The sequence below is a fragment of the Paralimibaculum aggregatum genome, from assembly GCF_030270585.1.
In the GTDB taxonomy this organism is placed as follows: Bacteria; Pseudomonadota; Alphaproteobacteria; order Rhodobacterales; family Rhodobacteraceae; genus Thermohalobaculum; species Thermohalobaculum aggregatum.
This window is the reverse complement of record NZ_BSYI01000005.1, coordinates 55,639-170,981: the sequence shown is the minus strand read 5'-3', so window position 1 is coordinate 170,981 and position 115,343 is coordinate 55,639. Positions and strand designations below refer to the sequence as shown.

The window sequence follows — 115,343 nt, the reverse complement described above, 5'->3', positions numbered from 1 at the left end:
GGTTGAGGCGGTCGATCAGCCGCAGCAGGTCGTCCGGCTCGAGCGAGGGGCCGCATTTCAGCCCGACCGGGTTCTGCACGCCGCGGCAGAACTCGACATGCGCGCCGTCGAGCTGGCGGGTGCGGTCGCCGATCCAGATCATGTGGCCCGAGCAGGCCACCGGCTTGCCGGTGGTCGAGTCGGTGCGGGTCAGCGCCTCCTCGTATTCGAGCAGCAGCGCCTCGTGCGAGGTCCAGAACTCCACCGTCGAGAGCGTGTCGTGGCTCTCGGGGGTGACGCCGCAGGCGGTCATGAAGTCCACCGCGCCGGAGATCCGGTCGGCCAGCGCCTTGTAGCGATCGGCCTCGGGCGTGCCGTTGGCGAAGTCGAGGTTCCAGGCATGCACCCGGTGCAGGTCGGCATAGCCGCCGGTGGCGAAGGCGCGCAGCAGGTTCAGCGTGGCGGCCGACTGCATGTAGGCCCGCTCCATCCGCGCCGGGTCCGGGATGCGCGAGGCCTCGTTGAAGTCGAGGTCGTTGATGATGTCGCCGCGGTAGGAGGGCAGCTCCAGATCGCCCTTCTTCTCGGTGGCCGAGGAGCGCGGCTTGGCAAACTGCCCGGCCATGCGGCCGACCTTCACCACCGGCACGCGCGCGGCGAAGGTGAGCACCACCGCCATCTGCAGCATCACGCGGAAGGTATCGCGGATGAAATCGCCGTTGAACTGGCCGAAGCTCTCGGCGCAGTCGCCGCCCTGCAGCAGGAAGGCCTTGCGGTTGGCGACATCGGCGAGCCGCGAGCGCAGCGTCCGGGCCTCGCCGGCAAAGACCAGCGGCGGATAGGTGCTGAGCCGCCCCGTGACCTCCGCGAGCTTCGCGGCATCGGTATAGTCGGGCATCTGAAGACCGGTACGGTTGCGCCAGCTATCCTTGCTCCAGGGCGTGTTCATGGGGCTCTCCTCTGTCTGGATGGCGCTTCTTATCGCAGCGTCGCGGCAGGGGCCAGACCCCTCCTGCCACCGATCTTCCGCCCGGCGGCGGGCGGCTTCGGAAATTCCGCCCAGCCCGCGCTTGACGCGGCTCGGGCTGAGACGTCAACTCAGGGGGCTGCCCCCGCGAGGCGCGCAGCGGGCAGCGCCCAGCGAGGGCACCGGCAGGCAGATGCGCCGAAACGGCGCCAGGCGAGGAGCGAGCGGAACACGACATGGCCCTTGCGGGACAGATCATGGGCGGGGAAGAGCGGCCGCGGGAGTTCGTCTTCCTGCTGTGCCCGGAATTTTCCCTGATCGCCTTTGCCGCGGCGATCGAGCCGCTGCGGCTGGCCAACCGGGTTGCCCGCCGGCCGCTCTATCGCTGGACCATCGCCTCGGAGGACGGCAAGCCGGTGGCCTGCTCCAACGGCTCGGTGGTGCAGCCCGACGCGCCGCTCGGCGATCTGCGCCGCGGCACCATGGTGATCGTCTGCACCGGGCTCAGCGTCGCCAAGGCCTGCACCCGGCCGGTGCTCACCTGGCTGCGCCGGCAGGCCCGGCTCGGCGTGCGGCTCGGCGGGGTCTGCACCGGCGCGCATGTGCTGGCCCGCGCCGGGCTGCTCGACGAGAAGCGCGCCACGATCCACTGGGAGAACCAGTCGGCCTTTGCCGAGGAGTTTCCCGAGGTGCAGCTCTCCAACCTGCTCTACTGCGTCGAGGACAATGTCGTGACCTGCGCCGGGGGCACCGCGGCCTCCGACATGATGCTCTACCTGATCGGCCAGCATCAGGGGCCGGACCTCGCCTCGCTGGTCGCCGACCGGCTGATCCACACCCCGGTGCGCTCCGCCACCGACGAGCAGCGGCTCAGCGTGCCGGCCCGCATCGGCGTGCGCCATCCCAAGCTCGTGCAGGTGATCCAGACCATGGAGCGCGCCACCGAGGACCCGATCTCCCCGGCCGACCTGGCCAAGGGCGTCAACATGTCGACCCGCCAGCTCGAGCGGCTGTTCCGGCGCTATCTCAACCGCTCGCCCAAGCGCTACTACATGGAGCTGCGGCTGGAGAAGGCGCGCAACCTGCTGCTGCAGACCGACATGAGCGTGATCAACGTGGCGCTCGCCTGCGGCTTCACCTCGCCCTCGCATTTCTCGAAATGCTACCGCGCGCATTTCAACCGCACGCCCTATCGCGAGCGCGGCAGCCCGGCGAGCCGGGCCAGCGAGGGCGGGCCGGCGCCGGTCACCGCCCAGGGCGAGGGCGATTTCTCGGGCCCCGGCCTATGAGCCCGGCAGAGGGCGGGCCGGCCGCGCGGCGCCAGGCGCCGGGGCGGGCGGCCTTCGCGCTGTTCCGCCCGATCGGGCTGCGCTGGCACGACAACGACGTCTACGGCCATGTCAACAACGTGGTCTATTACGGGCTCTTCGACACGCTGGTGAACGCCTGGCTCTGCGAGCGCGGGCTGCTCGAGGTGCAGCGCTCGCCGGTGATCGGGCTGGTGGTCTCCTCGTCCTGCGACTATTTCGCCTCGGTGGCGTTTCCCCAGCGCCTCGAGGGCGGGCTGCGGGCGGAGCGGATCGGCACGAGCTCGATCACCTACGGCATCGGCATCTTCGCCGAGGGCGCTGCGACCGCCGCCGCCGCCGGGCGCTTCACCCATGTGATGGTGGACGCCGCGACCCACCGCCCGGTGCCGATCCCCGAGGCGCATCGCGCGGCGCTGCAGGAGCTGACGCCGGAGGGCTGAGCCCCGCCCGGCGGGCAACGCGCCCTGCACGGCGCGCGCCAGCGGCGCCCCGAAACGCGCCCGGCTCAGCGCTCCGGCCCGAGCAGATAGCCGGCGAGGATCGCCGCCTGGCTGAGCGCCACCAGCATCGCCCGCGTGAGCGGCCGGGGCGCGCCATCGGCGAGCGGATGCGCCAGCAGCCGCAGATAGCGCCCCGCCGCCGCCAGCCGCGGGCCGCCGCCCGGCGCTCCGCCTCCGTGATACTGCCGCGCGCCCCGGCCATAGCGCAGCTGCTGGCGCCAGAAGCCGGCAAGCGTCAGCGGGTGGTGGTGATGCACCACCGCGCGCGGGGCATGGACCAGGCGCCCCCCCGCGGCACGCCAGCGGCGGCAGAAGTCCCGGTCCTCGCTGGCGAAGCGATAGCGCGGGTCGAAGCCGCCGAGCGCCTCGAACCGGGCCCGCGAGAGCCCGAGATTGTTCGTCGAGAGATAGGGCGGCGCGCCATCCCGCGCGATCCCCTCGGCATGGAGGTGGCTGGCGATCGACTGGCTGGCCGCCGCATAGGGGTTGTCGGTGAGCGCGTTGACGATGGGCCCGCCCACCAGCCGCGCCGGGTCGCCGGCCTCGGCCGCGCGCAGCGCCGCCAGCCAGCCCGGCACCGGGCGGCAGTCGTCGTCGGTGAAGGCGAGGAACGGCGCCGTCACCGCGGCGACGCCGGTGTTGCGCGCCGCGCCCGGCCCGGCATTCGCCTGGCGGATGCAGCGCACCCGCTCGCCGAAGCCGGCGCAGACCGGCGTGAGCGGCGCCGGCGAGCCGTCGTCCACCACCACGATCTCCGGCGCCCCGTCGAGCGCCATCAGGCTCTCGAGGCAGCCGCGCAGCGCCTCCGGCCGGCCGTGGCTCGGCACCACCACCGCGGCGCGCCCGCATCCCGGCGGCGGGGCGGCACTGGCGGGCGAGCGGCACGGATCGGGCATCGGCGGGCCTCCGGGAAACAGCCCGGTTCTGCCCCGCCGCCCGGGCCGGCGCAAGCGCCGCGGATCCGGGCTCGCATGGGCCCGGCCGCTTTGCTAGGATCGCCCGGCGTTCATCGCCGTTTCCGAGGGATCCACCCATTGCCAGACACCCTGCCGCCGCCGCGTTTCGTCTTCATGGAGGTGAACAAGCGCTGCAACCTGCGCTGCACCCATTGCGACTACTGGCAGCGCGACGACGATGACCGCGCGCGCTATCTCGGCCTCGACGCCAAGCGGGCGATCCTCGACGATTTCGCCGCGATGAACCCGGACGGCGCGCTGGTGATCTGCGGCGGCGAGCCGATGCTCGATCTCGAGGAGTATTTCGGCCTCTGCGCCGCGGCGCGCGCGCGCGGGCTGCACATCCTCTCGGTGGTCAACGGCACCCGCATCCGCCGCGCCGAGATGGCCGAGCGGGTGCTGAGGGAAGGCCCGCACGAGGTCTCGATCTCGCTCAACAGCCACGACCCGGCGCTGCACGACGAGACCCGCGGCGTGCCCGGCGCCTTCGAGCGGGCAGTGGCGGCGCTGCGCCTGCTGGTGGCGGCGAAACGCCGGCTCGGCATGACGGACAGCCGGATCTACGTCATGGGGCTGATCTTCGCGCGGAACTACGAGCATATCGAGGAGTTCTACGACCTCGTGCTCAACGATATCGGCGCCGACCAGCTCAAGCTCAATTTCCTGCAGCCCTCGTTCGGCGGCGGCGGCGGCGCGCCGGATCCGTTCTTCGCCGCCGAGAGCGGAGTGGATGCCGAGAGGCTCACCGCGATCCTCAGCCGCGCGGATGCGCGCTTCGGCCTCGGGCTCAACCCGGCCTGGATCGACGCGGTGGGGATGTATTTCCGCTCGATCGCCGCGGCGCAGGATCTCGAGCGCGGCTGGGCCTCGCGCTCCGCCACCGAGGACCACATCTGCAACACCTACGAGCGCAATGTGATGATCGACCATTACGGCGTGGCGCGGCTCTGCTTCTCCACCCAGTTCCCCGGCAAGGCGCTGCGCGCGCCCGGCGATCTGCGCCGCTTCTGGGAGCGGGCGGGCACCACCCGCGCGCGGATGCGCCAGTGCAACCAGTGGTGCGGCATCAGCCACAGCGTGCGCCGCGAGAGCTCGACGCTGAAGGGCCGGGCCAAGATGGAGGCGCATCTCGCGCGCCACGGGCCGATGCCGGCGCCGGACTGGGCGAGCCGCGCCGCCGCCGGGCTGCACGCGCTGGTGCGGTGAGGCCCGCGTGAGCGGGACGGCAGTGCCCGCGCCGGCCCTCAGCGTGGTGATGCCGGCCTGGAATGCCGCTGCCCATGTCGGCGAGGCGCTGGAGAGCCTGATCGCGCAGGGCCGGCAGGATCTCGAGGCGCTGGTGATCGACGACGGCTCCACCGACGCCACCGCCGAGATCGTCGCGGCAGAGATCCCGCGGGCGGCGGCGGCCGGGCTCGCGCTGCGGCTCCTGCGCCAGGCCAATGCCGGCCCCTCGGCCGCGCGCAACCGGGGCATCGCCGAGGCGCGCGGGCCGCTCGTCGGTTTTCTCGACGCCGACGACCGCTGGCATCCGGCCAAGGCGGCCCGGCACATCGCGCTGATGCGCGCGCGGCCGGAGATCGACCTCTCCTATTCCGGGTTTCGCGATATCGACGCGGCGGGCCGCGACCTCCTGCAGGGCTACCTGCCGCGGCGCGAGATCCTGGAGCATGGCGCGCTGCTCGAGGGCAACGTGATGCACACCTCCACCATCGTCGCCCGCACGGAGGTGCTACGCCGGCTCGGCGGCTTCGACACCGGGCTCCGCACCTACGAGGATTTCGACCTCTGGCTGCGCATCGCGGCGCTGCGCCCCGGCAACATCGCGGCGGTGCGCGAGCGGCTGGTGGATTATCGCCGCCATCCCGCGCAGACCACGCGGAGCTGGGAGCGGATGCACGAGGGCTGGCGCATGGTGGTGGCGCGCGAGGCCCGCACGCATCCGGAGGCCTGGGCGCGGGTGCGCCGGCTGGCCTGGGGCAACCAGCTCGAATACTGCGCCTCGATGGCCTACAACGCCGGCGACATGGCGGCGATGCGGCGGCTGATCCGGCGTGCCTGGGCCGAGGGCGGGCCGCGGCTCGCCACCCGCAAATATCCCCTGCTGATGACCGCGGTGGCGCTGGCCTCGCACCTGCCGCGGCCGGTGCAACGCGCGCTCAGCCGGGCGCATCGGGCCCTCCGCGGCTGGGCACAGCGGCGCGAGGCGCGGCAGATCGGCGCCGAGCCCCCCCCGATGGCGGAGCGTGCCGCCCGCCGGCTCGCCGACCTCCTGCACGGCGCAGGCACCGCGCTCGCCCGCCGGCCGAACCCCGCGCATCCGTTTCGCAGCCTGCCCCCGGCGCCCGGCGCGGCGAAGCTGGAGGCGATGGCGGCGCGCTGCGAGCGCATCCTCGAGGACAGCATCGCCGGCTTCTTCCTGCAGAACGCCGACACCGCGCATGGCGGCTATCTCGAGGATGCCGGCCCCGCAGGCTTCTTCGACCGGGGCGACAAGGTGCTGCTGATGCAGGCGCGCTGCCTCTGGTTCTTCTCCGAGCTCGCCGGGGCAGGGCTGCGGGCGGCGGAGGCGCAGGCCGCGGCGGCGCAGGGCTTGCGCCACCTGATGGCGCGCTTTCACGACCCCGCCACCGGCGGCTTCCATGACCGGGTCGCCGCGGACGGCCGGGTGCTCGACCCGCTGCGGCTGCTGCGCCACCAGAGCTGCGCGATCTTCGCCCTGGCGCGGCATGCCCGGCTCACCGGCTCGGAGACCGCCGCCGGCGCCGCGCGGGGCGCCCTCGGCGCGCTGGCCCGCGATCCCGCCGGCCGCTGGCTCGACTGCGCGGCGCCGGGGGGCGAGCCGGCCGGGGCCGAGGACTGCGCGCGGCACCTGACCCAGCCCGGCGCCCGCTCCTTCGACAGCGAGATCCACCTGCTCGAGGCGCTGATCGAGCTCTGCCGCCTCGACCCCGACCCGGCGCACCGCCGGCAGCTCGAGGCGGCGCTGCTGCGCTGCCTCACCGGCTTCCGGCTGCCGGGCCGGCCGGCATCGCTGACCGGCTGGGACAATGCCTCCGACCGCCCGCTGCCGGGCCGGCTCAACGCCCAGCTCGCACCGGGCCACGATCTCGAGCTCGTCTGGTTCGCCTTCGAGGCGCTGCGCGTGCTCGGCCAGCCGCCGGAGACGCTCCTGCCCTGGGCGCGGCAGGTCTGCGACGCGGCGCTTACCCACGGCTTCGACGCCGCCCGCGGCGGGTTCTACAACCGCGCCGGCCAGCGCGGGCCGCAGTTCCTGGTGCCGGAGCGCGCCAAGCTCTGGTGGGTGCAGGCCGAGGCCATGGTCGCCATGCTGGAGATGCACGCGCTGACTGGCGAGACCCGCTGGTTCGAGGCGCTGCGCCGGACCCTCGGCTTCGTCGAGGCGCACATGCTGGCGCCCGGCGGCGGCTGGTGGCGCGCCGTCGACAGCCGCGGCCGGCTCCGCGACGCGCGCCGCGCCGCCGCCGACCAGGGCCCCTATCACAACGGCCGGGCGATGCTGCGCCTCGCCGCCGGGCTGCGCCGGCTGGCCGCCGGGGAGGGCGCGCGATGACCGGCCCGCAGATGCCCTGGATCTGCCTCGTCTCGGTGCCGCGCTCCGGCACCAATCACATCTGCCGGCTGCTGGAGCGGCTCGGCTGGCTGCGCGTCTATCTCGAGATCTTCGATCCCGGCGGCCCGTCCTGGCTCGACGCCGAGGCGCTCGCGGCGCTGGCCCGCGCCACCGGGCTCGACCTCGCCCGCGCCAAGGACCCGCGCCTCGGCGCCTGGGTCCATGCCCGCCCGGCCGAAACCCTCGCGGCGCTCGAGCACGCCGCCGCGCCGGGCCAGCGCGCCTGCCTCGTCAAGCTGTTCCACGACCATCTCGCGCCCGAGCGGGTCGCCGAGACCTTCCTGCGCCGGGCCGAGACGCGGTTCCTCTTCGTGCGCCGCCGGCCGATCGACAGCTACATCTCCCTCGTCAAGGCGCGCCATGTCGGGCGCTGGCTCGGCGTGCCCACCACCGATCTGCGCCTGCCGATCGAGGCGGATGCGTTCTGCCGCTGGCACGACAGCGCCTCGCGCTGGTTCGCCCGGATGGAGGCACTCGCCGCCGCGGCCGGCCGGCCGGCCTCCACGGTGATCTACGAGCGCGACATCCACCCCTCCGACCTCACCACCCTGCGCGGGCTGGCGAACCGTCTCGGCCAGCTCGGCCTGCCCGGGCACCTGCCCGCCAGGCTCATCGCCGAGCACGGCGCCAAGCGGCTGATCGCCGCCGGGGCCGGGCTTGTGGGCCGCGAGAGCCCCTGGCCGCCGGCGCTCGGCATCGACCGGCAGGACACCGCCGCCTCATGCGCCGAGAAGGTGAGCAACTGGGCCCGGTTCGAGGCCGATCTGGCGCGCCTGCCGGGAGGGCTCGACCGGCTCGAGCGCTATTGCGCCGACGGCTGATCGCCCCCTGCCGCGCCCGGCCAGAGCCGGCGGAACTCCGCCGCCAGCGGATGGCCGAGGCCGAAGATCGCCGCCGCCCAGGCACCCGCCGCCAGCGGCGCGGAAAGCCCGATCACCGCGAGATCGCGCCAGAGCCCGCCCTCCAGCGCCGCCGAGAGTGCCGCAGAGAGCGCCGCCACCGGCAGCACGGTGGCCAGCGCCAGCGGCAGGTTGCGCGCCAGCGCCGCCGCGATCTCGCCCGCGCCGAGCCCGAGCCGCCGGGCGACCATCCGCACCCGCCAGAGCGCGTGCAGCGCCGCCGCACCGACCAGCGCCCAGCAGGCGGCGGCCAGCCCGCTCCCGGCGAGGGCCGCGACCAGCGCCAGCGTCAGCAGCGTCGCGCCCAGCTGCACCGCCAGCATCTGCCGCTCCCGCCCGAGCGCGATCAGGTAGATCTGCGATACCGCCAGCACCGGAAACAGCGCCAGCAGCGCCGACAGGATCGCCAGCACCTCCGGCACCGCCGCCCATTGCGGGCCGAGCAGCACCGCAACCAGGCGCTGCGCCAGCACCGCCAGCAGCCCTGCCGCCGGCCAGCTCACCGCGGTGAGGTTGCCCAGCGCCGCCAGGTAGCGCGGCCGCAGCGCCGCCCGTTCCCGCGCCGCGGCAAAGACATAGGGCACCAGCACCGGCATCACCGTCTCCTGCACCACCCGGCGCGACTGGCGCACCAGGTCGTCGGCGCGGGCGAACTGGCCGAGCGCCGCGAAGCCGGCGATCCGCCCGATCAGCAGCGGCGTCAGCGACTCGCTGGCCTGCTGCGCGGCATTGGCGGCAAACACCGTGCCGGCGAGCCGCGCCGTCCGCCCCATGCCGCGGAACCCCGGCCGCACCAGGAAACCGCCGCCGGTGGCGAGCAGGCAGAGCGCGCAGTGCACGAGGCTCGCCGCCGCCAGCCCGGCAAGCAGCGCCGCCGGCCCCTGTCCCGCCGCCGCCAGCGGCACCGCGCAGGCCGGATAGGCCGCCGAGCCGGCCAGCCGCACGAAGAAGATGCACCGGAACCGCCGCGCCCGCAGCAGCTCGGCATGGGCCAGGATCGCCACCGCGTTGACCAGCACCAGCGGCAGCATCGCCGCCAGCAGCGCATCCGGCACCCGGCCGATCAGCGCGCCGGACGGCAGCGCCAGCAGCAGCGCCAGAACCGCCGTCACGGCGCCGGAGGCGGTGAGCGCGATCGCCAGCGCATTGGCCCGGAAACCGGCATCCAGCGCCTCCGCCCGCTGCACCGCGACGAAGAGGCCGAAGCCGCCGACGAACTGCGCCAGCAGCAGCACCGCCAGCGCCGCGGCGAACCAGCCGGTCTCCTGCGGCGTCAGCAGCCGCGCCAGCACCGCAAGCCCGGCAAGCTCGATCGCGAGCACCAGCGCGAACTGCGCCACCGTCCAGACCAGCGAGCGATGGAAGCTCATCCGTCCTCCCGTGCCGGCGAGCCCCCGGCGCCCGCCGGGTTCCGGCTATTGCAGGCGGCCGGCGGCGCGTCCAGCGCTATCGGGGGCGGCGCGCGGCGAACAGCGCCACCGCCCCCTGGCGCCAGAGCCGCAGCTCGGCGAAGCGGGCGTCCAGCGCCGCCTCGAGATCCTCGTGCCGGTCCCGCGCATTCGAGAAGATGCCCCTGGCGTTGTAGAGATCCATCAGCGCCTGCGCGGCGCGCGAGCGCGGGGCATCGCCCTGCAGGATCGTCGCGCCGAAGACGCAGCCCCCCGGCGCCAGCACCGCCGCGGCATGGTCGAGCACCCGCGCCTTCTCCGGGATCGCCCCCGGCAGGCAGTGCAGCAGGTAGCAGAGGCCGACGCTGTCGAACCCCGGCGGCACCGGCACCGGCAGCGGCTCCAGGCAGTCGGCCCGCACCGCCTCCGGGCGATGCCGCGCGATCCGCCGCCCCGCCGCCGCGAGGCTGTGCGGATTGAGATCGAGCAGCGTGATCCGCGGCGCCGGCACCGGCCAGTCCGCGGTGTCGAGGAAATACCCCGTGCCGACGCCGATATCGAGATGCCGCGCGCCGAGATTGCCGGCATAGAGTGCGCGCAGATGCCGGGTCGGGCAGCGCCAGAGCAGCCGGTTCGAGAGCCCGAGCACCAGCCGGTCGTAGAGCGCCAGCGTCAGCGGCGTGTAGACCGCCTGTCCGGCCTCGACCTCCGCCGCGGCCGGCCCTCCGGCCATCGTTCAGCCCGCCACGCCGGTCGGCGCGCTGCGGCCCTCGCCCATGTAGAGCCGCTGCAGGTCGACGAAGGGCCCGGCGGTGAGGTCGCGCCGCATCTCGCCCCAGCTCTCGGCATCGCCGGCGATGTCGTCAAAGATCTCCCGCGGCACGCCGAACACCTCGAGCACCTCGCCGGAGCCGGCGCGCTGGCGGCCCACCTCGATCTCGCCCGCATCCGCCCCGAGCACCCGCAGATCGACGCCGTATTCGAGCTGCAGCCCTTCGAGCCCGCGCATCAGCGCCAGCTTCATCAGCTCCGCCGTCACGTCGTCGAGGCCGAGATCGGCGAGCAGGATCTTCTCCCGCATCGCCGGCCAGCCGAACACCACCCGGGTCTGCAGCGTGTCGCCGACCTCCTGCGCCGCCGTGCCGGCCCGCACGCCATAGGAGATCGCGAAGGCATTCATCGCGTCGTCCTCGCCCTCCACCCAGTCGGGCAGCCGCGCGGAGGCGAAGGCCGAGATCCACTGCCCGCGGCCGACATCGAGATAGTTGAGATCGGGCTCGAGCCGGAACGGCTCGCCGCAGTCGGGGCAGGTCACCCGCTGGAAGCTCGCATCGAGGATCGCCTCGCGCAGATCCGGGCGCCGGTCGGCGTTGACGCTCTCGGCCGCCTCCATCTCGGACTGGGCGCCGCAGGCGGGGCAGGTCACGGAAATCGTCGAGAACAGCGACATGGATCATGCTCCGGCATCAATGCTTGGTCGGGGTTTCGTCACTTCTTCGGCTCGCCGAACTTCTTCAGGATGTCGATGGCCGGGTGCGAGTTCGGCAGCCGGCCGGTGTGATAGGCGGCGTAGACCTCCGAGAACCACTCTCCCGGCGCCCGGAACTGATAGCCTGTCACACCCTTCGAGCGGGCGGAATAGAGATAGCTCGTCCAGTCGTTTGGATAGGATTCCTGATAGACCCGCCCGCCGATCTGGCGCTTCGCGCATTCGGCATCGTTGTACCAGATGTTGTTCGACTTGCGGATCGCGTCGCACCACACCACCGCCTCGACGCGGTTGCGCTCCCACTGGTCCGCGTCGATCCCGCGCTGCGGCTTCGGGACGGGGTAGCTGTCGGACCCGGCGCCCGCACGAAGATAGGCTTCTATGTAGTTGGCATCATAGTCGAATTCCGTCGCCGCCGCCTGCGCGATATCGGACAGGTTGGAGCCGTGCTCCTTCCAGCCGCCATGATCGACCGCGGCGCCGTTGCCGGACATGTAGCTGGTCCGGTCGTCGATCGAATGGGCGATCTCGTGCAGCGTCGTCCAGTTGAACTTCGGCGCCGCCTCGCCCACCGGGCGCAGCGCCGGCTCGATGTTCGGCAGCTCGATCGGATCGGCCAGCGCCTTCTCGTTCTTGTCCTCGGCGCGGCCGATCATCAGCTTGAGCGCCTTGTCGCTCGGGTTGTAGCTCGAGGTATCGACCGTATCCCCCTGGCGTTTCACGATCTTCATGCTCGGGTTGTCGCGGGTGTACTTGTCCGGCACCGCGGCGAAGATCTCGAACAGCTTGCGGATGTTGGGCGCCTTCTCGTTCGGCAGATTCTCCGCCGCGCCCGCCGTGGTGAGCATCTGCAGATCGACATCGAAGCGCAGCTTGAACGCCTTGTGCACCACCTTGCGGGTGGTCACCGGGTCGAGGCCCTGCACGATGGCGTCGAGCGCCTGCGGCCCGTCGGGGCGCTCGAGCAGCTTCTTGAGCGCGGCCTCGTCCGGCTCGGCATTGGTCGCCATCGCCGCCTTGAGCTCCGCCACCTGGAGGAGATCTGCCAGCGTCTTCAGCAGCTTGCCCGCCGCGGCATGATCCAGCGCGGTGGCCTTGGCATTGGCCTCGCCGAGCAGCCCGCGGGCCTCCTTGAGCTGCGCATCCACGGCGTATTTGTGGGCATGGCCGGCGAGGGTGTCGATCCGGTCGGAGAGCGGCTTGCGCGCGGCGAGGAAATCGACATGGGCATAGCAGCTCGCCAGCGCCGTCACGCAGGTCTCGCTGGCCGCCTGCGCCGCCGGGATGGCGGACTGGAAGAGCTCCTGCTTGCCGTTCTCCTCGGCGAGGCCGAGCTCGAAATCCAGCGTCTTGAGCCCGGCCTCGACCACCGCCGCCTGCGGGTGCTTGCGCACCTCGGCGAGCGCCGTCCGCGCCTCCTCCAGCAGGCCCTTGAAGTGCAGGTGCTGGTCGGCGACGGTATGGGCATAGCCGAGGCGGAAGAAGACGTCCTTCAGCCCCTCCCGCGCCTCGCCCAGCTTCTCCTCGCCCACCGCGGTCTCGGCCGTGCCGATCGCGGTCTCGATGGCGTCGAGCCGGTCCTTCAGCAGCGCCGCGGAGGCATGCGAGCGCAGCTTGCCGAGCAGCGTCCTCGCCGCCTGCACCTCCTCGCCGAGCCCGGTCTTGTCGGCGGTGTCGAGCGCCTTGGCATGTTCGCCGCCCATCGCGGTGGCAAACTCGCCATGCGCCTCGGCATGGTCCTTCGCCGCCTTGCAGGCGTCCGGCAGCGGTTCGAGGATGCGCAGCGCGGCGAGATAGTCCTTGCCGCCGGCGAGCCCGGTCGCGGTGCGGTATTCCGTCTCCGCCGCGGCGATCCGGCCGGCCACGGTCTCGGCATGGGCATGGCCCTTCACCTCGCCGATCGCGGTCTCCGCCGCGGCGCGCGCGGTCTCGTAGCGGTCATAGGCATCCGCGACCTTGAGGGCCTCGGCGATGCGGCCGGGCAGGGGTTCGACCAGCTTCTTCGCCTCGTCGAGCGCCATCATCTTGCTCATCAGGAGCTTCTTGGCATCCGGCCCGGCGCAGGTGGCGACGATCTCCTTGGCCCTGCGCACCGCCTCCACGCAGGCGGCAAGCTCCTCGGTCACCGCCGCGTTCTTCGCGGTGTCGAGCTTCAGCACCTCGGGCTCGGCCTTGCCGAGCGCATCCGTATAGGCCTTGTGCGCGTCGAGCACCGCCTTGGTCGGGTCCTTCATCAGCATGACCTTGACGGCCAGCTCCTTCACCGAGGCATAGAGCCGGGCGGTGAACTTCTCGTCGACGGCGGTGACCAGCGCCTCCATCTCGGCAAGCTCCGTGGCGACGATCGGCTTGCCGCGGAACTCGTCGAGATTGGACGGCCGCGCCCACCAGCTGCGGTAGTTCTTGGCGTCGCCATAGTCGCCCATGATCGCCTTCAGCGGCGGCACCCGCTTCTGCACGTCCTTGAGCCCGTCGAGCGCCTCCTGGTAGCGGCGGTTGTCGGGGATCTTGGCGTGCTCCTTGGCAGTGGTGAAATCGGTCTTGAGCGCCGGCACCAGGGTCGGCAGCGCGGCGCGGCCATCGGTGGTGTCGACCTCCGTGACCAGGGTGTTCACCGTCGGCAGCAGGGCCTTGTACTTGTTGTAGATCTCGAGCAGGCGCTTGGCCTTCTTCAGGGCCGCCAGCGCGGTGCTGAACTGGGGGCCGGCGGTGCCCCAGTCCTGCGAGCCGATGGCGGAGTTGCCCGCCTGGATCGCGGTCTGGGCCTCCTGCCGCTCGACCTTCACCGCGTTGTCCGGATCGGCGATGGCGCCGAGCTCGGCCAGCAGCTCGGTCCGGGTCTCCAGGAATTTCAGCGCGCGGTCGAGGTTGCGCTGCGCCTCCAGCGCCTTGTCGATGCCGGCATTCAGCTTGGTGACGGCGGTGGCGAAGCCCTCGTTGGTGTTGAGATCGCGCGCCGTGACGGCCTCGCCGCGCAGCGTGCCGGCCTCGCCGAGCACGGGCCCGGCATAGGTCTTCTTCCCGTGGCCGTTCACCGGGTTGTAGATGCCGTCGAAGATGCCGAGCCGCGGGCCGACCTTGCTCTGGTCGGTCGCGGTCGGGTCCTCCGGCGGCCGGCCCACGCCATCCACCGCATGGGCCCTGAGCGCGGCATAGCGCGCCTCCGGCAGCAGCGGGCGGAGCGCCAGCAGCGCCTCGCTGGCCTCCGCCGCCTTGCCGCCCTTGGCGGTGGTCTTGGCGCTGGCCAGCCCGTCGCGGATCGGGTCGAGCTCGGCGCCCGCGCCGGGCGCGCCGGGCAGCGCGGCGATGATCTGGTACTCGCCGTCGATCTTGTCGTGCAGGTCCTGGAACTTCTTGTAGGCCGCGGCCTTCTCGCGGATCGCCGGCCAGAGCGCCTTGGCGGCGTCGATCAGCTTGGTGGCGCCGACAAACTCGCCCTTGGGGATCTTGTCCTTGGCATAGTCGTGCTCGGCCTGCTGCTTGGCGATGTCCTCGACGATCCCGTCGGCCCCGTCGAGCGCCTTGAGCAGCGGGATCTCGTCGGCCAGCTCCTTGAGCTTGGCGCGGACGTTCTTCACCGCCTCCACCGCCTTCTCGATCTCGCCCTTCAGATAGTAGGTGGTGTCGAGGCGGCGCAGCGAATCGACATAGTCCCCGGTCGTGGCATAGCTCGCCTGGTTGTAGATCTCGCGAAACCGCGTGAGCATCGGGCGGACCTCGGGGTAGTCCGGCTCCACCAGGGTCGTCAGCTCGGTGAGGTGATTGCCGCGGGCGGCGTATTTCCAGCCATAGTCCTTGGCCTTCTCGGCGGTCCAGTTGAGGTCGATGCAGCGCTTGGGCAGGGTGTCGAGGATCGCCGTGGCCTTGGCGTATTCCTTCCCGGTGCCGTGGGTCTCCGCCTTCTGCAGATCCTGGCGGATCTTCGTCAGCTCGGTATCGACCGGCACCTCCGTGGAGTTCGCCGGCAGCGCGTTGACCCGGCCCTGCCGGTCCGCCAGCACGATGTCGTACTTGGCCTTGGCATCGGCATCCTTCTCGATCTGCTCCAGCGCCCGGATCGCGGTGTTGAGCGCGGTCACCGCATCGGCATAGCGGTGCGCGCCGGCGGTCTCGTCGCGGGCCTTGCGCACCGCCTCCTTCTGCACGTCGATCTCGGTGGCGAAGGCATCCTTGCAGGCATGCACCGCGAGCCCGGCAAGCAGCTGCTCGGCGAGGTCGAGCCGCGGCTTGTAGGCGGCGCGCTCCTGCGTCAGCTTCTCGACCCGGGTCTCGATCTCGCCGAGCGGGTCGTCGGTGTCCTCGATCGCCTTGTCGATCTCCTCCGGCTCGGTGCTGCTGTCGGCGGTCGCCAGGGTCTGCGCCACGCTCTCGAACAGCCGCGCGACATCCGCGGGCAGGGTGCCGAGCGCCTGGGTCGCCTCGTTCTTCATCCGCTCGACGCTGCCGCGGCGGGTGGCGAGCCAGGTCTTCGAGGCCTTGAGCGCGGTCTCCTTCTCCTGCCGGCGCTTCTCCTCCTCCTCGCGCAGCCGGGCCTCCTCGGCCAGCCGCTTCGCCTTCTCCTGCGCGGCGGTGAGGATCTCCATCACCCGCGCCTCGGCCTTGCGCGCGAGGTTGAGGATGCCCTCGGCATTGTCGCTCTTCGCGACCTCGGCCAGCGAGCCGGCGATGGTCCGCAGCTCGGCGGTCTCGGCATCGCCGTTCGCGCCGAGCAGCTTCGCCGCCGCCACCGCCGCCTGCTCCGCGCGGGCCTTCGCCTTGGCAGCCGCCTGCCGCGCCGCCTCCAGCGCCTTGGCCGAGACCGGCTCCGCGGTTGCGCTCTCCGGAGTGCCGCCGAGCACCACGAGCACCAGCTGCGCCCATTTGATCTGCTCCGGGGTCAGCTCCACCTGGCTGCCGGACTGCGGCGTGTCGGGGGTGTCGGTCATCTGCGGGACTCCCTGAACTGCAGGCACCGTGCTGGGAGGATGCGAGTGCGCCCGCACGACCGGTGCATTTGCCTCAGCGTAAGGCCGAAAGGCCGGCGGCACCAAGCCGATTCTCGCTGCCGCTTGACGCCGCCCGCGCGCCGGCCGACTGTCTCGGCCCCGAGGAGGTGCCTGACCATGACCCCACCCGACGACCGCACGCATCCGCAATATTTCGCGACCCACTGGGGCACCTGGGAGGCGGTGACCGAGAACGGCCGACTCACCGGCGTGCGCCCCTGGGCGGGCGATCCGCATCCGGCGATGATCGGCCCCGGCATCGTCGAGGCGGTGCACCACCCGAGCCGCATCCGCCGGCCCGCGGTGCGCCGGAGCTTCCTCGAGAAGGGCGCCGCCGCCGAGCGCGGCAGCCGCGGCGCCGAGCCCTTCGTCGAGCTGCCCTGGGACGAGGCGCTCGACCTCGCCGCGGCGGAGATCGACCGGGTGCGCCGGAGCCATGGCAACGAAGCGATCTTCGGCGGCTCCTATGGCTGGGCCTCGGCCGGGCGCTTCCACCACGCGCAGAGCCAGGTGCACCGCTTCCTCAACTGCGCCGGCGGCTACACCGCCTCGATCGACACCTACAGCTATGCCGCGGTCAGCGCGCTCACGCCGCACATCATCGGCCATTTCCGCAAGCTGATGCTCGACCAGGCGACCTCCTGGGACAGCATCGCGGCGGAGACCGAGCTCTTCGTGATGTTCGGCGGGCTGCCGCTGAAGAACGCGCAGGTCAACTCCGGCGGCGTCGGCCGGCACACCGCGCGCGCGGCGCTCCGGGCCGCCCATGCCCGCGGCTGCCGATTCGTCTCCATCGGCCCGATCCGCGCCGACACCATGCCGGAGATCGGGGCCGACTGGATCGCGCTGCGCCCCGGCACCGACACCGCGCTGATGCTGGCGCTGGCGCATGTGCTGGTGCGCGAGGACCTGCACGACCGCGGCTTCCTCGCGCGCTGCACCACCGGCTTCGAGCGCTTCCTGCCCTATCTCATGGGCGAGACCGACGGCCAGCCCAAGACGCCCGCCTGGGCCGCCGCGATCACCGGCATCCCGGCCGAGGCGATCGCGGCGCTCGCCCGGCGCATGGCGGCGCAGCGCACGATGATCGGCCTCGCCTGGTCGGTGCAGCGGGCCGATCACGGCGAGCAGCCGGCCTGGATGGCGATCGTGCTCGCCGCCATGCTCGGCCAGATCGGCCTGCCGGGGGGCGGCGTCGGCATCGGCTACGGCTCGGAGAACGGCATCGGCAACCCGGTGCGGCCGTTCCGCTTTCCGGCCCTGCCGCAGGGGCAGAACCCGGTGGAGGCGGCGATCCCGGTGGCGCGCATCGCCGATGCGCTGCTCGACCCCGGCGGCACCTACGACTTCAACGGCGCGCAGCGGCGCTATCCCGACCTGCGGCTGCTCTACTGGGCCGGCGGCAACCCGTTCCACCACCACCAGGACATCAACCGCCTGGTGCGCGCGCTGCAGCGGCCCGAGACCATCATCGTCAACGAGATCTGGTGGACCCCGATGGCGCGCCATGCCGACATCGTGTTTCCCACCACCTCGCCGGTCGAGCGCGAGGACATCGCGATGACCCACTGGGAGCCGCTGATCGTCGCCATGCGCCAGGCGATCCCGCCGGAGGGCGAGGCGCGGGACGACTACGCGGTCTTCGCCGGCCTCGCCGGGCGGCTCGGGCTGGAAGCGGCCTTCACCGAGGGGCGCAGCGCCGAGGACTGGCTGCGCCATCTCTGGGACCAGGCGCGCCAGCGCGCGGCCGAGGCGGGCTTCGCGCTGCCCGGGCTCGCCGAGCTGCGCGCCGGGGGCCCGGTCAGCCTGCCGGGCCCCGAGCGCCCCGCGGTGCTGCTGGAGGCGTTCCGCGCCGACCCGGAGGCGCATCCGCTCGAGACCCCCTCGGGCCGGATCGAGATCTTCTCCGAGCGCATCGCCGGCTTCGGCTATGACGACTGCCCGGGGCACCCGGTCTGGCTGGAGCCCTGCGAGTGGCTCGGCGGGGCGGAGGCGGCGCGCTTCCCGCTGCATCTGGTCTCCAACCAGCCGGCGACGCGGCTGCACGGCCAGCTCGACCCGGGCAGCGTCAGCCGCGCCTCGAAGATCGCCGGGCGCGAGCCGATCACCATGCATCCCGCCGATGCCGCCGCGCGCGGCCTCGCCGCGGGGGATGTGGTCAGGGTCTGGAACGCGCGCGGCGCCTGCCTCGCGGGGCTGCGGATCTCCGACGAGGTGATGCCCGGCGTCGTGCAGCTCGCCACCGGCGCCTGGCACGACCCGGAGCGCCGCGGCGAGCCCGGCGCGCTCTGCAAGCACGGCAACCCCAACGTGCTGACGCGGGACAAGGGCAGCTCGCGGCTCGGGCAGGGGCCCTCGGCGCATACCGCGCTGGTCGAGGTGGCGCGGCTCGACGGCCCGCCGCCCCCGGTCACCGCCTTCGACCCGCCGGAGCTGCTGCCGCGGCGCTGAGCGCCCGCGCCCCGCTGCACCGGTCGGCGCCGTTCCTGGCCAGCGGCAGCGCAGCGGCTGCCGCTCCTCCCGAAGCCCGCCGCGAGGCCGGAAGGCGGCTGCGCGGCCGCCAGCCCACCCGCTCCGGCCGCGTCACCGCCGTGCAGCTGCAACCGCCCGCTCAGCCTTCCCCGGCCGGAGTACCGGCATGCAGCTGCAACCGCCAGCCCGGCCTCCCCGGCCGCGCCACCCCCGCCCCGGGTTCCGCAGGAAGCCGCACCGCACCGCCCGCGGCGCAGCGGCGCGAAACCGCACCCCGCCCGGCAGCCACCACCGGCACCCGGCGGAACGCGCAATCGCCCTACGCCGCACACCGGCGCAAGACACCGCCCCGCACGGCCACCGCCGCCGATAGACGGCGCCGCCACCCGAAGTGGCGCAGTATGGGACCACCCGCAGCACACTGGCGCGAGTAAGCGCCGCCCAAGGCAGCCGTCGCAGGTGGCCGTACCCGCGGGGCACCCGATCGGAATACCCGCGACGCACTGGCCCAAGCCGGCCACCCGCTCCGCGTTCATCATGTGTGGGTTGGGCCAGTCCCCGGTTGGCTGCACCACGCCCGGCGTCCCGCGCCGATGGCGAGGAGCGGTCCAGGAGCGCGGCAAAAGCAGCGGCGGCGGCTCCGCCGAAAATTGGCTGCTGGAACGGAATGCGGCTGCGGCCGCCGGCTCGGCCTCTCCACGCGCGACACCGGACGCTCCACGTTTCGCAGCGATACCCCGCCGGAACGCCCACGACGCACCGGCGCGAGAACTCGGCGTCGCAACCGCCATGGCGGGGAGCGGTCCGGAAGAGCGGCAAAGCCAGCGGCGACGGCTCACCCGGAAGCCGGCCGCCGGAACCGGCAACGGCCGCGACCGCCAGTTCGCCCGATCTTGCCGCGACACCGGGCGCCCCAGGTTCCGCAGCGGTGCCGCACCGGACCGCCCGCGGCGCACCCGCGCAAATGAGCGCCGCACCCGGCAGCCGTCGCCGCTGGGTGGTACTTGCGCCCAAAGGCGCGCACAGCGCACAGCATCGTCGCGGCGAAGGCGGGGTGAGGTCGGGAATGCGGCAAAGGGAGCGGCGGCTCCCCCGGAAGCTGACCGCCGAGACAGCGGGCGGCTGCGGCCGCCAGTTCCCCCGATCCGGCCACGGCACCAGGTGCTCCAAGTTTCGCATCTAAGCCGCACCGGAACGCCCGCAGCGCACCGATGCCAAAGGGTACAGCGCTCGGCCGCCATCGCCGCTAGACGGCGCCGGGCCCGTTTTCGCCGCGGCGATGGCGGGGATAGGTCTGGGAGTGCGGCAATGGCAGCGGCGGCGACTCCTCCGGTAGCCGGTCGCCGGGGACCGACGACGCCTGCGGCCGCCAGTTCGCCCGATCCGGCCGAGGCACCGGGCGTTCCATGTTTCGCAGCAATGCCCTGCCGGAACGCTCGTGGCGTACTGGCGCGAGAGGGCCATTCGCTCGGCGATCGTCGCGGGTGAGTGGTGCCGGCGCCTGATGGAGTGCAGCACCGGAACACCCGCGGTGCATCGGCGAAAATGGGCTCGGCGTTCGGTGGCCGTCGTTGGCGGTCAGCATGGCACTCAGCGGGTCGCGCTATCGGAAGATCCGCGGCGCACGGACGCGAATGGCTGACTCGCTCGGCGACCGTCGCCGGTGGACGGTGCTGGCGCCCGGCGGGGCGCATCATCGGAACACGCACGGCAAACTTGCGCGAGAGGGCACCGCAATCGGCGATCATCGCGGGTGAGGTGATGCCCTCGCCCGGCTGGATGCAGCGCCGAAGGATCTGAAGGCACATCGGCGCGAAGGGGTTGCACGTCCGGTGACCGTCGTTGGCGGTCATCCATGGCGCATCGGCGGGAGAGGGCGCCGCGATCAGCAACCATCGACGGTAGGAGCTGCCGGTTCCTGGCTAGGTGCGCCATCGGGAAATTCGCGGCGCGCTGGCGCGAGAGGCGCCCATCTCGGCGGCCGTTGCGGGTGGGCGGTGCCGGCGCTCCGGCAGGCTGCGCCATCGGCACGGCTGCGGCGCGCTGGCGCGAGAGGGCGCCCATCTCGGCGGCCGTCGTGGGTGGGCGGTGCCGGCGCTCCGGAAGGCTGCGCCATCGGGACATTCACGGCGCGCTGGTGCGGGAGGGCGCCCATCTCGGCGGCCGTCGTGGGTGGGCGGTGCCGGCGCTCCGGCAGGCTGCGCCATCGGAACGGCCGCGGCGCGCTGGTGCGGGAGGGCGCCGCATTCTGCGATCATCGCGGGTGGGCGGTGCCGGCGCGCGGCGGGGTGCAGCACCTCGGAGCCGGCGGCGCACTGGCGCGAGAGGGCTTTGGCTCGGCGATTGTTGCCGATAGGCGGTGCCGGCGCCGGGCGGGCGGCAGTGTTGGAGCATACGCGGCGCATCGGCGCGTGGGGGCGCTGCGCTCGGCGGCTGTCGCGGGTGGGCTTGCTGAGGGCTGATGGGGCACTGCGCTCGGCATCGTCCTGCGAGGGCTGGGCGCGGTTCGGGGCGCGGCGACGGTTGGGGCTGTCGCGGCCCCGGGGGATGAGCCGCCCCGGGGGCGGGGCGCCGCCCGGGGCGACGTGCGCCCGGGGCGGCGGGAGCGAGGGCGGGGGCGGGAGCGCTCAGGCCACCGCGGCGGCGGGGACCGGGGCGGCGCAGAGGCGGTCGGCCAGCGTCGCGGCGCTGCCGCCCTGGCCGAGGCCCTCGACGGCGGCGGCCAGGGCCTCGGCGGCGGGGCGGCCGATCACCGGGTCGGCGAGGCCGTGGAACTTCGCGACGATCGCGGCCTGGGGCAGCGGCGCCTCCGGGTCGCCCAGCGCCTCGGTGCGCTCCGAGGCGAGCCGCCGGCCGTCCTTCAGGACCAGCGTGACATGGGCGAAGCGGCGCGCCGGGAAGGCGGCGTTGTATGCCTCCTCCTCGGCAAACACCATGCCGTCGGCGAGGCGCAGGATCTCCGGATCGGTGAAGGCGCCCTCGGCCACCTCCTCGGCGCCGACGCGGCCGCGCACCATCGCCGCGGCGGTGGGGAAGGCGGTGGAGTACTGCGCCTCCTCGGTGGTCTTCGGCCGGCGCGTCGCCAGCCGCACCGACTGGTGGAAGGTCGCGACCTCGATCCGCTCGACCTGCTCGGAGGAGAGCCCGTGCGCCGCGCGCAGGCCCAGCACCGCCTGCAGCGGCGGCTGCGCCCAGCGGCACACCGGATAGGGCTTGCAATACTGCTCGAAGATCCGCCAGCGGCTGCCGAGATCGCCCCAGATATCGGCGACGTCGTCGCCCTCGACGGTGATCGCGGGGGCGCCGGTGAAGCCGTCCGCCGCCAGGCAGGCCGCCGAGACGCCGGCCATCGCGCCCCAGCCGGAGCCGTCCTTGACCATGGTCGGGTGGTCGATGCAGCGCATCATCTGGCTGCGCGGGCCGTGATACTCGGCGATGCCGATGGCCTCGCGGGTGGCGGCGCCGCCCAGCCCCATCAGCCGCGATGCCACCGCCGCGACGGTGGGCGCGATCCAGGCGCCGGAGGTGTGATAGTCCGGCGCCGTGCGGTGCAGCGCGATGCCGGCGCGGCTGCCGATCTCGTAGCCGATGACGATGGCGGCGAGGAACTCGGCGCCGTCGGTCCGGCCCTCGGCCTCGGCGACGGCGAGCGCCGCCGGGAACAGCCCGCAGCCGACATGGCCCTTGGTGAGCTTGTGCCCGTCATGGCCGTCGAGCGCGTCGATGGTCATGCCGCCGGCGAGCGCCGCGCCGGCCGCGCTCACGGCGCGCCCGTCCATCAGCATGCGCGCGCTGCCGGTGCCGGCACCGGCGCCGAACTGCGCCGCCGCATGGCCGCGGATGATGCGCGAGAGCGCGGTCTGCGCGCCGCCGGCGGCGACGCCGCAGAGATCGAGGATCCAGCGCCGGGCCTCGGCGCGCACGGTGTCGGGCAGGTCGTCGTGCCGGAGATCATGGACGAAATCGAGGAAGGGGGTGGTCATGCTGCGAAGCTCCTGATGGCTTGCGAGGGCGCGAGGCGGGTCAGCCGGGCGCGGATCTCGGGGGGGAAGGGCAGGGCGCGGTCGCCGCCCCGCTCGGTGTGGCGGAGCAGGATCTCGGCCTCGGCGGCGAGGCGCCCGCCGGCCGACACCATGCGGTGGCTGAGCGCGAGGCGCCGGGCATCGGCGCCGTCGAGCCAGGCGAGCACCCGGTAGGCATCGCCGCGCGCCAGCGCCGCGCGATAGCGGTAGCGCGCCTCCGCCGGCTCGGCGAGGCAGCCGGTCGCGGCGCGGTAGGCGACGCCGAGGCCGAGCCGCTCGAGCGCCAGCTCGCTCGCCTCGGCGAAGGCGAGGCAGGCGGCGGCGGCGCGCATCCGGCCGCCGGCATCCGCCCAGTCCGGCGGCACGGCACCCTCGAGGACGACCAGCGGCACCGGCTCAGCCCCCGGTGAAGACCGCCCCGCGCTTCTCGAGCAGCGCGTCGACGGCCTCGTCGTGATCGGCGGTCTGGTGGCAGGCGCCCTGATAGGCGGCGGCAAGCTCGAGCACGCTGTCGAGCCGGGTGTTGAGCCCCTCGCGCAGCAGCCGTTTCGCCATGCGCAGCTGGCGCGGCGGGTTGCGGGCGATGCGGGCGGCCAGCGCCCGGGCCGCCGGCAGCAGCTCCTCCGGCGCCACCACGCGCGAGACCAGCCCCCAGGCCAGCGCGGTCTCGGCATCCACCGGATCGGCGGTGAAGCTCATCTCGGCGGCGCGCGAGAGCCCGACCTGGCGCGGCAGCAGCCAGGCCCCGCCATCGCCCGAGATCAGCCCGACATTGACGAAGTTCTCGGCGAAGGTGGCGGCGCTGGAGGCGATGCGGATGTCGCAGAGGCAGGTGGTGTCGCAGCCGGCGCCATAGGCCGGGCCGTTGACCGCGGCGATCAGCGGCACCTCGCATTCCCACATCGCCCGGGCGACGCGCTGGATGCCCTTGCGGTAGCCGTCCTTCACCGCCACCGCGTCGCCGGCGAAGGTGCCCTGCTTCTCCTTCATGTGCTTGAGGTTGCCGCCCGAGGAGAAGGCCTTGCCGGCGCCGGTGACGATCGCCACCCGCACCGACTGGTCGTGGTTGATCCGGCCCATGGCGGCGACGATGGCGTCGCAGAGGTCGTGATCGGTCAGCGCGTTGCGCGTCTCGGGCATGTTGAAGGTGAGCGTGACGACGGCGCCGTCCTGCTCGTAGAGAAGCTTCTCGGTCATCCGGGGGTCCTTTCCTCAGGCTGCGGCGGCAGGGCTGTAGGCGGCGAGCAGCTCGCGCTTCAGCACCTTGCCGGAGGGGTTGGTGGGCAGCGTCTCGACGAACTCGTAGCGCTTCGGCCGCTTGTAGGGGGCGATCTCCTCGCTGGCCCTGAAGAAGGCGTCCAGCGCCGCGGCGTCGATCGCGGGGTCGCTGCGCACCACGAAGGCGGCGACGATCTGGCCCCATTTCTCGTCCGGCAGGCCGAGCACCGCGGCCTCCTGCACGCCGGGCACCTTGTAGAGGATCTCCTCGACCTCCCGCGGATAGATGTTCTCGCCGCCCGAGACGATCATGTCGTCGGCCCGGCCGTGGAAATAGTAGAACCCGTCGGCATCCTTGGAGAACAGGTCGCCGGTATAGATCCAGCCCGCCTTCAGCTTCTTGGCGGTCTCGAAGGGCTTGTTCCAGTAGCCCTCCATCGCCTGCGGCCCGCGCACGATGAGCTGGCCGATCTCGCCGGCCGGCACGGTCTCGGAGGGCGCGACCTCGCGGGCCGGGTCGTTGACCAGCACGCGGGCCTCGGTGATCAGCGTCGGCTTGCCGCAGGAGCCGAGCCGGTCCAGCGCGTCCTCCGGGTGCAGGATCAGCGTCAGCGAGGCCTCGGTCATGCCGTAGCCGTTGTAGATGTTGGGGCAGAACTCGGTGATCACCCGCTCCATCGTGGTCGCCGAGATCGCCGCGCCGCCGGTGGTCATCAGCCTGAGCGAGGAAACGTCGTAGTCCCTGAACCGCGGGTGGAACAGCATCTCCTGGATCTGCGTCGGCACCGCGAAGAGCGTGGTGATGCGCTCGGTCTGGATGATCTCCAGCGTCTTCTCCGCCTCGTAGCGGCCGAGCACGATGTTGGTGCCGCCGACCATCATGTGCGGGATGAAATAGGCCTGCATCCCGCCGACGTGATAGAGCGGCGCGATGTGCAGCGCGTTGTCGTTGTGGCTGAGGCCGTATTCCATCACGCAGTTCATCGCGATGGCCATGTCGTTGGCATGGGTGTGCATCACGCCCTTGGGCCGGCCGGTGGTGCCGGAGGTGTAGACCAGCGCCGAGAGCGCATCGGCGCGCGGCGCCGGCCGCGGCTCGTTGCGGTCCTCGGTCTGCTCGGCCAGCGTGTCGAAATGGTGGTGGCCCTCGGGCACGTTGGCCCGATCATAGGCGCAGCCGATGAAGTCGTGCACCGAGCGGACCTGGGCGGCGATCTTCAGCGCGTTCTCGGTGAGGTGGCGGCCATAGACCAGCACCCGGGCGCCGCTGTCCTGGATGATGTAGGCCGCCTCGCCCGGCGAGAGCCGGAAGTTGAGCGGCACCGCCACCGCGCCGAGCACCTGGCAGGCGAAATAGGTCGTCACCGAGTTCTCGGAGGTGGAGACGTAGAACGCCACCCGGTCGCCCGGGCGCACCCCGAGATCGGCCAGCGCCTGGGCGAAGCGGCGGACCCGGCCGAGCCATTCGACATAGGTCCAGCGCCGGTCCTCGAAGACCAGCGCGGTGTGGTTGGGATAGCGTTCGGCCGAAGCCTCGAGGATGCGGGCGATGTTCATCGCTGTCTCGTCCTGCTGTGTGTGAGGGTCAGAGATCGGGCTTGATCGAGGGCATCTCGCGCGCCGCGATCAGGTATTTGCACATCTCGGAGGTGCCGCCGACGATCGGCAGCGCGCGGGCGTCGCGATAGATCTGCTCGGCCCGCCCATACTGGCGCGTGACGCCGTCGCCGCCGAGGATCTGCACCGCGCGGTCGGCGCAGAACACCGCCGTCTCGGTGGCCACGAGCTTGGCCTGGCTGGCCTCGCGCATCAGTTCCTTGCCGTCGATGCCGGCGTCGTACATCTTCGCCGCGCGGTGGGTCAGCAGCTCCGACGCGTCGATCCGCCAGGACATCTGCGCGATCATGTCCCAGATCAGCTGCTTGCTGCCGAGCTTCCGGCCGAAGGCGCTGCGGCTCTCGGCATGGGCCTTGGCGATCTCGAAGGCCGAGCGCGCGACGCCGAGCCCCGAGCCGCCGAGGATCACCCGCTCGAAGTTGAAGGCGCCGAGCATGATGCGGAAGCCGCCGCCGACCGCGCCGAGCAGGTTGGCCTCCGGCACCCGCACGCCGTCGAGCGTCACCTCGCCGACCACGCAGCCGCGCCGGCCCATGAAGTCGTAGGTGCGCGGGAAGCCGAGCCCGGGCGTGCCGGCCGGCACCGCGATGGCGCTCATGCCCTTCTGCGGCGCCACGTCCGGGTCGGTGATGCCCCAGACGATGTAGACATCCGCCTTCGAGGCATTGGAGATGTAGCGCTTGAAGCCGTCGATCACCCATTCGCGGGTGCTCTCGTCGAAGCGGATGCGGGTCTCCATGCCGGCGCTGTCGGAGCCGACATTGGGCTCGGTCATGCAGATCGAGCCGACCGCGCGGCCCTCGAGGATCTCCAGCAGGAAGCGCTCGCGGATCTCCGCCGTGGCATGGGCGTGCAGCGGATAGGCGCAGGAGAGCGCGGTGGCGATGGTGGTCTCGAAGGCATAGTTGAGCCGCGCCGCCTCCTCCGAGACGATCACCGCATGGGTCAGCCCCGGCGCCGAGAGGCTGCCGGCATAGAGATCGCGGAACATCACCTTGAGATAGCCCGCCTCGCCGAGCGCGCGGCAGATCTCGAGCTGGGCGTCCCAGTCCTCGGCGCCTTCGATCCGGTCGAGCCGGGGGGCGAGCTCGCGCTCCATGAAGCCCCGGATCTCGGCCCGGAAGGCCCGGTCCTCGTCGGTCAGGAAGAAATCGCGCATCGGTCGGGCTCCTTGGGGGCCGGTTTCGGGGTCAGTTGTCGTCGCGGACGAAATCGGGCACGCCGAGCCGCTCGACGAGGCGGCCGGTCTCGCGCAGCACGAGGCTCATGTTGCTGTCGCGCACGGTGGGCAGCAGGTGCCGGGCCTTGCGCACCACGGCATAGTCGAGCTCGGCCGAGATCATCTCCTCGCCCTCGCCGGCCACCGCGATCTCGCGGCCGAAGGGATCGACGATCCGCGAGCCGCCCCAGAAGGTCAGCCCCTTCTCGCGGCCGGTGCGGTTCACCATCACCACCGGCGCGCCGTACATCATGGCGTAGAAGCGCACCGTCAGCGCCCAGCCGGCCGGGTTGTCGAAATCGGCGCCGACCGCCTCGACCCCGGAGCTCACCGGCACCGTCAGCAGCGTCGCGCCGTGCAGAAAGGCGAGATGCGTCAGCGCCGGGTTCCAGGCATCGGCGCAGATCAGCAGCCCGCCGCGCCAGTCGCCGTCGATCTCCCAGGTGTCGACGAAGCGGCCCTGGGCATAGTGCTTGCCCTCCTCGAGGAGGCCGTAGGTCGGCAGGTTGACCTTGCGGTGCAGGTGCACCATCCGGCCGCCCTGCAGCACCGCGGCGGCGTTGTAGAACTGCGCGCCGGGGCCCTCCTCGATGAAGCCGACCACCGTGGCCATCGGCCCGGCCGCCGCGGCGAGGCGCGTCAGGCGCGGGTCGGTCCGCTTCATCGCGCAGTCGAGCAGGTGCTCGGCGCCGTGATGGCCGGTCAGCGAGACCTCCGGCAGCACCAGCATGTCGAGCCCGGCGGCGCGGCCCTCGGCGATCCAGTGCAGGTGCCGGTCGATATTGGCATCGACATCGCCGATCTCGCTGGCGAACTGCGCGGCGCCGATCTTGAGGGGGTCTCGGGACATTGCTCTGGACCTCGGTCTCTGCCCGGTTGCGGGCCGTCTGGTTTCGGTCGCGGCTCGGTGCGGTTCCGGCGGGGCGCAGGATACGCCATCCGGCCGATCCGGCTCGCCTGGGCAGGTCTCCCTCGGGGCGCGGAGGTTCGGGCGGAACATCCGCAGGGAGGTCTGGCCGGGAGGTCCGGTGCGAAGGTTCGGGCTGAAAATCCGGCGCGAATGTTCAGCCCGAAGTCCGGTGCGAAGGTCCGGTGCGAAGCTCCCGCCGGCAGGTCTCGCCGGTAGGTCCGGCCGGCAGGTCCGGGCCGGGGTTCCGGCCGGGCGGGGTTCGCGCGGAACCTCCCCCCGGCCGGCGCCCCGGGGTGCCTCAGATGAGACCCTGCGCCTTCAGGAACTCCGCCGCGACGTTCTCCACCGAGACCTTCTCGACATCGACGCGGGCGTTCAGCGCGGCCATCGTCGCGTCGTCGAGCTTGGCGGCCATCGCGTTCAGCAGCTCGGCGAGCTTGGGGTTGGCCTCGAGCACCTCGGCCCGCACCACCGGCGCCAGCGAATAGGCCGGGAAATAGCCCTTGTCGTCGGCCAGCACCACGAAGTCGAAGGCCGGGATGCGCCCGTCGGTGGCGAACACCAGGCCGACATCGACCTGCGCATCCTTCAGCGCCTGGTAGACGAGGCCGCTGTCCATCCGCTTGACGTTGGAGCGGCCGAACTCGAAGCCATAGGCCTCCTGCAGCGGCTTCAGGCCGTCGGGGCGGGCATAGAACTCGGCGTTGGAGGCGAACACGAGGTCGCCCTCGCCGTTGACCCGGGCCGAGAGGTCGGAGAGCGTCGCGATGCCCTTCGCCGCGGCGTCGTCCTTGCGCATCGCCAGCGCATAGGTGTTGTTGGCCGCCGAGGGGTTGAGCCAGACGATGCCGACCTTGGCGTCGAGCTCCTTGACCTTGGCATAGGTCTCGTCGGCGGTGAACCGGCCCTCGACCTTGTTGTAGGTGATCAGCGAGGTGCCGGTATACTCCCAGTAGACGTCGATCTGGCCGTTCTCCATGGCCTGGCGCACGGCGGCGGAGCCCATGCCGGCGACGTTGTCGACCTCGAAGCCGTGGCCGGCGAGAAGCTGCTCGGTGATCGCCGAGAGCAGCTGCTGCTCGGTGAAGTTCTTGCCGCCGACCACGATCTCGTCGGCAGCGGCGCCGAACCCGAGGCCCGCGAGGGCAAGGCCGGCGAAGGCGGATTTCAGGTAGGTCATCATCGGGGCGTCTCCTTTGGTTGGCCCGTCATTTGCGTTGGTAGGCCCGTTGTCTCGGTGGTGTCTCGGTGGTTTTCCGTCAGGTTCCGTCCGCCCGGGTCTCAGACCCGGAGCGGGTTCACACCCCTGGGGATGAGGCGCAGCTGGCCCTGTCCCGTCAGGAAGTCGACCAGCACCGCGAGCATCGCGGTGGGGATGGCGCCGGCGAGCAGCATGGAGGTGTCCATGAGGTCGATGCCGGTGAAGATCAGCTCGCCGAGCCCGCCGCCGCCGATCAGGAAGGCCAGCGGCGTGGTCCCGACATTGATCGCGAGCGCGGTGCGCACGCCGGAGAACATCACGTAGAGCGCGTTCGGCAGCTCGACCCGCCAGAGGATCTGGCCGCGGGTCATGCCCATGCCGAGGGCGGCTTCCTTGAGATGCGCCGGCACCGCCAGCAGCCCGGCATAGGTGTTGCGCACGATCGGCAGCAGCGAGGCCACGAAGAGCCCGAAGAAGGCCGGCGCGAAGCCGATGCCGAGGATCGTCATCGACAGCGCGATCACCGCCAGCGTCGGGATCGTGGTGCCGATGTTGAAGACCTGCATCACGGTCTCGGCATGGCGCTCCATCGAGGGCCGCGAGAGCCAGATGCCGACCGGGATGCCGACGAGGATCGCCGCGCCGCCGGAGGCCCCGACCAGCACCATGTGCTGCTGGGTGAGGTAGACGATGTCCTCCCAGTAGGTGCCGATCTGGCCGATCAGCCCGGAGGTGCCGGCCCAGGCCCCGAGGGCGAAGAGGCCGAGGGGCAGGACCGCCCCCATGAGGTTGAAGCTCTTGCGCATCTCTCCGGTTCCCCCTCAGGCCGCGTTCGCACGGGCATAGGTCTCGCCGAGGCAGCGCGTCACGGCGGGCTGGGTGACCACGCCGGCAAAGCGCCCGCCATCGTCCACCAGCGTCAGCCAGAGCGTGTCATGGGCGAACATCTCGGAGACCACGGCGCGCAGGTCGGCGCGCACCGGCACGGTCGCCGGCAGCGGATGCGCCAGATCGCCGACGAGGCCCGAGCTGCCCTCCGCCTCCTCGGCGGTGACATAGCCCACCGGGCGATGGTCGGCATCGATCACCACCAGGAAGCGGTGGTCGGAATTGCGCAGCATCGCCGCCGCATCCGCCGCCCGGCCGTGCCGCGCGATCACCGGGGCGTCCGGGTCGGCGACCTCCTCGGCGGTGATCAGGCGCAGCCGCTTCAGCGTGCGGTCGGCGCCGACGAAATCCGCCACGAAGGCGTTCACGGGATGCGCGAGGATGCGGTCCGGCGCGTCGTACTGCTCGATCTTGCCGGCGCGGAAGATCGCGATCTTGTCGCCCATCTTCACCGCCTCGTCGATGTCGTGGCTGACGAACATGATCGTCTTCTTCAGCGTCGCCTGCATCTTCAGGAACTCGTCCTGGATGATCTCGCGGTTGATCGGGTCGATCGCGCCGAAGGGCTCGTCCATCAGCATCACCGGCGGATCGGCGGCCAGCGCCCGGATCACGCCGACGCGCTGCTGCTGCCCGCCCGAGAGCTCCTTGGGATAGCGCTTGAGGAACAGCCGCGGCTCGAGGCCGACCAGGGCGAGCAGCTCGGCGGCGCGGGCGCGGGCGCGCTTCAGGTCCCAGCCCAGCAGCCGCGGCACGACGCAGATGTTCTCCTCGATCGTCATGTTCGGGAACAGGCCGATCTGCTGGATCACGTAGCCGATCTTGCGGCGCAGCTCGATGTCGTTGAGGCCGCTGGTGTCCTCGCCGTTGATGAAGATCTTGCCCGAGCTCGGCGGGATCAGCCGGTTGATCATCTTCAGCGCGGTGGTCTTGCCGCAGCCCGAGGGGCCGAGCAGGATGCAGATCTCGCCCGACGGCACCTCCATGTTCACCTTGTCGGCGGCGACCACGGTGCCATTGGGGGTGTCGAAGGTCTTGGTGAGGTTCTCGAGGCGGATCATCGGGGCGTTTCCTGGGCTCTATGTGTTGTCATGGCTGGGCCGGGCGCCGGCCGGGGCGCCGGGCAGGGCGCGCATCCGGGCTCGGGGCAGGGCGCGGATCTGGGGGGCTCAGCGGGTGAGCCCGGCCGGGGTCAGGCGCTTCTGGACCTGCAGCAGCGCCCAGTCGGCCAGGATCGCCAGCAGCGAGACCGCGATGGCCCCGGCGATCAGCTGGCGGCTGTCGGTCTGGGTGATGCCGCGGGAGATCAGCACGCCGAGCCCGCCGGCGCCGATATAGGCGGCGATGGCGGCGACGCCGATGTTCATCACCACCGCGGTGCGCACGCCCGCCATGATGACCGGCACCGCGATCGGGATCTCGACCCGCCAGAGCCGCTGCGCCGCGGTCATGCCCATGCCGCGGGCCGCCTCGCGCAGCGCCGGATCGACATTGGTGATGGCGGTGTAGGTGTTGCGCACGATCGGCAGCTGCGAATAGAGCAGGATCGCGATCACCGCCGGCAACCAGCCGATGCCCTGTCCGATCAGCGACAGCACCGGGATCATCAGGCCGAACAGCGCGATGGAGGGGATCGTCACGATGATCGAGGCGACGTAGAGCACGGTGTCGGCCACCTGCCGGTTCTGGGTGATGGCGATCCCGAGCGGCACGCCGGTGAGGATCGCGAGGCCGACCGCGACGGCGACGATCGAGATGTGCTCGACCGCCATCTCGCCGATGGTGCCAAGATTGTTCGCGACGAACTGGATCGTCTCCATGCGCTGTCCCCCGGATGGTTTTCTGATGGCCGACGGCGCCGCGCCCTCGGTGCGCTGCGGTATAGCCTCAGCAGGGTCCGGTGGGGTTACGCGCGCACGTCAACTTCTTGCATGTTGCCGTCATTCTTGCCCCGATGCCGCTTTCGCAGGACCGAGGGCGAGAGGCCCGACCATGCCTTGAAGCTCCGGCTGAAATGCGCGAGGCTGGAAAATCCCGAGATCTCCGAAATTCTTTCGAGGCTTTCGGTGCTGTTCAGCAACCAGCGCTGTGCCGTCTTGAGCCGGATATCCATATAGAAATCCGACGGCGATTTTCCGAATTCCGACACGAACAGGCGTTCGAGCTGCCGCTCCGAGATCCCCGCGGTGTCGGCGATGCGGCAGATGCGCATCGGGTCGGACTGGTGCTCCTCCATGATCCGGATCACCGTCACCAGCCGCCGGTCGGTCACCTGGTAGCGCCAGCGCACGTCCTGGCGCTGCATCTCGGTGGAGGGCCGCACCGGCCCGTGCAGGAACTGGTCGGAGACCTCGGCGGCGGCGCTGTGGCCGTCGCGCTCGGCGATCAGCGCGAGGAACATGTCGAGCGCCGCGGTGCCGCCGGCGGCGCTCAGCACGCCGCGGTCCCAGCAGTAGAGGTCGGGGCGGACCTCGAGCTCGGGGAAGGCCTCGGCGAGGCGGCGCTGCATCTCCCAGTGGATCGTCACCCGCCGGTCGCCCAGCACGCCGGCCTGCGCCAGGATCAGGGTGCCGTTGCTCACCGCGCCGAGCAGCCGCCGCTCGGCCCGGATCCGCCGCAGCCGCTCGAACACCGCGCCCGGATCGGCGAGCTCGGTGCTGAGGCTGGCCACCACCACCCAGAGATCGCAGGGCGGGGCCTCGCGCACGCCGCAGGTGGCGCCGATCTCGATGCCGTTGCCGGCCGCCACCGGGCCGGCGCGCTCGCCCACCACGGTCCAGACATAGCGCTCCTCGCCGGTCAGCCGGTTGAGCGCGCGCAGCGGCTCCACCGCCGAGCTGAGCGCGAGCATCGAGAAGCCCTCGAGCACGAGGAAGCTCACGCTGAAGGGCGCCGGGCTCGCTCCGTCGGTCGCGCAGGGATCGCGCTGTGCCTTCTCCTCCAAGCGCCCGGCTCCTTCGGCTGGGTCTCGTTGTCGGCGACGCTGCGGCCGCACCGCGCCGATTACAGTCCAGATTCGCGCGCAACGGAAGGGCCGCGGCCCGCCGCGTGCGCGAATCGCACCGAATCGGACGGGCCCGGAGATTCTCTTGTGCGCTGCGCAACAACTGTAAAAATTAAAGCATGCGTGCTGTCACAATCTGGCCGTGCATCTGTAACACCAACCGGGGCCGGAATTTTTCTCTAGCGTTTTCAACGTGTTGCAAGGTCACGAAAGCGTCGCGCATCTGTAATCCGCCTGTCGCCGAGCGGCCTTAGGCAGTCCCCTGCGAAACGCGAAGTTGTCGACTCGGGAGAAACGGACACCGCAATCGGCGCGACCGCGTCCCCGATCGATTTCGGCACTTGTGCAAATCCTACCCACTGGAGGGATCGAATGAAGAAGCTTAGCCTCGCTGTGGCTGCTGCGGCCATCGCCGTCGCCGGCACCGCCGCCGCCCGCGACCAGATCAAGATCGTCGGCTCGTCGACCGTTTTCCCGTTCTCGACCGCGGTCGCGGAAGCGTTCGGCAAGGCCACTTCCTTCCCAACCCCGGTCGTCGAGTCGACCGGTTCGGGCGGCGGCCTGAAGCTGTTCTGCGCCGGCGTCGGCACCGAGCACCCGGACGTCACCAACGCCTCGCGCCGCATCAAGGCCTCGGAGTTCGAGCTCTGCCAGGAGAACGGCGTCGCCGAGATCATCGAGTCGACCGTCGGCTATGACGGCATCGCCGTTGCCAACGCCAAGGGCTCTGCCGAGTTCTCGCTGACCCGCGAGCAGCTCTTCAAGGCGCTGGTGAAGGGCCAGGGCGAGCCGGAGATGTGGAACGAGATCGATCCCTCGCTGCCGGCGATGAAGATCGAGGTTCTCGGCCCGCCGCCGAGCTCGGGCACCCGCGACTCCTGGGAGGAGCTGGCCCTGCAGAAAGGCTGCCTCGACGCCGGCAACGACAAGGCGTTCTGCAAGGAGATCGAGATCCGTGACGACGGCGCCTGGGTCGATGCCGGCGAGAACGACAACCTGATCGTTCAGAAGCTGGTTGCCAACCCGAACGCCGTGGGCGTGTTCGGCTTCTCGTTCCTCGAGGAGAACGCCGACAAGGTGCAGGGCTCGTCGATCAACGGCGTCGAGCCGACCTTCGACAACATCCTGTCCGGCGACTACCCGATCGCCCGCACCATGTACTTCTACATCAAGAAGGCCCATGTCGGCGTCGTCCCCGGCATCATGGAGTACGCGGCCGAGTTCGTCTCCGAGGACGCCTCGGGCGAGTACGGCTACCTGGCCGAGAAGGGCCTGATCCCGCTGGCGGCCGACGCGCATGCGGCCAATGCCGAGCAGGTCATGAGCCAGGCCACCCTGACCGGCGAAGGCCTCTGAGCCCGAGCCGATCTGCGGGAGCGGCCGCGCGCCGCTCCCGCGTCCTTCTACATCGTTAATTGGCGTGGCCGGCGAGGCGCCCTCACCGGGCGCGCGGGCGCTCGCCAGAGCGGGGGGCGTTCGACGTGGACCGAAATACGACAATCGCCATAATCGTGGCGATCATCGCGACAGCCGTGTTCGGCGGCAGCGACATCGTCGCGCTGATACGGAACCCGGACGGCTATGACGGGCCGGCGATGGTTCCGGCCACGCTGCTGCTGATCTTCCTTCTCGCGTTGGCGGCCTTCACGGTCGGCCGCGCGAAATCGGTCTCGGCCGCCGGGGGGCATCTCGAGAACCTGCATTCGCGGCCGGCCTATCACGGCCTCTACGCGATGCTCTGGGTCGCCATCGCCGGCTTCGGCACCTTCGTCGTGATGGACGCGCTGGGGCTGAGCTACGTCACCAGCCTGATGGGCGAGGAGCTCGCCGCGCAGCTCAAGGCCGGGGGCCGCGAGATGCTGCAGATCGAGCAGAACCTGGTGCTGCAGGATGCGCGCAGGATCGCCGAGGGCCGCGTCGCCTCCGCCGTCGACCCGCTGCGCGAATACCTCGCCGCGACCTTCGCCGAGATCGACGGCACCCGCGTCGTCGCGGTCTGCGCCGCGAGCCTCGGCATGGCGGTGCTCGCCTTCTTCATGACCTTCGCCAAGATCGGCGTCGCCTTCCGCGCCCGCAACTCCTCGGAGCGGATCCTGCGCACCATCCTGCTGATGGCTGCCGGCATCGCGATCCTGACCACCGTGGGCATCCTGCTCTCGCTGATCGGCGAGACGCTCAACTTCACCATCGGCGTGCTCGACTGGCGGATCGACAAGTTCCTCTTCGGCACCACCTGGTCGCCGCTCTCGGGCGTGCATTCCGGCGATATGGACCCGGACAAGGTCGGCGCCGTGCCGCTCTTCGTCGGCACCTTCATGATCACCATCATCGCGATGCTGGTGGCGGTGCCGGTGGGCCTCTTCGCCGCGATCTACCTCTCGGATTTCGCCTCCAAGTCGGTGCGCGCCTGGGCCAAGCCGATGCTGGAGATCCTCGCCGGCATCCCGACCGTGGTCTACGGCTTCTTCGCGGCGATCACGGTGGCCCCGGCGATCCGCGATGCCGGCGCCTGGATGGGCGTCGACGTCGCCGCGCAGTCGGCGCTGGCCGCCGGCGTGGTGATGGGGGTGATGATCATCCCCTTCATCTCCTCGCTGTCGGACGACGTGATCAACGCGGTGCCGCAGAGCCTGCGCGACGGCTCCTACGGCCTCGGCGCCACCAAGGCCGAGACGATCCGCCAGGTGGTGCTGCCGGCGGCGCTGCCGGGCATCGTCTCGGCGGTGCTGCTCGGCATCTCGCGCGCGGTCGGCGAGACCATGATCGTGGTGATGGCGGCCGGGCAGGGCGCCAACCTCACCATCAACCCGCTCGAGGAGGTGACCACCGTGACGGTGCAGATCGTCATGCTGATCCTCGGCGACACCGATGCGGCGACCGCGGCGGGCCCGGCCTACACGCTCGGCTTCACGCTGTTCGTCATCACGCTGGCGCTCAACCTCGTGGCGCTGCGCATCGTCCGCAAATACCGCGAAGCCTACGATTGAGGGGGCCGGGGCAATGACCGCGACCATAGACATGACGGCGATCTCGGCCCGCCACACCTCGGCCGAGTCCGCACGCCGCACCAGCCGGCGGCACTGGGCGCAGTTCCGGCTCAAGGCCTATGGCGTGATCGCGATCGCGATCGCCGCCGCGGCGCTGGTGGTGCTGGTCAGCACCATCGTGACCAAGACCATGACCGTGCTCACCGAGAGCTATGTCGAGATCGACGTGGCGATCGAGCCCTCCGCCCGCGACCTGGCCAAGCTGCAGGATCCGGACCCGCGGGTCCGCGCCGCGCTCAACGGCGCCTGGCGCGACGGCCTCACCGCCATGGTGCCGGGCGGCGAGGCGCTCAGCCGCAAGGAGAAGGGCGAGCTGTTCGGCCTGGTCTCGCGCGATGCCGGGCTCGAGCTCGGCGACGTGGTCAAGGCCGACCCGATGCTGATCGGCGAGGAGTACCAGTTCGAGGCGCTGCTCGACGACCAGGTGCAGATGTACCGGCAGGGCGAGTTCGGCAAGGTCGGCGATGCCGGCACCGAGGGCGAGCTGCGGTTCGAGCCGGTCGAGGGCGAGCCGGGCAGCGTGGCGCTGGGCTTCGCGCCGCAGGCGATGTCGGAGGCCCGGCTGGCGCTGCGCCAGGCCCGCGCCGAGCAGGCCGCCCGCGCCCGCGCCGAGGCGAGCCGCCAGCAGGCGGCGATCGCCAGCGTCAGCGCCCGGCTCGACGGCGCCGCCGGCGACGAGCGGGCGCAGCTCGAGGCGGCGCTCGAGGGCTACCGCGCGGCGGCGGCGGCGGCGACCCGCCTGGCCGACGGCTTCCTGAGCCAGGTCGATGTCGGGGCGGAATACACGCTGACGGAGGAGGACCCCTCGGTGCTGGTGCGCGCCAATGGCGGCTGGATCAAGCTGGTCACGCTGACCCGCGAGCACGCCACCGGCATCCTGCTCGAGCCGCTCGACACGCTGGCGCCGGCGGCCGAGGGCGGCTGGCGCGCCGATCTGGTCGAGCGCCCCGAGAACGCCCGCAACATCTCCGACCGGCAGATCGTCTGGCTCAGCAATTTCGAGCAGCAGGGCAAGATCGTCGAGCGGCCGAACTGGCGCCTGCTGACCAGCTCGGACAGCTCCAACGCCGAGCTCGCCGGCATCTGGGGCGCGCTGGTCGGCTCGTTCTGGACGATGATCGTGACCTTCCTGCTGGCCTTCCCGATCGGCGTGATGGCCTCGATCTATCTCGAGGAGTTCGCGCCGAAGAACTGGCTGACCGACCTGATCGAGATCAACATCAACAACCTCGCCGCGGTGCCCTCGATCGTGTTCGGCCTGCTCGGCATCACGGTGCTGATCTCGGGCGTGAAGCTGTTCGGCGTGGAGCTGTTCGACGGGCTGCTGAAATCGGTCACCGAGGACCCGCGCTCGACGCCGCTGGCCGGCGGCGTGGTGCTGGCGCTGATGAGCCTGCCGACGATCATCATCGCCGCCCGGGCCTCGATCAAGGCGGTGCCGCCCTCGATCCGCGACGCCGCCCTCGGCATCGGCGCCTCGAAGCTGCAGACCGCGACGCATCACGTGCTGCCGCTGGCGATGCCCGGCATCCTCACCGGCTCGATCATCGCCATGGCCCAGGCCCTCGGCGAGACCGCGCCGCTGATCATCATCGGCATGAACAGCTTCATCCAGGAAGCCCCGCTCTCGCCGACCGACAAGGGCAACGTGCTGCCCTCGCTGATCTATCTCTGGAACAACAACTCCGAGCGGCTGTTCGACGGCAAGACCGCCGCGGCGATCTCGGTGCTGCTGATCTTCCTCATCGCGATGAACGCGCTCGCGGTGCTCCTCCGCAAGCAGTTCGAACGGCGCTGGTAAGCGCGAGAGAAGGGACCCGACCCATGGACCAGACCACCGATATCAAGATCGTCTCGCGCGACGTGCATGTCTACTACGGCGAGAACGAGGCCATCAAAGGCGTCTCGCTGGAGATCGAGGACAACACCGTGACCGCCTTCATCGGCCCCTCGGGCTGCGGCAAGTCCACCTTCCTGCGCTGCCTCAACCGGATGAACGACACCATCGACGTCTGCCGGGTGACCGGCGACATCGAGCTCGACGGGCACGACATCTATGCCCGCGAGATCGACCCGGTGCAGCTGCGCGCCCGCGTCGGCATGGTGTTCCAGAAGCCGAACCCGTTCCCGAAGTCGATCTACGACAACGTCGCCTACGGGCCGCGCATCCACGGGCTCGCCGACAGCAAGGCCGATCTCGACGCCATCGTCGAGCACAGCCTGCGCCGCGCGGCGATCTGGGACGAGGTCAAGGACCGGCTCGACGCGCCGGGCACCGGCCTCTCCGGCGGCCAGCAGCAGCGCCTCTGCATCGCCCGCGCCATCGCCACCGCGCCCGAGGTGCTGCTGATGGACGAGCCCTGCTCGGCGCTCGACCCGATCGCCACCGCCCAGGTCGAGGAGCTGATCCACGAGCTGCGCGAGAACTACGCGGTGGTGATCGTGACCCACTCGATGCAGCAGGCCGCCCGGGTCAGCCAGAAGACTGCGTTCTTCCATCTGGGGCTGGTGCTGGAGTACGACGAGACGGGGAAGATCTTCACCAACCCCGACCACGAGAAGACGCAGCAGTACATCACCGGCCGGTTCGGCTGACACATGAGCTCGGGGGCGCCCCGGGCGCCCCTGAAGAGGAACCGCGGACGTGAGCAAGCACATCGTGACCGCCTTCGATGCGGAGCTCCAGTCGATCTCGACGCGCATCTCGGAGATGGGAGGGCTCGCCGAGGAGCAGCTCTCCCAGGCGCTCGAGGCGATTCGCGAGCGCGACAGCGAGCTCGCCGCCGAGGTGATCGCCGCGGATGTGCGGCTCGACAAGCTCGAGGTGGATTTCGAGGAGTTCGCGATCCAGATGCTGGCGCTGCGCCAGCCGATGGCGAACGACCTGCGCGAGGTGGTGGCGGCGCTGAAGATCGCCTCCACCCTCGAGCGCATCGGCGACCTGGCCAAGAACATCTCGCGGCGCGCGACCTATCTGAACGAGAACCAGCCGATCAAGGTCTCCTCCTCCATCGTGCGCATGGGCAACCAGACCCGCCTCCTGGTGTCGGAGGTGCTCGACGCCTATGCCGCGCGCGACACCGCGCTGGCGGTCTCGGTCTGGACCCGGGATGTCGAGATCGACGAGATGTACAACTCGATCTTCCGCGAGCTGATCACCTACATGATGGAGGATCAGCACCTGATCGGCCTCTGCTCGCAGCTCCTGTTCGTTGCCAAGAACCTGGAGCGCATCGGGGACCACGCGACCTTCATCTCGGAGATGATCTACTACGTCGTCGAGGGACGGCCGCTTGGCGACAGCCGGCCCAAGGGGGAGCCGCTGGGGGAGTTGCCGCTGCCGCGTCCGTTTCACGGATGACCGCCGGCGCGGCACACTGAAGGAGGACGATGACGATGCCAGCCCGTGTTCTGGTGGTTGAGGACGAGGACGCGCTCTCGGCGCTGCTGGAGTACAATCTCCAGAAGGAAGGCTTCGAGGTCCGCCTCTCCGGCGATGGCGAGGACGCGCTTCTGGTCATCGAGGAGGACAAGCCCGACCTGGTGATCCTCGACTGGATGCTGCCGGGCCTCTCGGGGATCGAGATCTGCCGGCAGATCCGCTCGCGCGCCGACACGCGCGACGTGCCGGTGATCATGCTGACCGCGCGCGCCGAGGAGGACGACCGCATCCGCGGGCTCGACACCGGCGCCGACGACTATCTGACCAAGCCGTTCTCGGTGCCGGAGCTCACCGCCCGGGTGCGCGCCCTGCTGCGCCGCTCGCGGCCGACGCTCTCGGCCGGGGTCGCGACCTTCGGCGACCTGATGCTCGACCGCGAGACCCGCCGCGTGCGCCGGGCCGAGCGCGAGGTGCATCTCGGCCCCACCGAGTTCCGCCTGCTCGACTGCCTGATGCAGCGCCCGGGCCGGGTGTTCTCGCGCGAGCAGCTGCTCGATCTGGTCTGGGGCCGCGACGTCTATGTCGAGGCGCGCACGGTGGATGTCCATGTCGGGCGGCTGCGCAAGGCGCTCAACCGGCGCGGCGAGCGCGACCCGATCCGCACGGTGCGCGCCGCCGGCTACGCCCTCGACGAGACCTACCAGACCCCGGCGCGCTGAGCGCCGGGGTCTGGTCTGCCGTTGCCGCGGGCGCGGCGCGTCAGAGGCCGAGCGCCGAGATCGGCTTGACCGGCACGCCGGCGCCTGCCGCCGAATCGGCGAGCGACTGGCCATGATGGCCGCTGCCGGTGCCGGTCGGGCCGGTCGCCTGGGTCGGGCCGGAGGGCCCGCCGATCGCATCCACGAGCCCGTCGCCATCGGTGTCGAAGACGCAGTTGCCGTTGCTCTGACAGGCAAAGGACGGCTCGAACGGCGTGTCGGGCAGCGGCGGGCCCTCGTCATTCGACTGGCCCTCTTCTTCCTCCTCGCCGCCGCTCTCGCCGTCCCCGCCGCCGAAGGCGTCGAGATCGGTGTCGAGCGACGAGAGATCGAGTGCCGCCAGCTCGGTGTTGACGTCGTCGACGACGCCGACCACGCCGCTCTCGAAGATCGCGTAGACCACGGCCACCCCGAGCAGCAGGATGCCTGCGGAAAGCGCCACCCAGTCGATGGTCACGGCGCCGCTGTCTTCCCGAAGGAAGGATTTCAGTTCCCTCACGTTACAAACTCCACTTGTCCCACCAGACCGGACACGGAATCACGCAAAAAACCGGATCGCGTCCGGAACTGAACGATACGCTTTGAATTGAGACCGTTTTGCGGCCGCACCATGGTGGTTTCGCGCAGCCCAAGGCAACGGCGCCACCGCACCGGGCGGGGCGCCGTCAACCCGGCAGCGGGGAACGGGAGCCGGAACGGGGGCGGCGGCGCGCGCCGCCGGGCCGGCTCAGCGCCCGGCGCGGGAGCGGTCGCGCCGGGTCGACATCGGCTGGAAGGCGACCGCGACATGGTGCTTGCAACAGGGCTTGCCGGCCACCGCGGGCAGGCCGCAGAAATGGAAGCCGTCCTCGGCCGGGTCGCCGATCGGCCATTTGCAGGTGCGCTCGGTCAGCTCCAGCAGGTCGAGCTTGCGGGCCATCTTCTCGATCTCCACGAGGGTGACGCGCGCCGCCTCCTCCTCCGGGGTCGGCAGGCCGGGGCTGCGCGGCTGCGTCGGGTCGCGCGGCACCGGCACGGCGCGCACCGGCTCGGCCGGCTCCGGCGCCGCGGCACCGCTTTTCCGCCCGTGCCTCCATATGGCAAGCGCCGGGTCAGGGGGCGCCGGGGCAGGGGGAACCGGGACAGGGGGAATCGGGGCAGGGGGAACCGGGCGGCGGCCGGGGCGGGTCAGAGGTCGCGCGCCGAGATCGGCCTGACCGGCATGCCGGCCCCGGCCGCGGCGGCGGCGAGCGGCTGGCCGTGCACGCTGCTGCCGATCCCGCCCGGGCCGGTCGCCTGGACCGGGCCGTCCGGGCCGCCGATCGCGTCCACCAGCCCGTCGCCATCGGTGTCGTAGATGCAGGCGCCGCCGCCGTCGCAGGCATAGGACGGCACCAGCACGGTCTCGGCCGTGCCCGCGCCCTCCGGCTGGCCCGCCGGCGCGGCGGCGCCGCGGCTGCCATAGGCGTCGAGGCCGGCATCGGGCTGGTCGAGGTCGAAGGCCGAGAGCTCGGTGTTCATGTCGTCGACCACGCCGACGACGCCGCGGTCGTAGATCCCGTAGATGACGATCATGCCGAGAAGCAGGATGCCGGCCGCCAGCGCCACCCAGTCGCTCGTCGCGCTGCCGCTGTCGTCGCGGACGAAGGCCTCCAGTTCCCACATGCTACTCACTCCACCTGTCTTGCCTGACCGAACGGACCGTCACACCTTACCGGAACCTGTCCGGATATCTGCAATTTGCATCAGTTTACGATGAGACCTTGGCAACAAGATGGTAATTTGGAGCAGACATGCGGGAAATTGGTCGCACCGGCAGCCACGGGCTGCGCGGATGGCAGCGGATGGCACCGGCCGGGTGCAGGCTGCTGGCGGATCGTCAGCGGCGCGCGGCCGCTTGGGCCATGACCGCCCGGGTCCTGCCCGCGGGCTGGCGCTGCCCGGGAGGGGTCGCGGGCCCGGTCAGGCCGCGCGCCCGGCCGCGCACACCCGCGCAAACCCTCGCTTCCGCCGAACGCCGCACGCCGCGTCCGCGCGGCCCGGCCTGGCGCGCCGGGTCAGCGCCCGGCGCGGGAGCGGTCGCGCCGCGTCGACATCGGCTGGAAGGCGACCGCGACATGGTGCTTGCAATAGGGCTTGCCGGCCACCGCGGGCAGGCCGCAGAAATGGAAGCCGTCCTCGGCCGGGTCGCCGATCGGCCATTTGCAGGTGCGCTCGGTCAGCTCCAGCAGGTCGAGCTTGCGGGCCATCTTCTCGATCTCCACGAGGGTGACGCGCGCCGCCTCCTCCTCCGGGGTCGGCAGGCCCGGGCTGCGCGGCTGCGTCGGGTCGCGCGGCACCGGCACGGCGCGCACCGGCTCGGCCGGCTCCGGCGCCGCGGGCTCGGCGGCCGCCTCGGGGGCAGGCTGGGCCGCCGGCGCCTCGGCCGCGGGCGCCTCAACGGCGGCGGCCTCGGGCTCGGCCGCCGCGGCCGGCTCCTCCGCCGTGCGCGCGCCATCGTTGCTGCCCCGGTGGGAGAGGCCGAGCCTGTGCACCTTGCCGATCACCGCATTGCGCGTCACGCCGCCGAGCTGCTTGGCAATCTGGCTCGCGCTCATGCCTTCGGCCCAGAATTCCTTCAGTTTCTCCACGCGCTCGTCCGTCCAGCTCATACAGGCCTCCCCTCACCCGCGGGCGGCGGCACCGCTTTTCCGCCCGTGCCTCTATATGGTAAGCGCCGGGTCAGGGCAAACAAGAGCGGCAGGCATGCCGGGGAGGCAGGTGCATGGCGGATTTGCGCGGAATGGGGGTCCGGCGCTTCGGGCGGGTCAACTGGCTCGGGCTGCAGACGCTTGCGACGCGCGAGATCCGGCGCTTCCTCGCGGTCTATACCCAGACCATCATGGCCCCGGTGGCGACCTCGGTGCTGTTCATGGTGGTGTTCACCCTGGCCTTCGGGAAGGGGCGCGAGGGCATCTCCGGCATGCCCTTCGAGCAGTTCCTGGCGCCGGGGGTGCTGATGATGGCGGTGATCCAGAACGCCTTCGCCAACACCTCCTCCTCGCTGATGATCGCCAAGGTGCAGGGCAACATCGTCGACACGCTGATGCCGCCGCTCAGCCCCGGCGAGGTGCTGGCCGGCTATGCCCTCGGCGGGCTGGCGCGCGGGCTGGCCTGCGCGCTGGCGGTCGGGCTGCTGGTGTTCCCGGTGGTGGGGATCGGCGTCGCGCATCCGCTCTGGGCGCTGGCCTTCGTGGTGCTCGGCAGCCTGATGCTGTCGCTTCTCGGGCTGCTGGCGGCGATCTATGCCGAGAAGTTCGACCAGATGGCGGCGATCACCAATTTCGTCGTGACGCCGCTCTCCTTCCTCTCCGGCACCTTCTACTCGATCGAGCGGCTGCCCGAGACCTTCCAGGCCCTGAGCCATGCCAACCCGATCTTCTACCTGATCGACGGTTTCCGTTTCGGCGTGCTCGGGGTCTCCGACAGCAGCCCCTGGGTCGGGCTGGTGCTGGCGCTGGCGGTGGTGCTGCTGCTCGGCGCCATCGCGCTCAGCTGGCTCGCCCGCGGCTATCGGCTCAAGAGCTGACGCCGAAGCGCGGCGGGCAGGGCGCTCAGAGCACCCCGAGCCCGCGCATCAGGAAGTTTGCGCCGAGACAGGACAGCCCGATCAGCACCGCGGTGCGGAAGCCCTCGGGCGGCAGCCGCCGGGCCAGGCGGTTGCCGATCGCCATGCCGAGGAAGGTCGGCACCATGCAGAGCAGCGCCAGCCCGGCGCGCGACCAGTCGAGAAAGCCGACGCTCCAGAACCCGCCGACGATCATCGCCCCCGAGACGATGAAGAGAAAGCCGATGGCGGCGCGGAACTCCCGGCGGTCGACCCCGAGGCCGAGCAGATAGATCACCAGGATCGGCCCGCTGGCGGTGGTCAGCGCGCCGATCGCCCCGGCCAGCAGCCCGACCGCCAGCCCCGCCGGCCGCTCGCGCCGGGGCGGGATCGGCAGCGACACGCCCCGCAGCGAGATCAGGCAGAAGGCGGTGACGAAGACGCCGAGCAGCAGGGTCAGGCTCTCCGGGTCGAGCCCGGTCACGAAGGCGGTGCCGATCGCCACGCCGACCGCCATCGTCAGGCAGACCGGGGCGAAGCGGCGCATCGTGGCGGCCGGGTTCTCGGCGGCGATCAGCTGGCCGAGATTGGTCGCCGGCTGCACGATCACGTTGATCGCCAGCGCCATGTCCACCGGGATCACCAGCGGCAGCATCGACATCGTGGCGAGCGGCAGGCCGAAGCCGAGCCCGCCCTTCACGATGCCGCCGCCGAAGAAGATCGCCAGCACCGTCGCCAGCGCCGCGGGATCGACCCCGTCGGGCAGGTTCATGCCGGCTTGCGCCTCAGCCCCGTGAGCAGGAACACCAGGCTGAGAACGGTCAGCCCCCAGAACACCCAGGTGATCGGGCTGCGGAAGAAGATCTCCGGCGAGGAGCCCGACATCAGCATGGCCTGGCGGAAGCTGTCCTCGAGCAGCGGCCCGAGGATGAAGGCGATCAGGAACGGCGCCGCCGGCACCCCGAGCAGCATCATGCCGTAGCCGACGCCGCCCATCAGGAACATCACGCCGAGATCGAAGGTGGTGTTGTTGACCGCGTAGACGCCGAAGATCGACAGCACCAGCACCGCCGGCATCACGATGGATTTCGGCAGGTCGGCGATGTGGCGGAAGGCGCGCGTGGCGAACCAGCCGATGCAGAGCAGCAGCCCCGAGGAGAGCACGAGCCCCATGAAGATCGCATAGACCAGCGAGCCGTTGGTGGCGAAGAGCAGCGGCCCCGGCTGCAGCCCGTGCACCATGAAGGCGCCGATGATGATCGCGGTGATCACGTCGCCCGGCACGCCGAGCGCCAAGAGCGGGATCAGCGTGGCGCCGGCGACGCCGTTGTTGCCGCTCTCCGAGGCGGCGACGCCCTCGATCTCGCCCTTGCCGAAATTCGCCTTGTTCTTCGAGGTCCGCCGCGCCTCGGAATAGCTCAGGAAGGCCGAGGGCGCGGCGCCGATGCCGGGGATCGAGCCCATCACCACGCCGATCAGCGAGCCGCGCAGGATCGTCGGCAGGCAGCGGATCACGTCGGCCCGCGAGGCGGCGGTGCCGGTGACCGAGCGCACCCGGCCGTGGATCTCCCGCGGCGCGTAGACATAGGCGAAGACCTCGGGCAGCGCGAACAGACCGACCAGCACGGCGATGAAGTTGAGCCCGCCCATCAGGTTCGGCTCGCCGAAGGTGAAGCGGTCGGTGCCATAGACCAGATCGAGCCCGACGGTGGCCAGCAGCAGCCCCAGCACCGCCGAGGCCAGCCCCTTCAGCAGGCTGTCGCCGGAGACCCCGGCGATGATCGTCAGCGAGAACAGGATCAGCGTGAAGAACTCCGGCGGGCCGAAGGAGAGCGCGAAGGAGGCGAGCCAGCCGGCGGCCAGGATCAGCGCCAGGTTCGACAGCAGATCGGCGATGCAGGACGCGTAGAGCGCCATGGTCAGCGCGCGGCCGGCCTCGCCCTTCTCGGCCATCGGGTAGCCGTCGAGCGTGGTCGCCGAGGAGGCCGGGGTGCCCGGCGTCTTGATCAGGATCGCCGGGATCGAGCCGCCGAAGATGCCGCCCTTGTAGACCCCGAGCAGCAGCAGGATGCCGGTGATCGGCTGCAGCGCGAAGGTGAAGGGCAGGGTGATCGCCACCGCCATGGTGGCCGACATGCCCGGTATCGCGCCGCCGATCACCCCGGCGACGAGCCCGACGGCGAGCGCCGCGAGGCTCTCCCAGGTGGCGACGAGATCGAAGGCTTGGGACAGGGTATAGGCGTTCACGGCAATCTCACATAAACGCCCTGCGGGATCGGCACGCCCGCGAACTTGGCGAAGAAGGCATAGAGCAGGAGCGGCAGCACGACCCCGACGACGAGGCCGAGCCAGGGCCGTTCGGCGCGGACCATCGCGACCAGCGCCCAGAAGCCGATCACCGACGCCCATACGAGGCCGAAGCGCTCGGCCAGGAAGGCGATGCCGATCAGCAGGACGAGCAGGCCGGCGAGCCGCCAGAGCCCGCCGCGCGCCGCCGCGGCCAACTCGGCATCGGCGGGATCGGCCGGATCGGCCGCGGCGGCCGCCGGGTCGGGCGCGGCGCGCGAGGCGACGGCGCCCTGCAGCGCCACCGCGAGCCCCGCTCCGAGCAGCAGCCAGCCGAGGATGGTCGGCCAGAAATCCGGTCGCAGCACCAGCGAGCCGCCCTCCGGGCTCACCACATAGCCCGGCACCGCCCAGAAGATCAGCGCCGCCGAGAAGCCGGCGATGCCGAGCCCGAGCGCGCGGTCATGCGTGGGGCGCATCATCGCGGCGCCCCCGGTGCTGCGGCCGCGGCGCTCACTCGATCCGCATCCCGAGATCGTCGACGAGCTTGCGGAACACCTCGTACTGGCCGCGGATGAAGGCGTTGGATTCCGCCGGGTCCATCAGCCGGATCACCGAGCCGCGGGCCTCCATGGCGTTGACGAAGGCCTCGTCGGCCACCACCTCGGCGAGCCAGCCGCGCCAGGCCTCGGCGACCTCCTCGGGGATGCCGGCGGGGCCCGCGATCCCGGTCCAGCCGACCAGCTGCTCGAGCTCGGGATGCCCGAGCGAGGCCGCCGAGGGCGCGTCGAACCCCTCGACCGGCTCGGCCGTGGTCACCATCAGCGGCTTGAGCTGCTGGTTCGAGACGAAGCTCGCCAGCGCCGAGGAGTTGGTGCAGATGAAGCTCGCGGTGCCGCTCAGAACCGCCGTCGCCGCCGCGCCGCCGCCCTTCATCGGGATGTGCACCGCCTGCTCGAGCGGCTTCTCCACGCCGAAGCTCTTCAGCACCATGGCGCCCGCCAGATGCAGCAGCGAGCCGACGCCGGAGGAGGAATAGGAGATCCGGCCTGGCTCCGCCTTCACCTTGGCGACGAGATCCTCCATCGAGGCGATGTCGCTGTCGGTGCGCACCGCGCAGGCCACCGGGTTGATCTCGTAGACCCCGACGAAGTCGAAATCGTCGAGCGTGTAGGGCAGCGTCGCCTTCATCGCCGGGTTCACGGTATGCGAGCCGACGCGGGCGAACAGCATGGTGTAGCCGTCCGGATCGGCGTTCTTGACCGAGACCGAGCCGGTGGCGCCGCCGGCGCCGGTGCGGTTGATCATCACCACCGGCTCCGGCACCAGGCTGCCGATCGGCTCGGCCATGGTGCGCGCCGAGATGTCGGTGGCGCCGCCCGCGCCATAGGGGATCACCATGGTGATCGAGCGCTCGGGATACTCGGCGAGCGCGGCCGTGGCGGTGGCCGCTGCAAGGGTCATGGCCGCGAGGCCGGCAAGACGTGCCTTCATTCGGATATTCCTCCCTGGGATCGGGGCGCTCGCCGGGGATCGGCGGCACCCTCATTCTGCTTCCGTTGCGATCCTGCCCGAAAAACCGCATGGCGCAACCCTTTCCGGGCGCGCAGGGGGCATCGCGGCGCCGGCTTCGGGGGCGATGCGGGCACCGTCAGCCGCGGATCGGGGGCAGGGCGTCGCGGATCAGCTTGAGCAACCGGCCCGCATGCGGGCTGTCGAACAGCTCCGCTGCGGCATAGTCGCCGGTGAACACGGTGAGCTGCGTGGTGTCCGGCGCCATGGTGTGCTGGCGCACCGCATGTTCCGTGGCCTCGTCCTCGTCGGCCACCACGAAGATCACCCGCCCGGAGATGCAGCCGATCGGGCCCGAGAGCTTTGGCGGCGCGAGCAGGATCAGCGTCTCGACATTGCCGATCAGGCCGGCCAGCACCGCCTCCGCCGCCGCCGCCGCGCCGGCGCCGACCCCGAGGATCGAGACCGCCTTCGCGCCATCGGTGCGCAGATAGGCCACGCCGCCGGCGATGATCCGGGCGAGGCGCTCCAGCGCCTCCTCGGGCGCCTTGGCCGGCAGCGCCGAGAGGCTCGGCTCGAGCACGGTGAGCCCGCCGGCCACCAGCTCGCCGATCTGCGCCGCCCAGGGGCTGGACCCCTCGCCCACCAGCAGCAGCGCATGATCGCCGCCGCGCCAGTAGTCTCCGGCGACGAGGCCGCGTCCCTCGGTGGGAAAGCAGACGAGGGAGGTCGGCGGGAGGGCTGACATCTGATCGGCCTCCTTTCACGGAAATGGCCTCCTCACTCTGTGCCCGGGCCGCCCGGCTGGCAAGCCCGCGCAGACCCGACCCGCCGCGGCGGCGCTCAATTCACCCCGCGGGCGCGGAACTGCCGGGTCAGCGCCGCGCCCTTGTTGGCGAGGTGGCGGCGCAGCACCGCGGCGAGCCGCGCGCCGTCGCGGGCGGCCAGCGCATCGAGGATCAGCGCGTGCTCCTCCACCGCCTCGGCCCAGCGCTCGGGCGAGAGGTTGGCGAGGCAGCGGGCGCGGCGCAGCTTGGCATCGAGATGCGCGATCGAGGCGGACAGCGTGGCATTGCCGGCGGCCTCGCGGATCGCGGCGTGGATCTCGGCATTGGTGCGCAGATAGCCCGGCAGGTCGCCGGCGCGGTGCTGCGCGACCAGCTCGGCCTGCAGCATCCGCAGGCGCGCGATGCCGGCATCGGTGATGTTGCGCGCGGCGAGCTCGCCGGCCAGCCCCTCCAGCACGCCGATCACCGGGAACAGCTCGTCGAGCTCGGCCAGCGTCAGCGGCGCCACCGCCGCGCCGCGCCCCGGGCGCATCACCACCAGCCCCTCGGCGGCGAGGCTGCGCAGCGCCTCGCGCAGCGGCGTGCGCGAGACGGCGAAGCGCGCGCAGAGCGCCTGCTCGCTGAGCTTGGCCTCCGGCGGCAGCGTGCCCTCGATGATCAGCACGCGCAGGCGGTCGGTGAGCTCGGCGGCAAGCGGCCGGCGGTCGATGGCGGCGATCGGCGTGGCGGTATCGGTCATGCGGACTCCATGGCGGCGGCGAGCAGGGTGGCGACATGGGCGGCGGGCCGCCCCGCGCCGTCGGCGATCTGATGGCGGCAGGAGGTGCCGTCGGCCAGGATCACGGTCTCGGGATCGGCGCCGCGCACCCGCGGCAGCAGGCTGAGCTCGGCCATCGCGCGGGATGTCTCCGCGGTCTCGGCCTGATACTGGAACGCCCCCGCCCCGCCGCAGCAGGAGGAGGGCACCAGCTCGGTGGTCAGCCCCGGAATGCGGGCCAGCAGCCGCTGCACCGGCGCCATCTGGCCGAACGCCTTCTGGTGGCAGTGCCCGTGCAGCAGCGCGCGCCGGGCGCGGACCGGGCCGAGCGGCAGCGCATCGCCGGCATCGAGCCGTTCGGCGAGGTATTCCTCGAACAGCATCACCCGCGCGCCGAGCGCCTCCGGCCAGTCGTCGAGCAGCGCCGGCGCCTCGTCGCGGAAGGTGAGCAGGCAGGACGGCTCGAGCCCGACCACCGCGGCGCCGCGCTCCAGCGCCGGGCGCAGCGCCGCGGCGGTGCGGGCCATCTCGGCGCGGGCCTCGTCGACCATGCCGGCGGCGAGATAGGTCCGCCCGCAGCAGAGCGGCCGGCCGCGCGCCGGGCCGGCCGGGGCGAAGGGGCGCCCGGCACCGGCCAGCACGCGCTCGGCGGCGCGCAGGTTCTCCGGCTCGAAATAGCGGTTGAAGGTGTCGGCGAAGAGCAGCACCTCGGGCGCCTCGGCGGCGCCCGCGGCGGGGTGGTAGCTGTCGAACGGCCAGCGCGGCAGCGGCCGGCTGGCGGCGAGGCCGAGCAGCCGCTCCCCGGCCCAGGCAGCCCCCGGCAGCCAGCGCTGCGCGTTCATCGCCCAGGGCAGATAGCGCGCCCAGGGGGCATAGCGCGGCAGATGCGCCACCAGCCGCTCGCGCAGGCCGACGCCGCGCGCCGCGGCCCGCGCCGCCTGCACCTCGATCTTCATCCTGGCCATGTCGACGCCGGTCGGGCATTCGCGCCGGCAGGCCTTGCAGGAGACGCAGAGCTTCATCGTCTCGGCCATCTCGTCCGAGGTCAGCGCCCCCGGCCCGAGCTGGCCCGACATCGCGAGGCGCAGGGTGTTGGCGCGGCCGCGGGTGAGATCGCGCTCGGCCCGGGTCACGCGGTAGGAGGGGCACATCACGCCCTCGCCGAGCTTGCGGCAGGCGCCGTTGTTGTTGCACATCTCCACCGCGCCCTGCAGGCCCCGCCCGGCGCCGCCATGGGCGGGCCAGCGGAACACGCTCTCGCGCTCGGGCCAGCCATAGCCGGGGCGGTAGCGGAACAGGCTGCGGTCGTCCATCCGCGGCGGGTCGACGATGCGGCCGGGGTTGAAGATGCCGTCCGGGTCGAAGCGGCGCTTGACCTCGCCGAAGGCGGCCACCATGCGCCCGCCGAGCATGCTCTCGTGGAACTCCGAGCGGATGATGCCGTCGCCATGCTCGCCGGAATGCGCGCCGCGGTAATGGCGCACCACCTCGAAGGTCTCCTCGGCGATGGCGCGCAGCGTCGAGACGCCGGCCTGCTCCTTGAGGTTCAGCACCGGGCGGACATGCAGCGTGCCCACCGAGGCATGGGCGTAGAAGGTGCCGGAGACGCCGTGGCGGGCGAAGATCTCCTGCAGCCGGTCGGTATAGTCGGCGAGGTCGGGCAGGTCGACGCAGCAATCCTCGATGAAGCTGACCGGCTTGGCCTCGGTGGTCATCGACATCATGATGTTGAGGCCCTGCTTGCGAACCTCGGTGATCTCGCGCTGCAGCGCCGGCTCGGGCGCCTCGACGACGCCGCCCTCGGCCTTGCCCGGCACGCCCCAGCCGAAGCCGAGCTCCGACATCAGCGCGCCGAGCCCCGCGAGCCGGCGCAGGTTCTCGGCCTGGTCGGTCTCGGCGAACTCCACCATCAGCAGCGCCTCCGGCTCGCCGCGGACGAACTTCGCCAGCGACGGCCGGAACATCGGGATGCGCCGGGCGAGCTCGAGGATGGTCCGGTCGAAGAGCTCGACCGCGGTGGGGCCGAGCGCCACGATGTGCTGCACCGCCTCCATCGCCGCGCGGAAGCTGGGGAAATGGCAGACCCCCATCACCTTCTCGCCGGGCAGCGGCGAGAGCTTCAGCGTGATCCGCTCGGAGAACGCCAGCGTGCCCTCGGAGCCGACGAGGATCTCCGCCATGTTGGGACGCCCGCCGCGGGCCGAGGGCAGCAGCGCATCGAGATTGTAGCCGCCGACATGGCGCGCGACCTTCGGCGTGCGCGCCTCGATCTCCGCCGCCTCGCGGGCACCGAGCGCCAGCAGGTCGCGGAACAGCGCATCCGCCGGGGTGTTGCCGAGGGCCTCGGGATCGACCGCGCCGAAGCGCGCGCGGGAGCCGTCGGCCAGCAGCGCGTCGATCGCCAGCACGTTGTCGCGGCTCATGCCGTAGCGGATCGAGCGCGCGCCGCAGGAGTTGTTCGCCGTCATCCCGCCGATGGTGGCGCGCGAGGCGGTCGAGACGTCGACCGGATACCAGAGCCCGTGCGGCTTCAGCGCGGCGTTGAGATGGTCGAGCACGACGCCGGGCTCCACCGTGGCGGTGCGCGCCTCGGGGTCGATCTCGAGGATGCGGTTGATGTTGCGCGAGAGGTCGAGCACCACGGCATCGTTCACCGTCTGGCCGCACTGGCTGGTGCCGCCGCCGCGGGGCAGCAGCGGCACGCCCTCGCTCCGCGCCACGTCGAGCGCGACCTCGACATCGGCGAGGCTCTCCGGAACCACCACCGCCTGCGGCGTCACCTGGTAGATCGAGGCATCGGTGGCATAGCGCCCGCGGTCGAAGGCGCCGGACAGCACCCTCGGCCCAAGCGCCTCCGCGAGCCGGCCTGCGACCGGGGGCATCCGGCTGTCGGTCATGTTTCCCGCCCTTGTCTGCATCGCCCGGTTGACACCGGTGCGTATCCTGTATTTTGTATACAGTTAGAACATGACCCGCAGGAGCGGGCAAGCCCGCAGGTGACGCGGCCGCAGCGCCGGCACCACGGCGAGAGGGAGGCGAGACATGGATCAACCGCGGCGCAGGGCCGGGCGGCACATGCTGCAGATCCCGGGGCCCAGCAATACGCCGGACCGCATCCTGCGCGCCATGGACGGCGCGGTGATGGACCATCGCGGGCCGGATTTCGCCGGGCTCGGGCGGCGCGCGCTCGAGGGCATGCAGTCGATCTTCCGCACCGAGCATCCGGTGGTGATCTATCCGGCCTCCGGCACCGGGGCCTGGGAGGCGGCGCTGGTCAACACGCTCTCGCCCGGCGACCGGGTGCTGATGTACGAGACCGGGCATTTCGCCTCGCTCTGGGCCAAGCTGGCCCGGCGCATCGGGCTGGAGCCCGAGGTGATCGAGGGCGACTGGCGCTCCGGCGCCGATCCGGAGGCGATCGCGAGGCGCCTCGGCGTGGACCGCGAGCACGAGATCCGCGCCGTCTGCGTGGTGCACAACGAGACCTCGACGGGCTCGGTCTCGCCGATCTCCGAGATCCGCCGCGCGATCGACGAGACCGGCCATCCGGCGCTGCTGATGGTCGACACGATCTCCGGGCTCGCCTCGATCCCCTACGAGCATGACGGCTGGGGCGTGGATGTCACCGTCACCGGCAGCCAGAAGGGGCTGATGCTGCCGCCCGGGCTCTCCTTCAACGCGCTCTCGCCGAAGGCGCTGGCGGCCTCGGAGGCCTCGCGGATGCCGCGGTCCTACTGGTCGTGGGACGAGATGCTGGGGCCGAACGGCAAGGGCTATTTCCCCTACACGCCGGCGACCAACATGCTCTACGGCCTCGTCGAGGCGATCGACATGCTGCACGAGGAGGGGCTGGAGAACGTCTTCGCCCGCCATGCCCGCCACGGTGCGGCGACCCGTGCGGCGGTGCGCGCCTGGGGGCTCGAGGTGCTCTGCAACAAGCAGGGCCACGAATCGGGCGTGCTGACCGCGGTGCTGATGCCCGAGGGGCACTCGGCCGACGCCTTCCGCGCCACCGTGCTCGAGGCCTTCGACATGTCGCTCGGCAACGGGCTCTCGAAGATCGCCGACAAGGTGTTCCGCATCGGCCATCTCGGCGATTTCAACGACCTGATGCTGATGGCGACGCTGTCGGGCATCGAGATGGGGCTCGCCCGCGCCGGCGTGCCGCACCGGCCGGGCGGCGCCCGCGCCGCGATGAACCACCTGACCGAGACGGAGGCGCCGCGCGCCGCGTGACGGCACCGGGGGACAGACAGAGGGACACGAAGAGAGTACGACAGACGCCAAGACCCCCGGAAAAGGGGGCGACCGCGCCGATCCACTGGCCCAGAGAGGCCGCAACGATACCAGGGAGGATCACAACCATGCTGACCAGGACCACCACGGCGCTCGTCGCTGCCGCAGCCGCGACGCTTCTCGCCGGCTCCGCCACCGCCGCGGGCGTGACGCTCAAGTTCGGCCATGTCGGCAAGCCGGGCTCGCTGTTCGAGGCCTCGGTGGAGGCCTTCGCCGCCTGCGCCAACGAGCGCCTCGGCGATGCCGGAGAGGTTCAGACCTTCGGCTCGAGCCAGCTCGGCAAGGACAAGGAGCTGCTGCAGAAGCTGAAGCTCGGGCAGGTCGATTTCGCGCTGCCGTCCTCGGTGATGAGCTCGGTGGCCGACACCTTCGGCATCTTCGAGATGCCCTACATCATCCAGGACCGCGAGCACATGAAGCGGGTCCAGGCCGAGCTCGGCGGCACCTTCCAGCAGGCCGCCGAGGCCAAGGGCTACCGCATCCTCGCCTACTGGGAGAACGGCTTCCGGCACATCACCAACAACACCCGGCCGATCTCGATGCCGGAGGACCTTGCCGGCATCAAGCTGCGCACGCCGAAGGGCGCCTGGCGCGTCAAGATGTTCCAGCTCTACGGCGCCAACCCGACGCCGATGGCCTTCTCCGAGGTGTTCACCGCGCTCAAGACCGGGGTGATCGACGGGCAGGAGAACCCCTATGCCCAGATCGCCAGCGCCAAGTTCCAGGAGGTGCAGAAGTACCTCTCGATCACCGGCCACGTCTACACGCCGGCCTATGTGCTGACCTCGGCCAAGCATTTCGCCAAGCTGCCGGCGGATGTGCAGGAAACCGTGCAGGCCTGCGCCAGCGAGACCCAGACCTTCGTCTATGACCATGCCGCCCAGCTCGAGATCGAGCTGCTCGACGTGATCAAGGCGGCGGGCGTCGAGGTCAACGAGGCCAACAAGGAAGCCTTCATCGCCGCCTCGGCCCCGATCTACGAGGAGTTCGCGGCATCGGTCGAGGGCGGCCAGGCGCTGATCGACACCGTGCAGTCGCTCGCCGGCGGCTCCTGACCCCGGCCGGTAGCGGTTCGCGGCGCGGTCCCGGCGGGGCCGCGCCTCTCTCCACAACCCCCTCCGGAAGACCCACCCCATGCTGAGAACGACGGCCCGCGGCCTCGAGATCCTGCTCGAATGGGCAGTGATCCTTCTCATGGTGATCCTGACCGTCGTGGTGATGGTCGCCGTGATGTTCCGGATCTCCGGCAACAGCCTCTCCTGGTATGACGAGGTGGCGGCGATCCTGCTGTCCTGGATCACCTATTACGGCGCCGCGCTGGCCGCGCTGAAGCGCCGCCATATCGGCTTCGACACGGTGCTGCTGGCGATCCCGATGCCGTGGCGCATGGTTGCGCTGGCGCTCGCCGAGATCGTGGTGCTCGGCTTCTTCTACCTGCTCGCCACCACCGGGCTCGAGGTGCTCGAGGTGCTGGAGGGCGAGCGGCTGGTCTCGCTGACCTGGGTGCCAATCCAGTTCACCCAGTCGGTGATCCCGGTCGGCGCGGCGCTGTTCATCGTCTGCGAGCTGCTGAGCCTGCCGGAATACTGGACCAAGACCGCGCGCGGCGTCTCGCTCGAGCATGCCGAGATCGAGGAGGAGGTCGAGACCGAGATGCAGAAGGCGGCGGTGCTCGCTGCCGAGAAGGGCAGGACGAACTGATGCGGGTTGTTCTCCTCATCCTCGGCGCCTCGGCGCTGGCCACGCTGGGCTATCTCGGCGCGGTCTGGGCCGATCCGGCGCTCTATTCCGAGGCGGCGCTGATCCCGGTGATCTTCGCCACGCTGGTGGTGCTGATCTGCCTCAACGTGCCGATCGCGGTCGGCCTCGCGGTGGCCGGCATCCTCGGGCTGCTGCTGACCGAGGGCGTCGACAGCCTGGTGACCGTCGCGCTCGACATGTATGACGGCTCGACCAAGTTCTCGCTGATCGCGATCCCGATGTTCGTGCTGGCCGGGGCGATCATGAATGCCGGCGGCGTCACCGACCGGCTGATCAACTTCGTCTCGGCGCTGATCGGCTTCGTGCGCGGCGGGCTGGCGATGGTGAACATCGGCGTCTCGCTGTTCTTCGCCGAGATCTCGGGCTCGGCGGTGGCGGATGTCGCGGCGATGGGCTCGATCCTGATCCCGCAGATGAAGAAGCGCGGCTATTCCGGGCCGTTCTCGGCGGCGGTGACCTCGTCCTCGGCGAGCCTCGCGATCATCATCCCGCCCTCGATCCCGATGATCCTCTATGCCACCTCGGCCGAGGGCACCTCGGTGGAGCAGCTCTTCGTCGCCGGCGTGGTGCCGGGGCTGATGGGCGCGGCGGGGCTGATGGCGGTGGCCTACATGCTGGCGCGGCGCTACGACCTGCCGACCGAGGAGGCCTTCAACATCGCCCGCCTGCGCGCGACCTTCCTCGACGCGCTGCCGGCCTTCTCGCTGCCGATCATCATCCTCGGCGGCATCTTCGGCGGCTATGTCACCGCGACCGAGGCCGCCGGGCTGGCGGTGCTGGCGGCGATCGGCGTCGGCATCTGGTACCGCGAGATGGATTTCCGGCATCTGCGCCGCGCCATGCTCGACGGCGGCATGCAGACCGCGGTGGTGATGCTGCTGGTGGCCGCCTCGGTGCTGATGGGGGGCTTCCTGACCCGGGCGCAGGTGCCGCAGGACCTCGCCGCCTGGCTGCTCGGCATCACCTCGAACAAATGGGTGATCCTGGCGATCCTCAACGTGTTCTTCCTGGTGATCGGCTTCTTCCTGCACTCGGCGGCGGCGATCATCCTCGTGGTGCCGATCGTCATGCCGCTGATCGCCGCGGCGGGGATCGACCCGGTGCATTTCGGCCTCGTGGTCACGCTCAACCTCGCGATCGGCCAGCAGACGCCGCCGGTGGCCTCGGTGCTGATCACCGCCTGCGCGGTGGCACGGGCCAACATCTGGGAGGTGAGCAAGGTCAACATCTACTTCGTCGGCGTGCTCTTCGCGGTGCTGATGATGTGCACCTACATCCCGCAGATCCCGCTCTTCCTGGTGGACTATTTCTACCGGTGAGGCGGGTTCTGCAGGAGAGGCTGGGCCGATGCTGAGCGGGAAGGCGGCCGCGCGGAAGCGGCGCAGGCGCGAGCGGAGCCTGAAGCGCTCGCCTCGCGTGCCGCCCGGGCGCTTCGTCCGGCATCCGCGCTATGGCGACCGGCCGATCCTCTCGGCCGAGCGCTGGACCGAGGCGCAGATCCTGCGCGCCTATCCGGGCTATCGCGGCGCCAGCATCTTCCCGGAGACCGCGATCGCCGCCGACCTGACCCGGCAGCGCTACGCCTTCGCGCCGCGGCGGGTCTATGTCGACATGGCGATGCGCTGCCGCAGCTGCGCGCGCTGGTTCCTGTGGTTCGCGCTGGAGCAGAAGCACTGGATCGAGGAGCTCGGCTTCTACTGCGACGTGCAGTGCCACCATTGCCAGGACTGCCGCCACACTGCACATCTCCTGCGGGACCGGCGGAAGGCCTATGACTCGCTCGTCGCCCAAGAGGACAAGACCCGCGCCGACTGGGAACGGCTCGAGCGTCTCGGCACCGCCCTCTGGGAGGCGGGCGAGATCTCGAGGCCCGAGACCCTTCTGAAGTCCCGCATGCCGAAACGCCTGAGGAGATGCCTGTGAGCGAGGATCTGATCTACAGCGAGGACGGCGCCATCGCCCGCGTCGTCTTCAACCGCCCCGAGAGCCGCAACGCGCTGACGCTGGCGATGTATGACGGGCTGGCGCGGATCTGCCGCGAGATCCCGGCGGACGGCCCGGTCAAGGCGCTGATCGTCGGCGGCGCCGGCGGGCGCGCCTTCGCCGCCGGCACCGACATGACCGAGTTCCGCGCCTTCGAGGGCGAGGCCGACGCGCTCGGCTACGAGCGGCGCATGGATGCCGTGCTCGGCGACATCGAGCGCTGCGCGGTGCCGACCATCGCGGCGATCACCGGGGCCTGCACCGGCGGCGGCGCGGCGATCTCGGCGGCCTGCGACATCCGCATCACCGATGCCCGGCTGAAATGGGGCTTTCCGATCGCGCGCACGCTGGGCAACTGCCTCTCGATCGCCAATCTCGGGCGGCTGGCCGATCTCGTCGGCCCCGGGCGGCTGCGCGAGATCCTGTTCACCGCGCGGCTGATCGGCGCCGAGGAGGCGGAGCGGATCGGCCTCGTCTCCGAGGTGCTGGCGGACCCGGAGGCGGTGGCGGCGCGGGCCACGGCGCTGGCCGGGCAGCTCGCGAGCCATGCCCCGCTGACCCTGCGCGCCACCAAGGAGGGGCTGCGGCGGCTGCGCACCGACGGCCCGCGCGCCGAGGGCGACGACCTGATCCTCTTGACCTATCTCTCGGCCGATTTCCGCGAGGGCATGGAGGCCTTCCTCGGCAAGCGCCAGCCGGAATGGCAGGGCAAATGAGCGGGCCGCTCCGGGGCATCCGCGTCGTCGAGCTGGCGCATATCATGGCCGGGCCGGTCTGCGGGCTGATGCTCGCCGACATGGGCGCCGATGTGGTCAAGGTCGAGAAGCCGGCGGGCGACGACACCCGGCGCATGGTGCCGCCGAAGGTCGGCGACGAGAGCGCGGCCTATCTGATGATGAACCGCGGCAAGCGCGGCATCGCGCTCGATCTCAAGCAGGCGCCGGCGCTGGAGGCGCTCGGCCGGCTGCTCGACGGCGCCGACATCGTCATCGAGAACTACCGCATGGGCACGATGGAGCGCCTCGGGCTCGGCTACGAGGCCCTGGCGGCGCGCAATCCGGGGCTGATCCTCGTCGAGATCTCCGGCTTCGGGCGCACCGGGCCCTATGCCGCGCGCGGCGGCTTCGACCTGATCGCGCAGGGCATGGGCGGGCTGATGGCGATCACCGGCGAGGGGCCGGGCCGGCCGCCGGTGAAGGTCGGCGCCCCGGTCTCCGACATCACCGCGGGCATCCTCGGCGCCATGGGGGCCTGCGCGGCGCTCGAGAGCCGGCGCCGGACCGGGCGCGGCCAGCGCGTCGACACCTCGCTCTTCGAGGCGGCGATCACCCATACCTACTGGCAGTCCGCCATCGCCTTCGCCACCGGCGAGAGCCCCGGGCCGATGGGCTCGGCGCATCCGCTGAACGCGCCCTACCAGGCCTTCGAGACCGCGGATGGCTGGATCTGCGTCGGCGCCGCCAACCAGGCCAACTGGGAGCGGATGATCGGCCTGATCGGCGCCGAGGCGCTGGGCGCCGATCCGCGCTTCGCCAGCAATGCCGACCGGATGGCCAACCGCGCGGCGCTGGAGGCCGCGCTCAACGCGATCTTCCGCACCCGCGGCACCGCCGACTGGCTCGCGACGCTCGAGGCCGGGGGGATGCCGGCCGGCCCGGTCAACTCGATCGCCGAGATGCATGCCGACCCGCAGACCCTCGCGCGCGAGATGGTGGTGGAGACCGAGCACCCGACCGCCGGGCGGGTGCCGACGCTGGGCCTGCCGGTGAAGTTCTCCGAGACCCCGGGCGGCGTGCAGGGGCCGGCGCCGCGCCTCGGCGAGCACACCGCCGAGGTGCTGGCCGAGGCGGGATACGACGCGGCGGAGATCGCCGCGCTGCTCGCCTCCGGGGCGGCGATCGCCGCCTAGGGCGCCCCCGGGCCGGCGCGCGCCGGCCTTTGTGCCGCCGCGGCGACCCTAGCCGCCCGGTGCGCCTCCGGGCCGGCGAGCGCCGGCCTTTGCGCCCCCGTGGCGACCCTTGCCACCCAGGGTGCCTCCGGGGCGGCCCAGGGGGCGGCCCTTGCCGCCCCGCAGGCCGGCCGGCGGGCGCTCAGTACTCCTCGTAGTACTCGTCGTCGTCATAGGGCCGGCCGCCGAACAGCCGGTCGAGCGAGACCGCGCCGGGGCCGCGCAGGATCAGGTAGACGAGCACGAAGATCCACATCGCGCGCTGGTCCACCGCGGCGCCGCCGAGATCGAGGAAGAACAGCGTCTGCGCCTGCTCGAGCATCGGCGCGGGCGCCGGCTCGGCCGCCGGCGGCTCCACCGGCTCGACCGGCGGCTGCACCTCCGCGACGCCCTCGCCGATCAGCGTCTCGGCCGTCACCGGCTGGCTGCGCACCACCTTGTCGGCGATCATCTCCGCCGGCACCAGCTCGCCGGTGAGGTTCACCCAGCTCATCGCGCAGACGAAGATCAGCATGCCGAGCGCCGAGATTCGCGTCAGGAAGCCGAGCAGGATGAACACCGGCAGCACGATCTCGGCATAGGTCGCCAGATGCACCAGCGCGCCCCAGGGCCACATCTCGATGGCGCTGGCATCGCCGCCCAGCATCTCGCCGAGCCGTTCGCCGAGGATCTGGAAATAGGCGCTGTCCTGCACCGCGAGGAGGCCCTCGGTGCCGGAGCCGACCTTCCCGAGGAAGGACTCGTAGAAGAACATGAACAGCGTCGCCGCGAACACGCCGCGGGCGAGCAGGCCGAGCAGCCAGTTCTCGAATATGCGCTGGAAAAAGCCGAAGACGGCATCGTGAAGGGTTCTCATTGGTGTCCCCATGGGTTGGCAAGTTGCGCTCGGGGTGGTGATAGCCCCGCGCGGCCGCTTCGGGAACCGTTCGTTGCGGGGCACGGCGCCGCGAGCCGGGATTGCGCCGGGCTTGCGGCGCCCCGGCATCGGTGCGGGCCGCGCCGCGGAATGCCGGCCGGCCCTTTCCGGCGCTGCCGATCCGGGGCATAGGTGAGAGGGCCGACCCCGGAGCACACATGACCAGAGCGCGATCCGCCGAGACACCCGCCAAGACAGTCGCCGAGATAACAGCCGAGACATCCGCCGAGGCGCGCCGCGCGGCCGGGCGCTGGCTACTGCTGGCGCTGGCGGCGGCGATCTGGGCCGCGCTCTGCCTCGCCGCGCCGGCCGCCGGGCCGACCCCGCTGCCCGGCTCCGGCACCGCGCTCAAGGAGGCGCAGTCGCTCAGCGAGTCGGAGATGGAGGCGATCCTCGACAGCCCCGAGGCGGTGCGCGCCCTGGTCGCCGAGCTGCCCGACGAGGAGGTCCGCCGGCTGCTGATCGAGCGCCTCGACGCGGTGGCGAAGATCGCCGAGGCGGCCGAGGACACCGGCCTCGCCGCGTTCTCCGACAATGCCATGCGCGCGGTGGACGGCTTCGCCCGGTCGGTGACCTGGGCCTATGAGGTCTCGCCCAATCTCGCCGCCGGGGTCGGCACCGCGCTGAGCCGCTTCGCCGAGCCGCGCGGCACGACCGGCATCCTGCATGTGCTCGCGGTTCTCGCGGTGGCGATCGGCGCCGGCCTGCTGGTGCGGCGGCTGGTGGCGCGGGGCCTCGCGCTGGCCTGGCCGCAGCGCCCGCCGCTCGCGCCGCATGCGCCGCTGGCCAGCCTCGCCGCCGAGCATGGCGGCCGGGCGCTGCGGATCGCGCTCGAAAGCGCCGCGATGCTGCTGGCGACATGGGCGGTGATCCGCCTCGGCGCCGATGCCGGGCCGGACGGCCCGCGGCCGAACGACTACCTGGTGCTCTATTTCTTCTGGAAGGAGCCGATCTGCTTCGCGGTGGCATCGGCCGCGGTGGCGCGCTTCGCCCTCGCGCCGGGCGCGCCGGAGCGCCGGCTGCTGCATCTCGACGACGAGACCGCCGCCATTCTCGCCCGCGGGCTGGTGATCTTCGGCAGCATCGTCGGCATCCGGGCCTATGCGCTCAGCTTCGTCGGCGGGCACGGCATCGCGCTGGCCGAGCTGCGCCTCGGCTTTTGGATGTCGGTGGCGATGTATGCCTGGATGCTCTGGCTGGCCTGGCGCACCCGGGCCGGGCTGACCCGCTCGCTGATCGGCGATATCGGCGAGATCACGCGCACCGAGCGGCGCCTGGCGCAGGCCTATCCCTATGCCGCGATGGCGCTGATCGCGCTGTTCTGGCTGCTCAGCGAGGTCTTCACCGGGCTCGGGCTCTGGAACCTGCTCGACGGGCGGCTGCCGCTGACGCTGGTGATCCTGATCTTCGCGCCGGCGGCCGACCGGGTGATCCGCGCCCTCGTCTATCGCGTGGCGCCGCCGGAGGAGGGCGCCGGCGCCGCCGCCGCGCGCGCCTTTGCCGCCACCCGCCGGGGCTATATCCGGATCGGCCGCATCATGCTGGCGTTCCTGCTGCTGCTGCTGCTGCAGCGGATCTGGGGCTTCTCGCTCACCGACATGGCCGGGGCCGGCGTCGGCGCGCGCTTCACCGGGCGGCTGATCGAGGCGTCGATCATCATCGGCACGGGCTATCTCGCGATCGAGGCGGTGGCGATCTGGATCAACGGCCTGCTGGCCCGCGAGAAGGGCCCGGCGGTGGACGAGGACGAGCCCGGCGGCGGCGAGGGCGGCGGCACCGGCGGCTCGCGGCTGGCCACCGTGCTGCCGCTGCTGAGCTTCTCGGCGCAGGGCGCGATCCTGGTGATCACGCTGCTCACCGGGCTCGGCGCGCTGGGGGTCGACACCACGCCGCTGCTGGCCGGCGCCGGAATCGTCGGCATCGCGGTCGGCTTCGGCGCCCAGACGCTGGTCTCGGACGTGGTCTCCGGAATCTTCTTCCTGATCGACGACGCCTTCCGCACCGGCGAGTATGTCGAGGTCGAGGGCACCGTCGGCACGGTCGAGAAGATCTCGGTGCGCTCGATGCGCCTGCGCCACCACGAGGGCCGGCTGCACACCATCCCCTATGGCCAGATCCCCAAGCTGACCAACTATTCCCGCGACTGGGTGATCATGAAGCTGCGCTTCACCGTGCCCTTCGACACCGATCTGCAGAAGGTCAAGAAGATCTTCAAGAAGATCGGCGCGGAGATGATGGAGGACGAGCGCTTCAAGGCGGATTTCCTGCAGCCCTTCAAGAGCCAGGGGGTGCTGGAGGTCGACGATGTCGGCATCGTGATCCGCGGCAAGTTCATGGCCAAGCCGGGCAAGCAGTGGACCCTGCGCAAGGAGATCTACCAGCGCGTGCAGCAGGCCTTCGAGGAGAACGGGCTGCAGTTCGCGCGCAAGGAGGTGCGGGTCAAGCTCGACGGCGATCCGGGCGCGCTGACGCCGGAGCAGCAGACCCTGGTCGGCGCCGCCGCCGCCGATGCCGCCGAGCGCCCGCCGGCGCCGGAGGGCCGCTCCGAGGAGCCCCGCTGAGGCCGGAACAAAGGTTCGCATCGGCCCCGCGGCACGGCACGGAAAGTTCCCGCGGACGATTGCCGCCGGAACCTCCGCACGAACATCGCCGCCGCGCCCGGCCGGCCCGCCGCCGCGCGCCGCTTCCGCCAACATCAAGCCGCCCCACTGCGGCGCTTTACCGGCCGGCCCGCCGGACACGCCGGCAGACGCAGGCCATGCCCGCGCCGGGCCCGGCCGGCACTGGCCCGGCAGCGCACCGATGGGTTCCGCAGGCCGCGGCGCGACCCCGCCGACACCGCTTCCGTCAGCGTCACGCCGCAACGCTGCGGCGCATTCCCGCCGCACGCCGCTTCCACCAGCGCCAAGCCGCCCCATCACAGCGCTCTCCCGGCCGGCCCGCCGTGCGCGCAGGCAGACGCAGGCCGTGCCGCCTCCGCGCCCGACCGGCGCTCGCCTGGCAGCGCATCGGACGGTTCCGCAGGCCCGAGCGCAATCCCGCCGCACGCCGCTTCCACCAGCGCCAAGCCGCCCCGTCGCAGCGCTCGCCCGGCCGGCCCGCCGGGCGCGCCGGCAAGCGCTGGCCATGCCGGCGCCAGACCATGCCGGCGCTCGCCCGGCAGCGCACCGGACGGTTCCGAAGGCCGCCCCACAATCCTGCCGCACACCGCTTCCGCCAGTATCAAGCCACCCCGACGCGGCGCTCTCCCGGCCGGCCCGCCGGGCGCGCCAGCAAACGCAGGCCATGCAGGCGCCAGACCATGCCGGCGCTCGCCCGGCAGCGCAACGGGCGGTTCCGCAGGCCGCACCACGATCCCGCCGCACACCGCTTCCGCCAGCATCAAGCCACCCCGTCGCGGCGCTCTCCCGGCCGGCCCGCCGTGCGCGCAGGCAGACGCAGGCCATGCCGCCTCCGCACCCAACCGGCGCTCGCCCGGCAGCGCACCGGACGGTTCCGAAGGCCACACCGCGATCCCGCCGCACACCGCTTCCACCAGCGTCATGCCGCCGCTCTGCGGCATTCTACCGTCCGGCCCGTCGAGCGCGCCGGCGGGCGCAGGCCATGCCGACACAGGGCCGGGCCGGAGCACGACCGGCAGCACACCGGGCGGTTCCGCAGGCCGCGGCGCGACCCCGCCGCAAACCGCTTCCACCAGAGCCAAGCCGCCCCGCTGCGGCGCTTTCCCGGCCCGGCCCGCCGGCAGGCGCAGGCCATGCCGGCGCCGAGCCCGGCCGGCGTTCACCCGGCAGCGCAACGGGCGTTTCCGAAGGCCGCAGCACGACCCCGCCGCACACCGCTTCCGCTAGCATCAAGCCGCCCCGTCGCGGCACTCTCCCGGCCGGTCCGCCGGGCGCGCCGGCAGACGGAGGCCGTGCCGCCTCCGCGCCCAACCGGCGCTCGCATGGCAGCGCACCGGACGGTTCCGCAGGCCGCGGCGCGACCCCGCCGCACACCGCTTCCACCAGCGCCAAGCCGCCCCGGAGCGGCGCTCTCCCGGCCTTCCCGCCGGATACGCCGGGAGACGCTGGTCATGCCGGCGCAGGGCCGTCCGGCGCTCGCCCCGGCAGCGCGCCGATGGGTTCCGCAGGCCGCACCACGATCCTGCCGGACACAGCTTCCGCCAGCGTCGTGCCGCCCCGTCGCGGCGCTCCAGCGGCCTTGCGGCAAGGGAAGCCCACCCGGCACAGGCGCATCGCCCGGCCTCCGGCAACCGGGCTCGGGGCCCGTGACCGACCGATGACGGCTGCGACGATTCAGGTGGCGCACGTCACGCTGCCGGCGCATAGGCCGCGGCGCGGTGCCAACCCCGGGGCGGCGGACCGGTCGCGGTGCCGACCCGCCGCCATTCCGCCGCCAGTCCGACGTCGCTCCGGGGCGCGCGTCGGGAGGCGCAACGAGACCGCGTCGCCGGCATCACGCCATGCCATGCGCGACCGGCGGCTTGCGTGTCCTGTGGCCCGGACCGCGGGGCCCGATGCACCCAGCGCCGGGCGCCTCGCGACACCCGCTGCCGGCAGGACCCCGACCGGCGGCCGGCGCATCGGCCCCGGTCGGCGGCGCCAATATAGCCCCGTCGGCAGTCGGCGCACCAGCCACGGGGCAGCGCTGCCCGCTCGGCCTCTGCCGCCGGTCGGCGCATCGGCCCCCGGGCGGCGCTGCCGGCATGGGCCGGGCCGGCGGTCGTCGGATCGGCCTCCAGGCGGCACTGCCGGCATCGCCCCGGCCGGCGTTCATCGCACCGACCCCGGGCGGCGGCGCCGGCACGGCCTCGGCCGGCGGTCGGTGCATCGGCTCGGCTAGGGCTGCCGGCACGGCCCCGGACAGCGGTCGGCGCATCGGCGCCGTGGCGGTACCCGCATGGCTCCGGCCGGCGGGCGGTGCTTCGAGCCCGGGCGGCGCTGCGCGCAGGGGCCGGGCCGACGGGCGGAGCATCGGCCACGGGCGGCGCTGCCGACATGGGCCCGGACGGCGGTCCGTGCATCAGCACCGAGACGTGCTGCTGGCACGAGCCCTGTCGGCGGCCAGCGCATCGGCCCTGAGCCGCGCTGCGGGCATGGGCCGGGCCGGCGGGCAGTGCTTCGGCCCCCGGGTGTCGGTGCCGGCATGGGGGCCGGCGGGCGGTGCTTCGGCCCCGGGTGGCGGTGCCGGCTTGGGGGCCGGCGGGCTGTGCTTCAGCCCCGGGTGTCGGTGCCGGCTTGGGGGCCGGCGGGCGGTGCTTCGGCCCCCGGGTGTCGGTGCCGGCTTGGGGGCCGGCGGGCGGTGCTTCGGCCCCCGGGTGTCGGTGCCGGCTTGGGGGCCGGCGGGCGGTGCTTCGATCCGGGGGGCGCTGCCGGCATGGTCTCGACCTGCGATTGGCACCTGGCGGCGCTGTTGGCAGGGGCCGGGCGCCGCGATCATCGCCGAGCCGGCCTTTGGTGTGCGGCGTGATCACTTGTCCCCGGCTATGCTGACCGTGCCCGGCTTGGTGTCTGGCCCGGCCCTGCGGCGCCCGGGATCGCGGGGAGCGGGGCCGGTTCGGCGCCGGCCCGCCGGATTGCGGTGCGCCTCCGGATGCGCCGCGCCGGTTGTTGCCGTCCCGGTCGCGGCGCTCTTGGCGGCGGGGGCGGCAGGGACCCGGTCGCAGGCGGCGAGGGCGGAGCGGCGGATGGCGCGGTTGCAGGGCGTCCTCCGCGGGTCGGCGCGAGCCGGCGCGGGCCGCCAGATCGGCCGTGTCGGATGACCGGGATGCACCGGGATCGCGCGCCGTTCATAGGCGCAGGGCACCCCGCGCGGCCTGTCTGGCCGCCTGGCCGCAACCGGGGGGGAGGGTTCATCGGAGGGCGCGGTGTGGTGGGCGGGCAGGGTAAGGTCTCGGCACGGGGGGCTTGCAGCGCATCTCGGCCGATATGGAATTGCGGTTCGTCGCTCCCGCGTCCGGATCGGGAGTGCACTGCGCGCTCGGGGCGCGCGGCAGGCCATTGGGCCGAGGTCGCGGCTTGCGCCGGCGCAGCACGCGGATTGCGCCGGTGTGGCACTCGGGATGCGCCGGTGCGGCGCGCGGAATGCGCCGGCGCGGCGCGCGGACTGCGCCGGTGCGGCACTCGGGATGCGCCGGGGCGGCGCGCGGACTGCGCCGGCGCGGCGTGTGGATTGCGTCGGCGCGGCGTGTGGATTGCGTCGGCGCGGCGCGCGGACTGCGCCGGGGGCGGCACGCGGATTGCGCCGGGGCGGCGCGCAGAATGCGCCGGTGCGGCGCGCGGCTTGCGCCGGCGTGGCACGCGGATTGCGCCGGGGCGGCACGCGGGATGCGCCGGCGCGGCACGCGGATTGCGCCGGGGCGGCGCGCGGGATACGCCGGGGCAGCGCGCGGGATGCGTCGGGTACGTGGCTGCGCGGGCTCGGCGGATTCGCTTGCCGGCCCGATGGTGTCGCGTTGCCGCGCGATGGCTGCCGCGCCGGTGGCGGCGGCCTGACGGTCCGGCCCCGCCCGTCCGGATCGGCGCGGGCCGGGGCCGGGGCCGGGCAGGGCGGGGGCGGCCTCAGAAGGCGAAGCCGTCCTCGGTGTCGAGCACCCAGACGCCGTCGTCGATGTCCGGCGCCGTGCGCTCGAGGTTCTCCGGGCTCTCGGTGAAATAGGCGAGCATCTCGGCGCGCCCGGCCAGGCCGCCGGCCAGCTTGTCGACCCAGAAGCGCTCGCCGGTGCCGTCGGGCTCGCGCTCCAGCACGTTGGCATAGAGCTGGCGGACATAGCCGGCATCGTCGAGATCCGCGCCGTAGAGCGCGCCGAACTCGGCGCTGTCGGCGAAGGCCTCGGCGAGCTCGAGCCGGTCGAGCCCGTCGTCGAGCGCGGCGACCCAGTGCAGCAGCCCCGGCGCGTCCGGGGTGCGCTGGAAGGTGGCGGCATAGAGCCGGTAGGCATAGCCGAGATTGGCGCTCTCGATGCCGAAGAGGAAGTCGCCGTCGGCGAGGTCGAGCCGCTCGATGCCCTGCAGCCGGTCGGTGCGCCCGTCGGGGCCGGCGACCGCGATCGTGCCGTCCTCGGCCAGCGCCGGCGCATGGTCGGCGCGGGCGCCGGCATAGCGCGCGGTGTCGAAGCCGGCGCCGCCGTCGAGCAGGTCGGGCAGCGGGCTGGCGATCAGCAGGTCGTCGCCGGCGCCGCCGTCGAGGCTGTCGCGCCCGGCGCCGCCGGCGAGGCTGTCGTCGCCGGCCGCGCCCAGCAGCAGGTCGCCCTCGAGCCCGGCGGCGAGGCTGTCGGCGCCATCGGTGCCGCTGCGGGTGGTGCCGGGGGTGTCGGTCAGGACCACCGCCACGGTGAGGCCGCCGACGGCGCGCCCCGCCGCATCGACCAGCGTGAGCGGCACCTGGTGGACCGGATAGGCCTCGTAGTCGAGCCGGGCGCCCTCGGCGAGCACCAGGCGGCCGTCCTGCAGCGCGAAGACCCCCGCCGAGGGATGCGCGGCGCCGAGCGCCAGCCGGTAGTCGAGGCCCGCGACCTGCGGCAGCTGGGCGACCCCGGCGCCGGGCGCGAGATCCTCGGGCAGGGTGGCCTCGATCAGCGCCGGCAGATCGTCGAGCGCGACCGAGCCCTCGGCCGGCTCCGGGTCCGGCTCGGGTTCCGGCTGCGGCTGGGGTTCCGGCTCCGGCTCGGGCTCGGGCTCGGGCTCAAGTTCCGGCTCGGGCTCGGGCGTCGGCTCCGGCTCGGGTTCCGGCTGCGGCTCGGGTTCCGGCTCGGGCGTCGGCTCCGGCTCGGGTTCGGGGGGCAGGGGCTCCGGCTCGGGCTCCGGCTCCGGGTCCGGCTCCGCCACGTCCTCGACCGCGATCACGTAGCTCTCGCTGCGGGCCGGGCCGGTGCCGTCGGTGGCGCGGATCGTCACCCGGTGGCTCTCGGCGCTCTCGAAATCCAGCGAGGCGCCGGCGGCAACGCGCAGCACCGCGCCGTCGAGCACGAAGCGCCCGCCGGCGCTGCCGGTCAGCGTGAAGCTGGCGGCGGTCTCGACCGCGGTCTCCAGCGCCTCGAAGACCGCGACCTCGGTGCCGGCCCCGGCGTTCTCGGCGACGCTGCCGCCCGAGGCGAGGCGGATATCGCTGATCGCGACATTCGCCACATCGACCGCGAGGCGGTCCACCGCCGTCAGCCCGCCGGCATCGCGGATCTCGATCACCGCCTCGAGGCTGGTCTCGGTCTCGTAGTCGAGCCCGGCCCCGGGCGCGAGGCGCAGCACGTTGCCGACGATCTCGAACCGCGCATTGTCGGCATCGCCCGGCAGCAGGCGGAAGCTGTGGCTGTCGCCGGCATCGGGATCGGCGGCCGCCAGCTCGGCCACCACGGTGCCCGCGGCGGCGCCCTCGGAGACCTCCGGGGTGCCGGCGAGGTCGAGCCCGGTGGGCGCGCGGTTCTCCGGCTCCGGCTCGGGCTCGGGCTCCGGTTCGGGCTCCGGTTCGGGCTCGGGGGTCGGCTCGGGCTCCGGGGTCGGCTCGGGCTCGGGCTCGGGTTCCGGCTCGGGCGGCGGCGGCGCGGCGGCGAGATCGCGCGCCTCGTCGAAGGAGAAGGCGGCGTTGTCGAACACCAGCCACTCGATGTCGTCGGCGACGAAATCGGTGCCCGCTCCCGTGACCTCCAGCCCGCCGGCGACCTCGGCCAGGCTGTAGGCGCCGCTGTCGCCGGCGAAGATCGCCCGGTCGTCGCCCGTGCCGCCGCGCAGCGTGTCGTCGCCGGCGCCGCCGGTCAGGCTGTCGTCGCCCGCGCCGCCGGAGAGCGTGTCGTTGCCGGCGCCGCCGTCGAAGGCGTCGTCGCCGCCGGCGCCGGTCATCGCGTTGGCCTGCGCGTCGCCCGCCGAGGCGCCGCCGAACAGCCCGAGATGCACCACATCGGCGAGCCCGGCGACCAGCGCGACGCCGACCGTGGTCATCACCGTGTCGCCGTCGACGATGTCGATCTTGGCGTTCTGGCTGCCGATGGCGGCGGTCAGGGTCTTGGTGCCGCCGAGCCCGCTGACGCTGACCGTGGTGCTGCCGGGGCCGACCGCGAGGCTGTAGCCGCCGCTGCCCCAGGTCGCGGTGCTGGCGCCGCCGGCCGAGATGCCGATGCCGCCGCTGCCCTCGCCGGGCGCATAGAACATGTCGCCGTCGGCATCGTCGAACACCACCCCCGAGAGGAACGGCCCGGCGCTCGAATAGGCGAAGTTCTCGGTCAGCATCGAGGCGTTGTAGGTCCGCCCGTCGCTGTTGGTGAAGGCGCCGGTATCCTCGCCGAGGCCGATCTCCTCGAAGCCGGCATTCATGATGTTCTTGCGGTGGCCGGCGCTCTCGAAGAGCTGGTCGTGCAGCGCATAGGCGTTGGTGAGCCGGCGCGCATCGGTCATCACGCCGGTGGAGCCGCGCCAGGCGATGTTCTCGCCCGAGCCCCAGCTGCCGGAGAAGCTGTAGCCCGCCGCCGTCATCCGGTCGTGCGAGGAGGTGCCGCCGGCGCCGGTATGCGAGAACTCGTCGGCATCGAGCATCCAGGCGCTGTGGCCGCGTGCCGCATCGATCAGCACCGGGTTGAAGGCCAGCGGCTGCTTCGGGTCGTCGGAAATGGTTCCGGATGACAACCCGGAGTTGAGCGCAACCCCGACCCGGGCGGCCTCGGCCTCCGGATCGAAGCGCGCGCGGTTGATCAGCTCGAGAATGAGCTGCTCGAGATCGCTCGGCGCTGCCAAGTTCGTATTCCCCCCACTGTGCTCCTGAGACGACGCAAGTTTCCGCCCAGTACGCACACCCACAAGTTGTATAATGCTTGATTCTTCGGGTTACTACAAGATTTCGCGCCGGGATTCGAGCGCGGATGATGCATTGCGGTCACATGCCCGGGAGGGGACTCGAAACTCCGCGGCTGCGGTGTAGAATGCCGCCGGCATGTCAACGGCTGGAGGATGCGATGAGCCCTGAAGTCACGGCCTTCTTCGACGAGGCGACCAACACGATCTCCTATGTGGTGCGCGAGCCGGGCGGGCCGGCCTGCGCGATCATCGATTCGGTGCTCGACTATGACCAGGCCGCGGGCCGCACCGGCACCACGGGCGCCGAGCGGATCGCCGCGCATGTGACCGGGCAGGATCTGCGGGTCGAGTGGATCCTCGAGACCCATGTCCATGCCGACCACCTCTCCGCCGCGCCCTGGCTGCAGGAAAGGCTGGGCGGGCGGATCGGCATCGGCGCGCATATCCGCGAGGTGCAGGAGGTCTTCGGCAAGGTGTTCAACGCCGGCACCGAATTCGCCCGCGACGGCAGCCAGTTCGACGCGCTGTTCCGCGAGCAGGACCGATTCGCGATCGGCGCGCTCGGCGCGCAGGTGCTGCACACGCCGGGCCACACCCCGGCCTGCCTGACCTATGTGATCGGCGACGCGGCCTTCGTGGGCGACACGCTCTTCATGCCGGATTTCGGCACCGCGCGCTGCGATTTCCCCGGCGGCTCGGCCGATGCGCTGTGGGATTCGATCCAGAAGATCCTGAGCCTGCCGGACGAGACGCGGATCTTCGTCGGGCACGACTACAAGGCGCCGGGCCGCGAGACCTATGCCTGGGAGAGCACGGTGGGCGCGCAGAAGGCGGCAAACGTGCATGTCGGCGCCGGGCACACGCGGGAGGATTTCGTCGCCACCCGCACCGCCCGCGACGCGACGCTCGGCATGCCGAAGCTGATCGTGCCCTCGATCCAGGTCAACATGCGCGCCGGGCACATGCCCGAGGCGGAGGACAACGGCACGGTCTATCTCAAGGTTCCGATCAACCGGCTCTGAGCCCCCTGCCGCGGCCCGGCGCCGCCGTCTGAAATGTTCGCAATTCGGAACCGCCTGATCTAAGGTAAGGAAACCGCAGTTACATAAAAGAATGGTGGTGGACATGGGCTGTTCGTCTCGGCGCCGCGGCATCAGGATCGGCGGCCAGGCCGCTCCCCTGCCGGGCTTTTCCACTTGGGTAATCGGTCTTGGCCTGCTGCTGGCGGCGCCCTCGGCGATGGCGCAGATCGTGCCCGGGCCGGGCCCCGGCATCCAGCCGCCGGATTTCGAGGCGGCCGGCGTCGCCGAGGAGGAGGACATCCAGATCGAGGAGGCGACCTCCGAGACCACGCGCTCCGCCACGGTCCGGATCAGCACCACGATCTCCACCCAGGTCGAGTACGAGCTGCGCCAGCGCAGCAGCACCTCCGACGACAGCGCCGGCGGCGCCGGCCGGCGGCGCGCCGCGCAGGGCAGCTTCGGCGGCGGCAGCATCGCCGCCTGGGTCAATGGCGGCGTCACCTTCCTCGAGAACGACACCGCCGGGCTCGAATTCGACGGCGAGCTCTACAACCCGCTCACCGGCATGGACTACACGCTGCCCGATCTCGGCCTGGTGGCGGGCCTCGCCATCGGCTACGAGCGCTCCGACCTCGACACCACCTTCGGCAGCGGCCGGCTGCTCGGCGACGGGCTGGTGGTCTCGCCCTATGTCGGCAAGACGGTGGGCGAGCATGCCATCGTCGATGCCGGCCTCGGCTATGCCCGGATCGGCTACAGCCGCACCAGCACCATCGACGAGGTCCGCTCGCAGGGCGATTTCAACGGCAACCGCTTCTTCGCCTTCGTCAATGCCACCGGCTACCTGCCGGACGGCATCGTCGAGGTCGACGGGCTGACCATCCTCGGCAAGGCGGGCTTCCGCTACTCGCGCGAGGAGCAGGACGCCTTCACCCAGGGCACCACGCGCATCGACGGGCGCACGGTGGCGCTCGGCCAGCTTTCCCTCGCCGGCGAGGTCCGGTATCAGCCGGAAACCGATTTCGAGGGCATCGTCGAGTTCTTCGCCCGCGCCGAGGGCAACATCGACGTGATCCGCAACGAGACCGCGGTGCTGCCGGGCTTTCCGGAGGGCTCCGACGACCGCACGGATGTCACCCTCAGCCTCGGCGCGGTGGCGCGGCTGACCGACAGCGTGAGCCTCGACGTCACCTACGAGCACGTGCTCTCGCGCGAGGACATTTCCGAGCAGTCGCTGGTCGCGGGGCTGCGCATCAATTTCTGAGCCGCATCGGCGGACGCTGAAGAAGGGATATCGACATGGCTCAGATCAATGTCTTGAACTCGGGCTTCGTGCCGCCCAACGATCCGGACAACCTCGTGCTGTTCGACAGCGAGCTCTCGGTCACGCGCGACATCTACCGCGTGAGCGCCACGGTCAGCGGGCTGACGCTGGGCGACGGCACGCCGGTGGGCGCGCTGGTCTACGAGTTCGCGGCGGCCGCGCCCGGCGGCTTCACCGGCGGCAACGGCACGATCCCGCTCGGCGGCGCGATCGGCAGCATCTCGGTCTATGCCGGCACGGTGCAGGGCAACGGCACGGTGGCGCGCGGGCAGGAGCTCTACAACATCACCGACCCCGACATCGGCATCGACGAGCTCTTCGCGCCGCCGGCCGACCCGGACGATCCGCGCCCGATCGACCGGCTGATCTTCATGGGCGAGGACACGCTCTCGGTCACCGGCATCACGCTCGACGCGGCCTGGCTGGAGCTCGCCCGCTTCGACGGCCAGCGCGACACCGCGGCCGGCAGCGCGGCCGGCACGGAGACGCTGCGCCTCGGCACCGCGGCGCTGCCGATCGACCCCGACGACGTGCTCGGCCTGCCGGCGGATCTCGCCGATCCGGGCGGCGATTTCGAGCTCTTCCTGCGCGGCGAGAGCGTGGCGCTCGGCCGCTTCCTCGATTTCGACCTGATCGAGTTCGTCGGCGGCGAGACCTTCACGGTGGATGCCTTCCTGGCCCGCCCGCCCGTCGCGCTCGACGACAGCGCCGGCCCGGTCGATGCCGGCGCCAGCACTGCCAACCTGCATGCGCTGCTGCTGGCCAACGACACCAGCTTCGTGTTCGACCCGGCCGACCCGGATGCCGGCGCCATCGACATCACCGCCATCGCCAGCCAGCCGATGCGCGGCACCGTCACCTTCGACGACGCCGCCGACACGCTGGTCTACACCGCCACGGCCGAGGATTTCGCCGATCTTGCCGATGGCGAGGCGGCCTTCGAGACCTTCTCCTACACCGTCTCCGACGGCGTGCTGACCGACACCGCCACCGTCACCGTCACGGTGATCGGCGGCAACAGCACGCCGGTGATCCTCGCCACCAGCGAGCTGACCGGCGCCGCCGCCGAGCTGCCCGAGGGCGACCCGGAGGAGGACCTCGCGCCGGTCAGCGCGAGCGGCACGATCTTCTTCAGCGACGCCGACACCGACGACAGCTTCACGGTCGGCTTCGTCTCCGCGGTGCCCTCGCTGGCGGACAATTTCTCGCTCGGCCCGGTGGTGCAGGGCGGCGACCCGACGATCCGCAGCGTCGACTGGAGCTTCTCCGGCACCGATGCCGATCTCGACTTCCTCGCCGAGGGCGAGATCCTGCCGGCGGTGTTCACCGTCACGGTCACCGATGCCGGCGGCGCCTCCGCCAATGCCGGGGTCACCATCAGCCTCACCGGCGCCAACGACACGCCGGCGCTGCTCGAGGGCTCCGACCTCGCCGGCACGGTGCCGAACGCGGTCGATCCGGTCTTCAGCGACACCGGCGACATCCTGTTCCTCGACGATCTGATCGACACCCACACGATCACCGCGACGCCGGCCGGCGAGGGCTTCCTCGGCAGCTTCGTGCTGGACGATGCGGTGCTGACCGACGATCTCGGCGCGCGCAGCCTCGCCTGGACCTTCACCGCCCCCGAGGCGGACATCGCGGCGCTCGATCTGCCGGTGGTGCAGGCCTACGACATCACCGTCGCCGACCAGCTCGGCGCCGCCTTCGAGACCACGGTGACCGTCACGCTCGCGCCGGTGCTCGGCGACCCGGTGATCTCGGTGGCCGACATCGCGGTCGACGAGGCGGCCGGCACCGCCACCTTCACCATCCTGCGCGCCGGCAGCTCGGAGGAGGACATCACCCTCGACGTCACCACCACCGACGGCACCGCCGATGGCGGCGTGGTCGGGCAGTCGGTGCCGTTCGACTACGTCAACATCGCCGAGCTGATCACGATCCCGGCGAGCGATGCCGCGGTGGAAACGGTCGAGGTCGTCGTCGCCATCGAGGACGACGACGAGAACGAGGGCGACGAGACCTTCACCCTCGATGTCACGGTCACCGCCGGCACCGTGGGCAACGACCCGGAGACCCCGATCTTCGCCACCGCGACGATCATCGACGACGACCAGGACTTCGCGCTGGCCGCGGTCAACGGCACCTATCTGCGCGTCGATCCGGAATTCGACGAGGCCGCGGCGCCGACGGTGGTGGATCTCGCCGCGCTCGGCTTCGGCCCCGGCGACAGCCTCGCGCTGAACGCCGTCGGCGATTTTTCCTTCGGCCCCGGCGAGCCGGAGGCGCCGTTCGACCTGCTCGGCGTCTTCTCCTCCGACGGGGTGGTGCTCGAGGACCAGACGCTGCTCGCCCGGGTGCCCGGCGCCATCGATGCCGGCGAGGACGTGATCTCGCTCGCCACCGATCCCGGCGGGCTGCCGACCGACATCCCCGAGGACTTCCTGATCCCGGCCGGCGACGCACCGCTGACCATCGAGATCCCGGAGGGCGCGGGCTTCCTGATCCTCTCGGCGAATGACGGGTTCTTCTCCGACAACACCGATGCCGAGCCGAATTTCGGCGTCGAGATCGGCGCGGTGCCGGGCGACCGGCCGGAGATCTCGGTGGCCGACGACCTGGTGTTCGAGGCGCCGGTGATCGGCGGCACCTCGGTGGTGGAGTTCGTGGTGACCCGCACCGGGCCGAGCAGCGAGGACATCGTGCTCCGCGCCAGCACCGAGGACGGGCTCGACGACGGCTCGCTCAGCGCGCTGAGCTCGCTGGTGCCCGGCACGCAGGAGTTCATCGTCGATTTCGTCGCGCTCGAGGATTTCGAGTTCACCATCCCGGCGAGCGATGCCGAGATCGAGGAGGTGGTCGTCGAGGTCACCGTGAACCAGGACGAGATCTCCCCCGAGGTGCCCGATCCGGAGACCTTCCGCCTGGTGCTCGAGCTGGTCTCCGGCGATGCCGAGATCACCGACGGCGAGGCCATCGGCTCGATCCGCGACACCGCGCTGGCGGGCGACCCGTTCCTCGTCACCACGCTCGACGACAACATGGATGCCGGCGGCGGCACCACGCTGCGCGAGGCCATCGCGGCGCTCAATGCGAGCGAGGGCGGCGGCGTGATCCGCTTCGACGCGGCGCTGGCCGGCGGCACCATCGCGCTCGACGAGGCGCTCGGCGAGCTGGTGATCTCGGCCGACGGCACCATCGACGGCGACAGCGACGGCGACGGGCTGCGCGACATCACCGTCTCCGGCGGCGGCTCGACGCGGGTGATGTCGACCTCGGCCGAGGATGTCACGCTCACCCTCGCCAACATCACCATCGCCGACGGCTTCACCGGCGGCTTCGACGAGAACGGCGCCGGCGTCTTTGCCGCCGGCGATCTGGTGCTCGACAACGCCGCCATCGCCGGCAACCGCACCGAGGGCGACGAGGCCGACGGCGCCGGCGTCTTCGCCATCGGCGCGCTCGAGGTCACCGACAGCCTGATCGCGGGCAACTCCACCGCCGGCGACGACGCCTTCGGCGCCGGCCTGTTCTCCTTCGGCGACATGACGCTGGTGGACACCGATGTCGTGGACAACGCGACCACCGGCGACATCGCCAAGGGCGCCGGGCTCGCCGCCGAGGCCGGGCTCTCGATCACCGGCGGCAGCGTCAGCCGCAACACCACCACCGGGGTCTCGAGCGAGGGCGCGGGGATCTGCGTGCACGGCGATGCGGTGCTGCTCGACGTGACGATCGCCGACAACGTCACCTCCGGCGACAGCGCGCATGGCGGCGGCATCGCGGCGCTCGGCGCGGTCGACATCACCGGCGGCACGGTCTCCGGCAACAGCACGCCGAACATCGGCGGCGGCATCTTCAACAATGGCGGGGTCACCACGATCTCCGGCACCACGCTCACCGGCAACAGCGCCGGCACCTTCGGCGGCGCCATCGCCGACGGCATCGACGGCCAGGGCGCGGTGATCGACGGCGCGACGATCTCCGGCAACAGCGCCGCACTGGACGGCGGCGGGCTCGACGTGCTCAGCGCCACCATCACCAACAGCACCATCGCCGACAACGAGGCCGGCACCAATGGCGGCGGGGTCTGGGCCGAGGGCGGCTCGCTGGTCAACGTCACGCTGCACGGCAACCGGGCCGGGCTGGCCGGCGGCGCGGTCTATGTCGGCGACAGCGACCGGCCGACCTTCGTCGGCGAGATGCTGCTGCAGAACGTCACCGTCACCGGCAACGAAGCGCTCGACGGCGAGATCATCGACGGCGACAGCGCGGTGAGCTTCATCGACCTGATCTCCACCATCATCCTCGGCAATGTTGCGGACACCGTGTTCACCGACATCGTCTTCTCCGAGGGCGACAACATCATCGGCGACGAGCTGCTGCGCTTCGACATGGTGCTCGACAGCGGCATCAGCGAGGCGGACGTGTTCGCCAGCGTCGGCACCGTCAACGGCACCACCGCGGGGCTGCTCGCCAGCAATGGCGGGGCGGTGCAGACCGTCGCCCTGCGCGCCGCGGCCGACAACCCGGCGGTGGACGCGACGATCCTCCTCCCGAGCGAGACCACCGATGCCCGCGGCACCGGCTTCGCCCGCGACATCGACATCGTCGGGCTCAACGACAGCCTCGGTGCGGTGCAGGTGGATCTCGGCGCCTTCGAGATCCAGGACCAGTTCGAGATCCCCGAGATCGAGATGGAGTTCCTGCTCGATGCCGTCGATCCGGCGCGCGACGTCGATGGCGGGCTCGACGACTGGGGCGGCCTCGCCGAGATCACCGCGACCATCGAGGGCGTCGGCGACACGGTGCTCGACATCACGCCGATCGATGTCGACGAGAGCTTCTTCATCGAGGCCGACGAGGCGGCGGAGGCGGTGGTCACCGCCTTCGAGGATCTCGGCATCACCGTGAGCTCGACGATCTCCGACCGCTCGCTGGCCTCCTCCGGGCCCGACAGCTTCACCGAGATCGCCGCGATGGAATTCGGCGACAGCTTCATCCTCACCTTCCCGGACGGCGAGGTGACGGACATCGTGATGGGCCCCGATTCGAGCTTCGAGTTCGACACCTATGGCGCACTCAAGCTCGGCGGCGGGCTGCCCGGCATCGCGGTCTTCGCCGGCCTCGCGCCGGAGACCCATCAGGGCTTTGCCAATGGCGGCGCGCTGGATGCCGGCCCGGGCTTCGACACGGTGGTCTACGCGCTGCCGCGGGCGGCGCTCGATCTCTCGCTCGGCGCCGGCGGCACGATCACCGTCGCCGGGCCGGAGGGGCAGGGCGAGACGCTCGACGGGGTCGAACGCGTGCTGGTGGACGACGGCGCCTGGCTGTTCGACCTCGCGCCCGAGGCCGCCTCGGTGCACCGGCTCTACGGCGCCGCCTTCGGGCGCACCGCCGACGAGACCGGCCTGCGCTTCTGGGACGGCCAGCGCGAGGCCGGCACCGCGCTCGACGACATCGCCGAGGCCTTCGTCGAGAGCGACGAGTTCGCGGCGGATTTCGGCGGCGAGGCCCCGAGCACTGAGGATTTCGTCGACGCGCTCTATCTCAACCTGTTCGGCCGCGCCGCCGACGAGGACGGCGAGACCTTCTGGGAAGCCGCCTTCGCCGATGGCGCGACCCGGGCGGAGATGCTGCTTGCCTTCTCCGAGAGCGAGGAGAACATCGAGCTCACCGCCGACGACACCGATGACGGGTTCTGGGTGGTGGTCTGAGCCGCCGCCCGGCACCGCGAAACACCTCAGGGAGAGACCGATGGCCATGACGAGACAGCTCCGGGCCCTGGCACTCGGCGTCGCCGCCGCGGCGGCGCTGCAGCTCGCGCCGGTGCCCGCGGCGGCGCAGACCATCGACGTCATGCGCTCGGCCGGCCGCGGCATCGAGCGGGCGCTGCGCAGCCAGATCGGCCAGGCGCTGCGCCCGACGCTCGAGGTGCGCAACGCCTATGACGACCCGCCGAAGGCGATGGCGGTGGCGCCGGACGGCTCGCATCTCGCGGTGGTGACGCCGGACGGGCGGCTGCGGGTGTTCGATCTCGTCGAGGGCACGCAGGTGCTCGGCGGCCGCGGCAGCGGCTTCGAGGCGGTGGCGATCGGCGGCGCCGGGCGCCCGGTGATCGTGCTGCGCAGCGATGGCGGCGTGGTCGCGGCGGAGCGCTGGGGCACGGCGCCGGGCCAGGCGCTGCGGCTCTCGGGCCGGGCCAGCGCGGTCGCGGTCTCGCGCAGCTCGGCCTATGTCGGCATGGCCAGCGGCGCGGTGGAGATCTTCGACGCGGTCAGCCTCGAGCGCCGCGCCGGGGTGCCGGCGACCGGCGAGGCGGTCACCGCCATCGCCACCGACCCGGCCGGGGATTTCGCGCTGGTCGGCGACGAGGACGGCGAGATCCGGGTGATCTCCGAGACCGGCTGGGTCGGCGCGGTCGCCGGCACGTCCGGCGACGAGATCACCGCGCTGGTGCATGTGGTCGGCCCGCTCTTCGCCGCCGGCACCGAGGATGGCGAGCTCGCCTTCATCGACGCCTCCAGCGCCAAGGTGCTGCTGACCTGGGACGGGCATGACGACGAGATCACCGGCATCGTCGGGCTCGGCAACCGCATCGCCAGCGCCGACGAGGACGGCGAGGTCAGGTTCTGGGACGGGCAGGGCCGCGCCGCCGCCGAGGTCCGCAGCGACTGGGAGGGCGGCGTGACCGGCCTCGGCGTGGTCGCCTCGGCCGGCCTGCAGCGCGTGGTGGTGGCCGGCCCCAACGACGCGATCCACCTGGTCGATCCGCAGTCCGCGCGGCCGCTCCTCAGCCTCTTCGTCACGCGCAACGGCTGGGGCGCGGTGGACGAGCGCGGCCGCTTCGACGGCGATGCCGGCGCGCTGCAGGACATCGCCTGGCGCGCCGGCAAGCTGCGGCTGCCGGTGGAGAACCTCTCGGCGCGCTATTTCGAGCCGGGGCTGCTGGTCAAGCACCTCACCGCGCGGGCCGAGTTCCTGACTCCGGCGCGCGAGGCGGTCTCGCAGCGCATGTTCCCGCCGCCGGTGGTGGCGATGGATGTGGTTTCCGAGCCCGGTGCCGCCGGCCAGCCCATCGTGCTGGAGATCGAGGCGGAATCGGGCAGCGCCCGCGAGATCTCGGAGATCCGGCTCTATCACAACGGCAAGCGCGTGCCCGATGCCGCGATCCGCGACGGCGGCAGCAGCGGCCGCACCCGCAGCGTGACCGCCACCGTGGCGGCACTGCCCGGCGAGAACCGGCTGGTGGCGGTGGCCCGCGGCTGGGAGGACATCGACAGCGTGCCGGTGGAGGAGGTCGTCGAGACCCCGCGCTCCGGCGCCGCGCAGAGCCTGCGCATCACCTCGGTGGGGATCGACCGCTATGCCGGCCGCGCGCTCCGGCTCAACTATGCGGTGGCCGATGCCAAGGCGGTGGCGGACCAGCTCGCCCGCCGCGGCGGCGCGATCTTCGCCGGCGTGGATGCCGAGCTGCTGCTCGACAAGAAGGCCAGCCGCAAGGGCATCGACGACGCCCTCGGCCGGCTCGCCAGCACCCAGGCCAGCGATGTCGCGGTGATCTTCCTCGCCGGCCATGCCCGCACCGTGGGCGCGGAATGGTATTTCCTGCCGCGCGAGCTGAGCGACCTGAAGAACGACGGCGAGGTCCGCCGCCTCGGCATCTCCGGCCGGGCGCTCGCCGATGCGCTCACCGGCATCCCGGCGCAGCGGGTGCTGCTGGTGGTGGATGCCTGCCAGTCCGGCGCGGTGCTCGGCTCCTTCGAGAGCTATGGCCAGCGCCGCGCGCTGCAGGAGCTGAAGAACCGCACCGGCGTGACCGTGATCGCCGCCACCCGGGCCGACCAGCTCGCGCCGGAATACCAGAGCCTCGGGCACGGGCTGCTGACCTATGTGTTCCTCGAGGGCATGCGCTCCGGCGGCGGCGGGCTCAGGGCCGATCTCGCGCCGCGCGACGGCAGCCTGACCGCGGCGGAGCTCAAGGCCTATGTCGAGGCCCGGGCGCCGGAGCTGGCCGGCGAGCTCAACGCGCGGATCTCCGAGCAGCAGGGGCCGCGCGGCGACTTCTCGCAGCGCGTGCCGGTGACCCCGGTCGGCGTGGTGCTGGGGGCGGATTTCGCGCTCGCCCGCTAGGCGCAACCGTCTCGCCGGGGGACTCGCCCGCCGCCGCGCGATCCGCTATACTCCGCGCGCCGGTGCAGGGCGCGTTGCGCCCGGCGTGCCCGGACGGCAAGCGAGCGGAAAAGGTCGGAGCGATGAGCGAGATCGTGGTCACCCCCACGGCGAAGGCAAAGCCGCGCGTCGAGCGCCCGAAGCTGTACAAGGTCATCCTGCTCAACGACGACTACACGCCGCGCGACTTCGTCGTCTCGGTGCTGCGCGGGGTGTTCCGCATGGGCGAGGCGGAGGCCGAGCGGGTGATGCTCACCGCCCATATGCGCGGGGTCTGCGTGGTCGCCGTCTATACCCGCGACGTCGCCGAGACCAAGGCGACCGAGGCCACCGATGCCGGCCGCCACCACGGCTATCCGCTGCGCTTCTCGACCGAGCCGGAGGAATAGCCCGCCCCGGAGGGGCAGCCCCCGGAGCAGCCCCCCGGAGCAGCCGCCCTCAGGCGCGCTCGGCCGCCTGGCATTCCGGGCAGAGCCCCTCCGCCTCCACCACCACCCGCTCGACCGTGAAGCCGACCGCCTCGGCGGCCCCGGCGATGCCCTCGCTCGGCATGTCGAGATGCGCCTCCTGCACCGCGAGGCAGGTGCGGCAGATCAGGAAGGCGGGGCGGTGGCGCTCGCCGGGATGGGCGCAGGCGACGAAGGCGTTGAGCCGCTGCAGCTTGTGCGCGAAGCCATGCGCCACGAGGAAGTCGAGCGCCCGGTAGGCCACCGGCGGCTGCGAGCCGTAGCCCTCCTCGGCGAGCCGCGCCAGCACGTCATAGGCGCCGAGCGCCCGGTGCGCCTCGAGCAGGATCTCCAGCACCCGCCGGCGCAGCGCCGTCAGCCGCAGCCCGCGCGCGGTGCAGTCCGCCTCGACGGTCTCCAGCGTCCGGCGGACGCAGTCGCCGTGGTCGTGACGGGCGAATATGTCGGGTTGCACGGCCAGCGCGGCCTCCCTTGCTGCGGCCCAGGATGCCAAGCTATCCCGCCCCCGGGCAGGCGGCAAGGCGGCCCCCCCGGCGGCACCGGCGCGGCTTGTCTGGGCGCGGCGGTCTTGCTACCGCTGGTTGCAGATTGCCCGGCGGGCTGCCGCCAGGGCCCCGAGCCGCACCCGCAAGAGGAACCGAGATGCGCCGTCCAGACCCTCCTGCGGATCGCGGCAGCGGCCCGGCGCGCGACCCGGCGCGGCTCGCGGCCCGGGCCCAGGCGATCCTCGCGGCCGAGGTGCGGCTCGACCATCTGCCACAGGATCTCCATGATCTTGCCATCCGTCTGGTTCAGGTTTCCGGCATGACCGATCTGCCGAACCGCCTTGCCTGGAGCCCCGGGCTTGCAGATGCCGCCGGCGCGGCGCTGGCCGCCGGCGCGCCGGTCTGGTGCGATTGCCCGATGGCCGAGGCCGGGCTGGCCGCGGCCGGGCTGGCCGGCGGCGAACGGCTGCGGCGGCTGCCGGCGGCGCGGGGCGCGGTCTGGCCCGCGGAGACTGCCGGCGCGGTGCTGCTGCTCACGGCGGCGCCGGATGCGCTGTTCCGCCTGCTCGACGCGGTGGCGGCCGGCGGCCCCCGCCCGGCGGCGCTGCTGGCCTTTCCGGCCGGGCTCGCGGGGGCGGCCGAGGCCAAGGCGGCGCTGGCCGCGGGGCAGGGCGGGCTCGACTTCCTCACCCTCAGGGGCCGGCGCGGCGGGGCGGAGCTCGGTGTCGCGGCGCTGACCGCGCTGGCCGCGCCGGCCCCGGGCGCGAGCCGGGAGGCGACATGCAGCTGACCGCCGGCGCCATCGTCTCCGACCGGGCGGTGCGGCCAGCCGTCGCCGCCTTCCTCACCGACCGCGGCGCCGAGAGCGCGATCGTCTTCGAGGCCGCCGGCGGCGGCGACGGCGCGCTCTGGCATCTGGCGATGTCGCGCTATCGCTCGGTGGTGCAGGCGGTGACGGTGGCGCTCGGCCCCGCCGCCTTCGAGCTGGTGCGCACCCGGGAGCCCGACCTGCCGCCCGGCGCGCTGCCGGCGGACTGGTCGCGCGCCACGCTCTGGGAGCTGCCCGGGCAGGCGGTGGTGGCGACCTTCTCCGGCGATCCCGGCGAGGCGCTCGAGGTGATGATCGGCCGCGGCCGCTGGCCCTGAGCCGGGGCCGCCGGCTCGGCCGCCGCCGCGCAGCATCGCCGCCGGCCCGCCCGGCGGATCGGTCTCGCGCGAGGGCTCGCCGCGCTCCGGGCGCTGCCCGGGCAGGCGGTGGCGGCGACCTTCTCCGGCGATCCCGGCGAGGCGCTCGGGGTGATGATCGGCCGCGGCCGCTGGCCCTGAGCCGGGGCCGGGGCCGGGGCCGGGGCCGCCGGTTCAGCCGCCGCCGCGCAGCGTCGCCGCCAGCTCGCCCAGCGGATCGGCCGCGCGCGGGGGCTCGCCGCGGGCCACGCTCCGGGAGCCGCCGGTCAGGCGTTGGCGGCGACCGTCTCCGGCGATCCCGGCGAGGCGCTCGGGGTGATGATCGGCCGCGGCCGCCGGCCTTGGGCCGGGGCCGGGGCCGCCGGCTCAGCCGCCGCCGCGCAGCGTCGCCGCCAGCTCGCCCAGCGGATCGGTTTCGCGCGGGGGCTCGCCGCGGGCCTGGGCCATCCAGTCGAGCGCGCGGGCGAGCAGCGCCACCCGGCCGATGCAGATGATCGAGGGCGGCACCAGCCCGGCCGCCTCGGCCTCCTCGGCGGCGCGGGCGAGGGTGGTCTCGAGCCGGCGCTGGCCGGGCAGGGTGGCCTCGGTGACGATCGCCACCGGCTCCGCCGGGTCGCGCCCCGCCGCGATCAGCTGCGCCGCGATGCCGGCGAGATGCTTCATCGCCATGTAGAGCACGATCACCGGCGAGCCCTGCGCCAGCGCCGCCCAGTCCACCGCGCTCGGCACCGCGCCGGTGGCGTCGTGGCCGGTGACGAAGCTCACCACCTGGTTGACGCCGCGATGGGTGACCGGGATGCCGGCATAGGCGAGCCCGCCGATCCCGGCGCTGATCCCCGGCGTGATGCGGATCGGCACGCCGGCGCGCACCAGCGCGAGGCTCTCCTCGCCGCCGCGGCCGAAGACGAAGGGATCGCCCCCCTTGAGCCTGAGCACCCGCCTGCCCTCGCGCGCCAGCTCGATCAGCCGCAGCGAGATCGCCCGCTGCTGCGGCGAGGGCCGCCCGCCGCGCTTGCCGGCATATTCCAGCGCCACCCCGGCGCCGCGCCAGTCGAGGATGCGCCGGTCGACCAGCGCGTCATAGACGATCACCTCGGCCTGGCGCAGCGCGTTGAGCCCGTGCAGCGTCATCAGCCCCGGATCGCCGGGCCCGGCGCCGACGAGCCAGACCGAGCCGGCCGGGAATTCCGGCCAGCCGGCATCGAGATGGGGGAGCGGGGGCATGTCGGTCATGATGGCAATCTATACCGCAGTGCGGCATATGTCAGCCATCCTTGGCGGGGTGGTGTCGGCGGGGCGGCGGTGAATTTGGCCCGGCACGCATGGCCCGCCGCTGCCGGGGCCGTGCTGCCGGCGCGGAGGCGGCCACGGAGACAGGCGGGGAGACGGGCGGGGAGGCAGGCGGGGAGGCAGACATGGCGGCAGGGCGGCAAACGGGCGGAACACCGAGCGAGGCGGCAGGCGATACGCCGGGCGATGCGGCAGGCGGCATCGCCCGGCTGCGCAGGCTGGCGCCGGACGACCGGGCCGCGCCTGCGGTGCTGGCGCTGCTGCGCGGCGCCTTCGCCTATATGGAGGGGCGGATCGACCCGCCCTCGTCGCTGGCGCGGCTCACCGCCGCCGGGCTCGGGGAGATGGCGGCGCGGGGGACGGTGCTGGTGGCCGAGACCGCCGGCACGCCGCTGGCCTGCCTCGCCGCCGAGCCGCGCGGCACGGCGTTCTGCCTCTCGAAGATCGCGGTGGCGCGGCAGGCCCGCGGGCAGGGGCTCGCGCGCAGGCTGATCGAGGCGGCGGCGGCCGAGGCCCGCGGCCGCGGGCTCGCGCGGCTCACCCTGCAATCGCGGGTCGAGCTCACCGAGGCCCATGCCGCGTTCCGCGCGCTCGGCTTCGCCGAGACCGGGCGCACCGCGCATCCCGGCTTCGACCGCCCCACCAGCATCAGCTTCGCCCGCGCGCCCGGCGCCGCGCCCGGCGCCGCCGCCCATGCCGGCGCCACCGAGGCCGGGCTCGCCGCGGCGCTCTCGGATGTCGTCGCCGCCAGCCCCGGCCTCGCCGCGGCGCTGGAGGCCGGCCGCCGGCTCGCGCTGCCGCAGTGGCGGATCGTCAGCGGCGCGGTCTACAACCAGGTCTGGAACCATCTCACCGGGCGGCCCGACCTGCACGGCGTGCGCGACATCGACCTTGCCTATTTCGACCCGGACACGCGCTGGGAGGCCGAGGACGCCGCCATCGCCCGCGCCCGCGCGCTGTTCCCGGAGACGCCGCCGGTGGAGGTGCGCAACCAGGCCCGCGTGCATCTCTGGTATGCCCGGCGCTTCGGCCATCCGTGCCCGCCGCTCGGCTCGGTGGAGGCGGGCATCGCGCGCTATGCCAGCCGGGCGCATTGCATCGGGCTGCGCCTCGAGCCGGACGGAAAGCTCGACATCCACGCGCCCTTCGGCCTCGCCGATATCTTCGCCATGCGGCTCGCGCCCAACCCGGTGGCGCCGAACGGGCCGACCCACCGCGCCAAGGCGGCGCGCCAGGCGGCGCTCTGGCCCGAGCTCACCGTGCTGCCCTGGCCGGACGAGGGCGCGCCCTGACCCTCGCGCCGGGCAAAGCTGGCCCTATCGGGCGGCCGGCGGATGTGCTCGGTTGTCGGCCCCGTTCCCGAGGAGGACCGCCCGGATGACATGGTTGGACATCGCGCTGCAGGTCGTCGTCGCCCTGGCGGCGATGCTGCAGGCGGTGACCGGGATCGGCTTCGCGCTGATCGCCGGGCCGGTGATCCTGCTGGCCAGCGACAGCGCCTCGGCCTTCTCGGTGAGCGCGCTGCTGAGCTTCCAGATCGCGCTGGTGCTCGCGCCGGGGCTCTGGCGCGCCGCCAACCCGGCCTCGGTGCGCGCCTTCACCATCGGCAGCTGCGCCGGCCTGCCGCTCGGCGCGGGGCTGCTGGCCATGGCCGAGGTCACCACGCTGAAGCTCGCCGCCGGCGCGGTGCTGCTGGCGCTGCTGCCGGCGATGCTGCGCCCGCCGCGGGCCGACGGGCACCGGATCGGCTGGCGCCACGGGCTGCTCTCCGGCATCCTCGGCGGCGCGCTGACCATGCCGGGGCCGGCCACCGCCATCGCGCTGGCCGCCAGCGGCGCGGCCAAGACCGAGATCCGCGCCACCATCCTCGTCTATTTCGTGTGGATCCACCCGCCGATCATCCTCGCGCAATGGGGCGCCGGGGCGGTCAGCAGCGCCGGGCTCGCCGAGGCGGCGGCGACCGCGCTGACCCTGGCGCCGGCGACCCTCTTCGGCACCCTGGTCGGCCGCTGGCTGGCGCCGCATGTGCGGGAGCGGCTGTTCCGCCGCGCGGTCTTCGCCGGGATCGCGGTGATCGCCGCCAGCCTGCTGTTCGCCGGCATCCGCAGCTTTTCCGCTTGAGGCTCCGGCGAGATGCGGCAGAGTGAAGGCATGACCATCGCCCCCGATCCCCTCGGCACGCTCGACCGCCGCCCCCGCGCCGATCTCTCCGGCCCGCCGAGCCCGCTCGAGCCGCTGCCCCGCCTCTCCGCCGCCGCCGGCGGCCGCCTCTGGGCCAAGCGCGACGATCTGCTGCCCATCGCCATGGGCGGCAACAAGGTGCGCCAGCTCGAGTTCTATTTCGGCGCGGCGCTGGCCGAGGGCGCCGACACGGTGCTGATCACCGGCGCCGTGCAGTCCAACTACTGCCGGCTGACCGCGGCGATCGCGGCCAAGCTGGGCCTCGGCTGCCACATCCAGGCCGAGGAGCGGGTGCCCGATGCCGACGCGACCTATCGCGGCTCCGGCAACATGCTGCTGCAGCGCCTGCTCGGGGCGACCGTGCACAGCTATCCCGAGGGCGAGGACGAGGCCGGCGCCGATGCCGCGCTCAACGCCATCGCCGAGGGGCTGCGGGCCGAGGGCAGGCGGCCCTACGTGATCCCCCTCGGCCCCGGCCATGCCCCGCTCGGCGCGCTCGGCTATGTCCGCGCGGCGCGCGAGCTGGCGGCGCAGATCGACGCCGCCGGCATCGCCGCGCCGCATGTCGCGGTCGCCTCGGGCAGCGGCGCGACCCATGCCGGGCTGCTGACCGGCCTGCGCGCGCTCGGCCGCGCCATCCCGGTCACCGGGGTCTGCGTGCGGCGGCCGGCGGTGGCACAGGCGCCGCGGCTCGCCGCCCGCTGCGCCGAGATCGCCGCGCTGCTCGAGATCGACAACCCGGTGGCGGAGGGCGACATCCGCCTGACCGACCGGTTCCTCGCCCCCGGCTACGGGCGGCTCAACCTGCCCACCGAGCGCGCCATCGCGCTCGCGGCGCGGCAGGAGGGGATGCTCACCGACCCGGTCTACACCGCCAAGACCCTGGCCGGGGCGATCAACCTCGCCGGCACCTCCAGCCCGGAGACCACCGTGATCTTCCTGCATACCGGCGGCACCCCGGGCCTCTTCGCCTATGCCCCGGAGATCGCCCGCATCGCGGAGACCGCGCCGTGACCGTGCCTGCCGGCTGGGCTGCCGAACCCGCCCACCCCGCCTATGACGTCGCGATCATCGGCGGCGGCATCATGGGCGCCTCCACCGCCTGGCACATCGTCTCCGATCCCGGCTTCAGGGGCCGCGTGCTGGTGGTCGAGCGCGACCCGAGCTATGCCCATGCCGCGACCAGCCACACCAACAGCTGCATCCGCCAGCAGTTCTCCACCGAGATCAACATCCGCATCTCGCAGGCCGGGCTCGCCTTCATCCGCGACTTTCCCGCCCGGATCGGCGACCCGCGCGCGCCGAGGCTCGACATGGACGGCTTCGGCTATCTCTACCTCGCCGCCACCGAGGCCCGGGCCGAGGCGCTGCGCGCGGCCCATGCGGTGCAGGCGGCTTGCGGCGTCGGCGCCCGGCTCTACGACCGCGCCGAGCTGGCCGAGCGCTTCCCCTGGATGGTGACCGACGACATCCTGCTGGCCAGCCACAACCCGGGCGACGAGGGCTATTTCGACGGCGGCACGATGTTCGACTGGTTCCGCCGCAAGGCGCGCGATCTCGGGGCCGAGTTCGTCGCCGCCGAGGTCGCCGGGCTGCTGGAGGACGGGCGGCGGATCACCGGGCTCCGCCTCGCCTCGGGCACCGCGGTCGCGGCGGGGCAGGTGGTGAACGCCGCCGGCACCCGCTCGCCGCGGATCGCCGCGATGGCCGGGCGCCGCCTGCCGATCGAGCCGCGCCGGCGCTACACCGTGGTCTTCGAGGCCGAGCGCCCGGCGCCGGAGCAGCTGCCGCTGGTGATCGACCCCTCGGGGGTGCATGTCCGCTCGGATGGCGCGCAGTTCATGTGCGGCTACGGGCCGGAGGGCGCCGACCCCGCCGCCGACCCGGAGGATTTCGCCTGGGCCGACCCCTTCGAGGACCGCGCCTGGCCGGCCATCGCCGCCCGCATCCCCGCCTTCGAGCGGCTGCGCGTGGGCGCCTCCTGGGTCGGGCATTACGACTACAACACGCTCGACCAGAACGCGATCATCGGGCGCGACCCGGAGCGGCCGGGGCTGATCCATCTCTGCGGCTTCTCCGGGCACGGGCTGCAGCAGTCGCCCGCCATGGGGCGCGGCGTGGCGGAGCTGGTGGTGCATGGCGGCTTCCGCAGCCTCGACCTCTCGCCCCTCGGCGTCGAGCGGGTGCTGGAGGGCCGCGCCCTGCGCGAGCGGGCGGTGATCTGAGCCGCGGCGGCGCGGCGCGGCCACGGCGCGGAAAAAACGCACAACATTAACGAAGTTTAATCCGGCGGACAGGCGCCGGTCAGGCTGGTCTGCCATCTCTGGGGCCGAGGCATTTGCCACAGGACAGACAGGAGACCCCAGATGACACTTTCCGTCGCATCTCCGGCGGCGCGCCGCGGACCGGCGCTGGCAGCGGGCCTCGGGCTCGCCGCGGCGCTGGTCTGGAGCCCGTCCGCCGCCCTCGCCGACGAGGCGCTGGCCGACATGGTGGAGCGCGTCTCCCCGGCCGTCGTCACCGTGCTCGCCGACGAACTGCCGGACGAGCGCAGCGGGCGCCGCGGCATGCCCGACCCCTTCGAGCGCTTCGGCCGCAGCCCCTTCGAGAAGTTCTTCCGGGAGTTTGGCCCGGACGGCAACCCCTTCGGCGGCGAGCGCCGGCGCCAGGGCCTCGGCTCGGGCTTCGTGCTCGACCCGGACGGGCTGATCGTCACCAACCACCATGTCGTCGAGGATGCCGACGAGGTGACCGTGCGCTTCTCCGGGCTCGGCGACTTCGTGGCGGAGGTGGTCGGCACCGACCCGCAGTCCGACCTCGCGCTGCTGCGCATCGAGGCCGACGAGGCGCTGCCCTTCGTCAAGCTCGGTGACAGCGACGCGGTGCGCGTCGGCGAGGACGTCTTTGCCGTGGGCAACCCGTTCGGCCTCGGCGGCACCGTGACCAAGGGCATCGTCTCGGCCACCCAGCGCGACATCCGCCGCGGCCCCTATGTCGATTTCATCCAGACCGATGCCGCGATCAACCGGGGCAACTCGGGCGGGCCGCTGTTCAACATGAAGGGCGAGGTGATCGGCGTGAACTCCGCGATCCTGTCGCCCAATGGCGGCTCGGTCGGCGTCGGCTTCGCGGTGGCGGCCAACATCGTGCGCGACGTGATCGCCGACCTGAAATCCGACGGCGTGGTCGATCGCGGCTGGCTCGGCGTGCAGATCCAGCGGGTGACGCCGGAGATCGCCGAGGCGATGGGGCTGGAGCGGCCGATGGGCGCGCTGGTCGCCAACGTGCTGCCCGACGCGCCCTCCGAGGGCGCGCTGGAGACCGGCGACGTGATCCTCTCCTTCGGCGGCGAGGCGGTGCAGACCAGCCGCGACCTGCCGAAGCTGGTGGGCCGCACCGAGCCCGGCACCGCGGTCGAGATCGAGGTGCTGCGCGACGGCGACCGGCGCAGCGTGAGCGTCACCATCGGCGCCTTCGCGGATGACCGCCAGGCCGCGGTTTCCAAGGGCAGGAGCGACCGCGGCGGCCGGCTCGCCTCCGAGGCGCTCGGCGCCACGCTGGCCCGGCTGACCCCGGATGCCCGCGAGAACATCGGCCTCGGGGACGGCGTCGACGGCGTGGTGGTCACCTCGATCCAGCCGCGCGGCGCGGCGGCCCGCTCCGGGCTGCAGGTCGGCGACGTGATCCTCGAGGTGGACCGCCGGCCGGTCTCCAGCCCGCGCGAGCTCGACGACGCGCTCGACGAGGGCAAGACCGACACCCGGCTGCTGCTGGTGAACCGCCGCGGCAGCCAGCTCTATCTCGGCCTCCGCCTGAGCTGAGGCCGCTCCGGATGCCCGGCCGCGCCCCCTCACGCGGCAGGGCAGGCGGCGCCGATCTTCCCCGTGACCGGCGCCGCCGAGCCCGTCTGCCCCGTATCCGGGCAGATGGGTTTTGCATGGCAACCGACCGGCACCGGATGCCGGGCTCTGCCGTGAATTCCTCCCCGCGAATGCCTATAGACTGTCCGCACAGTGCCACTGCCCGAGGAGGAGGCGCCGCATGAGCCGATGCGTGCTGCTGATCGAGGACGACACCACCATGGCCGACTACATCGCCCGCGGCCTCGGCGAGGCGGGCTATGCGGTGGAGCGCTGCGGCACCGGGCGCGACGGCCTGTTCCGCGCCACCGATGGCGGCTTCGACCTGGTGATCCTCGACCGGATGCTGCCGGAGCTCGACGGGCTCTCGGTGCTGCGCTCGATGCGGGCCGCCGGGATCCGCACCCCGGTGCTGATGCTCACCGCCCTCGGCTCGGTCGACGAGCGGGTGCGGGGGCTGCGCGAGGGGGCGGACGACTATCTCGCCAAGCCGTTCTCCTTCGCCGAGCTCGCGGCCCGCGCCGAGGCGCTGCTGCGCCGCCCGGCGGAGACCCGCGACGAGACGGTGCTGGCCTGCGCCGATCTCAGGGTCGATCTCGCGACCCGGCGCGCCACCCGCGGCAGCCGCGAGATCGCGCTCCGCCCGCGGGAGTTCCAGATGCTCGCCTACCTGCTGCAGCGCAAGGGCCGGGTGGTCACCCGCACGATGCTGCTCGAGGCGCTCTGGGACTATCACTTCGACCCGCAGACCAACGTGATCGAGGTGCATATCTCCAAGCTGCGCAAGAAGATCGACGGCCCCGGCGAGCCGCCGCTGATCCGCACCGTGCGGGGTGCCGGCTACAAGATCGACGAGCCGGGCTAGGCGATGCTGCGCACCGCCACCAGCCGCCTGATCGCGGCCTATCTGGCGCTCTTCTCGCTCTCCACGGCGCTGGTGCTCGGGGTCTTCACCTGGCAGTCCACCGCGCTGATCGCGGGCGAGACGCGCGACGTGCTGGCGGCCGAGGTCGAGGGGCTGGCCGAGCAATATGCCGCCGGCGGGGTGCTCGGCCTCGCGCAGACCATCGCGCGGCGGCTCGACCGAGCGGCCGAGCGCGACGCGATCTACCTGCTGACCGACGGCTATGGCGAGCGGATCACCGGCAACCTCGCGGCCTGGCCGCCCACGGTCCGCGCCGGCGGCGCTCCGATCGAGCTCGAGCTCTACCGCATCGACAGCGAGCGCCCGGTGATGGTCGCCGCCGTGGCCTTCCGGCTGCCCGGCGGCGAGCGGCTGCTGGTCGGGCGCGACGCGCGGGCGCGGGCGCTCTACGAGCGGGCGCTCTGGCAGGCGGCGATCTGGGCCACCGGGCTCGCCGCGCTGCTCAGCCTCGCCGCCGGCTGGCTGCTCTCGCGCTTCGTGATGGGGCGGATCGGCGAGATCCGGCGCACGGCGAGCGAGATCGTCGCCGGCGATCTCTCCCGCCGGGTGCCGCTGCGCGGAACCGACGACGAGTTCGACCGGCTGAACGCGACGCTGAACGCCATGCTCGACCGCATCGCCGGGCTGGTGGAGAACCTGCGCGCGGTGACCGACAGCCTGGCGCACGACCTGCGCTCGCCGCTCACCCGGCTGCGCGCGCTGACCGCGGAATTCGCCGAGCCCGAGCTGGCGCCGGAGGCGCGCGAGCGCCTCGCCGTGCGCGCCCAGGCCGAGGCCGAGGCGATGCTGCGCCAGCTCACCGCGCTGATCGAGATCAGCCGCGCCGAGGCCGGCGTCGGGCGCGAGGCCTTCGAGCCGGTGGACCTCGCGGCGCTGGCCGAGGACGCCGCCGATCTCTACGCCCCCGCGGCGGAGGATCGCGGCGTCGCGCTGCAGCTCTCGGCCGCGCCGGCGGAGATCCGGGGGCATCCGCAGCTGCTGGCGCAGGCGCTCTCCAACCTGCTGGAGAACGCGCTCCGCTATGCGCCGGAGGGCAGCGCGATCCGGCTCGAGACCGGGATCGAGCTCGGCATGCCGGTGCTGCGGGTGGCCGATGCCGGCCCCGGCATCCCGGCGGCCGAGCGGGCGCGGGTGCTGCAGCGCTTCGTCACCCTCGACCCGAGCCGCGGGGCGGGCAGCGGCCTCGGCCTCGCGCTGGTCGCCGCCATCGCCAAGCTGCACGGGGCCCGGCTGACGCTCGCCGACAGCCGGGCGGCGGCGGACCGCCCCCGCCCCGCAGACTGCCCCGGCCTAGCAGACTGCCCCGGCCTCGACGTCACGCTCGGCTTCCCGGCGCCTCAGCGCGCCCGGATCGCGCGGAACTCGGCCGGGCCCACGCCATAGGTCTGGCGATAGGCGCGGGCGAAATGCGCGCCCGAGGAGAAGCCGCAGGCCAGCGCCACCTCGGAGATGCCCATGTCGGTCTGCATCAGCAGGTTGCGCGCGCGCTGCAGGCGCAGGTCCATGTAGTACTTCTTCGGCGAGCAGTGCAGGTGCTTGCCGAACAGTCGCTCGAGCTGGCGCGCCGAGATGCCGGCCTGGGCGGCGAGGTCGGCGGTGGAGACCGGGTCCTCGACATGCGCCTCCATCGCGCGGATGGCGCGGCGCACCGCCTCGCTCGGCAGGCCGAGCCGCGCGCCGAGCGAGATCCGTTGCGCGCCATCGTCGCCGCGCACCGCGGTATAGACCATCTGGTCGGCCACCGCGGTCGCGATATCCGCGCCATGCGCGCGGGCGATCAGGTGCAGCATCAGGTCGGTCGCCGCCGGGCCGCCCGAGGCGGTGGGGATCGGCGCATCGGCCACGAAGACGCTGCGCCGGAGCACGACATCGGGGAACGCCTCGGTGAAGGCGTCGTGGAACTCCCAGTGGATCGCGCAGGCCTGGCCGTCGAGCAGCCCGGCCATCGCCAGCGCATAGGCCCCGGAGCAGATCGCCCCGAGGCGCACGCCGCGGCGCTGCTCGCGCCGCAGATGCGCCATGAGCCGGGGCGTCACCCGCTCGCGCACATGGATGCCGGAGATCAGGAACAGCCGGTCGCCGGCAGGCAGCGGCTCGAGCCCCCGGTCCACCAGGATCGCCGAGCGGTGCGAGCAGATCGCGGTCCGCCCGTCCTCCGAGGCGAGGCTCCAGCGGTAGAGCGCCCGCCCCGAGACGAGGTTGGCGATGCGCAGCGGCTCGATCGCGCAGGCAAAGGCGATGTGCGAGAAATCCTCGACCAGCAGGAAGGCGATGTGCTCGGTGCCCGCGTCCGCCGCCATCGCCCCTCCCTCAGAGCCCGAGCGCGCGGCGCCGCTCGGCCGCGAAGCCCTGCACCAGCCGGTCGGCGATCAGCGCCAGCAGCGCCATCGCCGCCCCGGCCGAGACGCCGAGCCCGAGATCGGCCTTGCCGAGCGCGATGTAGATCGCCTGGCCGAGCCCGGTGGTGCCGATCAGCGCCGCGATCACCAGCATGGCGAAGGCGTAGAGGATCGTCTGGTTCAGCCCGAGCAGCATCGAGGGCGCGGCATAGGGGATGCGCACGTCGCGCAGCATCTGCCAGCGGGTCGCGCCCGAGGCGGTGGCGGCCTCGACGAGATCTGCCGGCGTCGAGACGATGCCGTGGCGGGTGTAGCGGATCATCGGCACCACCGCATAGGCGCAGATCGCCAGCAGCGCGGAGAACTCGCCGATCTGGAAGAACATCAGCATCGGGATCAGGAACACGAAGAGCGGGATCGTCTGCAACGTGTCGCAGACCGGGCGCAGCACCCGCCAGGCCAGCGGGCTGACCGCCGCCAGCAGGCCCAGCGCGCCGCCGACGCAGGCGCAGATCAGCACCGCCGCGCCGGAGAGATAGATCGAGAGCATCGCCCGGTCCCAGAGCCCGGCCGCCGCCATCGCGAGGAAGGACAGCCCGGCGAAGGCGGCCAGCCCCCAGCCGCCGGCGCGCCAGCCGAGCGCCGCCGCGGCCACCACCACCGCCGGCCAGGGCAGCTGCGTGATGCCGACCAGCATCACCGCGGTGCCGGCGAGCAGCACCGTCGCCGCCACCAGCCAGCCGCGCCACAGCATCAGCGCCGCGCCGGCGCCGGCCAGCCCCAGCAGCCAGGCGCTCATCCCGCGGTCCCAGGTGAAGCCCCAGGTGAACGGCAGCACCGCGTCGTCGAGCCCGATCCGCAGCGGCAGCAGCCCGTAGAACATCGCGGTGTTCTTCACCTGGTCGAGCGCCGCGCCGTTGGCCTTGGTGAACTCGGTGAGCCCGGCATCGACATAGGCCGCCACCGGGTCGAGCAGGTCGATCTCGGCGGCGCCGGGGATGATCCCGGTGGTCCAGGAGACCAGGCCGGCCAGCACCGACACGCCCAGCACGGCGCGCGCGATGCGCGGGTCGCCGCGGCGCTCCGGCTCGGCGAGGGCGGCCGACATCCGGTCGATCAGCATGGCGAAGACCACGATCACCATGCCGGCCAGCAGCGCCTGCCCGAACCAGGCCTTGCGCATGGTCAGCAGCACGGTCCAGCCGATATCGTCGAAACCGCCGATCACCGCGGCGATGATCACCATCGAGAGCGCCGCCATCACGCACTGGTTGACGCCGACGAGGATCTGCCCCATCGCCGCCGGAATGTCGATCTCGACGATGCGCTGCCAGCGGCTGGTGCCGATCATCCGCGCCGCCTCGCGGATCTCGGGGTCGACCCGCTCGAGCCCGAGCAGCACGTTGCGCGCCATCGGCGGCGCGGCATAGATCGCCGAGGCGATCAGCCCGACGACCGGGCCGAAACCGAAAAGCACCAGCAGCGGCGTGAGATAGGCGAAGGTCGGCACCGTCTGCATGATGTCGAGCACGGTCTGCAGCGCGGCCCGGATCCGCCGCATCTCGAAGGCCAGCACGCCGATGCCGAGCCCGAGCGCCAGCGCCAGCGGCACCGAGACGGCGACCAGCGCCAGCGTGTTCATGCTCTCGGTCCAGTAGCCCGAGGCCAGCACGAAGCCGAGGCTGGCCACCGTGAGCGCCGCCATCCAGGGCCCGCCGACCCAGAGCCCGAGCGCCACGAAGCCGCCGAAGGCCAGCGGCCAGGGCGCCTCGGCGAGCAGCCATGTGGTGCCCGCCATCGGCCAGGCGAGGGCGCCGGAGACCAGCCGCGCCGCCGGCTTGATCAGGTCGAGGAACCAGCCGAGGCCGCTGCCGACCCGCTCGGTCACCGGCAGCACCCAGGCGTCGGGCCAGGCCGCGACCCAGGGCAGCAGCGGCGCCAGCAGCGCCGAGACCAGCCCGGCCAGCACCACGACAAGCGCCGTGCGCTCGCCCGGGCCGAGGCGCCAGGCCGGAGCCGCCAGCGCGGCGGCAGGGCTCTCGGCCAGGCTCATGGCGCCACCGCGCCGAGCGCGCGCACCAGATCGTCCGGCCGCATGGTGCCCACCACGCGCCCGTCGCCATCGGTCACCCGGTGCGGCGAGAGATCCGCGGCGCAGGTGGCGAGCGCGTCGTCGAGGCTCATCGCCGTGGCCAGCGCCGGGCCCCGGCAATCCTCGCCGCCGCCCTCGCCGCCGGCCCCGACCGGCTGCATGATGCTCGCCACCGTCATCATCTTGCCGCGCGGGATGTCGCGGGCGAACTCGGCGACATAGTCGTCCGCCGGGTGCAGCACGATCTCCGCCGGGGTGCCGATCTGCACGATCTCGCCGTCGCGCATGATGGCGATGCGGTCGGCCAGCTTCAGCGCCTCGGCGATGTCGTGGGTGATGAAGACGATGGATTTCCTGAGCCCCGACTGCAGGCGCAGGAACTCGTCCTGCAGCTGGCGCCGGATCAGCGGGTCGAGCGCCGAGAACGGCTCGTCGAGGAACCAGATCTCCGGGTCCACCGCCAGCGAGCGGGCGATGCCGACGCGCTGGCGCTGCCCGCCGGAGAGCTCCCGCGGATAGGCGCCCTCGCGCCCGGCAAGGCCGACCAGCTCGATCACCTCGAGCGCGCGCGCCGCCCGCGCCGCCGCCGGCTGGCCCTGCACCTTCAGCGGATAGGCGACGTTCTCCGCCACCGTCATGTGCGGGAACAGGCCGAAATGCTGGAACACCATGCCCATCTTGCGCCGGCGCAGCGCCACCATGCGCCGCGGCGGCGCGGCGATGATGTCCTCGCCGGCGATGCGCACCGCCCCGGCCGTCGGCTCGAGCAGCCGCGACAGGCAGCGGATCACGGTGGACTTGCCGGAGCCCGAAAGCCCCATCACCACGAAGAGCTCGCCCGCCTTCACGTCGAAGGAGATCCCGCGCACCGCCGGGATCAGCCCCTGGTCATGCAGCCGCCCGGCGATCCGTGCCGGGCTGCCGCCGCCGCTCCGGGCGCTGTCGAGCTGGCGCCGCGCCCGCTCGCCGAAGACCATCCAGAGATCCTCGCAGGCGATCGCCGGGGCGGCGCCTGCCGCGTTCGTCACCGCCATCGCCTCAGTTCACCGCGGCGTCGACGACCGGTTTCCACTTCGCCTCGTTGGCCGCCATCCACTCGGCGACGACCTCCTCGACCGAGCGGCCGTCCACGTCCACCGCGCCCATCAGCGGCTGCTGGTCCGCGGTCGAGAGCTGGTAGCTCTCGAGGATCTCGTAGGCCGCCGGCCATTTCTCGGCAAAGCCCGCCCAGCCGGCCTTGAAGATCCGCGTCGGGATGAAGTCGCAGTCGAAGGTGGCGTCCGGGTTCGGCCCCCAGGCGGGGTCCTCGTAGCAGGCCGGCTCGCCCACCGGCAGCTCGACGAAGCGCACGTCATAGGCCGACATCGCCCAGTGCGGCTGCCAGAACAGGATCAGCAGCGGCGACTTCTTCTCGCTCGAGGCCCGGAGCTCGGCGATCAGCGCGCCCTCGGAGCCCGCCGGCACCGCCTTGTAGGGCAGGCCGAGGCCCGCGATCCGGTCGGCGCCCGGGGTGCCCCAGTCGGCCGGATAATCGACCAGCCGGCCCATCGGCAGCGTCTCGGCGGTGGCGAACATCGGCGCGCAGGCGGCCAGCGCCTCCCAGGCCGGCAGGCCGGGGCAGAGCTCCTCGACATGGGCGGGATAGGCAAAGCCCTCCTTGGCATCGAGCCCGAGGCCCGAGATGTCGACCACCTTGCCCTCGGCTTCCAGCTCGCCGAACAGCTCGGAGACGTTCGAGGTCCAGACCTCGAGCGCGGCGTGGATCTCGCCGTCGGCCATCGCCTGGTACATGTTCATGTAGCCGGCGGTGACGTATTCCACCTTGTAGCCGGCCGCCTCCAGCATCTGCCCGCCGATATGGGTGCTCACGTGCTGGCCGGTCCATTCGTTGATCGCCAGCTTGATCGGCTCGTCCACCGCGCCGAGCTCGGCCGCCTCCGCGGCGCCGAGGCCGAGCGCGAGCGCCGGACCGGCCAACAACGCAAAGCTTTTCCGGGTCATGCGGTTATCTCCCTGTGTGATCTGTCGTCTGTGTTCTCGCATGGCTGCAGGAATCAGAGTTGCACAGCTGCCGCAACAGACCTAACATTTTCCGTCATCGAGTTGACGAGGAGCGCCTTATGGCCGGGCAGGCCGCCCCGCTCGACATCGCCGTCATCGTCACGCCGGGCTTCAACATGGCCGCGACGGTGGGTTTCCTCGATCCGCTGCGCGCGGCGAACTACCTGAACGGCGGCGCGCTGTTCCGCTGGAGCCTGCATTCGGTGGCGGGCGGCGAGGCCGCCGCGAGCAACGGGCTGGCGCTCTCCACCCGGCCGCTGGCCGAGGCCACCGCGGCGCCGGACATCGCGGTGATCTCGTCGAGCTGGACCCCCGAGGCATTCTACGGCGCACCGCTCGACGGGGTGCTGCGGCGCTGGCTGCGCTTCGGCGCCAAGCTCTGCGGGCTCGACACCGGCGGCTTCCTGCTGGCCAATGCCGGGCTGCTGACGGGGCGCCGCGCCACGGTGCATTACGAGCATATCGACGCCTTCGCCGAGCTCTTCCCCGATGTCACCGTCACCGAGGATCTCTATGCCATCGACGGCGACCTGATGACCTGCTGCGGCGGCGCCGCGGCCGGCGACCTGGCGCTGCAGGTGCTGCGCGCGGCGGCCGGCGACGCGGTGGCCAATGCCGCGGCGCGCTATGTCTTTCACGAGCGGATGCGGGCCGAGGGCGCGCCGCAGCTGCCCGAGCCCACCGAGCCCTTCGGCGCCACCGCGCCGACCCGCCTGCGCAAGGCGATCCGCATCATGGAGGCCAATCTCGAGGAGGTGCTGGCGATTCCCGAGATCGCCGCCCGCGCCGGGCTCTCGCAGCGCCAGCTCGAACGCCTGTTCAACCAGACCGTCTGCAAGTCGCCCCAGCGCTATTACAGCGACATCCGCCTCGATCGCGCCCGCGGGCTGGTGACGCAGACCGACATGCCGCTGCGCGAGATCGCGCTGGCCTGCGGCTTCGCCAGCCCGGAGCATTTCAGCCGCGCCTACCGCGCCCGCTTCGGCATCTCGGCGCGGTCCGACCGGGTGAAGGGCCGCATCCCCTTCGAGTTCCGCGCCTGGCCGATGCATCCGCGCCCCGGCCTGCGCTGAGGCAGGCCGCGCGCGGTCTGGCGCCGGCGCTGATCCGGCGCGGCGCCCGGTGTCGGATATCGTCAACTGGGCGGCGAGCCGCGCTAGCCCGTGGGCCCCGTCCGGATGGATCGTGGTGCAAAGCCAAGCCCCGGGAGGGACCCCGCCATGACCGAACAGATCACCGCCCAGCGCCTCGCCGAGATCCGCGCCGGCTACCATGCCGACCCGGCGCGCTCCCATTCCCTGCGCGCCGAGGCCTATACCGACCCGGCCTGGTATGCCCACGAGGCCCGCACGATCTTCGCCCGCAGCTGGCAATGGGTCTGCCATGTCGAGAAGCTGCGCGCGCCCGGCAGCTACATCGCCATCGAGGTCGCCGGCCGCCCGGTGATCGTGCTGCGCGACCGCGAGGGGGAGCTGCGCGCCTTCTACAACGTCTGCAAGCACCGCGCCCACGAGCTGCTGCGCGGCGAGGGCCAGACCACGCGGATCATGTGCCCCTATCACGCCTGGGTCTACGACCTCACCGGGCGCCTGCGCCGCGCGCCGGAGACCGAAAGCCTGCACGACTTCATGCCGGGCGAGATCTGCCTCGACGCGGTGCAGGTCGAGGCGTTCTGCAGCTTCGTCTACGTGAACCTCGACCCGGAGGCACCGCCGCTGGCCGAGATCTCCGGCGATCTCGGCACCGAGATCCGCCACTGGGCGCCGGATCTCGACCGGCTGACCTTCGCGCACCGGCTGACCTACGACATCCGCTCCAACTGGAAGAACGTCGTCGACAACTTCCTCGAATGCTACCACTGCCCGACGGCGCACAAGGACTTCTGCACGCTGGTCGACATGGACACCTACCGGGTGACCACCCACGGCATCTATTCCAGCCACATGGCCGAGGCCGGCAAGGGCGCCAACACCGCCTATGCCACCGACAACGCCACCGTGAAGGACCATGCGGTGTGGTGGCTCTGGCCCAACACCTGCCTGATGCGCTACCCGGGCCGGGGCAACTTCATCGTGATGCACATCATCCCCGTCGGCCCCGACCGCACGCTGGAGACCTACGACTTCTTCTTCGAGACGGCGGAGAAGCTGCCCGCCGAGACCGAGGCGATCCGCTATATCGACGAGGTGCTGCAGGCCGAGGACATCGCGCTGGTCGAGAGCGTGCAGCGCGGCATGAACACCCCCGCCTTCACCCAGGGCCGGATCGTCCACGACCCCGACGGCTCCGGCAAGTCGGAACACGCGGTGCATCATTTCCACGGGCTCGTGCTCGACGCCTATGCTAGGGCAGGGGCATGAGACGCGGCACGATGAAACCGATGCACTACCAGCCTCCGCCGGGGCGCCCCTGAGCCGTTCGCACTGCAACGTCCTTCAGGGAGAGAGACATCGTGACCCCACCGAACATCGTCCTCGTGATGGCCGACCAGCTCGCGCCGCAGTTCACCGGCGCCTATGGCCATCCGCTGGTGCGCACGCCGCACATGGAGGCGCTGGCCGCCCGCGGCGCCCGCTTCGACGCGGCCTATTGCAACGCGCCGCTCTGCGCGCCCTCGCGCTTCTCCTTCATGTCGGGCCAGCACGTCACCCGGATCGCCGCCTACGACAATGCGAGCGAGTTCCCGGCGGCGATCCCGACCTTCGCGCATTACCTGAGGCGCATGGGCTATCGCACCTGCCTGTCGGGGAAAATGCACTTCGTCGGCCCCGACCAGCTGCACGGGTTCGAGGAGCGGCTGACCACCGACATCTACCCCGCCGACCATGCCTGGACACCGGACTGGGAGCTGCCCGACGAGCGCATCGACAGCTTCTATCACAACATGGACGCGGTGCAGAACGCCGGCATGGCCGCCACCACCTTCCAGATCGAGTATGACGAGGAGACCGCCTTCTTCGCGCGCCGGCGGATCTTCGAATACGCCATGGACAAGGTGCGGCCCTTCGCCATGGTGGTGAGCTTCATCCACCCGCACGATCCCTATGTTGCGCGGCCCGAGTGGTGGAACCTCTACGACCACGACGCCATCGACATGCCCGGCAGCCCGCTGGCGACCGATCCGCATTCGCGGCGCCTGATGCACGGGATCGAGGCGGATGTCGCGGCCCCCGGCGAGGCGCAGATCCGCAACGCCCGGCACGCCTATTATGCCAACACCTCCTATTTCGACAGCAAGCTCGGCGCCATCGTGCAGGCGCTGGAGGAATCGGACCAGCTCGACAACACGGTGATCGTCGTCACCGCCGATCACGGCGACATGCTGGGCGAGCGCGGGCTCTGGTACAAGATGACCTTCTTCGAGCATTCCGGCCGGGTGCCGCTGATCATCGCCGGGCCGGGGATCGCGCAGGCCGAGATCGCCGCGCCGTGCTCGCTGGTGGACATCCTGCCGACCTTCCTCGACATCGCCGCGCAGGGCGGCGAGGCGCCGGCGCTGGGGATGCCGGTGGACGGGCGGTCGCTGCTGCCGATGGCCGCCGGCGGCCCGGAGGACGACGGCGAGGCGATCGGGGAATACTGCGCCGAATGCGCCTCGCACCCGGTCTTCATGATCCGCCGCGGGCGCTTCAAGTACATCCATTGCGATGTCGACCCGCCGCAGCTCTTCGACCTCGTGGCCGACCCGGCGGAGCTCGCCAACCTCGCCGAGGACCCGGCCCATGCCGCGGTCGCCGCCGGCTTCGCGGCGGAGGTCGCGCGGCGCTGGGATTCCGAGGCGATCCGCAGCCATGTGATCGCCACCCAGCGCCAGCGCCGCGCCGTGCATGCGGCGATGGAGGCCGGGCTCGTCACCTCCTGGGACTATCAGCCGAAGCGCGATGCGGCGACCGAGTTCGTGCGCAACAACGTCTCCTGGGACGATGTGCTGAACCGGATGCAGTATCCCGCGCCGGGCCGGCCGATGGGGGCGAAGCGATGAGCGGGCGGCTCGCGGGCAGGATCGCCCTCGTCACCGGCGGGCGCGGCGGCATCGGGCGGGCGATCTGCGCCCGCTTCGCCGAGGAGGGGGCGACGGTGATCGCGGCCGACCTCTCCGAGACCGGCTCGGTGGGCGATGCCGCCCCCGGCGCCTTCCAGCGGCTCGACGTGAGCTCCGAGGCCGAGGCCGAGGCGGCGATGGCGGCGGTGGCGGCCGGGCACGGCCGGCTCGACGTGCTGGTCAACGCCGCCGGGATCGAGATCGAGAAGACCATCGAGCAGACCTCGCTGGAGGACTGGAACCGGATCTTCGCGGTCAATGTCACCGGCACCTTCCTCGCCTCGAAGCACGCGCTGCCGCTGCTGCGCCGCTCCGCGGCGGCGGGCGGCGCGAGCATCGTGAATTTCGGCTCCTATGACGGTTTCATCGCCGATCCCGGGCTCGCCGCCTATTGCGCGACCAAGGGCGCGGTGCATGCGCTGACCCGGGCGATGGCCTGCGACCACGGGCCGGAGGGCATCCGGGTCAATGCGATCTGCCCGGGCTATGTCGACACGCCGATGCTGCAGAGCTTCTTCGCCGGCGAGGGCTCGGGCGGGCAGGGCGGCACCGTCGAGACGCTGGAGCAGGCGGTGCGCGACGTGCATCCGCTGCGCCGCTACGGCACCCCGCGCGACATGGCCAACCTGGTGCTCTGGCTGGCCTCCGACGAGGCCGCCTATGCCAGCGGCCAGCTCTGGGTGCTCGATGGCGGGCTCTCGGCGCAGGTCCAGCAGATGCGCACGTGATGGCCGATCTCGCCGCCTACGAGGCCCGCTCCGGCCGGTTCGAGCCGGTCTGGACGCTGGAGATCCAGACGCTGCCGGAGGACACCGACCGGATCCTCGACGCGGTGATGGCGGTGCACCCGCTCGCCTATGGCCGCTACCGCCGCAACGCCTCGATCTCCGCCGTGGGCCGGGAGACCGCGCAGCCCGAGCCCGGCTCCACCACCACCACCCACAAGGCGGGCTATCGGGCCGGCCGCACCGAGACCTATCCGATGGTCGAGCTCAAGATCTCGATCGAGCGCGACCTCGCGGTGCTGGAGCGGGTGATGGACGCGATCATCGGCGTGCATCACTACGAGCAGCCGGTGATCTTCCTGCGCGAGGCCTGGGCCAGCCGCGCCGCCTATGACCCGAATTCCGACAACCCCCACCGCTGGTGGAACAACGGCCGGGGCCTGCCCGAGCCGCTGGAGTGAGCCCATGGCAAAGCCCGTCATCATCACCTGCGCGCCCACCGGCGGCATCCACACGCCCACGATGTCGCCGCATCTGCCGGTCACGCCGGACGAGATCGCCGCCGCCAGCATCGCCGCGGCGGAGGCCGGCGCCGCGATCATCCACCTCCATGCCCGCAACCCCGAGCCGGGCGAGAGCTACGGCCGCCCGGACCACCGGCCCGAGACGTTCCAGCGCTTCCTGCCGCGCATCAAGCAGGCGACCGATGCGGTGCTCAACGTCTCCACCGGCGCCGGGCTCGGCATGAGCATGGACCAGCGCCTCGCCGCCGCCACCGCGGCCAGCGCCGAGATGGCCTCGCTCAACATGGGCAGCATGAATTTCGGGATCTTCCCGCTCCTGGAGAAGCATGCCGAGTGGCAGCACCCCTGGGAGCCGGAATTCCTCGGGATGACGAAGGACTTCATCTTCCCCAACACCTTCGCCACCATCGAATACGCGCTGCGCGAGCTGGGCGAGGGCCACGGCACCCGCTTCGAGTTCGAGTGCTACGATCTCGGGCACCTCTACAACCTGGCCTATTTCGTCGACAAGGGCATGGTTAAGCCGCCGTTCTTCATCCAGATGGTGTTCGGCATCCTCGGCGGCATGGGGGCCGAGCTCGACCACATGGTGCATCTGCACCGCACCGCCGAGCGGCTCTTTGGCGATGCCTACGAGTGGTCGGTGCTGGCCGCGGGGCGCCACCAGATGCCCTTTGCCACGCAGGCCGCGATGCTCGGCGGCAACCTGCGCGTCGGGCTCGAGGACAGCCTCTATATCGGCCGCGGCGAGCTCGCGACCTCGAACGCGCAGCAGGTCCGCAAGATCCGCGAGATCGTCGAGCATCTCGGGCTCAGCCTGGCGACGCCGGCCGAGGCGCGCGCCCGGCTCGGCCTCAAGGGCGGCGACCGGGTGGCCTTCTGATGGGAGAAACGACGATGACCATGCCGAACCGGCTGCTGATCGGCGGCGAGCTGACCCCGGGCGAGGGCGCGGCGCTGCCGGTGATCGACCCGGCCACGGGGGCCGAGATCGCCCGCATCGCCGAGGCCAGCGAGGCCCAGGTGGATGCCGCGGTGCGCGCCTCTGCGGCGGCCTTCGAGAGCTTCTCGCGCACCACCCCGGCCGAGCGCGCCGGGCTGCTGCTGGAGATCGCCGCGCTGATCGAGGCCCATGCCGAGGAGCTGGCGGCGCTCGAGAGCCTCGATGTCGGCAAGCCCTGGCCCTCGGCGCGCGACGACGAGATGCCGCTCACCATCGACGTCTTCCGCTTCTTCGCCGGGGCGGCGCGGACCATGTCCGGCTCGGCGGCAGGGGAATACGTCGCCGGGCACACCTCGATGATCCGCCGCGATCCGGTCGGCCCGGTGGCCGCCATCGCGCCCTGGAACTACCCGCTGATGATGGCCTCCTGGAAGCTCGCGGCGCCGCTCGCGGCGAGCTGCACGGTGACGCTGAAACCCTCCGAGGTGACGCCGCTCTCGACGCTGCGCCTCGCCGAGCTGCTGGCGGATGCGCTGCCGGCCGGGGTGCTCAACGTGATCCACGGCCGGGGGCCCGGCATCGGCCAGCGCCTGATCGACGCGCCGGAGGCCGAGGCGATCTCGGTCACCGGCTCGCCGGCCACCGGCATGGCGGCGATGCGCGCCGCCGCCGCGCGGATCGCCCACACCCATCTCGAGCTCGGCGGCAAGGCGCCGGTGATCGTCCTCGACGATGCCGATATCGGCGCGGTGGTCGAGACCCTGCGCGCCGGCGCCTTCTTCAACGCCGGGCAGGACTGCGCCCAGCCCTGCCGGGTGATGGCCTCCGCCGCGGTCCATGACCGGCTGGTCGCCGACACCGCCGCCGCCGTCGCAAGCATCCGCACCGGCGCGCCGCGCGAGGCCGGCACCGAGATGGGCCCCCTCGTCTCGGCGGCGCAGCGCGACCGGGTGGCCGGTTTCGTCGAGCGCGCGCGCGGCGGCGCCGAGGTGGTCACCGGCGGCGCGGCGGAGGATCGCGGCGGCTTCTTCTACCGCCCGACCGTGATCGCCGATGTCGACAATGCCGCCGAGATCGTCCGCGACGAGGTGTTCGGCCCGGTGGTGACGATCTCGCGCTTCGGCGACCCCGAGGAGGCGGTCGGCTGGGCCAATGGCTCGCGCTACGGGCTGGCCTCCTCGGTCTGGACCCGCGATGTCGGGCGCGCGATGGCGATCGCGGCGCGGCTGCGCTACGGCATGACCTGGATCAACACCCACGGCAAGGCGACGCCGGAGATGCCCTGGGCGGCGATGAAGGGCTCCGGCACCGGCTGCGACATGTCGGTCTATGCGCTCGACGCCTATACCTCGGTCCGGCATGTGATGGTGGCACACGGATGATGCTCAGGGGAAAGACGGCCGTCGTGACCGGCGGCGGGCGCGGGATCGGCCGCGCGGTGGTCGAGGCGCTGAGCGGCGCCGGCGCGCGGGTGATGACCTGCGGGCGCGGCGAGCGGCCCGCCGACCTGCCCGCGGCGATCGGCTGGGTGCGGGCCGACATGGCGCTGCCGGAGGATGTCGAGCGGCTGCGCGCCGCGACCGAGGCCGATTTCGGCCCCGCCACGATCCTCGTCAACAATGCCGGGGTGCAGGTCGAGAAGACCGTCACCGCCAGCACCGATGCCGACTGGGCGCTGGTGATCGGCGCCAACTGCCGCGGCGTCTTCAACACCTGCCGGGCGTTCATCCCCGGCATGGCCGGCGGCGGCGCCATCGTCAACATCGGCTCGATCTCCGGCAACCAGGCCGATCCGGAGATGGCGCTCTACAACGCCTCCAAGGCCTTCGTGCACGGGCTGACCCGCTCCGTCGCGGTGGATCACGGGCCGGCGGTGCGCTGCAACGCGATCTCGCCGGGCTGGATCATGACCGCGATGGCCGACGCCGCCTTCGACCTCGCGCGCGATCCCGCCGCGGCGCAGGCGGACGCGCTGGCCCGCCACCCCGCGGGCCGCTTCGGCCGGCCGGAGGACATCGCCGGGGCGGTGCTCTGGCTGGTCTCCCCCGCCGCCGGCTTCGTCACCGGCCAGTGCATCACCGTCGATGGCGGGCTGACCGCCGCATCGCCGCTCCAACCGGGATTGTTCTGATGTCCGAGACCACCACCGTCGCGATTCTCGGGGCCGGGGTGATCGGCGCGAGCTGGGCCGCGCTGTTCCTCGCCGCCGGCCACCGGGTCGCCATCCACGACCCAAGCCCCGATGCCGAGACCCTGGCGCGCCGCTATGTCGAGAGCGCCTGGCCGGTGCTGACCGCGCTCGGCCATGCCGGCGGCGACCCGGATGCGCTGCGCTTCCATGCCGATCCGGCGGAGGCCGTGGCCGGCGCCGCCTTCGTGCAGGAGAGCGTGCCCGAGCGCACCGCGATCAAGCACCCGCTCTATGCCCGCATCGAGCCGGCGCTGGCGCCCGGCACGCCGGTGGCCTCCTCCGCCTCCGGGCTCACGCTCTCCGAGCTGCAGGCCGGCTGGCAGGACCCGGCGCCGCTGGTGCTCGGCCACCCGTTCAACCCGCCGCATCTCATTCCGCTGGTCGAGGTGATGGGCAACGAGCGCACCGGCGCCGGCATGGTGGAGCGCGCCGAGGCGGTCTACCGCGCCGCCGGCAAGGTCACCATCAGGGTGCGGCGCGAGGTGCCGGGCCATGTCGCCAACCGGCTGCAGGCAGCGCTCTGGCGCGAGGCGATTCACCTCGTGACCTCCGGCGTCGCCAGCGTCGAGGATGTCGATACCGCGGTCTGGGCCGGGCCGGGGCTGCGCTGGGCCGCGATGGGGCCGACCATGCTGTTCGGCCTCGGCGCGGGCGCGGGCGGGCTGGCGGAGTTCTGCGCCCGCTACGGCGACAGCTTCCACCGCTGGTGGGACGATCTCGGCCAGCCCCGCCTCGATGCCGAGACCGCCCGCGCGCTGGCCGAGGGCGCCGCCGCGGAGGCCCGCGGCGAGAGCCCCGAGGCGCTCTCGGCGAGGCGCGACGCGCTGATCCTCGCGATGCTGCAGGCCACCGCGCCGCTGCGCTCCGGCGAGCCGCGCCCCAGCGAGCCGCCGGCCGGGGGCTGAGCCGCCGCGCCGTCGCCGGGCACGGCCGCCGCCGGGGCACGGGGTCCCGGCGGCGGCACGCATGGCGCGGTGCGCTGCGGCCTGCCGGATCGTCCGTCGATGGAAAGGGGAAACCGGTGGTGGGCGCGGCTGGGATTGAACCAGCGACCCCTACGATGTCAACGTAGTGCTCTCCCGCTGAGCTACGCGCCCCGACCGGTGGGGGAGGCTATACAGCCCCCGTCTCGCCTGTGCAAGGCCATATCAGCCGATAAAAAACAGGTGCCCGCGGCCACGGCGCGCACTAGATTGCGAGGCATGCAGGACCACCCGCCATTCGCCCTCTTCGAGCCCGACCGGCTGCGCAGCGCCGCCGTGTTCAGCTCGCCGCACAGCGGACGCGACTATCCCGAGACGCTGGTCGCGCGCTCCCGGCTCGACCTGCTGCGGCTGCGCGCCTCCGAGGACGCGCTGGTCGACCGGCTGTTCGAGACCGCGCCGCACGAGGGCGCGCCGCTGCTCTGCGCGCTGCTGCCGCGGGCCTGGCTCGACCTCAACCGCGCGCCCGGCGATCTCGACCCGGCGCTGATCGAGGGGGTGCAGCCCGCCGGCATCAACCAGCGCGTCGCGGCCGGGCTCGGCGTGGTGCCGCGCGTGGTCTCGGAGGGGCAGGAGATCTATCGCGGCAAGATCACCCGCGAGGAGGCCGAGGCGCGCATCGCCGATGTCCACGGCCCCTATCACGAGCGGCTGGCGGCGCTGCTCGCCCGCGCCCGGCAGCGCTTCGGCATGGCGGTGCTCTACGACTGCCACTCGATGCCCACCGAGGCGCTGCGTGCCGCGCCGCGCGTGCAGGGCAAGGCGCCGGAGATCGTGCTCGGCGACCGCTTCGGCGCCGCGGCGAGCCGCGAGGTGGTGACCCGGGTGCAGCTCGTCTTCGAGCGCGCGGGCTTCCGGGTGACGCGCAACGCGCCCTTCGCCGGGGGCTACATCACCCAGCGCTACGGCCGGCCCGGGCAGGGCATCCACGCGGTGCAGATCGAGATCGACCGCGGGCTCTATCTCGACCAGCGCCGGATCGAGCCGGGCAGCCGCTTCGCGGAGATCCGCCAGCGGCTCGGCGAGGTGGTCGCAACGCTCTGCGCCGATGCCGGCGCGGCGCCCGCGCTCGCCGCGGAGTAATCCCCGCGCAGCCTGCAGGGTGCCGGCGCCAGGGCGCTGCCGCGGGCCGGTCGCCGCCCTGCGATCATCCACAAAAAAAGGGGCCGGGTTGCCCCGGCCCAGTCTAAGGGAGGAAACGCCCAGGAAGGGCTGCGATACACCGTATCGCGAGTAAGAGATTATGTGTGCAGCGCAGCAAGATCAAGCGCGCAGCGGGAAAAACCGGGGAAAATGCGGCTTTTTCATGCAAACGGAAAGCAGCTTTGACGACATGCGTTAGCTTGCACAACCATTGTGCAGGAAACCGCCGATCCAGCGGATTTCCCACAAAAAAAGGGGCCGGGTTGCCCCGGCCCAGTCTAAGGGAGGAAACGCCCAGGAAGGGCTACGATACACCGTATCGCGGTTTAGAGTTTATGTGTGCAGCGCAGCAAGATCAAGCGCGCGGAGGGAAAAATCGGGGGAAATGCGGCTTTGTCATGCAAACGGAAAGCAGCTTTGACGACAAGCGTTAGCTTGCACAACCAATGTGCAGAAAACCGCCGATCCAGCGGATTCTCCACAAAAAAAGGGGCCGGGTTGCCCCGGCCCAGTCTAAGGGAGGAAACGCCCAGGAAGGGCTGCGATACACCGTATCGCGAGAAAGAGATTATGTGTGCAGCGCAGCAAGATCAAGCGCGCGGCGGCAGAAAACCGAAATTCTGCCGATATCATACGCACGGTCATGGCTGCATTGTCGGAACGGGCACAGTTGCACAATCCGCATGCAGAATCCGGACAGGTGTAACTCAGCGCAGGGCGCGCCCGCGAAAGATCGTGTCGCTTCCGAAGCGCTTTCGGATCAGATCCGTCACGCGTTCCGCACGGGCCTGGGCGGCTTGCGGATCGTCGAACAGTTCACGTCCCGAATCATCTGCGCCGGCGGGCGACAGCGCGCTGATTCCGACGCCGATCAGGCGAAACGGGCCGCTGCCCAGCTCCGGCCCCAGCAGCCGCTCGGCGGCGCCATAGATCTCCTCGGCCAGGTTGCTCGGCCGGCCGAGCCCGGTCTGCCGGGTCAGCCCGCGGAAACCCGCCGTCTTGAGCCGGAGCGTCACCGTGGCGCCCACGGTCTCCTTCGCCTTGGCCCGGTCGGAGACCCGCACCGCGAGCCGCCAGAGATGGCCCTCGAGCGGCTCCTGCCCGGAGAGGTCGCGGTCGAAGGTGGTCTCGGCCGAGATCGACTTCATCGGCCGGTCCGGGCTGACGCGCCGCGCGTCGCGGCCCTCGGAGAGCTGCGCCAGCCGCTTGCCCTGCGCGCCGTAGCGCGCCGCCAGCCGCGCCTCGCCCGCCGCGCGCAGATCGGCGATGCGGCGATAGCCGTCGGCCTCCAGCCGGCCGGCAAGGGCAGCGCCGACGCCCCAGAGGCTGCGCACCGGGCGGGGGCCGAGGAAATCCAGCGTCTCCGCCGCGCCGATCACCGAGAAGCCGCGCGGCTTGTCGAGGTCCGAGGCCATCTTGGCGAGGAACTTGTTGTGGCTGAGCCCGATCGAGACCGAGATCCCGAGCTCGTGCTCGATCGCCGATGCGAGGCCGGCCAGCGCCGCCGCCGGGGGCATCCCGAGCAGCCGCTCGGTGCCGGAGAGGTCGAGGAAGGCCTCGTCGAGCGAGAGCGGCTCCACCAGCGGCGTCAGCGCCTCCATGCGGGCGCGGATCTCGCGGCTGACCCCGGCATAGACCTCCATGCGCGGGCGGATGATCTCGGCATCCGGGCAGAGCTTCAGCGCCTTGAACATCGGCATCGCCGAGCGCACCCCGGCGATCCGCGCGATGTAGCAGCAGGTGGTGACCACGCCGCGCCGCCCGCCGCCGACGATCAGCGGCCGGTCCGCGAGCTCCGGCCGGTCGCGCTTCTCCACCGAGGCATAGAAGGCATCGGCATCGACATGGGCGATGGCGAGCCGGCCGAGCTCGCCATGCGCGACGAGCCGCGGGCCGCGGCAGGCCGGGCAGCGCGCGTGCCGGGCGGGGGCGGGGTCGTGCCAGGCGAGACAGTCGCGGCAGAGGGCGGGCATGGCGGGGCCTCCGGACGGGTCCCCGAGAATAGGCGCAGGCGGCGCCGGTTCCTAGCCCGCCTCGGGCCGGCCGAGACCGCGGGCCGGCCTGGCCTGCGGGCCGGCTCAGGCCATGGGCTGGCTCGGGCTCCGGGCCAGCCGAGGCAGCGGGCCGGATCGGACTGCGAGTCGGCTCAGGCCGAGTGCTGGCTGAGGGTGCGGGCCGGCTCTGGCTGCGGGCCGGTTCAGGCCGCGGGTCGGATCAGGTCACGGGCAGGTTGAGTATGCGGGCCGGATCGAACTACGGGCCGGTTGAGGTTGCGGGCCGGCTCAGGCTCCAGGCCGGCTCAGCCCCCGGGCCGGATCAGGCGCCCGCGATCTCGGCGAGCACCGCGGCGGCGGCGGCCTGCGGATCGGGCGCCGCCCAGATCGGCCGGCCGACCACGAGGTGATCGGCCCCCGCGGCGATCGCGGCGGCCGGGGTCGCGGCGCGCTTCTGGTCGTCGAGCCCGGCGCCGGCAGGGCGGATCCCGGGGCAGACGACGAGCCGCCCGGCCGCCTCCGGCAGCGCGCGGATCGCGGCCGCCTCCTGCGGCGAGGCGATCACCCCGTCGGCCCCCGCGGCGAGCGCCCGGCGCGCGCGCTCCAGCGCCACCGCGCCGGTTTCGCCCTCGCGGATCATCATGTCGTCGAGATCGCCGCGGTCGAGCGAGGTCAGCACGGTGACGGCGAGGATCTTCAGCCCGGCCTCGCCGCGGCCCCGCACCGCCGCGCGCACCACATGCGGGTCGCCGTGAACGGTGAGGAAATCGAGCCCGAAGCCGGCCAGCCCGCGCACCGCCGCCTCGACGGTGGCGCCGATGTCGAAGAGCTTCATGTCGAGGAAGACGCGGTGGCCCTGCTCCTTCAGCTCCATCGCCAGCGCCAGCCCGCCGCCGGTGAGCATGCCGAGGCCGATCTTGTAGAAGCCGACGCCGGGGCCGATGCGGCGCACCATCTCGGCGCCCTCATGGGCATTGGGCAGGTCGAGCGCGACGATCAGGCGGGGGTCTGGGACGGTCTCGGGCATCGGGGGCTCCTCCGGGCAGGGTCGCATCCTGATGCCAAGCCCGGCGCCGCGACACAAGGGCCTGGCGGGGCCGGGAGGGGCCGGGCCGCGGTTGATCCAGCGCAATGCAGGGTTGTGCGGCGCGGTGCAGGAACCGCTCGCGCGGGCCGTCCGTGCCCCGCAACGGAGACGACAGGGAACGAGGGACAGGATGCGAAACCTGCTTGGCGCGGCACTTGCGGCCGCCGTGTTCGTCGCTGCCGGAGAGGCCGGCGGCGCGGGAACCTCGCAAGACCCGGCGGCGGTGGCGCCGGGCGCGGTGGCGATGACCGGGGACGGGCGTGTCGAGATGCCGCTGACCGCCAGCCCGGGCGACGGCTATCGCGGCGTGCAGCTCTTCATCGACGAGGCCCGGACCGGCTGCACCAACTGCCACTTCAACGCCGATGTCGAGGGCACCGGCCAGTCCGGCAATGTCGGGCCGGTGCTGTCGCTGATCGGCGACCGGAACCCGGTGCCGCGGCTCCGCGCGATCCTGGTGAACGCCAGGGCGGTGTTCGGCCCGGACACGCCGATGCCGGCCTTCTACGTGCCCGACGAGGCCGGCGAGACCCTGCTCGGTGCGCAGGACATCGAGGATCTCGTTGCCTATCTGCATGAGCTGCAGGTGAATGCGCGCTAGCCCGTCAGGGCGCCGGGGCGTCGATGATGACCTCGACGCCGAAGCGCCCGGCCCGCCCGGGATGGATCTCGAGCCGCGGCCGGTAGCCGGCATAGGGCGCCGCGATGCCGAGCCGGGCCCGCCCGTCGGCGATCAGCCGGTCCAGTTCCTCGGCCCGCCGGGCCGCGGCGGCGTGCCGGCAGCGCGCCGGCGCGAGCCCGCGGCCGGGGCAGCGCCCGGCGAGCCCGGCCCGCCAGCCGCGCTGCGCCGCGCGGGCCTCGCCGAGAAAGCCCTCGAGCGCCGCCGGATCCGCCGCCTGCGCGCCCGCGCCGAAGCGCTCGAGATCCGCCTCGACGGCGTTCAGCAGCTGCTCCGTTGCAAGATCGATACAGGCGGCGCGGGCCGCGGCGAGCGCCTCCTGCCGGCAGGGCGCGGGGTCTGCCGCGGCGTCGCCCGCCCGCGCCATGCCGCCCGCCAGCAGGGCGCAGAGCGCGATCCCCGCCACCGTGATCCAGCCACCGTTCATCCGCCGCACCTCCGCGCCCGCGATCCGCGATGTCGCAAGCATGACGCCGATGGGTTGCAGAATTGTTGCCCATTGCACACATGGCATCTGTGGGTCGCCGGACGGGGCCCGCAGCAGTCAGAGGGACGCCATGGCGCGCCGCATCAGGGCGCCGGGCCGAACGCTCAAGAGGAGACCCCCGATGGATTTCGAGAAACTCACCGACCGCGCCCGCGGCTTCCTGCAGGCGGCCCAGACCATCGCGATGCGCGAGGGGCACCAGCGGCTGACCCCGCTCCATCTGCTGAAGGCGCTGCTCGACGATGACCAGGGCCTCGCGGCCAACCTGATCGGGCAGGCCGGCGGCGATGCCCGGGCGGCGCAGACCGGCGCCGATGCCGCCATCGCCAAGCTGCCGAAGGTCTCGGGCGGCGACGGCCAGCTCTATGTCGATGCGGCCCTCGCCCGCCTGCTCGACGAGGCGCAGCAGATCTCCACCAAGGCGGGGGACAGCTTCGTCTCGGCCGAGCGGCTGCTGATGGCGCTGGCGCTGGCCAAGGGCACCGATGCGGCGAAGATCCTCGCCAGCGCCGGGCTCACGCCGCAGGCGCTGGAGCAGGCCATCGCCGAGCTGCGCAAGGGCCGCACCGCCGACACCGCCTCGGCCGAGCAGGGCTATGACGCGCTGAAGAAATACGCCACCGACCTCACCGAGCGCGCCCGCGAGGGCCGGATCGACCCGGTGATCGGCCGCGACGAGGAAATCCGCCGCACCGTGCAGGTGCTGTCGCGCCGGACCAAGAACAACCCGGTGCTGATCGGCGAGCCCGGCGTCGGCAAGACCGCGATCGCCGAGGGCCTGGCGATCCGCATGGTGAACGGCGACGTGCCCGAGAGCCTGCGCGACAAGCGGCTGCTGGCGCTCGACATGGGCGCGCTGATCGCCGGCGCGAAATATCGCGGCGAGTTCGAGGAGCGGCTGAAGGCCGTGCTCTCGGAGATCCAGGCCGCGGCGGGCGGCGTCGTGCTGTTCATCGACGAGATGCACACCCTCGTCGGCGCCGGCAAGGCGGATGGCGCGATGGATGCCTCGAACCTGCTGAAGCCGGCGCTGGCCCGCGGCGAGCTGCACTGCATCGGCGCCACCACGCTCGACGAATACCGCAAGCATGTGGAGAAGGACGCGGCGCTGGCGCGGCGCTTCCAGCCGGTCTTCGTGCAGGAGCCGACGGTGCAGGACACGATCTCGATCCTGCGCGGCATCAAGGAGAAATACGAGGTGCACCACGGCGTGCGGATCTCCGATTCCGCGCTGGTCACCGCGGCCACGCTGTCCAGCCGCTACATCACCGACCGCTTCCTGCCGGACAAGGCGATCGACCTGATGGACGAGGCCGCCTCGCGCCTGCGCATGGAGGTGGACAGCAAGCCCGAGGAGCTCGACGCGCTCGACCGCGAGATCCTGCAGAAGCAGATCGAGGCCGAGGCGCTGAAGAAGGAGGAGGACGCGGCCTCGCGCGAGCGGCTCGCCCGGCTCGAGGCGGAGCTTGCCGATCTCACCCAGGAATCGGCCACGCTGACCGCGCGCTGGCAGGCCGAGAAGGACAAGCTCGGCCAGGCCCGCGCGCTCAAGGAGCAGCTCGACGAGGCGCGCAGCCAGCTCGAGATCGCCAAGCGCCAGGGCGACCTCGCCAAGGCCGGCGAGATCTCCTACGGCGTGATCCCCGAGCTCGAGCGCAAGCTCGCCGAGGCCGAGGCGGCGGAGGCGCAGACCGCCGGCGGCGTGATGGTCGAGGAGGCGGTGACGCCCGAGCACATCGCCGGCGTGGTCAGCCGCTGGACCGGCGTGCCGGTGGACAAGATGCTGGAGGGCGAGCGCGACAAGCTGCTGCGCATGGAGGAGGTGATCGGCGCCCGCGTGATCGGCCAGGCCGCCGCGGTGCAGGCGGTCTCCAACGCGGTGCGCCGCGCCCGGGCCGGGCTCTCCGACCCGAACCGGCCGATGGGCTCGTTCCTGTTCCTCGGCCCGACCGGCGTCGGCAAGACCGAGCTGACCAAGGCGCTCGCCGAGTTCCTGTTCGACGACGACCAGGCGCTGCTGCGCATCGACATGAGCGAGTTCATGGAGAAGCACTCGGTGGCCCGGCTGATCGGCGCGCCGCCGGGCTATGTCGGCTACGAGGAGGGCGGCAAGCTCACCGAGGCGGTGCGGCGCCGGCCCTATCAGGTGGTGCTGTTCGACGAGATCGAGAAGGCGCATCCGGACGTGTTCAACGTGCTGCTGCAGGTGCTCGACGAGGGCCGCCTGACCGACGGGCACGGGCGCACGGTGGATTTCCGCAACACGCTGATCATCCTGACCTCGAACCTCGGCGCGGAGTTCCTGACCGCGCTGCCGGACGGCGCCCGGGCCTCGGCCGCCGAGCCGCAGGTGATGGAGCTGGTGCGCGCCAGCTTCCGGCCGGAATTCCTCAACCGGCTGGACGAGATCATCCTGTTCGAGCGGCTCACCCGCGGGCACATGGCCGGCATCGTGGCGATCCAGCTGGCGCAGCTCTCGGCCCGGCTGGAGCCGCGCAAGATCGCGCTCGAGCTCGACGACAGCGCCACCGAATGGCTTTCGGAGAAGGGTTACGACCCGGTCTATGGCGCGCGGCCGCTGAAGCGGGTGATCCAGAAGGCGCTCGCCGACCCGCTCGCCGAGCTGCTGCTCTCGGGCCGGGTGAAGGATGGCGAGACGCTCGCCGTCACCGCCGGGGCCGACGGGCTCCTGCTCGGCGACTACACCGTGGGTGCCGAGCGCGACGCCGGCGAGACGGTGCACTGACAGCAGCAGGCATCGCGGGCGCGGAAGCTTCCGTGCCCGCGGGCCGTCCGGTCATCCGTCACGCATCGTCGGCGGTCACTCGCGGAACAGCAACGGCGCCTGCGGCCTCGGAATGCTGTCGAAGCTGTCTTCCAGCGTTTCGTTGCTGCTGTCGACCGCGGTCACCACGCCGTCCTCGTAGACGGCATAGACGACCGCCAGGCTGAGCAGCATCATGCTGGCCGTCAGCGCCACCCAGTCGACGGTCGCGACGCCACTCTCATCGCGCAGGAAGCTGCGCATGGTCATGTCCGCAATCATAGTGGGCCTCCTACCTAAACGACAACACTCTCACTCCGGGACAACGGTCCCGATCACCCACCACGGGTGCCATCATACCCTGAAAGACGGGCATCTGTCCGCGTGAAGCGTTGAAATTCCAGACATTTTGCAGTGTGCAAGAGTCGTTCCGCCAGATCTTCGATCCGGCCCGTCATACACGCGGAACGGGAAAACTCATTGCCGGAGGGAGCTTTCGGAACTTATCGGATCCAGAACATGACCTGCCAGCAGCGCCCGGTGGGTATTGATTCGTTACTCGCCAATAACGTGTATGTATCATCTCTACACATCTTCTGATTTATTCCGGTACCCTGAATGCAACCGAATCCCGGCCAGAGTTGGGCACAAACCGGGAAATTCCGTGGCCGTCAGCGTCACGAGATCGCCTCTTCCATCGCCGCGCGGAGGGACTAGGTTCGCAGGTGCGAGATGATTGCCGCGCGAGGGGAACACCAGATGAGCAAGTTCGGACTGAGCCAGCCGGTCCGCCGGGTCGAGGATCTGCGCTTCCTGACCGGGGCGGGGCGCTATGTCGACGACATCGCGCCGGCCGGCGCCCTGCATGCGGTCTTCGTGCGCAGCCCCGTCGCCCATGCCGTGATCGCCGGGCTCGATATCGCCGAGGCCGCGGCGATGCCC

At 72.1% G+C, this 115,343-nt stretch carries 88 protein-coding genes and 1 tRNA gene (2 of these 89 only partly in view); 48 read left to right on the top strand and 41 right to left on the bottom strand.

The features are described 5' to 3' along the window. Window positions 1-928 carry the 5' portion of a class II 3-deoxy-7-phosphoheptulonate synthase gene (locus QSJ97_RS04845; protein WP_285670490.1) on the bottom strand. 452 nt of this gene lie to the left of the window's left edge, so only the first 928 of its 1,380 coding nucleotides appear in the window; it begins with the start codon at window positions 926-928; the stop codon falls past the left edge of the window. Window positions 929-1,182: 254 nt separating this feature from the next. On the opposite strand from QSJ97_RS04845, the gene QSJ97_RS04840 reads away from it, so the two are divergent. After that, window positions 1,183-2,235 carry a GlxA family transcriptional regulator gene (locus tag QSJ97_RS04840; RefSeq protein ID WP_285670488.1) on the top strand — a complete coding sequence of 351 codons (1,053 nt, stop codon included), beginning with the start codon at window positions 1,183-1,185 and terminating at the stop codon, window positions 2,233-2,235. Beyond that, window positions 2,232-2,696 carry an acyl-CoA thioesterase gene (locus tag QSJ97_RS04835; RefSeq protein WP_285670487.1) on the top strand — a complete coding sequence of 155 codons (465 nt, stop codon included), beginning with the start codon at window positions 2,232-2,234 and terminating at the stop codon, window positions 2,694-2,696. Before QSJ97_RS04840 ends, QSJ97_RS04835 begins: the two co-directional genes overlap by 4 nt. A 65-nt stretch (window positions 2,697-2,761) precedes the next feature. Here the strand turns inward: QSJ97_RS04835 and QSJ97_RS04830 are convergent, their stop codons facing one another. Beyond that, a complete protein-coding gene (locus QSJ97_RS04830) occupies window positions 2,762-3,652 on the bottom strand; it encodes a glycosyltransferase family 2 protein (protein WP_285670486.1) in 891 nt (296 codons plus the stop codon). Between the two features lie 138 nt (window positions 3,653-3,790). Here QSJ97_RS04830 and QSJ97_RS04825 point away from each other — a divergent pair, with 138 nt between their 5' ends. Genes QSJ97_RS04825 through QSJ97_RS04815 form a run of 3 tightly spaced genes read left to right on the top strand, consistent with a single transcriptional unit; the run spans window position 3,791 to window position 8,167 of the window. Then, window positions 3,791-4,918: a radical SAM protein gene (locus tag QSJ97_RS04825; RefSeq protein WP_285670485.1), complete on the top strand. Its 1,128-nt coding sequence runs from the start codon at window positions 3,791-3,793 to the stop codon at window positions 4,916-4,918. 7 nt (window positions 4,919-4,925) lie between these two features. Next, window positions 4,926-7,286, top strand: coding sequence for an AGE family epimerase/isomerase (locus QSJ97_RS04820; RefSeq protein WP_285670484.1), 2,361 nt, complete (start codon window positions 4,926-4,928; stop codon window positions 7,284-7,286). Beyond that, on the top strand, window positions 7,283-8,167 hold the full coding sequence (locus QSJ97_RS04815; protein ID WP_285670483.1) for a hypothetical protein: 885 nt from the start codon (window positions 7,283-7,285) through the stop codon (window positions 8,165-8,167). Before QSJ97_RS04820 ends, QSJ97_RS04815 begins: the two co-directional genes overlap by 4 nt. On the opposite strand, the gene QSJ97_RS04810 is transcribed toward QSJ97_RS04815, so the two are convergent. From QSJ97_RS04810 to QSJ97_RS04795, 4 genes are all read right to left on the bottom strand, one after another. After that, window positions 8,149-9,615: an oligosaccharide flippase family protein gene (locus QSJ97_RS04810; protein WP_285670482.1), complete on the bottom strand. Its 1,467-nt coding sequence runs from the start codon at window positions 9,613-9,615 to the stop codon at window positions 8,149-8,151. The genes QSJ97_RS04815 and QSJ97_RS04810 overlap by 19 nt on opposite strands. Before the next feature lie 76 nt (window positions 9,616-9,691). Next, the gene (locus QSJ97_RS04805) at window positions 9,692-10,366 is read right to left on the bottom strand and encodes a class I SAM-dependent methyltransferase (protein ID WP_285670481.1); all 675 of its coding nucleotides are present in this window, start codon (window positions 10,364-10,366) and stop codon (window positions 9,692-9,694) included. Window positions 10,367-10,369: 3 nt separating this feature from the next. After that, complete coding sequence (locus QSJ97_RS04800) at window positions 10,370-11,083, bottom strand: CpXC domain-containing protein (protein ID WP_285670480.1); 714 nt, start codon at window positions 11,081-11,083, stop codon at window positions 10,370-10,372. A 38-nt stretch (window positions 11,084-11,121) separates the two neighbouring features. Beyond that, on the bottom strand, window positions 11,122-16,047 hold the full coding sequence (locus tag QSJ97_RS04795) for a hypothetical protein (protein ID WP_285670479.1): 4,926 nt from the start codon (window positions 16,045-16,047) through the stop codon (window positions 11,122-11,124). Between the two features lie 177 nt (window positions 16,048-16,224). Between QSJ97_RS04795 and QSJ97_RS04790 the strand changes: the two genes are divergently transcribed. After that, on the top strand, window positions 16,225-18,558 hold the full coding sequence (locus QSJ97_RS04790) for a molybdopterin-dependent oxidoreductase (RefSeq protein ID WP_285670478.1): 2,334 nt from the start codon (window positions 16,225-16,227) through the stop codon (window positions 18,556-18,558). Between the two features lie 2,648 nt (window positions 18,559-21,206). Here the strand turns inward: QSJ97_RS04790 and QSJ97_RS04785 are convergent. The 11 genes from QSJ97_RS04785 to QSJ97_RS04735 all read right to left on the bottom strand — a co-directional run bounded on the left by QSJ97_RS04785 (window position 21,207) and on the right by QSJ97_RS04735 (window position 32,598). Beyond that, window positions 21,207-22,562, bottom strand: coding sequence for an MmgE/PrpD family protein (locus QSJ97_RS04785; RefSeq protein WP_285670477.1), 1,356 nt, complete (start codon window positions 22,560-22,562; stop codon window positions 21,207-21,209). Then, window positions 22,559-22,993 (bottom strand): thioesterase family protein, encoded by a 435-nt coding sequence (locus QSJ97_RS04780; RefSeq protein ID WP_285670476.1) that lies wholly within the window; start codon window positions 22,991-22,993, stop codon window positions 22,559-22,561. Before QSJ97_RS04780 ends, QSJ97_RS04785 begins: the two co-directional genes overlap by 4 nt. Window positions 22,994-22,997: 4 nt before the next feature. Further along, complete coding sequence (locus QSJ97_RS04775) at window positions 22,998-23,798, bottom strand: crotonase/enoyl-CoA hydratase family protein (RefSeq protein WP_285670475.1); 801 nt, start codon at window positions 23,796-23,798, stop codon at window positions 22,998-23,000. Window positions 23,799-23,813: 15 nt separating this feature from the next. Beyond that, window positions 23,814-25,376, bottom strand: coding sequence for a class I adenylate-forming enzyme family protein (locus tag QSJ97_RS04770; RefSeq protein ID WP_285670474.1), 1,563 nt, complete (start codon window positions 25,374-25,376; stop codon window positions 23,814-23,816). A 28-nt stretch (window positions 25,377-25,404) separates the two neighbouring features. Beyond that, window positions 25,405-26,595, bottom strand: coding sequence for an acyl-CoA dehydrogenase family protein (locus QSJ97_RS04765; protein ID WP_285670473.1), 1,191 nt, complete (start codon window positions 26,593-26,595; stop codon window positions 25,405-25,407). Window positions 26,596-26,626: 31 nt separating this feature from the next. Continuing rightward, complete coding sequence (locus QSJ97_RS04760; protein WP_285670472.1) at window positions 26,627-27,505, bottom strand: nitrilase-related carbon-nitrogen hydrolase; 879 nt, start codon at window positions 27,503-27,505, stop codon at window positions 26,627-26,629. A 358-nt stretch (window positions 27,506-27,863) separates the two neighbouring features. Beyond that, window positions 27,864-28,748, bottom strand: a complete 885-nt coding sequence (locus QSJ97_RS04755; protein ID WP_285670471.1) for a glycine betaine ABC transporter substrate-binding protein — start codon at window positions 28,746-28,748, stop codon at window positions 27,864-27,866. 98 nt (window positions 28,749-28,846) lie between these two features. Then, window positions 28,847-29,572: an ABC transporter permease gene (locus tag QSJ97_RS04750; protein WP_285670470.1), complete on the bottom strand. Its 726-nt coding sequence runs from the start codon at window positions 29,570-29,572 to the stop codon at window positions 28,847-28,849. Window positions 29,573-29,587: 15 nt separating this feature from the next. Continuing rightward, window positions 29,588-30,715 (bottom strand): ABC transporter ATP-binding protein, encoded by a 1,128-nt coding sequence (locus QSJ97_RS04745; RefSeq protein WP_285670469.1) that lies wholly within the window; start codon window positions 30,713-30,715, stop codon window positions 29,588-29,590. Between the two features lie 108 nt (window positions 30,716-30,823). Further along, window positions 30,824-31,474 carry an ABC transporter permease gene (locus tag QSJ97_RS04740; protein WP_285670468.1) on the bottom strand — a complete coding sequence of 217 codons (651 nt, stop codon included), beginning with the start codon at window positions 31,472-31,474 and terminating at the stop codon, window positions 30,824-30,826. An 86-nt stretch (window positions 31,475-31,560) separates the two neighbouring features. Continuing rightward, a complete protein-coding gene (locus QSJ97_RS04735) occupies window positions 31,561-32,598 on the bottom strand; it encodes a GlxA family transcriptional regulator (protein WP_285670467.1) in 1,038 nt (345 codons plus the stop codon). 432 nt (window positions 32,599-33,030) lie between these two features. Between QSJ97_RS04735 and QSJ97_RS04730 the strand changes: the two genes are divergently transcribed. From QSJ97_RS04730 to phoB, 6 genes are all read left to right on the top strand, one after another. Beyond that, complete coding sequence (locus QSJ97_RS04730) at window positions 33,031-34,014, top strand: substrate-binding domain-containing protein (protein WP_285670466.1); 984 nt, start codon at window positions 33,031-33,033, stop codon at window positions 34,012-34,014. 125 nt (window positions 34,015-34,139) lie between these two features. After that, a complete protein-coding gene (gene pstC / locus QSJ97_RS04725) occupies window positions 34,140-35,645 on the top strand; it encodes a phosphate ABC transporter permease subunit PstC (RefSeq protein WP_434220885.1) in 1,506 nt (501 codons plus the stop codon). 13 nt (window positions 35,646-35,658) lie between these two features. Beyond that, window positions 35,659-37,506: a phosphate ABC transporter permease PstA gene (gene pstA, locus QSJ97_RS04720; protein WP_285670465.1), complete on the top strand. Its 1,848-nt coding sequence runs from the start codon at window positions 35,659-35,661 to the stop codon at window positions 37,504-37,506. Between the two features lie 23 nt (window positions 37,507-37,529). Then, window positions 37,530-38,300, top strand: a complete 771-nt coding sequence (gene pstB, locus QSJ97_RS04715; protein ID WP_285670463.1) for a phosphate ABC transporter ATP-binding protein PstB — start codon at window positions 37,530-37,532, stop codon at window positions 38,298-38,300. A 49-nt stretch (window positions 38,301-38,349) separates the two neighbouring features. Beyond that, the gene (gene phoU / locus QSJ97_RS04710) at window positions 38,350-39,066 is read left to right on the top strand and encodes a phosphate signaling complex protein PhoU (RefSeq protein ID WP_285670462.1); all 717 of its coding nucleotides are present in this window, start codon (window positions 38,350-38,352) and stop codon (window positions 39,064-39,066) included. Window positions 39,067-39,101: 35 nt separating this feature from the next. Beyond that, on the top strand, window positions 39,102-39,806 hold the full coding sequence (gene phoB / locus QSJ97_RS04705; RefSeq protein ID WP_285670461.1) for a phosphate regulon transcriptional regulator PhoB: 705 nt from the start codon (window positions 39,102-39,104) through the stop codon (window positions 39,804-39,806). Between the two features lie 40 nt (window positions 39,807-39,846). On the opposite strand, the gene QSJ97_RS04700 is transcribed toward phoB, so the two are convergent. The 4 genes from QSJ97_RS04700 to QSJ97_RS04685 form a co-directional block, all read right to left on the bottom strand. Beyond that, a complete protein-coding gene (locus tag QSJ97_RS04700; RefSeq protein ID WP_285670460.1) occupies window positions 39,847-40,344 on the bottom strand; it encodes a hypothetical protein in 498 nt (165 codons plus the stop codon). A 228-nt stretch (window positions 40,345-40,572) separates the two neighbouring features. Then, window positions 40,573-40,923, bottom strand: a complete 351-nt coding sequence (locus QSJ97_RS04695; protein WP_491630628.1) for a GcrA family cell cycle regulator — start codon at window positions 40,921-40,923, stop codon at window positions 40,573-40,575. A gap of 89 nt (window positions 40,924-41,012) precedes the next feature. After that, complete coding sequence (locus QSJ97_RS04690) at window positions 41,013-41,489, bottom strand: hypothetical protein (protein WP_285670459.1); 477 nt, start codon at window positions 41,487-41,489, stop codon at window positions 41,013-41,015. A gap of 392 nt (window positions 41,490-41,881) precedes the next feature. After that, window positions 41,882-42,475 (bottom strand): GcrA family cell cycle regulator, encoded by a 594-nt coding sequence (locus QSJ97_RS04685; protein WP_285670458.1) that lies wholly within the window; start codon window positions 42,473-42,475, stop codon window positions 41,882-41,884. A gap of 113 nt (window positions 42,476-42,588) precedes the next feature. Here QSJ97_RS04685 and QSJ97_RS04680 point away from each other — a divergent pair, with 113 nt between their 5' ends. Next, window positions 42,589-43,392: an ABC transporter permease gene (locus tag QSJ97_RS04680; RefSeq protein ID WP_285670457.1), complete on the top strand. Its 804-nt coding sequence runs from the start codon at window positions 42,589-42,591 to the stop codon at window positions 43,390-43,392. Window positions 43,393-43,417: 25 nt separating this feature from the next. On the opposite strand, the gene QSJ97_RS04675 is transcribed toward QSJ97_RS04680, so the two are convergent. The 7 genes from QSJ97_RS04675 to QSJ97_RS04645 all read right to left on the bottom strand — a co-directional run bounded on the left by QSJ97_RS04675 (window position 43,418) and on the right by QSJ97_RS04645 (window position 51,650). Next, window positions 43,418-44,182 carry a sulfite exporter TauE/SafE family protein gene (locus tag QSJ97_RS04675; RefSeq protein ID WP_285670456.1) on the bottom strand — a complete coding sequence of 255 codons (765 nt, stop codon included), beginning with the start codon at window positions 44,180-44,182 and terminating at the stop codon, window positions 43,418-43,420. Then, complete coding sequence (locus QSJ97_RS04670; protein WP_285670455.1) at window positions 44,179-45,657, bottom strand: tripartite tricarboxylate transporter permease; 1,479 nt, start codon at window positions 45,655-45,657, stop codon at window positions 44,179-44,181. Before QSJ97_RS04670 ends, QSJ97_RS04675 begins: the two co-directional genes overlap by 4 nt. Next, complete coding sequence (locus QSJ97_RS04665) at window positions 45,654-46,178, bottom strand: tripartite tricarboxylate transporter TctB family protein (protein ID WP_285670454.1); 525 nt, start codon at window positions 46,176-46,178, stop codon at window positions 45,654-45,656. The genes QSJ97_RS04670 and QSJ97_RS04665 overlap by 4 nt, the downstream gene beginning before the upstream one ends. Window positions 46,179-46,209: 31 nt before the next feature. Beyond that, entirely contained in the window at window positions 46,210-47,190 is a 981-nt protein-coding gene (locus QSJ97_RS04660; RefSeq protein WP_285670453.1) for a Bug family tripartite tricarboxylate transporter substrate binding protein, read from the bottom strand. A 157-nt stretch (window positions 47,191-47,347) separates the two neighbouring features. Next, entirely contained in the window at window positions 47,348-47,956 is a 609-nt protein-coding gene (locus tag QSJ97_RS04655; protein ID WP_285670452.1) for a hypothetical protein, read from the bottom strand. 95 nt (window positions 47,957-48,051) lie between these two features. Continuing rightward, window positions 48,052-48,735 carry a GntR family transcriptional regulator gene (locus QSJ97_RS04650; RefSeq protein ID WP_285670451.1) on the bottom strand — a complete coding sequence of 228 codons (684 nt, stop codon included), beginning with the start codon at window positions 48,733-48,735 and terminating at the stop codon, window positions 48,052-48,054. Beyond that, the gene (locus QSJ97_RS04645; protein WP_285670450.1) at window positions 48,732-51,650 is read right to left on the bottom strand and encodes an FAD-binding and (Fe-S)-binding domain-containing protein; all 2,919 of its coding nucleotides are present in this window, start codon (window positions 51,648-51,650) and stop codon (window positions 48,732-48,734) included. Before QSJ97_RS04645 ends, QSJ97_RS04650 begins: the two co-directional genes overlap by 4 nt. 145 nt (window positions 51,651-51,795) lie before the next feature. Here QSJ97_RS04645 and QSJ97_RS04640 point away from each other — a divergent pair, with 145 nt between their 5' ends. The 7 genes from QSJ97_RS04640 (at window position 51,796) to QSJ97_RS04610 (ending at window position 58,702) form a co-directional block, all read left to right on the top strand. Next, entirely contained in the window at window positions 51,796-52,989 is a 1,194-nt protein-coding gene (locus QSJ97_RS04640; RefSeq protein WP_285670449.1) for a pyridoxal-phosphate-dependent aminotransferase family protein, read from the top strand. Between the two features lie 128 nt (window positions 52,990-53,117). Further along, a complete protein-coding gene (locus tag QSJ97_RS04635) occupies window positions 53,118-54,104 on the top strand; it encodes a TRAP transporter substrate-binding protein (RefSeq protein WP_285670448.1) in 987 nt (328 codons plus the stop codon). A gap of 79 nt (window positions 54,105-54,183) precedes the next feature. Next, window positions 54,184-54,750 carry a TRAP transporter small permease gene (locus QSJ97_RS04630; RefSeq protein ID WP_285670447.1) on the top strand — a complete coding sequence of 189 codons (567 nt, stop codon included), beginning with the start codon at window positions 54,184-54,186 and terminating at the stop codon, window positions 54,748-54,750. After that, window positions 54,750-56,129 carry a TRAP transporter large permease gene (locus QSJ97_RS04625; RefSeq protein ID WP_285670446.1) on the top strand — a complete coding sequence of 460 codons (1,380 nt, stop codon included), beginning with the start codon at window positions 54,750-54,752 and terminating at the stop codon, window positions 56,127-56,129. Before QSJ97_RS04630 ends, QSJ97_RS04625 begins: the two co-directional genes overlap by 1 nt. A gap of 28 nt (window positions 56,130-56,157) precedes the next feature. Then, entirely contained in the window at window positions 56,158-56,733 is a 576-nt protein-coding gene (locus QSJ97_RS04620; RefSeq protein ID WP_285670445.1) for a zinc-ribbon domain containing protein, read from the top strand. Then, a complete protein-coding gene (locus QSJ97_RS04615; RefSeq protein ID WP_285670444.1) occupies window positions 56,724-57,509 on the top strand; it encodes an enoyl-CoA hydratase in 786 nt (261 codons plus the stop codon). The genes QSJ97_RS04620 and QSJ97_RS04615 overlap by 10 nt, the downstream gene beginning before the upstream one ends. Beyond that, a complete protein-coding gene (locus QSJ97_RS04610; protein ID WP_285670443.1) occupies window positions 57,506-58,702 on the top strand; it encodes a CaiB/BaiF CoA transferase family protein in 1,197 nt (398 codons plus the stop codon). The genes QSJ97_RS04615 and QSJ97_RS04610 overlap by 4 nt, the downstream gene beginning before the upstream one ends. Window positions 58,703-58,883: 181 nt before the next feature. Here QSJ97_RS04610 and QSJ97_RS04605 read toward each other — a convergent pair whose 3' ends face one another. Then, window positions 58,884-59,597 (bottom strand): DoxX family protein, encoded by a 714-nt coding sequence (locus QSJ97_RS04605; RefSeq protein ID WP_285670442.1) that lies wholly within the window; start codon window positions 59,595-59,597, stop codon window positions 58,884-58,886. Between the two features lie 218 nt (window positions 59,598-59,815). Here QSJ97_RS04605 and QSJ97_RS04600 point away from each other — a divergent pair, with 218 nt between their 5' ends. After that, a complete protein-coding gene (locus QSJ97_RS04600; protein WP_285670441.1) occupies window positions 59,816-62,218 on the top strand; it encodes a mechanosensitive ion channel family protein in 2,403 nt (800 codons plus the stop codon). 3,999 nt (window positions 62,219-66,217) lie between these two features. Here the strand turns inward: QSJ97_RS04600 and QSJ97_RS04595 are convergent. Beyond that, complete coding sequence (locus QSJ97_RS04595) at window positions 66,218-69,376, bottom strand: DUF4214 domain-containing protein (protein WP_285670440.1); 3,159 nt, start codon at window positions 69,374-69,376, stop codon at window positions 66,218-66,220. Between the two features lie 218 nt (window positions 69,377-69,594). Between QSJ97_RS04595 and QSJ97_RS04590 the strand changes: the two genes are divergently transcribed. The 5 genes from QSJ97_RS04590 to clpS all read left to right on the top strand — a co-directional run bounded on the left by QSJ97_RS04590 (window position 69,595) and on the right by clpS (window position 80,343). After that, window positions 69,595-70,458 carry an MBL fold metallo-hydrolase gene (locus QSJ97_RS04590; protein ID WP_285670439.1) on the top strand — a complete coding sequence of 288 codons (864 nt, stop codon included), beginning with the start codon at window positions 69,595-69,597 and terminating at the stop codon, window positions 70,456-70,458. 103 nt (window positions 70,459-70,561) lie between these two features. Then, the gene (locus QSJ97_RS04585) at window positions 70,562-71,722 is read left to right on the top strand and encodes an autotransporter outer membrane beta-barrel domain-containing protein (RefSeq protein WP_285670438.1); all 1,161 of its coding nucleotides are present in this window, start codon (window positions 70,562-70,564) and stop codon (window positions 71,720-71,722) included. 35 nt (window positions 71,723-71,757) lie between these two features. Further along, a complete protein-coding gene (locus QSJ97_RS04580; protein ID WP_285670437.1) occupies window positions 71,758-77,499 on the top strand; it encodes a DUF4214 domain-containing protein in 5,742 nt (1,913 codons plus the stop codon). Between the two features lie 40 nt (window positions 77,500-77,539). After that, a complete protein-coding gene (locus QSJ97_RS04575; protein WP_285670436.1) occupies window positions 77,540-79,915 on the top strand; it encodes a caspase family protein in 2,376 nt (791 codons plus the stop codon). Window positions 79,916-80,037: 122 nt separating this feature from the next. Next, a complete protein-coding gene (clpS, locus tag QSJ97_RS04570) occupies window positions 80,038-80,343 on the top strand; it encodes an ATP-dependent Clp protease adapter ClpS (RefSeq protein WP_285670435.1) in 306 nt (101 codons plus the stop codon). Window positions 80,344-80,392: 49 nt separating this feature from the next. On the opposite strand, the gene QSJ97_RS04565 is transcribed toward clpS, so the two are convergent. After that, window positions 80,393-80,875: a Fur family transcriptional regulator gene (locus tag QSJ97_RS04565; protein ID WP_285670434.1), complete on the bottom strand. Its 483-nt coding sequence runs from the start codon at window positions 80,873-80,875 to the stop codon at window positions 80,393-80,395. A gap of 188 nt (window positions 80,876-81,063) precedes the next feature. On the opposite strand from QSJ97_RS04565, the gene QSJ97_RS04560 reads away from it, so the two are divergent. Together QSJ97_RS04560 and QSJ97_RS04555 are read left to right on the top strand one after the other, a co-directional pair. Then, the gene (locus tag QSJ97_RS04560) at window positions 81,064-81,696 is read left to right on the top strand and encodes a precorrin-8X methylmutase (protein ID WP_285670433.1); all 633 of its coding nucleotides are present in this window, start codon (window positions 81,064-81,066) and stop codon (window positions 81,694-81,696) included. After that, the gene (locus QSJ97_RS04555; protein ID WP_285670432.1) at window positions 81,687-82,052 is read left to right on the top strand and encodes a hypothetical protein; all 366 of its coding nucleotides are present in this window, start codon (window positions 81,687-81,689) and stop codon (window positions 82,050-82,052) included. Before QSJ97_RS04560 ends, QSJ97_RS04555 begins: the two co-directional genes overlap by 10 nt. Before the next feature lie 405 nt (window positions 82,053-82,457). Here the strand turns inward: QSJ97_RS04555 and cobA are convergent, their stop codons facing one another. Then, window positions 82,458-83,324, bottom strand: coding sequence for a uroporphyrinogen-III C-methyltransferase (cobA, locus tag QSJ97_RS04550; RefSeq protein ID WP_285670431.1), 867 nt, complete (start codon window positions 83,322-83,324; stop codon window positions 82,458-82,460). A 182-nt stretch (window positions 83,325-83,506) separates the two neighbouring features. On the opposite strand from cobA, the gene QSJ97_RS04545 reads away from it, so the two are divergent. The 7 genes from QSJ97_RS04545 to QSJ97_RS04515 all read left to right on the top strand — a co-directional run bounded on the left by QSJ97_RS04545 (window position 83,507) and on the right by QSJ97_RS04515 (window position 91,730). Continuing rightward, window positions 83,507-84,673, top strand: a complete 1,167-nt coding sequence (locus QSJ97_RS04545) for a nucleotidyltransferase family protein (RefSeq protein WP_285670430.1) — start codon at window positions 83,507-83,509, stop codon at window positions 84,671-84,673. A gap of 85 nt (window positions 84,674-84,758) precedes the next feature. Beyond that, window positions 84,759-85,502 (top strand): TSUP family transporter, encoded by a 744-nt coding sequence (locus tag QSJ97_RS04540; protein ID WP_285670429.1) that lies wholly within the window; start codon window positions 84,759-84,761, stop codon window positions 85,500-85,502. Window positions 85,503-85,532: 30 nt separating this feature from the next. Further along, window positions 85,533-86,576, top strand: a complete 1,044-nt coding sequence (locus QSJ97_RS04535; RefSeq protein ID WP_285670428.1) for a D-cysteine desulfhydrase family protein — start codon at window positions 85,533-85,535, stop codon at window positions 86,574-86,576. After that, a complete protein-coding gene (locus QSJ97_RS04530) occupies window positions 86,573-87,787 on the top strand; it encodes an NAD(P)/FAD-dependent oxidoreductase (protein WP_285670427.1) in 1,215 nt (404 codons plus the stop codon). Before QSJ97_RS04535 ends, QSJ97_RS04530 begins: the two co-directional genes overlap by 4 nt. A 141-nt stretch (window positions 87,788-87,928) precedes the next feature. Continuing rightward, the gene (locus QSJ97_RS04525; protein ID WP_285670426.1) at window positions 87,929-89,383 is read left to right on the top strand and encodes a Do family serine endopeptidase; all 1,455 of its coding nucleotides are present in this window, start codon (window positions 87,929-87,931) and stop codon (window positions 89,381-89,383) included. 220 nt (window positions 89,384-89,603) lie between these two features. After that, a complete protein-coding gene (locus tag QSJ97_RS04520) occupies window positions 89,604-90,287 on the top strand; it encodes a winged helix-turn-helix domain-containing protein (RefSeq protein WP_285670425.1) in 684 nt (227 codons plus the stop codon). Between the two features lie 3 nt (window positions 90,288-90,290). Further along, window positions 90,291-91,730, top strand: a complete 1,440-nt coding sequence (locus QSJ97_RS04515; protein ID WP_285670424.1) for a sensor histidine kinase — start codon at window positions 90,291-90,293, stop codon at window positions 91,728-91,730. On the opposite strand, the gene QSJ97_RS04510 is transcribed toward QSJ97_RS04515, so the two are convergent. The 4 genes from QSJ97_RS04510 to QSJ97_RS04495 are packed head-to-tail and all read right to left on the bottom strand — an operon-like array spanning window position 91,685 to window position 96,779. After that, the gene (locus QSJ97_RS04510; protein ID WP_285670423.1) at window positions 91,685-92,647 is read right to left on the bottom strand and encodes a GlxA family transcriptional regulator; all 963 of its coding nucleotides are present in this window, start codon (window positions 92,645-92,647) and stop codon (window positions 91,685-91,687) included. The two genes, QSJ97_RS04515 and QSJ97_RS04510, sit on opposite strands and share 46 nt — an antisense overlap. Before the next feature lie 10 nt (window positions 92,648-92,657). Then, on the bottom strand, window positions 92,658-94,739 hold the full coding sequence (locus QSJ97_RS04505) for an ABC transporter permease (RefSeq protein ID WP_285670422.1): 2,082 nt from the start codon (window positions 94,737-94,739) through the stop codon (window positions 92,658-92,660). Then, the gene (locus QSJ97_RS04500; RefSeq protein ID WP_434220883.1) at window positions 94,736-95,812 is read right to left on the bottom strand and encodes a quaternary amine ABC transporter ATP-binding protein; all 1,077 of its coding nucleotides are present in this window, start codon (window positions 95,810-95,812) and stop codon (window positions 94,736-94,738) included. Before QSJ97_RS04500 ends, QSJ97_RS04505 begins: the two co-directional genes overlap by 4 nt. A gap of 4 nt (window positions 95,813-95,816) precedes the next feature. Beyond that, entirely contained in the window at window positions 95,817-96,779 is a 963-nt protein-coding gene (locus tag QSJ97_RS04495; RefSeq protein WP_285670420.1) for an ABC transporter substrate-binding protein, read from the bottom strand. Window positions 96,780-96,898: 119 nt separating this feature from the next. Here QSJ97_RS04495 and QSJ97_RS04490 point away from each other — a divergent pair, with 119 nt between their 5' ends. From QSJ97_RS04490 to QSJ97_RS04450, 9 genes are all read left to right on the top strand, one after another. Further along, entirely contained in the window at window positions 96,899-97,912 is a 1,014-nt protein-coding gene (locus QSJ97_RS04490) for a GlxA family transcriptional regulator (RefSeq protein ID WP_285670419.1), read from the top strand. A gap of 147 nt (window positions 97,913-98,059) precedes the next feature. Beyond that, window positions 98,060-99,199, top strand: a complete 1,140-nt coding sequence (locus QSJ97_RS04485; RefSeq protein WP_285670418.1) for an aromatic ring-hydroxylating oxygenase subunit alpha — start codon at window positions 98,060-98,062, stop codon at window positions 99,197-99,199. 92 nt (window positions 99,200-99,291) lie between these two features. Continuing rightward, window positions 99,292-100,821 (top strand): choline-sulfatase, encoded by a 1,530-nt coding sequence (betC, locus tag QSJ97_RS04480; RefSeq protein ID WP_285670417.1) that lies wholly within the window; start codon window positions 99,292-99,294, stop codon window positions 100,819-100,821. Continuing rightward, the gene (locus QSJ97_RS04475; protein ID WP_285670416.1) at window positions 100,818-101,609 is read left to right on the top strand and encodes an SDR family NAD(P)-dependent oxidoreductase; all 792 of its coding nucleotides are present in this window, start codon (window positions 100,818-100,820) and stop codon (window positions 101,607-101,609) included. Before betC ends, QSJ97_RS04475 begins: the two co-directional genes overlap by 4 nt. Next, window positions 101,609-102,067, top strand: a complete 459-nt coding sequence (locus QSJ97_RS04470; RefSeq protein WP_285670414.1) for a hypothetical protein — start codon at window positions 101,609-101,611, stop codon at window positions 102,065-102,067. Before QSJ97_RS04475 ends, QSJ97_RS04470 begins: the two co-directional genes overlap by 1 nt. A gap of 4 nt (window positions 102,068-102,071) precedes the next feature. After that, a complete protein-coding gene (gene kce, locus QSJ97_RS04465) occupies window positions 102,072-103,013 on the top strand; it encodes a 3,5-dioxohexanoate:acetyl-CoA acetone transferase (RefSeq protein WP_285670413.1) in 942 nt (313 codons plus the stop codon). Window positions 103,014-103,027: 14 nt separating this feature from the next. Continuing rightward, entirely contained in the window at window positions 103,028-104,455 is a 1,428-nt protein-coding gene (locus QSJ97_RS04460; RefSeq protein WP_352231052.1) for an aminobutyraldehyde dehydrogenase, read from the top strand. Beyond that, complete coding sequence (locus QSJ97_RS04455) at window positions 104,452-105,204, top strand: SDR family NAD(P)-dependent oxidoreductase (RefSeq protein ID WP_285670412.1); 753 nt, start codon at window positions 104,452-104,454, stop codon at window positions 105,202-105,204. The genes QSJ97_RS04460 and QSJ97_RS04455 overlap by 4 nt, the downstream gene beginning before the upstream one ends. Continuing rightward, window positions 105,204-106,169 carry a 3-hydroxyacyl-CoA dehydrogenase NAD-binding domain-containing protein gene (locus QSJ97_RS04450; protein WP_285670411.1) on the top strand — a complete coding sequence of 322 codons (966 nt, stop codon included), beginning with the start codon at window positions 105,204-105,206 and terminating at the stop codon, window positions 106,167-106,169. The genes QSJ97_RS04455 and QSJ97_RS04450 overlap by 1 nt, the downstream gene beginning before the upstream one ends. 117 nt (window positions 106,170-106,286) lie before the next feature. On the opposite strand, the gene QSJ97_RS04445 is transcribed toward QSJ97_RS04450, so the two are convergent. Continuing rightward, window positions 106,287-106,361 (bottom strand) — tRNA-Val (locus QSJ97_RS04445). A gap of 105 nt (window positions 106,362-106,466) precedes the next feature. Here QSJ97_RS04445 and QSJ97_RS04440 point away from each other — a divergent pair. After that, on the top strand, window positions 106,467-107,330 hold the full coding sequence (locus QSJ97_RS04440) for an N-formylglutamate amidohydrolase (protein WP_285670410.1): 864 nt from the start codon (window positions 106,467-106,469) through the stop codon (window positions 107,328-107,330). 767 nt (window positions 107,331-108,097) lie between these two features. On the opposite strand, the gene QSJ97_RS04435 is transcribed toward QSJ97_RS04440, so the two are convergent. Together QSJ97_RS04435 and pyrF are read right to left on the bottom strand one after the other, a co-directional pair. Further along, window positions 108,098-109,363 (bottom strand): DNA polymerase IV, encoded by a 1,266-nt coding sequence (locus QSJ97_RS04435; RefSeq protein WP_285670409.1) that lies wholly within the window; start codon window positions 109,361-109,363, stop codon window positions 108,098-108,100. A 343-nt stretch (window positions 109,364-109,706) separates the two neighbouring features. Beyond that, entirely contained in the window at window positions 109,707-110,411 is a 705-nt protein-coding gene (pyrF, locus tag QSJ97_RS04430; RefSeq protein ID WP_285670408.1) for an orotidine-5'-phosphate decarboxylase, read from the bottom strand. A gap of 190 nt (window positions 110,412-110,601) precedes the next feature. Between pyrF and QSJ97_RS04425 the strand changes: the two genes are divergently transcribed. Further along, complete coding sequence (locus QSJ97_RS04425; RefSeq protein WP_285670407.1) at window positions 110,602-111,072, top strand: c-type cytochrome; 471 nt, start codon at window positions 110,602-110,604, stop codon at window positions 111,070-111,072. Between the two features lie 4 nt (window positions 111,073-111,076). Here the strand turns inward: QSJ97_RS04425 and QSJ97_RS04420 are convergent, their stop codons facing one another. After that, window positions 111,077-111,577 (bottom strand): hypothetical protein, encoded by a 501-nt coding sequence (locus QSJ97_RS04420; protein ID WP_285670406.1) that lies wholly within the window; start codon window positions 111,575-111,577, stop codon window positions 111,077-111,079. Between the two features lie 181 nt (window positions 111,578-111,758). Between QSJ97_RS04420 and clpB the strand changes: the two genes are divergently transcribed. After that, entirely contained in the window at window positions 111,759-114,383 is a 2,625-nt protein-coding gene (clpB, locus tag QSJ97_RS04415) for an ATP-dependent chaperone ClpB (protein WP_285670405.1), read from the top strand. Window positions 114,384-114,458: 75 nt separating this feature from the next. Here clpB and QSJ97_RS04410 read toward each other — a convergent pair whose 3' ends face one another. Continuing rightward, window positions 114,459-114,683 (bottom strand): hypothetical protein, encoded by a 225-nt coding sequence (locus QSJ97_RS04410; RefSeq protein ID WP_285670404.1) that lies wholly within the window; start codon window positions 114,681-114,683, stop codon window positions 114,459-114,461. A gap of 477 nt (window positions 114,684-115,160) precedes the next feature. On the opposite strand from QSJ97_RS04410, the gene QSJ97_RS04405 reads away from it, so the two are divergent. Further along, window positions 115,161-115,343, top strand: the 5' portion of a protein-coding gene (locus QSJ97_RS04405) for a xanthine dehydrogenase family protein molybdopterin-binding subunit (protein ID WP_285670403.1). It continues 2,124 nt past the right edge of the window; 183 of the gene's 2,307 nt are visible here — the first part of the coding sequence; the start codon lies at window positions 115,161-115,163; its stop codon lies beyond the right edge, outside the window.

Bases quoted from the DNA above. Each gene is read 5' to 3' on its own strand.
- QSJ97_RS04840 (WP_285670488.1), top strand. From the start codon at position 1,183: ATGGCCCTTGCGGGACAGATCATGGGCGGGGAAGAGCGGCCGCGGGAG.
- QSJ97_RS04835 (WP_285670487.1), top strand. From the start codon at position 2,232: ATGAGCCCGGCAGAGGGCGGGCCGGCCGCGCGGCGCCAGGCGCCGGGG.
- QSJ97_RS04830 (WP_285670486.1), bottom strand. From the start codon at position 3,652: ATGCCCGATCCGTGCCGCTCGCCCGCCAGTGCCGCCCCGCCGCCGGGA.
- QSJ97_RS04815 (WP_285670483.1), top strand. From the start codon at position 7,283: ATGACCGGCCCGCAGATGCCCTGGATCTGCCTCGTCTCGGTGCCGCGC.
- QSJ97_RS04810 (WP_285670482.1), bottom strand. From the start codon at position 9,615: ATGAGCTTCCATCGCTCGCTGGTCTGGACGGTGGCGCAGTTCGCGCTG.
- QSJ97_RS04805 (WP_285670481.1), bottom strand. From the start codon at position 10,366: ATGGCCGGAGGGCCGGCCGCGGCGGAGGTCGAGGCCGGACAGGCGGTC.
- QSJ97_RS04800 (WP_285670480.1), bottom strand. From the start codon at position 11,083: ATGTCGCTGTTCTCGACGATTTCCGTGACCTGCCCCGCCTGCGGCGCC.
- QSJ97_RS04795 (WP_285670479.1), bottom strand. From the start codon at position 16,047: ATGACCGACACCCCCGACACGCCGCAGTCCGGCAGCCAGGTGGAGCTG.
- QSJ97_RS04790 (WP_285670478.1), top strand. From the start codon at position 16,225: ATGACCCCACCCGACGACCGCACGCATCCGCAATATTTCGCGACCCAC.
- QSJ97_RS04785 (WP_285670477.1), bottom strand. From the start codon at position 22,562: ATGACCACCCCCTTCCTCGATTTCGTCCATGATCTCCGGCACGACGAC.
- QSJ97_RS04775 (WP_285670475.1), bottom strand. From the start codon at position 23,798: ATGACCGAGAAGCTTCTCTACGAGCAGGACGGCGCCGTCGTCACGCTC.
- QSJ97_RS04770 (WP_285670474.1), bottom strand. From the start codon at position 25,376: ATGAACATCGCCCGCATCCTCGAGGCTTCGGCCGAACGCTATCCCAAC.
- QSJ97_RS04765 (WP_285670473.1), bottom strand. From the start codon at position 26,595: ATGCGCGATTTCTTCCTGACCGACGAGGACCGGGCCTTCCGGGCCGAG.
- QSJ97_RS04760 (WP_285670472.1), bottom strand. From the start codon at position 27,505: ATGTCCCGAGACCCCCTCAAGATCGGCGCCGCGCAGTTCGCCAGCGAG.
- QSJ97_RS04755 (WP_285670471.1), bottom strand. From the start codon at position 28,748: ATGATGACCTACCTGAAATCCGCCTTCGCCGGCCTTGCCCTCGCGGGC.
- QSJ97_RS04750 (WP_285670470.1), bottom strand. From the start codon at position 29,572: ATGCGCAAGAGCTTCAACCTCATGGGGGCGGTCCTGCCCCTCGGCCTC.
- QSJ97_RS04745 (WP_285670469.1), bottom strand. From the start codon at position 30,715: ATGATCCGCCTCGAGAACCTCACCAAGACCTTCGACACCCCCAATGGC.
- QSJ97_RS04740 (WP_285670468.1), bottom strand. From the start codon at position 31,474: ATGGAGACGATCCAGTTCGTCGCGAACAATCTTGGCACCATCGGCGAG.
- QSJ97_RS04730 (WP_285670466.1), top strand. From the start codon at position 33,031: ATGAAGAAGCTTAGCCTCGCTGTGGCTGCTGCGGCCATCGCCGTCGCC.
- pstA (WP_285670465.1), top strand. From the start codon at position 35,659: ATGACCGCGACCATAGACATGACGGCGATCTCGGCCCGCCACACCTCG.
- pstB (WP_285670463.1), top strand. From the start codon at position 37,530: ATGGACCAGACCACCGATATCAAGATCGTCTCGCGCGACGTGCATGTC.
- phoB (WP_285670461.1), top strand. From the start codon at position 39,102: ATGCCAGCCCGTGTTCTGGTGGTTGAGGACGAGGACGCGCTCTCGGCG.
- QSJ97_RS04690 (WP_285670459.1), bottom strand. From the start codon at position 41,489: ATGTGGGAACTGGAGGCCTTCGTCCGCGACGACAGCGGCAGCGCGACG.
- QSJ97_RS04685 (WP_285670458.1), bottom strand. From the start codon at position 42,475: ATGAGCTGGACGGACGAGCGCGTGGAGAAACTGAAGGAATTCTGGGCC.
- QSJ97_RS04680 (WP_285670457.1), top strand. From the start codon at position 42,589: ATGGCGGATTTGCGCGGAATGGGGGTCCGGCGCTTCGGGCGGGTCAAC.
- QSJ97_RS04675 (WP_285670456.1), bottom strand. From the start codon at position 44,182: ATGAACCTGCCCGACGGGGTCGATCCCGCGGCGCTGGCGACGGTGCTG.
- QSJ97_RS04665 (WP_285670454.1), bottom strand. From the start codon at position 46,178: ATGATGCGCCCCACGCATGACCGCGCGCTCGGGCTCGGCATCGCCGGC.
- QSJ97_RS04660 (WP_285670453.1), bottom strand. From the start codon at position 47,190: ATGAAGGCACGTCTTGCCGGCCTCGCGGCCATGACCCTTGCAGCGGCC.
- QSJ97_RS04655 (WP_285670452.1), bottom strand. From the start codon at position 47,956: ATGTCAGCCCTCCCGCCGACCTCCCTCGTCTGCTTTCCCACCGAGGGA.
- QSJ97_RS04650 (WP_285670451.1), bottom strand. From the start codon at position 48,735: ATGACCGATACCGCCACGCCGATCGCCGCCATCGACCGCCGGCCGCTT.
- QSJ97_RS04645 (WP_285670450.1), bottom strand. From the start codon at position 51,650: ATGACCGACAGCCGGATGCCCCCGGTCGCAGGCCGGCTCGCGGAGGCG.
- QSJ97_RS04640 (WP_285670449.1), top strand. From the start codon at position 51,796: ATGGATCAACCGCGGCGCAGGGCCGGGCGGCACATGCTGCAGATCCCG.
- QSJ97_RS04635 (WP_285670448.1), top strand. From the start codon at position 53,118: ATGCTGACCAGGACCACCACGGCGCTCGTCGCTGCCGCAGCCGCGACG.
- QSJ97_RS04630 (WP_285670447.1), top strand. From the start codon at position 54,184: ATGCTGAGAACGACGGCCCGCGGCCTCGAGATCCTGCTCGAATGGGCA.
- QSJ97_RS04625 (WP_285670446.1), top strand. From the start codon at position 54,750: ATGCGGGTTGTTCTCCTCATCCTCGGCGCCTCGGCGCTGGCCACGCTG.
- QSJ97_RS04620 (WP_285670445.1), top strand. From the start codon at position 56,158: ATGCTGAGCGGGAAGGCGGCCGCGCGGAAGCGGCGCAGGCGCGAGCGG.
- QSJ97_RS04615 (WP_285670444.1), top strand. From the start codon at position 56,724: ATGCCTGTGAGCGAGGATCTGATCTACAGCGAGGACGGCGCCATCGCC.
- QSJ97_RS04610 (WP_285670443.1), top strand. From the start codon at position 57,506: ATGAGCGGGCCGCTCCGGGGCATCCGCGTCGTCGAGCTGGCGCATATC.
- QSJ97_RS04605 (WP_285670442.1), bottom strand. From the start codon at position 59,597: ATGAGAACCCTTCACGATGCCGTCTTCGGCTTTTTCCAGCGCATATTC.
- QSJ97_RS04600 (WP_285670441.1), top strand. From the start codon at position 59,816: ATGACCAGAGCGCGATCCGCCGAGACACCCGCCAAGACAGTCGCCGAG.
- QSJ97_RS04590 (WP_285670439.1), top strand. From the start codon at position 69,595: ATGAGCCCTGAAGTCACGGCCTTCTTCGACGAGGCGACCAACACGATC.
- QSJ97_RS04585 (WP_285670438.1), top strand. From the start codon at position 70,562: ATGGGCTGTTCGTCTCGGCGCCGCGGCATCAGGATCGGCGGCCAGGCC.
- QSJ97_RS04580 (WP_285670437.1), top strand. From the start codon at position 71,758: ATGGCTCAGATCAATGTCTTGAACTCGGGCTTCGTGCCGCCCAACGAT.
- QSJ97_RS04575 (WP_285670436.1), top strand. From the start codon at position 77,540: ATGGCCATGACGAGACAGCTCCGGGCCCTGGCACTCGGCGTCGCCGCC.
- clpS (WP_285670435.1), top strand. From the start codon at position 80,038: ATGAGCGAGATCGTGGTCACCCCCACGGCGAAGGCAAAGCCGCGCGTC.
- QSJ97_RS04560 (WP_285670433.1), top strand. From the start codon at position 81,064: ATGCGCCGTCCAGACCCTCCTGCGGATCGCGGCAGCGGCCCGGCGCGC.
- QSJ97_RS04555 (WP_285670432.1), top strand. From the start codon at position 81,687: ATGCAGCTGACCGCCGGCGCCATCGTCTCCGACCGGGCGGTGCGGCCA.
- cobA (WP_285670431.1), bottom strand. From the start codon at position 83,324: ATGACCGACATGCCCCCGCTCCCCCATCTCGATGCCGGCTGGCCGGAA.
- QSJ97_RS04545 (WP_285670430.1), top strand. From the start codon at position 83,507: ATGGCGGCAGGGCGGCAAACGGGCGGAACACCGAGCGAGGCGGCAGGC.
- QSJ97_RS04540 (WP_285670429.1), top strand. From the start codon at position 84,759: ATGACATGGTTGGACATCGCGCTGCAGGTCGTCGTCGCCCTGGCGGCG.
- QSJ97_RS04535 (WP_285670428.1), top strand. From the start codon at position 85,533: ATGACCATCGCCCCCGATCCCCTCGGCACGCTCGACCGCCGCCCCCGC.
- QSJ97_RS04525 (WP_285670426.1), top strand. From the start codon at position 87,929: ATGACACTTTCCGTCGCATCTCCGGCGGCGCGCCGCGGACCGGCGCTG.
- QSJ97_RS04520 (WP_285670425.1), top strand. From the start codon at position 89,604: ATGAGCCGATGCGTGCTGCTGATCGAGGACGACACCACCATGGCCGAC.
- QSJ97_RS04515 (WP_285670424.1), top strand. From the start codon at position 90,291: ATGCTGCGCACCGCCACCAGCCGCCTGATCGCGGCCTATCTGGCGCTC.
- QSJ97_RS04510 (WP_285670423.1), bottom strand. From the start codon at position 92,647: ATGGCGGCGGACGCGGGCACCGAGCACATCGCCTTCCTGCTGGTCGAG.
- QSJ97_RS04505 (WP_285670422.1), bottom strand. From the start codon at position 94,739: ATGAGCCTGGCCGAGAGCCCTGCCGCCGCGCTGGCGGCTCCGGCCTGG.
- QSJ97_RS04500 (WP_434220883.1), bottom strand. From the start codon at position 95,812: ATGGCGGTGACGAACGCGGCAGGCGCCGCCCCGGCGATCGCCTGCGAG.
- QSJ97_RS04495 (WP_285670420.1), bottom strand. From the start codon at position 96,779: ATGACCCGGAAAAGCTTTGCGTTGTTGGCCGGTCCGGCGCTCGCGCTC.
- QSJ97_RS04490 (WP_285670419.1), top strand. From the start codon at position 96,899: ATGGCCGGGCAGGCCGCCCCGCTCGACATCGCCGTCATCGTCACGCCG.
- QSJ97_RS04485 (WP_285670418.1), top strand. From the start codon at position 98,060: ATGACCGAACAGATCACCGCCCAGCGCCTCGCCGAGATCCGCGCCGGC.
- QSJ97_RS04475 (WP_285670416.1), top strand. From the start codon at position 100,818: ATGAGCGGGCGGCTCGCGGGCAGGATCGCCCTCGTCACCGGCGGGCGC.
- QSJ97_RS04470 (WP_285670414.1), top strand. From the start codon at position 101,609: ATGGCCGATCTCGCCGCCTACGAGGCCCGCTCCGGCCGGTTCGAGCCG.
- kce (WP_285670413.1), top strand. From the start codon at position 102,072: ATGGCAAAGCCCGTCATCATCACCTGCGCGCCCACCGGCGGCATCCAC.
- QSJ97_RS04460 (WP_352231052.1), top strand. From the start codon at position 103,028: ATGACCATGCCGAACCGGCTGCTGATCGGCGGCGAGCTGACCCCGGGC.
- QSJ97_RS04455 (WP_285670412.1), top strand. From the start codon at position 104,452: ATGATGCTCAGGGGAAAGACGGCCGTCGTGACCGGCGGCGGGCGCGGG.
- QSJ97_RS04450 (WP_285670411.1), top strand. From the start codon at position 105,204: ATGTCCGAGACCACCACCGTCGCGATTCTCGGGGCCGGGGTGATCGGC.
- QSJ97_RS04440 (WP_285670410.1), top strand. From the start codon at position 106,467: ATGCAGGACCACCCGCCATTCGCCCTCTTCGAGCCCGACCGGCTGCGC.
- QSJ97_RS04435 (WP_285670409.1), bottom strand. From the start codon at position 109,363: ATGCCCGCCCTCTGCCGCGACTGTCTCGCCTGGCACGACCCCGCCCCC.
- pyrF (WP_285670408.1), bottom strand. From the start codon at position 110,411: ATGCCCGAGACCGTCCCAGACCCCCGCCTGATCGTCGCGCTCGACCTG.
- QSJ97_RS04425 (WP_285670407.1), top strand. From the start codon at position 110,602: ATGCGAAACCTGCTTGGCGCGGCACTTGCGGCCGCCGTGTTCGTCGCT.
- QSJ97_RS04420 (WP_285670406.1), bottom strand. From the start codon at position 111,577: ATGAACGGTGGCTGGATCACGGTGGCGGGGATCGCGCTCTGCGCCCTG.
- clpB (WP_285670405.1), top strand. From the start codon at position 111,759: ATGGATTTCGAGAAACTCACCGACCGCGCCCGCGGCTTCCTGCAGGCG.
- QSJ97_RS04410 (WP_285670404.1), bottom strand. From the start codon at position 114,683: ATGATTGCGGACATGACCATGCGCAGCTTCCTGCGCGATGAGAGTGGC.